Genomic DNA, 81,401 nt, shown 5'->3' with positions numbered 1-81,401 from the left:
ACCTGATCGCGATCAGAACCACAAACGAAGCGCCCCATGCCAACCTCCGGTCAACCCGGAAGACCATAGCACGAGCAGCGTTTTGACACAGCCAGGGTCGAAACCTGCCGACCACCTACCCGGCCAAGTCTGAAGCAGAATGGCCGATCTTGATCGCGGTCGCTCTCCGGAAGCTTAATCCTCCCTCAATCCAGCAATTCCCGCTTCAGCAGCGCATAAAGCGCCGCCTTGCCCTCGAACCCCACCCCCGGCAGATCCGGCAGGCCAACACGGCTGTCCTCGGCCGCGATGGCGTCGGCGAAGCCGCCGAAGGGTTGGAAGACATCCGGATAGGATTCGTTGCCGCCGAGATGGAGACCGGCGGCGATGTTGAGGGACATCTGGTGGCCGCCATGGGGCACGACCTGCCGGGACGACCAGCCATTGTCGGCCAGCATGTCGAGAGTGCGCATATATTCCACCAGGCCATAGGAGAGCGCGCAGTCGAATTGCAGAATGTCGCGCTTCGGGTTCATGCCGCCATGGCGGATGAGATTGCGGGCGTCCTGCATGGAGAAGAGATTTTCGCCGGTCGCCATGCGGCCGGAATAATGGGTCGAAAGCTCCGCCTGCAAAGCATAGTCCAGCGGATCGCCGGCCTCTTCGTACCAATAGAGGTCGTAGGGCTCGAGCGCCTTGGCATAGGCGATCGCGGTCTCAAGATCGAAGCGGCCATTGGCGTCGACGCAGAGATTCTGGCCCTCGCCGAGAATGTCGAGCGCCGCCTCCACCCGTTTCATATCGTCGGCCAAAGGGGCGAGGCCGATCTTCATTTTGCACACCCGGTAGCCGCGGTCCCGATAGGACTTCATCTCGTCCTTCAGGCCCTCGATCTCCTTGCCGGGATGATAATAGCCACCCGCCGCATAGACCCAGACGCTGTCATCGGCGACGCCATCCCGGTATCGGTCGGCGAGAAGGCGATAGAGCGGCTTTTCCTCGATCTTCGCGACCGCGTCCCACACCGCCATGTCGATGGTGCCGACCGCCACAGAACGCTCGCCGTGACCGCCGGGCTTTTCGTTCTTCATCATCGTCGACCAGATGGCGAAGGGATCGAGATTGCCATTCGCCTGATCGACGAGGCTACCCGCCTCCGCCTCCATCAGCCGGGGAATGAAGCGCTCGCGCATGAGCGAGCCCTGGCCGTAGCGTCCGTTGGAGTTGAAGCCGAAACCGATCACCGGCTTCCCGTCCCGCATCTGATCGGTGACGACGGCGACGACCGAACAGGTCATCTTGGAGAAGTCGATGAAGGCATTGGCGATCGGGCTTGCGATCGAAACCGTTTTCTCGCGGATCTCGGTAATGCGCATCGGTTCTCCCCGTCAGCTGGCCAGAGCCTGGGCGATCGCCTCGCCGCATTCGGCCGTGGTCGCCTTGCCGCCCATATCCTTGGTGCGCGAGGCCGGATCGGCGATGACGGTCTCGATCGCCTCAATGACGGCGGCGGCCGCATCGGCATGGCCGAGATGGTCAAGCATCATTGCGGCCGACCAGATCTGGCCGATCGGATTGGCGATGCCTTGGCCGGCGATGTCGGGCGCCGAGCCATGGACCGGCTCGAACATGGAAGGGTAGTCGCCCTCCGGATTGATGTTCGCCGAAGGCGCGATGCCGATCGAGCCGGCGACGGCGGGGCCGAGATCGGAGAGGATGTCGCCGAAGAGGTTCGAGCCCACCACCACGTCGAACCAGTCGGGATGCTGGACGAAATGGGCGCAGAGAATGTCGATATGGTACTGGCTGGTTTCGATGTCCGGATAGTCGGCCTTCACCGCCTTGAAGCGCTCGTCCCAGAAGGGCATCGTGTGGACGATGCCGTTGGACTTCGTCGCCGAAGTCACATGGCCCCTCTTGCGGGTCTTGGCGAGCTCGAAGGCGTAGCGCAGGACCCGGTCGACGCCGCGCCGCGTGAAGATCGCCTCCTGAATGGCGATCTCGTCCTCCATGCCGCGATAGAGCCGCCCGCCGGCTTCGGAATATTCGCCTTCGACATTTTCGCGCACCACGTAGAAATCAATGTCCTCGGCGCTTCGGTTCGCGAGCGGGCTCGTGGTGCCGCGCAAGAGCCGGCAGGGCCGCAGATTGACATATTGGTGGTAGGTCCGGCGGATCGGGATGAGCAGGCCCCAGAGCGAGATATGGTCGGGCACGTCCGGCCAGCCGACGGCGCCGAGAAAGACCGCGTCGTGTTTCTTGAAGCGCTCGAGCCCATCTTCGGGCATCATCCGGCCGGTCTTCTTATAGACGTCGCAGCTCCAATCGACCTCGTCGAACTGGAAGGCGATGTCGAATTTGCGTCCCGCAGCTTCCAGAACGCGCATGCCCTCCGGCACGACCTCTCGGCCGATCCCGTCACCGGGAATGGTCGCGATCTTGAGGGCATTGGTCTGGGGCATGGGAAAGCCTTTCGGGCTGGAGGTAACGGGTGGGCTTGGTCTTGGATGACGGTGTCAACCGGGTTTGGCGTCAGAAGAACAGGCCGCGCGGCATGGGGATGAGCAGGACTTCGGACATGAGCAGGGTGAAACCGCCGAGGATCGCGAGGCCCAGAATGACGAGGAGCGCCATCTCCTTGACGCTCATGCGCTCATGGACCGAGACGATCATGATCGCGAAGTATGCCAGGCAACTCGCGACGAAGAAGCCGAGCACCGGCAGAAGCGCGATCCAGGCGACCATTGCGAGGACGAAGAGGATGCGGCGCAGGTTGGAGCCGCCTTCGATGCCGCCTTCCTTGGTCGCGCTGGAGCCCGGCGTGATGCCGCGCAGGCCGAGGACGACGTTCCGGCCAATCAAGACGAGGCCGAGGATCGCCATGGCCGAGGAGGTGGTGATGGGAAAGACCGATCCCATCGCGCTCATGGATTGGGAGCTGTAGACGAGGACGATGCCGAGGACGACGAAGCCGGCGGCGACGGCGGTGCCGAGCGGATCGTGAACGTTTTTAAGCGTTTGCATCGCGGCTCTCCACGGTTTGATCGACGGCCGATTTCTTCGCCCGCCGCGCCCCGATCGCCGAGGCTGCCAGCGGATAGAACAAGGTGAGGATCGCAAAGGCGGCGATCGCCAGCGAGATCGGGCGGCCGAAGAACTGGCCGAGAATGTTTCCTTGCGCATTGCCGATGAGATAGGCCTGCACGAAGCCCTGTTCGGCGATCTGGCCGAGGACGAGGCCGAGCACGATGGGCGAGGGCGCGAAACCGGCGCGGTTCAACCCCCAGCCGATGACGCCGAGCCCCAGCATGACGGCCGAATCGTGCAGATTGTTGTGAATGGCGAAGGAGCCGATCACGGTCAGAAAGGCGATGGTGGGAACGAGCGCGGCCTTCGGGATCGCCACGATGCTCTTATAGGCATAGCGGCCCACCACCAGGCCGATGGGCAGCATCAAAAGCGTGCCGATCAACAGACCGAAGATGAAGGTGTAGACGATCGAGCCCTGCGAGGTGAAGAGCTGCGGGCCGATCTTGATGCCCTGGACGAGCAGCGCGCCAAGGATGACGGCGTCCGGCGGCGTGCCCGGAATGCCGAGGACGAGCGTCGGAATGAAGCCGCCGCCCACGGTGGCGTTGTTGGCGGCCTCCGTCGCGATGATGCCGCCGGGCTCGCCCTTGCCGTAGTTTTCTGGGTTCTTCGACGAGCGGCGCGATTCGGAATAGGAGACGAGGCTCGCGACCGACCCGCCGGCACCCGGCAGAATGCCGACCACGGTGCCGATGACCGAGCTGCGGATCGCATTGACCTTGTTGCGCATGAGGATCGCGAAGGATTCCCCGAGCCGGAAGCCGGAGGAATCGCTCGCGACCTTCAGATGCGGGTCTTTCGTCGCCACGAGATCGATCAAGACGGGGATGCAATAGAGCCCGATCAGACCGGCCACGATGTCGATGCCGCCGATGAGGGTCTGGCTGCCGAAGGTGAAGCGCACGTCGGCGCCGATGACGGCGACGCCGATCATCGACAGGATGAGCCCGAAACAGGCCCCGATCAGGCCCTTGATGAGATTGCCGACCGATAGCGCCGAGATCAAAGTCAGGCCGAAAATGGCGAGCCAGAAATATTCCGGCGGCCCGAAGGCGAGCGCCACGGTGGCGAGCGGCGGCGCCAGGAACATCAGCATCAGTGCGCCGATCAGGCCGCCGATGACGGAGGCGAGCGTCGCGATCGAGACCGCTAAGGCCCCGTCGCCGCGCTTAGCCATGGGGAAGCCGTCGAAGGTCGTCGCGATGGCCGAGGGCGTTCCCGGCGCATTGACGAGGATCGCCGAATAGGACCCGCCATAGATCGCCCCGGTATAGATCGCGCCGAGCACGATCAGGCCGGAAGCCGGATTCATGGTGAAGGTGAAGGGCACCAGCACCGCCACCGCCATCGTCGCCGAAAGGCCAGGCAGGGCGCCGATGACGATGCCAGCCAGAACCCCGGCAAAGGCGAGGCCGAGATTGGCGAAGCTCAAGGCTTCGAGGAAATAGATGAACTTGTCCATGGAAGAGACCCGCCGCGACGCACAGGCGGGAGGAGCGACCCGAACCGGATCCTCAAAACTCTCCTTGCCTGCAAGACAAGACGCGCGGCCGAAGCCGCGCGCCGAGAACGATCAGTTCGAGGAGGTCTCGATGCCCATGATTTTCGCGACCGAGTCGTACTGCGCCTTGCGCTCTTCCATGAAGGCCGGAACCTCGGAATAAGGCACGGAGATCACCACGAAACCGGCATCCTCCATCTTCTTCTTGAATTCCGGATTGGCGTTCACTTCGCCCAGGAGATCGGACAGCTTGGTGCGGACGTCCTCTGGCGTGCCGCTCGGAACTGCGACGCCGCGATAGGCGCCGCCCACCATGTCGTAGCCGAGCTCCTTGAAGGTCGGCGTATCGGGGAGCGCGGGCAGCCGCTCTTCGGCCGCGACAGCAAGGACGCGCACCTGATCGCCCTGATTGAGCGCGGCGGTCGAATAGCTGAACGCGCCCTGGACCTGGCCGCCGAGAAGGGCCGTCATCGAGGGGCTGGTGCCGGAGAAGGGAATATAGGTGGTCTGGATGCCGGCAAGTTCGTTCAGCTTGGTCGCCGCCACATGGTTCGCCGAATTGGTGGCCGAACCTGCGACCGTTGCTGCGCCGGGATTCTCCTTGGCGTAATTGACGAAATCTTCCAGCGTCTTGAAATCGCTATCGGCCGGAACGAGCAGAGCGTCCGGCGTATATTGGAAGAAATAGACATTGGTGATGTCTTCGGTCTTGTAGCCCACATCCTGGGCCATCGGCTGCAGGATGATATGGGGCAGGTTCGAGCCCATCATCGTGTAGCCGTCGGCTTCCATGCCGTTCAGCTGCGACCAAGCCTGCGCGCCGCCGGCACCCGAAATATACTGGATGACGACGTTCTGGCCGGCGGCCTCTTCGAGATAGGGCTGCTGGAATCGGGCCGCGACGTCGGACTCGCCGCCGGCATTGAAGGGGATGATGTAGTTGAGGGGCTTGGACGGATAGTCCTGGGCGCTTGCGACACCGGCGGACAGAGCGAAGGCGAAGACGGCCGTCGAAAGAAGCGTTTTCATACGCATGGATGGTTCCTCCCTGAAAGTGGCGCCCGCCATTTCGGTTGCGGCAGCGCGTCTCCCACACGCGGCCTCGACGGGGCTCGTGGCCAAGGAGGCACCAAATAAGCCTGGCTGTCAATGATGTACGCGTTGTTGCATGCATCAGCGCGTACAAACTTGCTTGTTTGGTGACAGCATCACCGTTAGAGTTTCAAACCGAACGAAAGGATCGAATCTCGTGATGGACGCGGCCTTGTCTTATGAAGATCGACGGAGCGCGCCGCGCTCGACCCTCGTCGACGCCGCCTATCACGCGATCAAGACCTCGATCCGGGACGGGCTGTTCCCGCCGGGCTTCCAGGGCTCCGAGCTCGAAATCGCCGAACGGCTCGGCATGAGCCGGACGCCGGTTCATCAGGCGATCATTCAGCTCCAGGCGGAAGGCATGGTGGCGCTGCGCTCCAAGCGCGGTGTCGTCATCTGCGCCCTGTCGCCGGATGATATGCGCGAGGTCTATGACGTCATCGTCGCGGTCGAGGGCATGGCCGCCTTTCTCATCGCATCGAAGCCGGACGATGTCCGCGAGCCGATCTGCCACAGGCTCGAGGCGCTGACCGCCGAAAGCGAAGCGGCGCTGAAGAGCGACAACCTGGAACTCTGGTCCATCAAGGACGGCGAGTTTCACGCCGCGATGATCGACGCCTCCGGCAATGGGCGTCTCAAGCGCATCGCGACCGTCAATCTGGACCAATCCCATCGCGCGCGGCGCCTGACGCTCAATCTCCGCCCCAAGCCGAGCCCATCGATCGCGGAGCATCGCGCCATTATCGAGGCCATTGCCGCCGGTCGGCCGGAAGAGGCGCGCCGCGCCGCCCAGACGCATAAGGAACATGCGAGAGACCTGATCATGGCGATCCTGAAGCGCTATGATGTGCGCTATCTGTGAAGCTCGAGGCAGGTCTTGGCCGGCATCGATCCATGGTTCGGCGCCTGGTGAGGCTCGGAAGGCGACGATGGAGAGCGCGTGTCGAATCTCGGCCGGGCGATGAACGCTAGGCTAACAATGCGCGGCGACCGCTTGGGGTCGCCTGACAGGGAGGGCATTTCGAGATGGCAGAGACCGTCACTCAAGGCTGGGCCGCGATGAAGGGCGCCGATCGCAGCGGCGAGCGTATTCTCGTCACCGTGCGCGGCGGCGAACAGGGACCGCCGGAGGTCGATACGGTCCGCTGGGCGGCACCGCGCGGCGCCCACGAAAAATGCTGGATCGCGACCGATAGCGGGCCGGAGGCGCCCGTCACCTATGAGGATGACGATCTCGTCGCCTGGATGCCCTTGCCGACGCCGACCGCCAACCGCAATCTGAGTGGCGGAGAGGCGATCGAACCGGCGCGGGAAAGCGACTTTCTCGAACAGGGCGGTTCGGGGATTTAAAGCTGGTCAAGACACGGAGTCCGGCGTCTTCATCGTCGGGCGCCTCGTCTACGACATTCACACATTTTCTCGATGGCGGTTAAGGGCCGAACATAGACGCTTCGGCTTCTCCCCCATGGGGAGAAGTCGTCGGCGCTTGCTGCCGGCTGCCGAGACAAGTCGCCAAGGTCGGCGTCACGACCAAGCCGCCCCCTGGATCAAGAGTCGCGGCCTGTACACCGCGGGCGCCAGAGCCTTTCAGCGCACCCCAATCGTCAAGAATGCCGGATCGTATCGGACGCCCCTGTGGACATTGGGGACGGGGGAGACTCCTCGCATTTTATCCATGCTAATCAGGAAGCTCGTTAAGCGGACTAAACGCGCCGCCCACCCGTCCTGACGTCTTTCGAGGAAAAGCTGCATGACCGTCGCCGTCGATCTCGGCGTGACCCATACGGGCGAGCCGGCCGAACTCGATCTCGAAGAGCTCCTGTCGACGCGCCTGCTCGTCCAGGGCAATTCGGGCTCCGGCAAGTCGCATCTCCTGCGCCGACTTTTAGAGCGCAGCGCCGGCCATGTGCAGCAGGCGATCATCGATCCGGAAGGCGATTTCGTCACGCTCGCCGAGCGTTACGGCCATGTGGTCGTCGACGCCAATCGCACGCCGAGCGAACTGGCCCGCATCGCCAGCCGCATCCGCCAGCATCGGGCGTCCGTTGTCCTCACCCTCGAAGGCCTCGATGCCGAGGTGCAGATGATGTGCGCGGCCGCCTTTCTGAACGGGTTGTTCGACGCCGACCGGGCCTTCTGGTTCCCGATGCTGATCGCCGTAGACGAGGCCCATCTCTTCGCCCCCGCCATGGCGGGCGAGCATTCGGAAGAGGCGCGGCGCGCTTCGCTGGGCGCCATGACCAATCTCATGTGCCGAGGGCGAAAGCGCGGCCTTGCCGGCGTCATCGCCACCCAGCGCCTGGCGAAACTGGCCAAGAATGTCGCAGCGGAAGCCTCCAACTTCCTGATGGGCCGCACCTTTCTCGACATCGATATGCAGCGCGCGGCCGATCTTTTGGGCATCGACCGGCGTGGCGCGGAGCGTTTCCGCGATCTGGAGACCGGCAATTTCGTCGCTCTCGGGCCGGCGCTCTTCCGCCGACCGCTGCCGATCCGCATCGGACCGACGGAGACCCATTCGAAAGCCGGGCGCCCGACCCTCACCCCGCTGCCCGATCTGCCGCCGGAAGATCTGGCCGATCTCGTCTTTACCGTGACGGACGAAGAGCGCGAGGCCGACCGGCGGGCGGCGATGCGCCCCCATTATACGCCACCGCCGCGCCCCGAACCGCAGCCCAATGCCGGCACCGGCGAGATCATCGCGCGCGTGTCGTCGAATGCGGCCTCGCGCGAGCGCGCCGAGGCCCAGGAGGATGACGGCCGCAGCCCGGACGAGCGGGCCGAGGTGGTCGATCAGATCTTCGCCGAAATGCTCGCCGATCCCGATGCCGCCTTTCGGCCTGTCCCCGTGCTCTATCAGGAGTTTCTCACCCATTGCCGGCTGAAGCGCCTGCGCGGCGGCGAGACCGACATGGTCGCCTTCCGCCGCCGGCTGTCGCTGGCGCGTGCCGGGATTTCCGCCGAGACGGACGACCCCGAATGGCAGATGATCGTCGAGCGCTCGGCCGACCTTCCCGAGGAGATGCAAGGCGTCTTCATGATGATCGCAAGGGCGGCGCGGGACGAGGCCGAATGCCCTTCCGACGAGGCGCTCGCCAAGGCCTATGGCAGCCACTCGCCTTCACGCGGACGCTTCCTCCTCAACTTCATGACCGAGCGCGGCGTCATCCATGCCGACCAGGATTTTCGCGGCAATCGGGTCGTGACGATCACCGGGACGGACTGGCGCACCAAACTGCCCGAGATCACCCTGTCGAGCCTCGACGAGGCAAGGGCACGCCGGGCCGCACGGCTGTCGCGGGACGTTTAGAGCATGATGCCGAAAAGTTGCATGACTTTTCGGACAACATCACGCGGCAAAACAAACATTTAGAGCGAAACCGCGATCCCGATTCCATGGTGCGCGACCGTTTCTTCGGACGGCGTAGAGCGAGTACTCGCCACTCGTCATTCAGGCGCACGCTTCCGTCGCGTTCGTCATGCTCGGGCCTGTCCCGAGCATCCAGTGCGCCAGTGAAGCCGCTTCTTTTGCAGGCGTTTCTGGATTCTCGGCACGGTGTCCGAGAATGACGAAGCGTCGCGGGTGTCGGCTTTACGATCGCGTCGCTGCCTGCGATCGAGCGCAGTGTCGAGTACTCTGCTCCAGTTCATCGTATCTCGCTCCAAGGTTACCTTCCTCGGCACTGTCGCGTCGCCGAGAGGATCGGCCGGACGAACCCGTCGACGGCCACGAAGCTTACCATTTTATGACCTCTGCCATGCGCAGAATGCACATCTGATGTGCAAAGGTCTGCACTCCATTTCAGCAGTCGTGACTGCTATATAGGCAGTCAAGAACGGAGCGCGACGCAAGCCCGATCGGGGCCCGCCGACGTCTTCGAACTTCCAGTCATTTGCCAACTATCCGCCCCCGATGCGCGAGGACGCGTCGGGCCGTCGTTCTTGTTCAGGAGTTCCCTTTAATGTTCCGCGCCTTCGCCACCCAATTCGCTCAGATGCGCTCCCGCTCCCACGATGTCCGCAAGCTGCGTATGATGGACGACCGCGAACTCGCCGATATCGGCCTGCTTCGTTCGGACATCGAGCGCGCCGTGCGCTGGGGTCGCCGCTAATCCGGCCAGCCGGCCGACTTGGCAAAGCCCAAATCGCTGCCGACACATACCGACGCCTTATGGCCGGTCTTCCTGAGAAGGCCGGCTTTGTCGTTTTTGGAAAGGGCGGATCGGCCGGCGACGCTCTCGCCGGCTTTGCCTATGCTGAGACCCTGCGCCGATACCGCTCGCCCGCCGAGGTCACATCGATGCAGCGAGAGCGTCGAGACCCTCCCGGGTCGTCTGGACGATCCTGTCGATATGCCCGGCCTCCACGATCAGCGGAGGGCAGACCGCGAGCGTGTCGCCGATCGCGCGCAGGATAACGCCCCGCTCCTGGATCAGGCCGAAAGCTTTGGCCGCCATCGAGCCCGGCGGCTGGGCGGCGAGCTTGGCGCCCTTGTCGGTCACGAGCTCGATCCCGGCAATGAGGCCGACGCCGCGCACCTCGCCGACCAGCGGGTGATCCTTGAGCCCGGCAAGCCCGGCCTGCAGCCGCTCGCCCATGGCCGCGGCATTGGCGACAAGACCCCGTTCCTCGATGATGGCAAGGTTTTCGAGCGCAACGGCGGCCGCGACCGGATGGCCGCTCGCGGTAAAGCCATGGCCGAAAGTGCCGATCTCGCCGCTCTTATCGGCGACGGGCTGATAGACCCTGTCATTGATGAGAACGGCCGAAATCGGCAGATAAGACGATGACAAGGCCTTCGAGAGGGTCATGATGTCGGGCTCGATGCCGTAGGTCTCGCAGCCGAACATTTGCCCCGTGCGTCCGAAGCCGCAGATCACCTCGTCGGCGATGAGCAGAATGTCGTGGCGCTTCAGAACCGCTTGGATCTTCTCCCAATAGGTCGCGGGCGGCACGATGACGCCGCCGGCGCCCATTACCGGCTCACCGATGAAGGCGGCGATGGTCTCGGCGCCTTCGCGCTCGATCAGGGCTTCCAACTCTTCGGCGCAGCGCGTGGCGAAGGCGTCCTCGCTCTCGCCCTCACGGCCCTCGCGCCAGTGATGGGGACACATCGTATGGAAGACGCCCGGCATGGGCAGGTCGAAGGCATTGTGATTGTTGGGCAGGCCGGTGAGGCTCGCCGAGGCGAGCGTCACGCCGTGATAGCCCTTGATGCGCGAAATGATGCCCTTCTTTTCGGGCTGGCCGAGGGCATTCGCCCGGTAGCGCAGGAGCTTGACGATGGTGTCGTTCGCCTCCGAGCCCGAGCTCGTGAAATGCACCTTCGACATCGAGACGGGCGCCATGGCGATCAGCTTTTCGGCAAGCTCGATCGCGGGCGCATGGGCCTTGTGGGTGAAGGTGTGATAGAAGGGGAGCTTGGCCATCTGCCGGCTGGCCGCCTCCACGAGCCGCGGCTCGGAAAAGCCCACCGCCACCGACCAGAGGCCTGCCATCGCTTCCAGATAGCGTTTGCCGTCCACATCCTCGACAAAGACGCCGTCGCCCTTGGCGATCACGATCGGTCCGATCTCCTCGTGCCGCCGGGCATTGGTATAGGGGTGGAGCTGATAGGCGACATCGCGCGCCTCCAGCGAGTTCGGCTGATGCAAGGTCATGGGGCGAGGCTTTCGCGGCAGCGTGACGGGTGAGCGCCAGAAAATCCGAAGCTTGCGTCATGCGCAAGATGACGCTCAGGCTAGGGTGGTCGGCTTGGATCACCCGTAGAGATCGGCACGGGTCGCCGGCAGACCGCTGACGCCCTTGTCGCGCTTCGAGGCGAGGGTCTGATAGATCAGCGCGCCGCCGCGCGTAAAACCGAGGGAGCAGCCGGCGAGATAGAGAAGCCAAAGCCGCGCCTTCGGCTCGCCCGCAAGCGCCACCGCCTCGTCGAAACGGGCGAGAAGCCGGTCGTGCCAGAGCCGGCATGTGCGCGCATAATGTTCGCGCCAATCCTCGACGTCGTGAACCTCGAAGCGGTGCTTTTCCAGCATACGCACCGAATGGCCGAGATGGTCGAGCTCGCCGCCGGGAAAGATGTAGCGGGTGATCGCCCTGTATTCGCGCGAGCCCTTGTGGAAGGTTTTGTCGTCCTTCTTGGCGGGCCGCGTGATCGCATGGTGGAGATAGAGCCCGCGTGAGCGCAAAAGCTTGCGCACGGCGCCGAAATAGGCGTCGTGATTGGCAAAACCCACATGCTCATACATGCCGATCGAGGCGATCTTGTCGAATTTCGCATCGATCTCCTGAAACGGCTTCAATTCGATCGTGATCTTATCCGATAGCCCGGCCTCGGCGACGCGGGCCGTGGCGAGATCGAATTGGGCTTGGCTCAGCGTCACCCCATGGCCGGTGACACCATAGCGCGAGACGGCATGAATGAGCAGGGCGCCCCAGCCGCAGCCAATGTCCAGAAAGCGCTCGCCGGGCTTCAAGCGCAGCTTGCGGCAGATCATGTCGAGCTTGTCTTCCTGGGCCTTGTCGAGATCGTCGTGCCAGCCGTCGAAATAGGCGCAGGAATAGACCATCCGCTCGTCGAGAAAGAGCCGGTAGAAGTCGTTTCCCACGTCATAATGATACTGGATCGCATCCTTCGACGAGCCGCTTGCGCCCGCGCCCGCGCCCGCCGCTTCGGCCTTCTTTGCCCGGCGCGACAGGCGCCACAGGGCGGGAAGGCTTTTCGCGATCGTCGTCTTTCGGATGCGCTTCAGCCCTTCGCGGGTCGAGCGCGAAGAGCCGAGGCCGGCCAGATCGAAGACCGTGCCGTCCTCGATATCGATGCCTTTGTCCATCCAAAGCGTGACAGCGCGGCCGATACCGGGCCGCAGACATAGATGGGCGAGGCCTGCCGGATCGTTCAGCCGTACCGCAACGCCGTCGTCCGGTCCGATCCGCTCGCCTGTCCAGAGGATGACGGCGCAGTTGGGCGACAGCGCCTCCACCACATGGCGGACGATGGCGGCCAAACGGGCTTCGTCGCCGGACGATGGGCTTGGGGTCATTGAAAAGGCCGTCCTTCCGGCGGATGACGATGCGCGTCGCATCGGGATAGGCCGAACATGACGGGCGGATTAAATTTCGCAAGAGGGGCTGGGTATCGGCATCTTTCGCGCCGCACAATCGTTGCTTTGCGGAACCGATTGCAACGCTTTTTCAAGAAAGGCGACACGCATGCGCCTCCCCCTCATTTCCCCGGCCGAGCTGACCGACGAACAAAAGCCGATCTATGACGACATGAAGGCCGGGATCGAATCCACCTTCAACGTCTTCCAGGCGATCCGCCAGGAGGACGGCGCCCTGATGGGGCCCTGGAACCCTTGGCTGCAGGAGCCGAAGATCGGCAAGGCGATCTGGGAGCTGACCAAGGTCATGTCGATGCAGGCGACGTTGCCGCCCAAGGCCCGCGAAATCGCCATTCTCGTCACCGGCGCCCACTTTAATTCGGCCTATGAGATCTACGCCCATGTGGCAGTCGCCGAGCATAAGGGCATTGACGAGGAGCAGCTCTCGACGCTCGTCGCCGGCGTGAAGCCGACCGGGCTCCAGGGCGAGGAAGAGGTGGCCTATGACGTCGCCCATGCGCTCGTCACCGGCTCGGTCCTGCCGCGCCCGACCTATGACATGGCGGTCCGCACCTTCGGCCGGCATGGCGCCCATGAGTTGATCTATCTGGTCGGCCTCTACTGCCTCGTCTCGATGACGCTGAACGGCTTCAACGTGCCGGTGCCGGAGAAGGAATAATCCGCGCCGACGGATTTCAAAAATAGCTCGACCAGGTTTCGGCGGGCGGTGCTCCGCGCCGCCTGCCTCAGCCCTTGGGCCGTGTCGTCGGCGCCGGGATCGACGAGAGTTCGGAACACCAGTCGAGCCGAGCCTTGCCGCCATAGCGCACGACGAGCCCATCCTTGAGGAGCTCTTTGGCGACATCCGCCGTCTCCTCGGTAGAAACACGCGCCAGAACGCGGCCGAAATATTTGTCGCCCTCGATCCCCGACAGCGTCACCCGCCCTGAGGCGACGAGCTCGCTCAAGCGTTCGGTGGCGACAGCGGCGGCCCGCTTTTCCGCTTCGCAGCGTCCGCGCTTTTCCGGCGCGTCGATGCCGCGAAGGCGCACGGCCACATGGACCGACTGCATGGGCCAGATATAGGCCTCCACCTCGATCGTATCGCCATCGCGCACCTTGACCACCCGCGCCTCCACCGGCCCAGCGATCTCGTCGGGCGGCTCCTGTGCGAAAGCCGGTCCACTCGCGACAAGCGAAGCGAGAGACAGAACGGCCAGGGTTCGGGTGAGGATCGTCGTCATAGCACCTCTCAAGATCGGAACGTATCGAACCGAAATCAAGAGACATTATTCCTATAAATGCTGAACGATGTCTGAAGCCGCTCGGGCGCTGGTTGCGACTGGGTGGATCAGGTTGCAAAGCGCGCGTGTCGTCGAGAATTGGGCTATGGCAACGCATGGCGCCTGTGCGCAATCGGGCAGACGGAAGCGCCTCATCAGCCTTCGATCGACGACGGAAATGCCCCGGACCCCTTAAGGAATGTAGTCTGGGGTCGCTCCGGCGCCCGTGCCCAGAATCAATCCTCACGCACCTGCCGATCAACGCTCTCGCGGGCCGTATGCGGAGGCCTAGAAATCGCTGATCAGCCCCTTCTTCTCCCAGTCCCCATAGCGCACGGGTTCAAGCCCGTTCTCGGTCTTTCGGCCGTCGATCTCGGTGGGAAGGCTGTCGGGGTCGACCTTGAAGGCTTCATGCTTGCGCCGCCGCTCCTCCGCCTCGGCCAAGGCGCGCTTGGCCGCGGGGCTGAGTTGGCGGACATTGGTCTCGCTGGAGACCTTCATGGCGTTCAGAAAGGGATCGGCGGTCTCATCCGTCATTGTCGTGTCGGTCCTCGTCATGTGCGGCTTCCTGTGAGATAGGCGAGGCGAGACGGCATTCCCAGCCCGGCACGCATTGGACGCTGGAAAGCCAATCCCACGCATCCGGGGCTCGGCGACCGGATCACTCGGCCGTTGTCGACCGATTCCGCAACAGGCCAGCTTATTCGACCAGCGTTCCCCATTCGGGATTCCATTCGACGCCCTGTTCCAGCATCACCTTCACCTCGGCATCGCCGATCGCCTCGCGCTTGTTCTCAACGATGCGGAAGGCCTCGTCCGGGGCCATCTCCTCCGGCGGATAGACGGTCGGCTCGGCCGGATCGCCCGTGTGGTCGAGCCCGGTGATGAAGGCCTTGGTTGAGCGACCCTCCGAGACGATCCGAACGACGATTTCGCCTTCGGCCGGATCGCCGGTCAGTCTTTTGTAATTCGCCATGATCACTCCGTTCGGGCCATTGGTGTTCGACAAAAGGGCACGGCGCCGTGACGCGGACCCCCGTTCTCATCACAAGTCCCCAAAGCGACGGTGAGTTGCGTGCGAACTCCGTGAACGCGCCAGCATTCTTGAAGCAACCATCTCTCTCGCCCACTTCTTAAGGCGATGCTTGGGCGGCCAATCGAAGACGACGGCCGGCGGGAAAAGGTTCAAACGGAGACGGCGATGAATTCGGTCAAGACGGCGATGCTTCTCGCCTTTCTCACGGCCCTCTTCATGGGGGTCGGCTTCCTCATCGGCGGCCGGGTCGGCATGATGATCGCCTTTGGCATCGCGGCGGCGATGAACCTCTTTTCCTATTGGAACGCCGACAAGATGGTTTTGCGCATGCATCATGCGCGGGAGGTGGACGAGCGATCGGCGCCGGAATTCTATCGGATCGTCGCTGGTCTCGCGCAAAATGCCGGCCTGCCGATGCCGAAAGTCTACGTCATCGACAATCCTCAGCCCAACGCCTTTGCCACGGGCCGAAACCCGGAAAACGCGGCCGTCGCGGCGACCACCGGGCTTCTCGAACGCCTGTCTTACGAGGAAGTTGCGGGCGTCATGGCCCATGAGCTCGCCCATGTGCAGAACCGCGACACGCTGACCATGACGATCACCGCGACGCTCGCCGGCGCGATCTCGATGCTGGGCAATTTCGCCTTTTTCTTCGGCGGCAATCGCGACAACAACAACCCCTTCGGTTTTGTCGGCGTGCTGGTGGCGATGATCGTCGCGCCGCTCGCCGCGATGCTGGTGCAGATGGCGATCAGCCGCACGCGGGAATATTCGGCCGACAAGCGCGGCGCGGAGATTTGCGGCAATCCGCTGTGGCTCGCCTCCGCGCTGGAAAAGATCGCGACCTCCGCCGGGCGGATCGTCAACCGCGACGCTGAGCGCAATCCGGCGACGGCCCATATGTTCATCATCAACCCTCTGTCGGGTCAGAAGATGGACAATCTCTTCTCCACCCATCCGGCGACCGCGAACCGCATCGCCGCGCTTCGCGAAATGTCGGGCGGCGAGGATCGCCTGGGCACAGCCGGCGAGCGCGCGGGGTCGCTCGGCTTCGGACAAGGGAGCGGCGCGCCCCCCGCTACCGGTCGCGCAAGCGCGCTTCAAGGCGGGGCCGAGACGGCGCGCGGCCCCTGGAGCCGCGACGCCGATCGCGCTAGGGGAGGGCGCCCGAACATTCCACCCCCCTCACCCAAGGACCGTTCGGGGCCCTGGGGTTAAGGCGGCGACAATCGGGCCCGATCCCAACGAGACGAGAAGCGAAGCGGCATTTGGCGACAGACAATGAGACGACGGGGCGCCGTCCCGAAGGGCGGCCCACCGTCAAATCGGCCAAGCGGCCCGGCGGCAAGCGCCCGCCCGCAAAGCACGCGCAGCATGAGCAAGGCGAGGTGGTCGCAAGGCCAGGGCTGAAGGCCCGGCAGGTGGCGGTCAAGCTTCTCTCGGCCGTCGTCGATCAGGCGACTTCCCTGGACGGGCTCACCGATCCCGATCACGGCCACCCGCATTTTCGTCAGCTGGAGCCGCGCGACCGGGCGCTGGTCAAGGCCATCCTGACGACCGCCCTGCGCTTTCGCGGAACGCTGGAGGCCGAGATCGCCGCCCGGCTCGACCGGCCGCTGCCGGCCAATGCCGCCTCGCTCCGCCATATCCTGCATGTGGGCGCCGCGCAGATCCGCTTTTTGGACGTGCCGGATTCGGCCGCCGTCGATCTCGCCGTCGCCTCCGCCGAGGCCGATCCCCGTGCGCGCCGCTTCAAGGGGCTGGTCAATGCCGTCCTACGCCGGATGGCGCGCGAAGCGCCTGCCGAACTGCCGCGTGAGGTCGATTGCCCGTCCTGGCTGAGGGAACGCCTGACCGCGCATTATGGGTCGGAGAAGGCCGCCGCGATCGCCGAAGCCCACCGCCATCCCGCGCCCGTCGATCTGACGGTGAAGAGCGATCCGATGGGTTGGGCAGCCAAGCTCGGCGGCCGTGTCATCGGTGCCTCGACCGTGCGGCTCGACACCCTCGACGGCCCGGTGACCGAGCTTGCCGGCTTCGACGAGGGCGCCTGGTGGGTTCAGGATGCCGCCGCCGCGCTTCCCGTCCAGCTCTTCGGCGATCTGACAGGCGGCACCGCCGCCGATCTCTGTGCCGCGCCCGGCGGCAAGACCGCCCAGCTTTGCGAGGCTGGCGCGACGGTTACGGCTTGCGAACTCTCGGCCTCGCGCATGAAGCGCCTCAAGGCCAATCTTGCCCGGCTCGGCCTCGAAGCCGAAACCCATGAAGGGCCCTTCGAAGATCTCGGCGCAGACCGGACCTTCGACGCCGTCCTTCTCGACGCGCCCTGTTCGTCCACCGGCACGATCCGGCGCCACCCGGACGTCGCCTATACGAAGTCGCCCGACGAGGTGAAGCGCCTCGCCGAGGTGCAGGCCGGGATGCTGGCCCGGGCCGCGCGCCTCGTCGCGCTGAACGGGCGTCTCGTCTTCTCCAATTGTTCGATCGACCGGGACGAAGGCGAGGCGGTGATCGGCACCTTTCTCAAAACCCATTCCGACTTCGCCCGCGACCCGATCGCGCCGGCTGAGGTGCCGGATTTCGCCGATGCGATCACGGTCGATGGCGATCTGCGCACTACCCCCGACATGCATGGCGGCGTCGATGGGTTCTTCGCGGCGCGGGTGAAGCGGGTTTCGGGGGGTTAGGAACAAGGCGCTGTCGGTGCAGTGGTGGGTCGGTTCGTAGCAAACCCCAATCGCCCACGCACTCGATCGGAAGGCTTCTGTATGAGACAGATGCGCCGAAAGCATGAGCAATCCCTCTGACGCTTCGTCATCCCCGGCCCTGAAGGGCCGAGGATGACGAAGCATCGAGCAACGCCCTCTCCATGGTCTTCCCGCCGCCCCGGTGCATCTCAAGGACCCAAATGCCGTCGTGAACCTGGCGAACCGTAAAGAATGAGGTCCTCACCCATGATCCGCGCCCTCATCCTCACCCTTCTCCTTGCCCCGCTGACCGCCTGCGGCGGCATGAACCGGGCTGTCGGCGTCCTGCCGAACACGCTCGACGATCTCGGCCGCCAGTCGGCCGCGCTGCGAGGCGAGAGAGTGGAGGGAGAGGCCAGGGTTACGACAGGGCGGCCGTCCCCGTCCCGCTGAGCTTCGACGTGGTTCGGCGGCTGTTGCAGCGCGAAGGCCCAGGGCCTATCAGGGCGTTGATCCCCGCAAAGACGCCGTCAAGAGAGTTGCCGCCCATGTCCGTCAAAGCCAATCAGACGCCGCTTCCTGAGCGAGTGCGCATCGAGCGCGCCCTTCTGTCGGTCTCCGACAAGACCGGCCTCGTCGATTTCGCCAAAGCGCTGAGTGAGCGCGGTGTCGAGCTCGTCTCCACCGGCGGCACGCGCAAGACGCTGTCGGAGGCGGGGCTTGCCGTTCGCGACGTCTCGGAGCTGACGGGGTTTCCTGAAGTGATGGACGGGCGGGTGAAGACGCTGCATCCCGGCGTTCATGGCGGGCTTCTGGCAATCCGCGACGATGCGGCTCACGCCTCGGCCATGCGCGAGCACTCGATCCAGCCGATCGATCTTCTCGTCGTCAATCTCTATCCCTTCGAGGAGACGCTCGCTTCTGGCGCCGACAGCGCGACCCAGGTCGAGAATATCGATATTGGCGGGCCGGCGATGATCCGCGCCGGCGCCAAGAACCACGGCTATGTGACGACGGTCGTCGACCCGGCCGATTATGAGGCGGTACTGGCCGAGCTTGCCGCCCATGACGGCGAGACGCGCTTGGCCTTCCGCCGCAAGATGGCCGGCATCGCCTATGCCCGCACTGCGGCTTACGACGCGGCCGTCGCCGGCTGGTTCGCCAAGGAGATCGGGGACACGGCGCCCCGCCGCTTCAGCGCCGCCGGCACGCTTTCCGAAACCTTGCGCTATGGCGAGAACCCCCATCAGGCGGCCGGCTTCTACAAGAGCGGCGAGACGCGCTTCGGCGTCGCCACCGCTCGCCAGCTTCAGGGCAAGGCGCTCTCCTACAACAATATCAACGACACCGACGCCGCCTTCGAGCTGGTCGGCGAGTTCGACCCGGCCCGCATCAAGGCCGTCGCCATCATCAAACACGCCAATCCGTGCGGCGTCGCGGAAGGGGCGAGCATCGTCGAGGCCTATCGCAAGGCGCTCGCCTGCGACCCCGTCTCGGCCTTTGGCGGCATCGTCGCCCTGAACGCCCGGCTCGATGCCGAAAGCGCCGAAGAGATCGTCAAGGTCTTCACCGAGGTGATCATCGCGCCCGAAGCCGACGAGGAGGCCGTGCGCATCGTCGCCGCCAAGAAGAACCTTCGCCTTCTCGTCACCGGCGGCCTGCCCGATCCGCGCAGCGTCGGGATGCTCGTCAAATCGGTTGCCGGCGGTCTCCTCGTCCAGTCCCGCGACAATGGCGTCGTCGACGATCTCGATCTGAAGGTGGTCACCAAACGCGCGCCGAGCGCTCAGGAACTCGCCGACCTCACCTTCGCCTTCCGCATCGCCAAACATGTGAAGTCCAACGCCATCGTCTATGCGAAGGACGGGGCCACGGTCGGCATCGGCGCCGGCCAGATGAGCCGGGTGGATTCGGCGCGGATCGCGGCGCGAAAGGCGCAGGATGCAGCCGAGGCGGCAGGCCTCTCCAAACCCCTCACCAAGGGCTGCGTCGTTGCCTCCGACGCCTTCTTCCCCTTCGCCGACGGCCTCTTGTCGGCGGTGGAAGCCGGCGCCACGGCGGTCATCCAGCCGGGCGGCTCCATGCGCGACGAGGACGTCATCAAGGCCGCCGACGACAACGGCATCGCCATGGTCATGACCGGCATGCGCCACTTCCGCCATTGATCGAAAGCCTGAAAGCGCCGGTCGCCGAAATGGCGTATGGACCAATCAGCGGACCGATAGGCTCTGAGGAGCGTGAGGCCGATGCAGCCTGGCTATTCCACCTCGAGGAGTCCTCATGCCGCTTGAGACCGTTACGCCCTTCACGCCGCTCGCTTCGACCCTTGGCGGCGTCCTGATCGGCCTTTCCGCCGTTCTCGTCATGGCGCTGTTCGGCCGGATCGCCGGGATTTCCGGCATCACCACCGGCGCGATCCCGGCGCGCAGCGACGATTGGGGCTGGCGCCTGGCCTTCGTCCTTGGCCTCATCGCCGCCCCGCTGCTGGTCGGTCTCGTCACGGGGGAGACGATCCGCCAAACCGTGCCGGACAATCTGGCCGCGATGGTGCTGGCCGGCCTTCTTGTCGGCTTCGGCACGGTGCTCGGCTCGGGCTGCACCTCGGGCCATGGTGTCTGCGGGCTTGCGCGCCTCTCGGCCCGTTCGCTCGTCGCCGTCCTCACCTTCATGGCCTTCGCCTTCGCGACGGTCTTTCTCCTGCGTCACGTGGTCTGAGGGTTTAGTCCGATGCGTCTCGTCCTCGGCTTTGCCTCAGGCCTTCTCTTCGGGCTCGGCCTCATCCTTGCCGGCATGTCCAATCCGGCCAAGGTCCTCAACTTTCTCGATATCGTCGGCGCGTTCGATCCCTCGCTCGCCTTCGTCATGGGCGGCGCGGCCCTGACGACCTTCATCGGTTACCGCCTCGTCTGGCGGCGCGGCCAGCCCCTTCTCATGAGCGATTTCCAGATCCCGACGCGCAAGGATATCGACCGCGATCTCCTGACCGGCGCCGCGCTCTTCGGCATCGGCTGGGGCATTGGCGGTTTCTGTCCTGGCCCGGCCTGGACTGCTCTGCCCTTGGCGACGCCCGGCATTCTGGCCTTCCTGCCCTCGATGCTCGCCGGGATGGCGCTCGCCCTTTTCGTCAAGGGTCGGCGCTTGCGCATGGCCTGAGACGCGGGCATCGCATCGAGACGCCATCGATCCTCAATCGCCCGGTTGCCAGGGCGTTGTCGGCTCGTAACGGGCTTGGAGCTTTGCGAGGCAAAAAGGCGGCTCGTGGCATTCGGCAAGGGCCGAAAGCGGCGAGATGGCTTCGGTGAAGCGGATTTCGGCTTCGAAAGTGCCGGTCGGATTGGGAAAATCCTGCGCAAAGGCCGTGAGTGCCTGTTTGCTGTCCTCGCTGACAAGCGTATCGGTCAAAGCCTCGACACCCGCCGTGAATCTCTGCCGGTAGGCCTCGACCAAGCTTGCCGGATCGGTATCGCGCGGAAGCGTGGCGAGGAGAGGCGGAATGAGAAAACTCTCGACCAGCGAACGATTCTTGAGGGAAAGGCGTAGGCTTTCGACGCGCAGATCGGCCTTCTGCCAGTCCTCGATCGTGGCGTCTCCAGGCAGGCGAGACGTCAGGGCAAGGCTTGCGCGGCCCAAGACCTCGCCCGCCAATGAGAGTTCGGCGAGATGGGCGATGCCGCTGTCCGGGTCCCAATCGAAATCGAGCGTGATCGCGATCGGCTTTTGTTGCACCCGGAACTGGTAGTTCATCACCGGATCGTCGGTCTCGATGATCTGGATGATGTCCCGCGCCTTGACGCTCAGCGCCGTGGGCGGAGCGGCATGGGCGAGATCGGTGGGGTTTTCCGGCGCCTCCCACTGGCCGCGAATATCGAGCATGCCGATCTGCCAGCGCGAAATTCCCGTCTCTGGAAAAGGAACGAGGTTCCTGACGATGCATCCGTCCGGCGTCTCCTCGAAGGTCACACCTGCGTCGCGGGAACCGGCTTCGACCAAGGGCAGGGCGCGGACCATGTCGCAGGTGATCGCTTCGGGCGCGGCCTGAGCGATACCGGGCGCGAAAAGGTGGGCGAGCGTTGCGGCGATCGCCGGTCCCTCGAGAAGGCGTTTCATCGGGCCATCCTGGTCTTCGATCGCGCCTGCGATAACAAGGAGCGCCGCGCTTCTCGTTCCAAGCAGCCGCCCTTTCCTCATTGGGGCATAACAAAAAGCCGGCCAATGCCTCCAGGGCGACGGCCGGCTTCGATCATGGTTCTCGGTTTCGCTCGATTGACGCTGACGGGCACGACAGGGGCCCGGCTCCCCCGAGCGAGAGGTCCCGCCCTTTAGGCGTTCTGCTGAACCTGCTGGCGGGCCCGCTCTTCGGCCATGCGCTGCTGGAACAGCTGGGCGAAGTCGATCGGGTCGATCATCAGCGGCGGAAAGCCGCCATTGCGCGTGACGTCCGCGATGATCTGGCGCGCGAAGGGGAAAAGCAGACGCGGGCATTCGATGAAGAGGACCGGCACGCGGTGCTCGTCCTTGAAGTTCTGCAGGCGGAAGACGCCGCCATATTCGAGCTCGGCGTGGAAGAGCATCTCCTCGCCTTCGCCGGCCTTGGCGTTCAGCGTCAGGCGCACGTCGAAATCCGTCTGCGAACCGTCCACCGGATTGGCAGTGACGTTGACGCCTATATTGATGCCGGGCGCCTTCGTCTGATTGCGCAGGATCGCCGGCGCCTTCGGGCTCTCGAAGGAGAGGTCGCGAATATATTGGGTGAGGATGTTCAGGCTCGGCGCAACGCCGTTTGCCTGGCCTGCACCGGCTTCGTTCGGCTGGCTGGTCGTCTCGGACATGATGTCTCCCGTTTCTCGGACCATTCGTCGTCTAGCAGAAACGCGATGCAAGCCGGATGGCCCGCATCGGTCCATGCCTTCCGTTGGGGGCGAGCTAGCATGCGGGCCATCGGCCCACAAGGCGCGAGCCGGCCAAATGGCGGGCTCTCTCGCCGTCAGCGCTCATTCTTGGCCTGATGCGGCTCAATGCAGCGTTCGATTCGACGGATCGTCGGTGTTGTCGGCATTCCAGGGCGATGAGGGATCGGGCTGACGTCGATAGTCGTCGCCCGAAAGATCGACCACATCCGGGCGCCGCCCGGCCTCCGGGCCACTCGGACGGAAGGGCTGTTCGGGCCTGCCCGTGCCCGCCCCGCGCCCGAAATTCGCCGCCGCCTGGCCGCCGACCACGACCACCTTCGAGCGCAGGAAGCGCCACACGGCATCGCGAAGCTGGGGAACGAAGAGCAGGAAGCCGAGCGTATCGGTGACGAAACCCGGCGTTAACAGCAGAACGCCGGCGATCGCGATCATCAGACCGGAAACGAGCTCGCGGCCGGGCACGCGACCAGCGCGGGTCTCCCGCTGGATCGCGTCCAGCGTCGACAGGCCCTGGCGGCGCAGAAGCACCGAGCCGATCACGGCCGTCAGCACCACGAGGCCGAGGGTCGGCCAGAGGCCGATGGCGCCGCCGACAGCGATAAAGACGCCGATCTCGAGGACGGGCACCACCAATAGCAGGAAGGGGATCAGGGCAAGAGGCATCGGGGTCAGACATCCATCTCGAAGGAAAAGCCATGGCGCACAGAGGCCGATCCGGTTATGCATGCCGGTTCTGGCGATCTGCTTGGCGCCGCTCGATCGTTCCGGGCGGCAGGCCTCGCGCAAACCATCGTCAGGCCTCAACATAGGAAGCGTTCTTGCCGATTTGAATGCATCGGCGGCACTCTCTATATGGGCGACACGAAGAATGACGGTTTAAAAAACAGGCGGAGTTCGGCGACTGATGAGTTTTGGGACGATCTTCATAATCGTATTGGCGGCGATCGTCCTCTTTCAGCTCTATAATGTCTTGGGGCGGAGGACCGGTAACGAGCGACCACCTTTCGACCCCTACAGCCGGGACCGCAACACCGCGCCGAAGGACGAGGCGGCCGAGGCCGACAATGTGGTCACCCTGCCGAGCCGAAGGGTTCCGGCCGGCGAGGAAAGCGTTCCGGCAAGCATGCAATATGGTGAGATCGACAAGGTCGCCGAGCCCGGCACGCCGCTCAATAAGGAGCTGCGGCGGATCAAGGATGCTGATCCCGCTTTCGAGCCGGGCGAATTCGTCGAAGGTGCCAAGATCGCCTATGAAATGGTCGTCAACGGCTTTGCCGAAGGCGATCGCAAGACCTTGCAGAACCTCCTGTCTCAGGATGTCTATGAGGGCTTTGAGGCAGCGATTACCCAGCGTGAGGAGAGTGGGGAGACCATGCGCTCCTCTTTCATCGGCATCAACGACATCCGTATTGTCTCAGCCGAGCTGCGTGGGCGCGACGCTCTGGTCACGCTGCGGATCGTCTCGGAGATGATCTCGGCGACCCTGTCTTCCAATGGCGACGTGGTAGACGGCGATCTCGAAACCGTGGTCGAGGTTCGCGATATCTGGACCTTTGGACGCGACACGCGGTCGCGCGATCCGAATTGGAAGCTCGTCGGCACCGAATCCGAAGAATAGCCCGGCGGAGCGGACGCGATCATGCTCGAGGTCTTCAAGACCGAGCCGGACCAAGAGGCCATCAGAAAAGTCGCGGGTCATGCCGCGGCTTTTTCCGCTTTCAGGGCCAGCGCTCCCGCTCTCCTTGAAGGACAGTATGCCACGGGCCGTCTCGGGATCGACGCCGGCCTCTATGGGGACGCTGCCCGCGACGCTCTCGGCTTACCGGATATGATCGGCGAGACAGATGCCCTCGAATTTTTCGAGCGGCATTTTTGCTGTCTTTCGGTCGCGCCTTTGGCGGGCGAGACCCGCGAAACCGGCTTCGTGACCGGATATTACGAGCCGGAGGTCGAGGCCTCGCGCGTTCCGACAGAGACGTTCCGCCATCCACTCTATGCCCGTCCTTCCGATCTCGTCGCCGTCGACGATGTCACGAGGCCTGCCGGGCTCGACAAGAGCTTCGGCTACGCGCGACGGCTCTCCTGCGGCCTCATGACTGACTATCCCGACCGGGCCGCGATCGAGGCCGGGTTCCTCAAGGGTCGAGGTCTCGAAATCGCTTATGTGCGCGACGAGGTCGAGGCCTTCTTCATCCATGTCCAGGGGTCGGCGCGCCTCAGATTTGCCGATGGGACGGCGATCCGCATCGGCTATGCCGCCAAGACCGGCCATCCCTTCACCGCCATCGGCCGCCTTCTCGTTAAGACCGGCGCGTTGACACTTGCCGAAGCCGATATGGACGGCATCCGCGCCTATCTCGCCGCTCATCCGGAGCGCGTGCGGCCGATTCTCGACCAGAACCGCTCCTTCATCTTCTTTGCCGAACGGCCGATCGATGACCCTGAAACGGGGCCGATCGGCGCCGCGAATGTGCCGCTCGCGCCGCTCGCCTCGATCGCAGTCGATCGGGACCTTGCGACCTTTGGCGTGCCCTATCTCGTTGCGGCGCCGGAGCTTCGTCTGGATAAGACGCCCTTTGCCCGGCTCATGATCGCCCAGGATACGGGCTCGGCGATTATCGGCGCCGCGCGCGGCGACATCTTCGTCGGATCGGGTGAAGCGGCGGGCCGGATCGCGGGCCGCATTCGGCATGAGGCCCAATTGACGCTTCTCGCCCCGCCCGCCCTCGCCAAGCGGCTCGTCCCATGAAGCGGCGCAAGAAGACACTGTCCGAGGAGGATCGGCGGCTCTGGGCGAGCGTCGCGCGCACCGCCATGCCTTTGAAGGGGAAGGCACTGCCAGAGGTGCCCGAAGCGCCGGCGGAGCCTGTCCCGCCGCAGCCCGCCCCTCAGGCAAAATCCAAAGCCCAGCCGCCGGCTGTGGCGTCCTCACCGGCAAGCCGCCTGGCGCCTGCTCGCCTTCAAGCCGTGCCGCTTCGCCCGCAACCCTTGGAGCGTCTCGCCCGCCGCAAGCTCGCCAAGGGCAAACTCAAGATCGAAGCGCGGATCGATCTCCACGACATGACCCAGACCCGGGCTCATGACGCGCTCGCCGGCTTCTTACGTCAAGCACAAGGCATGGGGCTGCGCCATGTCCTCGTCATTACGGGGCGCGGCTCGCCGGGCGGCCCGCGCGGTATCCTGCGGCGCATGGTGCCGCTCTGGTTTTCGAGCCCGGACTTTCGCGGTCTCGTCTCCCATTTCGAGGCGGCGGAGCGCCATCATGGCGGGGATGGCGCGCTCTATGTGCGCGTGAGGCGCCCCTCATGACCCCCTTCGGCGAGCGGCTGCGGGCCTTGCGCCGTCGGCGCGGCGTCACCCAGCGCCAGATGGCCGAGGCCCTCGGCATTTCCAACGCCTATCTCTCGGCTCTCGAACACGGCCATCGGGGCCGGCCCACTTTCGATCTCCTGCATCGGATCATCGGCTATCTGGGCGTCATTTGGGACGAGGCGGAGGAGCTGCAGCGGCTCGCCGACATCTCTCATCCGCGCGTCACCGTCGACACCTCCGGCCTTTCTGCCGATGCGACGCGCCTTGCCAACCGTCTGGCGGAGACGATCCCGGTGATGGGGGAAGAAGATGTGACGGCGATCCTCGCCATCATCGAAGCGGCGGCGGAGCGGGACAAGCAGCGGAGGCGGCGGGTGCGGATCAAATAGGGTCGCTTTTGCGATCCCAATCGAGGCCCCCATAGTGGAGGCGCAGGATCGTGACTTGCTCTTGCGAAACCACGAAGGCAATCGTGATCCGGCGTTCAAAGCCGACGACGCGGAGCCCAGGCCGGATATCATCGCGTCGTCGGCCGCGCTCGGACGCCGTCGAAAGCCCCAAACAGGCAGCCTCAAGACGAGCGAGATAGCGCAAGGCCGTCGCAGGCCCCGCTCGCTCGGCGATCCAATCGCCAAGGATCAGGAGATCCTCTCGCGCCTCCGGCGAGAAGACGACCGAACGCGCCTTCACGCGCGGCGCTTCTACGGGGCTCCGTATCGCTCGCGCAGATCGGAGAACACCTGTTCGGCCGGTATTGCGTCATCGGGATCGGCTGCCATTCTGTCATAGATTGGCGCAACGTCGGATCGAAGCCAGCTCTCCAGCTTGTCCTCACGCTCCTTAAGCGCGTCGAGGCTGGCTTGCACGACCTCGCTCGGCGAGGCGTATGAGCCGGAGCGGACCATTTCGTCGACATAATCGGCTTGGCGAGGCGTCAGCTCGATACTGCGATGTTCGTTGCGATCCATGGGCTTGCCTGGTCTCTAAGCGCCGCGTCGTTCCGCATTCTACGCCTCAAGTCAGACTTCGTCACGCGTCGATCAAAAGAATGGACATCTTCTTGCCGGCCTCTTCCGCTCGCTCGTTCGGCCTTTTGCCGCAAGGCCTATAGCGCCAGAATATGATTGTCCCATTCGCGATCGGCTTGTCGATCGGCGGCTTGCTTGGCCAGATGGGTGACGAGGCCGTGGCCGCTGGTGGCGAGGAAGCCGGCACCGTCCGCGGCCAAGCCGCAGCCGTCGCGAACGGGGTGGCTCTCGATGAGGGACTTCTTGGTCGCATCGAGGATCATGACCTCGCCCCCGACCGGTGACGAGATCGCGATGCGTGTTCCATCGGCACTGGCGGCGACCGAGCCCACATAATTCGACAGGCGGGCGAGATCGCCTCTCGGCATTTCGATCAGAGAAAGACCGGCTTCGGGCGTGGCGAAGCCCAGAAGCTGCGGGGCGTCGGCGCTCGGCCCTTCATATTGGCAGCCGAACCAGACCTTGCGATCGGCATCGATGGCGAGATGGCGGATGGAAAGCTGGTGCAGGCTTTTCTCCAGCCTGTGCTTGGCGAGAAGGTCGCCGCTTTTTCGGTCGATAAGGACCAGCGAGGGCTCCATCGTCGCGAGATTGAGCTTCTGGCGGCCATAGTCTGGATGGGTCTCGATGCCGCCATTGGCGACGACGATGGTCTCCCCGTCCGGCATGAGCAGCGCCTCGTGGGTGTCCATGCCATGGGTGTCGAATTCGCCGATCCGCGCAAAATCGCGCTTCACGTCATAGACGCCGATCAGCCCGCGCGCGGCGTCATAGTCGTTTTCGGTCGCATACATCAGCCGCCCGTCGGGCGAGAAGAAGCCATGGCCGAAGAAGTGGCGCCCCTCGGCCGAGGTGAGGGTCTTCACCGTCTCGCCGGTCTTCGGATCGAAGACGACGGCGAAGGTGCGCGGGCGCCGGGCAAAAGCGACGGCGCGGTAAGACAGCGGATCGAAGGCGACGTCATGGCCGCGATCGGGTAGGGCGACTTCCGAGACGATGCGCCCATCCTCGGCAAAGACCGCGCAGCCATAGGAGCCGTCGGGGCGTCGGCAGGCGCTCGCAAAGAGGGCGTCCGCGTCCTCGAAAGCCTCCGCCCGCCGGCCGATGAGGGTGCTGGCAAAGAGGGCGCCGGCCCCCGCCAGGAAGTCGCGCCGCGCCAGAAGCGGCGTTGCGAGGCGGTTGCGGATCGGGGGCATGGGCGCCTCCTTTAAGGTTGCGTCGTGAGGGGCCGTCTGGACGCTGCCCCCTGGTGTGCTCAATCGCCGTCGAGTGAGGAAAAGCCTGCCGACAGGCCGAGCGCCGGGGCGAGCTGATTGGCGAATTCCGATTGGAGGCTGCCAGTCACGATCAGCACATAGTCGAGCTTGTCCCGGTTCTCCTTGGAGACGACGACATCGGCGAGTGGAGCCGGAATGGCGTCGAGGGTTCGGCGGGCGTTGTCGAATTCGAAGCTGATCGCGTCCGGCAGATAGCTCGCCTGAGCTTCAGGCAGGATCTCGCCATATTGCGCGGCATCGAAGATCTGCCGCAGGCCGGTAAAATTCGCCGAGAGCGCCGCCAAAGCATTTTCCGAACGATGATAGAGAAACGCCTTCGGATTGGCGTCCTGCGCATCCTCACCGAGGGCGGGCTTCAGGCGTTGATCGCGGATCATCTCCAGCCCGTCGATGAAGATCGAGGTTATCTCCTTGAGGGAATCGTCCGCCTTGCGATAGGCGGTGTCGCTCTGGCTCGGATTGGTGAGGCGGCTGGTGATGCCCTCCTCATTGCCCCAGCCTGCCGTCACGGCTTCCGCGATGGAGACGATATTGTCGGCAATCGCCTTGGCGTAGCTGCAACGGAAATCGCCGCCTTTCGTCTCCAGCGTTTGGGAGCCGGAGCCGAAGAGGACGAATTCCAGCGCCGTCAGGCCCTGCACCGCGACCGATTTCTGCGCGAGCGTTGCGGGCGAGAGGGCGCTGTCGTCCTCGGTGTTGGCGAGGATCGCCTGAACCTGGCGCAGCGTCACCCCGCGCCGGTCCGGGAAAAACAGAATGCGCTCGAGACGATGGTCCTCGGTGATCGGACCGAAGCGGACGAATTCGATCGCGGCAAAGGCCTTGGCGAGTTGACCGAACCCCTCGCGTGCCGTTTGGAGCTGCACCTCGTCTGGCATTTCGCACAGGGCGCCGATCTTCGTCGCCTCTTCCCGGGCTGCGTCCTCGAAAGCCGAATAGCCGGGCCGGATCGCCCCATCGATGACATTCCAGACTACATCGAGTTTTTCCCCGGCGCTCGCCGTGGTGGGGGTCGGCGGCCCGTCTTCCTGGGCGCCGGCGGGCCAGGCCATGAGCATTGCCGTCATCGCGGCGAGAGCCGTAAACAGGATCGAAGGCTTCGTCATCGTCATAGGGACTCCAGAAAGGCGATCAGCGCATCGCGATCGCGTTTGTCCATCGCAGAATAGGCCTCCCTGGCGGCGGTTGCCTCCCCGCCATGCCAAAGGATCGCCTCTTCAAGCGTTCGGGCGCGCCCGTCATGGAGATAGAAGCTGTTGCCGTTGACGGTCTCGGTCAGTCCAATGCCCCAGAGCGGTTGCGTGCGCCATTCCCGGCCTGAGGCATCGCCCACCGGGCGGTGATCGGCAAGGCCTTCGCCCATATCGTGAAGCAGCATGTCCGAATAGGGCCAGATCAATTGGAAGCGCAGCGCTTCGTCAGCGGCCTTTCGAGAGGTGACGAATTTTGGGCGATGACAGGCGGTGCAGCCGGCCTCGTAAAACATCTGTTTGCCGCGCAGCACCGTCTTATCGCCCACGTCGCGGCGCGCCGGGACGGCGAGGTTCTGCGAATAGAAGGTCACGAGATCGAGGATGGGCCCCGGGGCTTCCACTTCGCCGAGCCGGGTCTGGACGCCGGAAGGCGCCTCGCGGCACAGGGTCTGGGCAATCGAGCACTCGCCGAAGGCATCGGTGACGAGCGGCGTCGAAATGCCGATATCGCCGGAAAAGGCTTCCGCCGATTGAACCTTGATCGAGGGGGTCGTCGCCTTCCAGCCGAAGCGGCCGATCGTCAGAGCGCCCGTCTCGGGATCGCGGACCTCGGACACCTTGCCGGAAATGCCGTCGCCATCCTTGTCCATCGGATCGGCGAGAGCGCGGATGTCGGCCTCCTCGATCGCCTCCAATAGGCCGAGGCCGATCATCGGATTGGCAACACGCGGCGAGAGCATGACATCGTCCGCCATCGGGCCGTATGCGAGATCGGCGACGCCATAGGTCGGCTTTCGCAGCGTGACCACCTCTCCGTCACTGAGCGTCACCGGCATGTCGTCATAGCGGATGGTCATCCGCCCTTCGGGCTTGATACCTGGAACGGCGAAATTCTGTAGCTGTCCCCCATAGGTCGGCTCGGGGATGCGGGTGAAGGTTTTCGAGGCGAGCCTTTCGCGCTCTTCGTCCGTCTTCGGGGGTACCGAGAGGCGCAGGAACATCGAGACCGCCGTCTCGCCTGGCGCCGGCGGGCGGCCGCGCCCATCCTTCAAATGGCAGCTCTGGCAGGCGCGGGCATTGTAAAGCGGTCCAAGCCCGTCCGAGGCATGGGTCGAGGAGGGCGAGGAGACCCAGAATTTGCGGAACAGGGCATTGCCGAGCTTGAACCGGTCTTCGGCCGCAAAGCTCTGATTGGCGGAGATTTGCGAGAAGGTGTCGCGATTGACGAGCTTGGTGGAGGTCGCCGCGCCCGCCGGCATCGCCTCGAAGGATTCGGGCTTGGAGAAGTCGGTCGCCGGTTCCGTGACGGCGCGAACGCGCTTCAGATCCTTCTCCGTCAGGTCGCTTCGCACATGGGATTGGCCGCCGAGGACCGCCGCGACAGGCGCGCAGAGGAGGCCTGCGACACTGACGACGGCAAAGAGGAGCGGGCGGGCTGCGGGCATGGCGAACAGGCGTCGATAGGAGAAATCCCAAAATGGCGGCCTCTGCGGAGGCCGCCATCTCGGCGGTATTGAAGTCTTACTGGAAGACCGCGTCCACATTGTCGAGGCTGTCGGAGCCTTCGATGGTCACGTCGCCGAGATCGAGGGCCGCGACGGCGCGCTCGATCGTCCGGGTCTGGGCGATGAGACCGTCGATCGCCTTCTGGACGCGGGCATTGCCGTCCGCATTGCCTTCGCCGATCTGCTGGTCATAAGCCTCGCCGCCTTCGGCCGCGTCATAGACGGCGCGCATGGCGGTCAGCGTGTCCTGAAGGTCGGACTTCAGCTCCTTGTCGACCTCGGGCGCCTTGGCCTCGACGAGATCGGAGACCGAAGGCCCTTCGACCGTCGAGCCGTCGATGCGCTCATAGCTGCCGGTATAGACATTCTCGATGCCGACGACGTCGTAATAATGGGAGACATGGGTGTTGTCGGAGAAGCAATCATGCTCCTCCTCAGGGTCATGGAGGAGAAGGCCAAGCTTCATGCGCTCGCCGGCAAGTTCGCCATAGGAGAGCGAGCCCATGCCGGTGAGGATCGCCGAGATGCCGGCGGTCGGATCGTCGAGGAGGGCCTTACGCGCCGCCCCGTCTTCCTGCCAATTGCCCACCATCTCCTCGAGATCGGAGACGAGGAGTTCGCTCGCCGCATTCAAATAGGCGCCGCGCCGGTCGCAATGGCCGTGGGTGCAAGCCTCGCCGGTCGCGAAATCCGTTGCAGGGCGATCGCCGGCCCCGGCCTCGGTGCCGTTCAGATCCTGGCCCCAGAGCAGGAACTCGATGGCGTGATAGCCGGTCGCAACATTCGCCTCGACCCCGCCGGCTTCCTGAAGCTTGTCCTGCAGCAGCTCGGGCGTGATCGTCGTCACATCGATCGTCTCGCCGCCAAGAGTGATTTCCTCATTGGCGATGACATTGGCCACATAGAGCGGATTGGAATCCGACTCGGTGCCGTAGCCGGCATCCACATAGTCGATCAGCCCCTCGTCCAGCGGCCAGGCATTCACCCGGCCTTCCCAATCGTCGACGATCGGATTGCCGAAGCGGAAGGCTTCGCTCTGCTGATAGGCCGGGCGGGAGGCCTTCCAGGCGTCACGAGCGGCTTGGAGCGTCTCCGCGCTGGCATTTTCGGTCAGCGCCTTGTTCGCCTCTTCCAGCGCCTTGGCGCGCGTCAGGGCGTCTTCATAGGTCGCAAGCGCGATGTCCGCATAGTTTTTGAGAACCGCTTCCTGGCTCGGGGTGTCGCTTTGGGCGAAGGCGGGCGCGGCAAGCGCCAGAAAGGAAACGGATGCGGCTCTGCCAGCCACGCGAAGGATCGAGGACATGACGGTCAAGCTCCTGCCGGGGACAAGGCCCGGTGCTCTTCAAGACGGTTCGGGCGAACGGGCGCGAAGGCCCGGACCGACGGCTAAGCAGATGGCGCCTGATTGTCAAACAACTTCGTGAAGTCTGGAATTGTTCTATTTCTAGATTGCCAATTTGGAATGATTCTATTCTTAGATTTACTATTCGGCCAGTCTGATCCTATGGAAGGCGTCCGATCCGCTCCGTCAGAAGCTGAAAGAAGCCATCGCTATCGCCCGAGCGCACCCAGACAGCGTTCTTGTCCCGGTCCGTCACGCCCCAATAATCGACGACGGTCATGCCGCGCGTCAGCGGCGAGCCGGTTTCGATCTCCACATTGACGTGGCGGGTCTTGAAGAGCTCGGGCTTTAGGACGAAAGCGGTCACGCAAGGATCGTGAAGGGGCGCGCCTTCCCAATTGTATTTCTCCACATCGAAGCGCTCGGAGAAGGAGAGCATCGCCGCCACCGCTTCGCCCGAGCGGTTGCCGAGGGCCCGGAACGCTTCGATCCGCTCCTTGGTCGAGCGCATGAAATGGGTGACATCGAGGGGGAGTACGGTGATCGCCGCGCCCGAACGGAAGACCGCGCTCGCCGCCTCCGGATCCACATAGATGTTGAACTCGGCCGTCGGCGTGATGTTGCCGCCCTCGAAATAGCCGCCACCCATCAGGACGATGTCCTTCAGGCGCTTGGCGATATCCGGCGCCTTGGCAAAGGCAAGCGCGACATTGGTGAGCGGTCCGAGGCACAGAAGCCGGATCGCGCCGGGCTCGTGGGCGCGCACCGTCTCGATCAGGAAATCGACACCGTGGGTCTCCTTCGGCTTTGTCACCGGTTCGGGCAGGTCCGGCCCGTCGAGACCGCTCTCCCCATGAACATGCTCTGCGGTGACGAGGCTGCGGCCGAAGGGCTTTGTGCAGCCGGGATAGACCGGGACCTCCGGCCGGCCGGCCAATTCGACCAGCTTCAGAGCGTTCCGGGTCGTCAGATCGAGCGGGATATTGCCGGCGACGGTGACGATGCCGAGAAGCTCGATCTCGTCGGGCGAAGCGAGCGCGGTCAGGATCGCGACCGCGTCGTCCTGGCCGGGATCGGTGTCGAAGATGACTTTCTGCGCCATGGCCGCGCCCTTTTGAAAAAGCGTTTCGTCGGAAATTTGGACTGCCGGCTTATGGGCCAGGACGAAGGGCTCGGCAACCGAGGGCGCTTTCGCCGATCGCGATCGTTTGCGGCGCGTTAGGCTTTTTCACCTTGGCCGCCCCTTTCGACTGCGGTCTCTGCGTTCCGCCCAACGGTTTCAACCGCACTTCCAATCCGTTGCCCGGATGCTGTCTCGATTCGAAATGGCCGGTCGCGCGCAAGAGATCCGAGAGTTTCTTATGTCCATAGGTGCGTGGTTCGAAATCCGCCGCCAACTGTTTGATCTGGCTGCCAAAGGGGCCGAGATGCACCCAGCCGTCTTTCGCATCCATCTGGGCCATGGTTCGCGTGAGGATGGTCATTGCGGATAGAGGCGCTTGTCCTTTCGGCTTGTCGGTCCCTGCTTCCGTCTTCTTCGCAGCCGGCGGCTTTGCCCCTGCCAATTTCTCAAGAGGAACGAAGTCGAGACAGGCCTTGCGAAAGGCTTCGCAGGTGGTCTGCCGGCCGAAGCCGAAAACGTCGAGCCCGGCTTCTCGAATTCGAAGGGCGAGGCGGGTGAAATCACTGTCGGATGAGACGAGACAGAAGCCATCGAAGCGAGCGCTGTAAAGAAGGTCCATCGCATCGACGACCAGTGCGATGTCGGCTGTGTTCTTGCCCTGGACGGGCGCGAATTGCTGAACCGGCTGAACGGCGAAACGGGCATGGGCCTCTGCCCAGCCTTTCAGGCGCCCATTCGCGAAATCGCCATAGACGCGCCGAAGGCTGGCCTCGCCCAGACCCGCGATATGCCGAAAGAGGCCTTCGGCAACGATTGAGGAGACGTTCTCCCCGTCGATCAGGACGGCCAGACGCTTCGGATTGCGAGTTCCTAATCCGCTCAAGAGGCGTCCTCCGGCCGGTTGATCGCCCGAACAATCTATCAAGCTGCGGTTGCGTAAACTTTAAGACGGGCGACTGGTCTCTTCCTGAGAGAGCTTTCCGGTTACGCGAAACAGGCGCAGGTCTTGGCGCGCACCGATCCTGCCGCCTGTGCTAGGATCGCTCGCACGTCAACCAGGATGAGCGAACCATGCCGGAACTCAGGAAGAGCGTATGGGACCTGCCCTCCTTCCTCGAATGGGAGGCGGCTCAGGAGAAGCGCTACGAATTGGACGCCGGCGAGCCGCGCCTGATGACGGGGGGCAGCCAGGCCCATGCGCTGATTGCGAGCCGTCTGCTCGCGCTTCTATGGCAGCGCCTTGAGGGCAGGGGCTGCCGTCCCTACGGCTCCGATCTGCGCGTGCCAATCCCTGCGACGGGCAATTGCCGCTATCCCGATGTCACCATCGATTGCGGCGCTTTCGATCCATCGGCTCATGAAGCCTCCGGCCCGACTGTCATTTTCGAGGTGCTGTCGTCGTCGACGGCCTGGTTCGATCAATCCCGCAAGTTCAGGGACTATGAAAGCCTGCCGAGCCTTCGCCAATATATCCTTATCTCCCAGTCCGAGGTGCGGGTCGATGTCTGGCGCCGGGGCGAAGGGGGCCGCTTCGTCATTGCCGCGCTCCTGCACGAGTGTTCGCAGAGCCTGTCCGTCGAAACCTGCGAGACGCCGATCCCGCTCACCGCGCTTTATGCCATGACCGGTCTTTGCCAAGAGGCCGTGTCAAAATAGCGGAGGAGAACTCGGCCTGTCCGTCACGGCGAATCTCAGCCGTCGGATCGAGCGCCCTTCCAGCGCCGACGGCGATTTTCCCAGCGCACGGCCAGTCTGCGCCGGAACCGTCGGACGGGCGCCACGTCGACCGACAAGACGATGAGCCCGAGCGGGATCATCCAGAAGCCGAGGACGGGGAGAAAGCCTAAAATGCCGCCAATGCAGAGTGCGACGCCGAGGGCGATCCGCAAGGGTCGGCTGCGCGGCAGGCGCATCTTTCGACCGAAGAGCTCGATCGTCGGCCCATGTCGGGGCGCATGAGACCGCTCCCTTGCGCCAGGTTCGACAGGTTGCAAGTCGGTTCGTGAGGGCGTCTTCATCGTTTGCGGCAGATGGGAGCCGCAGGCGGTCGCGGAAAGGAGGGGCGACCGAAGGAGCGGGATTTGCGCGATCACGCTTGAGCGAGCCGAACGCCTTCGGCCTGTTTTCAGCGGCGACCGGGACGAAGCTTCCGGCTGAACCCAGCCCCGAGGCCCCAGTCTCAGCCTCGGACACACTCATCGGTCCGCTATGGCCCCGTAAAAGGCCCTTGTGCGAAGGCTTTGGCGGCGCCGATCGATTTTTTCGCCGATACGGCTTGGCAAGTCGCCCGCGCCTTTGCTATAGGGCCGTCATCGCGATGCGGCGCTCGGCGCTGCACCCTTCGCGTTCCCCGGTAGCTCAGTGGTAGAGCACTCGACTGTTAATCGATCGGTCGCTGGTTCGAATCCGGCCCGGGGAGCCATTTTCTCGCTCAAAGTCCAGAAAATCCTGGGTTTCCAGGCATCTAGCGTTCCCCGAGGTACACTTCCGGTTACACCGAAGGTACCCTATGCTAATCGACGTGCGACACATCCAGAAACGAAAAGCGTCCTGGTACTACCGGCGAAAAGTCCCGGCTTCTCTCCGTGCTGCGATCGGCAAGCGGGAGATCGTGCTTCGGCTGGCCGGCTCGGAAGCGGAAGCCATCCGGCTCTATCTGTCTGTTCATGCCGAGGTAGAGCGCCAGCTCGCCCAGGCGGCAAGGGTGACGCCTGCGGCTGCATCGCGTGAAGATCAGACTGCGCTTGAGGTGGCGCGTGAGGCGGCTCGCCGTGTTGCCGCGCTTGGGCTCAACTCCGAATGGACGCCCGACGAAGAGGATGCGAACGAGGAAGGCGGGCGCGAAGCTATCGCTGATGCGGTCCTCAAAGGCTATCACAGGGACGAAGAGGGCGACCCCATCGGTCTCTCTCAGGCTGACGAGGCGTTCCTAAGCGCCCTATACCGTGGTGCGACTGCGAGACGGCCTGACCCAACCCTTGATGATGCGAAGCGGCTCTACGAGAAGGAGCGGGTCCGAGACAGCAAGAAGAACAAGGACGAATTGGAGCGGGTCTTCAAGCTCGTCGCTCAAGCCATCCCGTTGACCCGGACCCTATCCAGCCTCCGCCGAGACGATGCGAAGGAAGTTCGCTCGGTCATGCTGGACAGTCGGCGTCCTTCATCGGTGGATCGCTATCTCAATACGGTTCGCGCAGTCATCAATCATGCGATTGAAGAGTTCGACCTCGGCACGCTCCGCAATCCATTCATGAAACTGAAGGCTGACGTTCGGGAGAACGCTGAGCCGGAACGCAAGGTCAAGCGACCGTTCACGGAAGATGAGGTCCAGGCCATCCGAAGGCGCGTTCTATCGATGGCGAAGGACGATCTAGCTCGCATATGGATCATTCTAGAGAACAGCGGCTGCCGACTCTCCGAGGTTTCTGGTCTTCGCCGTGTCGATGTTCATCTCGAAGACGCCATCCCGCATTTCGACGTTGAATGGCACGAGGCGAGAAGGATTACGACGAAATCCTCTCAGCGCAAGGTGCCTCTCATCGGGCCAGCCCTCGAAGCCATGCGCGAGGCGGTCGAAGCGACCGATGGTCCGTTCCTGTTCCCCGACTACTGCCGTGAGGGTGGGGGTGGAGCGGCCTCAGCGGCACTCAGCAAACACGTTCGAGCCGTAACGGCCGATCGCAAGGTGACGACGCATTCGCTTCGTGATCGGATGAAAGACCTTCTCCGCGTCGCAGACGTTGAGGACGCCGTTCAGGACATCCTTCTCGGGCACGCATCGGGTAAAACCGCGTCGAACTACGGCGGCGAGCGAGCGCGCCTCCAGGTTGCTGACAGAGCCCTCCGGCAAGCGCTCGGCTTCCCTCCCCCGGAACGCACCTAAGCGTCCCTCATCATTCCCCATCGGCTTCCACGGACGTTCACTCGCGGCCGGCCGATGACGCACGTCTTCCCAACCGCAGCCACAGGAGAACACCATGCGCGGTTTCTACGTCACCCTCCTGTTCCACCTCGGGAGCCTACGGATCGAACTCGTGCCGCATTCGGTCGGCTTCGGAGCGGAGCGATCATCCGCAAACGATGTCGATTTCTTCGCCGGCCGGCTCACCGGATGCTGGTCTCGCCACCGCGAAGGCCGCTTGAGCGCACGGAAGGGCTGAGGCGATGGACATGGTTCTTGCGATTATCGCCGGCCTTGGCACCTTCATCGGCCTGAACATGGTCTTTGGACTTGTCACCGCGCTCGCCTGCGGCGCAAGCCAGTTCATGAATGTGATGCTGCGCTTTTCCTACTTCGCCCTGCCCATCCGAATGCTCGGCTGGTTCACCAGCGCCTGGATTGCGATCGACGTAGGCGCATCCATCGTCGGCTAGGACTACCCGGGAGGGGCATCCAAGCCTCTCCCCTCCGGTCGCATCAACCGTGCGAACGATTGCAATTCGTCCCTCTTCGTGGCGAAAGTCGGCACGGGGAATACCGGGGGATGCATGACGCCGCACGATTTCATCAAGAAGTGGTCGGGGACGAAGCTCAAAGAGCGCGCAGCCGCACATGAGCACTTCCTTGACCTCTGCCGCCTTCTCGAAGAACAGAGCCCGGCCGAAGCGGACCCCTCAGGCCTCGACTATGGTTTTGAAAAGGGCGCGACGAAGACCACGGGCGGCAAGGGGTTTGCCGATGTCTTCAAGCGCGGCTGTTTCGGCTGGGAGTACAAGGGCACCCATGCGAACCTCGATACCGCCTTCGCCCAGCTTCAACGCTACGCGGTCGCCCTCGACAATCCGCCCCTGTTGATAGTCTCCGACATTGGCACGACCATCCGCATCCATACCAACTGGACGAATTCGGTCTCGAAAATCTACGAGATACCGATCGCGGATATCGCCGATGCGGACAAGCGTGGTTGGCTGAAATCGGCGTTCACCGACCCGGAAGCCCTACGACCTAAGAAGACGCGGCAGGAACTGACCGAGGAAATCGCCGGAGAGTTCGCCGCTCTCGCCAAGTCGCTGCGCGAGCGCGGTCATCTGCCGGAAGAGGTGGCGCATTTCATCAACCGCCTCGTCTTCTGCATGTTCGCTGAGGACGTAAACCTCCTGCCATCAAAGCTCTTCACGCGGATGATCGAGCGAGCTCTGGATGAGCCGGCCGAGTTCGAGAGCTTCGCCCGCGATCTCTTCCTTGCCATGAAGGATGGGGGCCGTGTCGGCTTCGATAAGATCGCATGGTTCAATGGCGGGCTGTTCAACGACGATCTCGTCTTCCCGCTCACCAAGGACGAACTGAAGATCGTCCACAGGGCCGCCATCCAGTATTGGTGCGACATCGACCCGTCCATTCTCGGAACGCTGTTCGAGCGCGGCCTCGACCCCGACAAGCGCAGCCAGCTCGGCGCCCACTATACCGACCGCGACAAGATCATGATGATCATCGGGCCGACCATCGTCGAGCCCCTGGCCGCCGAATGGAGCGAGGCCAAGGGTCGTATCGAGGGCTTGATGGCGAAGGCGGAGGCTGCCAAGGGTGGGGCGCGCACGAAGGCCAAGAACCAGGCCCAGACGGTGCTGGATGAATATCTGAAGCGCCTTGCGGACTACCGCGTGCTCGACCCGGCCTGTGGTTCGGGCAACTTCCTCTATGTCGCACTTCGAGAACTGAAAAACCTCGAACACCGTGCCCAGGTGGAGAGCGAGGCTCTTGGCCTGCCGCGCGGCTTTCCGCAGATCGGCCCCGAAGTGGTGCGCGGTATCGAGATCAACCCCTATGCCGCCGAATTGGCTCGGGTATCCGTCTGGATTGGTGAAATCCAGTGGATGCTGAAGAACGGCTTCAACGCCTCGTCAAACCCCGTCCTGAAGCCATTGGAGACGATCGAGTGCCGAGATGCGCTCCTCAGCGAAGATGGCGATGGCAACATCGTTGAAGCGCAGTGGCCAAAAGCGGATGCGATCATTGGCAATCCGCCATTCCTCGGCGATAAGGTTATAGTTGGAGAACTTGGTGAAAAATACACGGGATGCGTTCGGAGCATTTACTCTGGCAAAATTCCAGGCGGTGCGGACCTTGTTGTCTACTGGATCTGGAAAGGGTTCCATTCGATCCAGAAATATTCGACAGAACGCGTTGGCTTCGTTGCTACTAATTCAGTAAGGAATGGTGCAAGTCGCAAAGTTCTAGATCAAGTTGTTGATGAAATACGCTTGATCGCGGCGTGGAGTGATGAGCCTTGGACAGTCGAGGGTGCTTCAGTTCGGGTCTCTCTGATCGTTTTCGGTAAAGCCGATCATAAAAATATTGCAACACTGAACGGAAAGCCGGTCAAAAAAATAAATTCTGACCTAACGAGCAGCAAATTCGATCTTACGAAGCGAGAGAAGCTTGAGCAAAATAAGAGAATATCCTACGTTGGTGTGATATATAACGGACCATTTTTTGTCGCACCTGAATTGGCAAGAGATTGGTTGCTCCAACCTCGGAATGTTGATGGTTCGCAAAACAGCGAGGTGCTGCGCCCATCCATGAATGGAGACGATTTCAATGGAAATCGGCCAGACCGCTGGGTAATTGATTTTGGTCCTAAGCGAGATGAGCAAAGTGCTGCGCTTTTCCAAGAGCCTTTCTCCTACTCCGAAAGGAATATCAAATCATACCGTCAGAGATTAGATGATAATAGTAATTTCCGTCGTCCGCACGGCTAGTGACCGCGATAGATGGTGGATACATAGCCGATCTCGCGGCGCTATGCGGAAGGCTCTTGAGGCTCTAGATCATTACATCGCGACGCCGATGGTAACAAGTTACCGTAATTTTGGTTTTCTCCACAAGGCAATACTTCCAGATCAGAAGCTCGTGATTTTTGTGAGGGATGACTTTGCGTTTTTTGGCATTTTGGAAAGCCGGTTTCATTTCGTCTGGACTGTTGCGACCTGTTCGTGGATTGGTTCTGGAAATGACATCACTTATTCAAATACATCGGTTTTCGAAACCTTCCCCTTCCCCGAGGGCCTGACGCCGGACATCCCCGCTGGCGACTATGCTGAGAACCCGCATGCGATTGCCATCGGCAAGGCGGCGGCGCTCCTCAACGAGCGGCGGGAGAACTGGTTGAACCCGCCCGATCTCGTGCGGCGCGAGCCCGAGGTGGTCGAAGGGTTCCCCGATCGCATTCTCCCGGTCGATGAGAAGGCCGCTGCCATCCTCAAGAAGCGGACCCTGACGAACCTCTACAATGAGCGGCCGGCATGGCTGGTCAATGCTCACAGGGCGCTGGATGAAGCCGTGGCGGGCGCCTATGGCTGGCCGGCCGACCTCTCCGACGACGAAATTCTCGCACGCCTCTTCGCCCTCAATCAGGAGCGAGCGGCAAAGGAGCAGGCGGGATGACGATAATAGAGGCTAGACGCCTGGAAACTGGCGATCGCCGCAGACGCGAATGGCACGTTTGGGACAATTGGATGAAGCATGCTGCTCAATTATGCGGGCGCTTCTATGGTGAAGTCGAAACAGACGATCCAGATATGTTTAATGACCCGTTCGCTTATAATGAGACTGCGAGTGTTTCTCTTCTTGCCTCCGCTGCAGCTTGTGCGGGCTATTTGGGATTGGCTGAATTCACCACATGGAAAAGAAGTCGTGCCGATCGCAGGAAAATCACTCATGGACGTTGCGACCTTTGGCTTTGCGAAGAGGCATCGTGGGCATTCGAATTTAAGCAGGTCAGGGGTTCCAGCGTTGGCGTAAAGCGCATTGAGGGCGCGATGCGAGACGCTGTTGATTGTGCAAAGCAAATCCGTGGCAATGATGCGGATGCTGCAGTTGCCGGATTGATCTTATCGCTAGCCTTCTGGGAAGGAGAAGAGCGGGAACGTATTCGGTCCAGGATAGAGGACTTCGCACTTGGGGGTGCATCCGCTGATAGATATGCGTGGCAGATATCAGGGCCGAAAACAGTCGATGAGAACATTCAGAAATGCGAGACGTTTTTGCTTTTTGATGTCGTTGAACGCTTCTAGGTGAGAGCGCTGTGACGACGATCTGGGGCATCCACATGGGGCGCCATCACGAAAACTGGCCGATCAAGAATGGCTACGTCTCTCTCGGCTGGTCCGCGCTAGGCGACCTGAAGACCAGCGCCTGTTTCAAGCGTTCGTGTCATGGCGTGCATGCCGCATTGAAGCGCAGGGCAGGGACTGCGGCATCGGAAACGACACAGACACCCCGTCACACTGAGGCGCCTGTATCATCCGCCATGAGTAGCCGAAGAGGCCCCATTGGAAGTTGGTGTGTCCGATAGGATGCGGTGGACCGACCCTTTACCAATGCCAAGGCGGCTGGCGATCTGGCCCATGCTCAAGCCTTCGGACGCCAGGGAGCGGACTTCATCGGCCCTGACGCGTGCTGTCGGCTTCCGCCCCTTATAAGCGCCTGCAGCCTTCGCCTTCGCGATGCCCTCGCGTTGACGCTCCAGCATCATCTCTCGCTCGAACTGAGCCACGGACGCCATGACGTTGAGCATCAGTGCGCCTGTGGGCGTCGAAGTGTCGATGTTCATGGCTTCGATGCGGAGAGCCACGCCCTTCGCCTTCAGGCGTTCGACGATCTCCCCCATGTGGACTACGGAGCGAGCCAAGCGGTCGAGCTTGGTCACTACAAGGGTGTCACCGCTCCTTGTGAAGGAGATTGCGGCTTCCAGCGCTACCCGCTCGCCGACTGACGAGACCTGTTCCTGAAAGACACGTTCGCACCCGAGCGCCGTGAGGTCGCGCACTTGAGCTTCTAGGCCCGCCTCCTGTTCGAGCGTCGAGGTGCGGGCATAGCCGATGAGCATGGGGGCGATCTCCGTTCCAATAGAGTCATAGACGTATGGCCGTAGCCGTTCCAAAACGCAATAGGCATTTCATTGGAACGGCCCATTGGGGCCTCTGGAACGGTCCAAGAGGGCCTGCCGTGTGGAACGATAAGCTCAATCAGGACGCCATGCGTTCACGATGCGAAGGTGCCGAGCGAGCGGAACCTTGGGAGCATCATGCTTTCGATCTCGACCAAGACGCATTCGAGTTCCGTGGCTGCATCGCTCTGTGGTGCGTGCTCGAAGATCGTCTGATCAATGGCATGAGCCGAGGCGTAGACCGGCCGGATATGAAGCTCGGACATGAGCATGGGAAAACCGTGCCGAAGCGCCAAACGCCTTAGCCGCGCCCCAGTACGTGAACCGGTGATTGTTCGACTGGCGAGGAACGCGACCCGAGCATAACCAGTGGGTGAGGCTTCGCGAGCCGCGCTCCGCAAGAGCTCGACCGCTTCGTCTATGTCTTCCTCCGCTGTGTCCAGGACGAAGACGGCAACGTCGGACGATCGCAGGACGGCAATCTTGCGGACTAGATCGAGCGATGGTCCGTCAATGAACGTCATGTCGACTGTAGGACTTGGTCCCGATTGGTTGAAGCGGTCCTCGGCACCCTCGAAGCGAGCCACACCGAAGGGCAGGCACTCCCGACCTCGCGCCCAGGCAAGGCTTCTAGCGCCTTCGCCCGCATCGAGTAGCAGCGTTCTACGCGTTCGGGAGAACCAGCCTGCAGCATTCACCGCAAGCAAGGTCTTCCCCGCGCCGCGTCCTGTGGAGACAAACGAGATGACCATGAGAATCCAGCCAAATACCCTATGAATATTTCCTGTATCATCTCATTCGCTTATTGGCATCCTAAAAATCACAGGGCCACGGGGGGAGCGGATATATTCCCTATAGTGGATAGGTGCTTCCAATTTTTTCAGTTAAACTTTTGCGCCCCTCCATTTGGGGTCCGATCAAAGCAAGCTCGATCCTCCTCCCCTGACCGATGGACGCCACCTCGAAAGGACCACCAGGAGCGAGGGGGTCATAAATTAGGACCCGTAAGCATTATGACCCCTTATCCTCCATCTTGCTCGATCAGCCTCTAGAAGGGCACCAGATCGTCATCATCGTATTCCTGGTCGCCATCAACATACTCCGAGAGGTATTGCACGAGTTCGCCAAGCCTCCGGCCCATATATTTCTCCAAGGTCATCGCCATGAGCCTTGGACGGTCAGCCAGGTGAGTGGAGAAGGCTCGGGCCATGCGGTCGGCCGCCACGTCCGATTGCTCCTCCAGTTCAGCGTCTGGATCAAAGTCAGCGGTGTTGGCTCCGCTTTCGCCCTTCGCCGCCTTCCTGGCCGCCCACCATTCCTCATACCCGTTGGCATCCTCCCCAAGCATCTGCAGTGCCTTACGCATAATAGTCACCTGAGGCTTCAAGATGCCGGTAGCCTTGATGATCTCTTTCGAGGTGAACCCACCAATGCGGACTAGCTTCCAGGCTCCATTCTGGCGCTGCTGATTATCCAGGGTCAGCGATAGGCGTGAGTTGACCTCAAGGCTATGCGTGAGGGCTTCACGTGGCGAGCCATCGAAATATGCCACAGGGATGGCCGAAGTCCGCCCGAGGGCGGCATAGGCTGCGAGGCGGTGATGGCCGTCGACGAGAAAGAACATGCCCCCAAGAGGAAGAATGAGGATGGGATCGAGCGCGGTGTCGTTCGCCACCAATCGCTTCAGTTGCTGGACGTGATATTCGTTAAGGCCAGACCGATGCGAGAACAGCTTGAGCTCAATGATGCTGCGCACTGGAAGGCTCGTAGGAAGATCGGCCCTAAAATCCGTCCGAAGAGCTTCCAAGGTCGCGATTGCTTTCTGGTTGTCGGCATACGCCAGGGCAAGTTTTTCTGTTTGATTGATGTGGATGTTCATCTGGTTTCTCGCGGTAGTCGCGTGCAGACGCGGCCGGCCGTGCGCCAGCCCCTGCTGATTGATGGTGGGGTGATTGAGAAAGATCAGGATGCATCGTGAGCGAGCGAGACCGGACCTTCCTCTAATTGGGTGGGGTAAAGTTCGAGGGCGAAGATTGGACGAGAAGCTAACTGCGCGCCCTGCGCACGGCCTCGTCCCTCGCTTGGGTCGCCAGCCGATCGGCCCTCTCGTTTCCTAGATGCCCGGCATGGCCCCGCACATGGACCCAAGCCACCTCTCGCGCGGCTTCAGCAACCATGAGGTTTTTCCAGAGGTCGGCATTGGCCACGGCCTTCCCGTCCGACTTCCTCCAGTCCTTCGCCGCCCAGCCTTCAACCCATTAGTTCATGCCATCGACCAGATAGGCGCTATCAGAGACGATGATGGCAGGTGTGTCGTTCACCTCCAGCGCCCTGAGACCCACCAAGGCCGCTCGCAGCTGCATGCGGTTGTTCGTGGTCTTCAGCTCCGCGCGCTTGATCTCGCGCTCTTTGAGCATGGTCAGGCCGTCGAAGAGCTGAAGGAGAGCAGCGCATCCCCCTGGGCCTGGGTTCCCGCTGCAGGCGCCATCCGTGTGGATAAGGTAATGTCGGCCTGCTCGAATGCCGGCGATGGTGTCTTCGGTGTTCATGGAATTTCCCTTGATGATGATCGGTTGACGCAAGCGTCTCACCAAAGGGGTGGGGTATTTCCGGTGACCCATTTCACCGGGCATGGGAGTGGCCAAAGGAGATCGGGCAGACAACCGAGCCGGCGTCCGCTTGAATTGGGGCGTCTATTCGTTTTGTCGCTTGACGACGAGGTACACCACAGGCTACCTCACGAAGTACACCGATGGAATTTTCCTCGGGAACAATCTGCGCTGAAGCCCTTGCATAGTAGGGCTTTGAGCAAGGAAGAGGCTCCAGTTCGATTGTGCCGGTTGTCCGGCCCGGGGAGCCACTCTTCCAAACGAATAGCTTTCAGATCTCTCGTGCTTGCCTGGCCGTTTCGTATGGCCTGGTCGCGTAAAGTGCCCATCTTCGAATGCAGCGCTTATCGGAACGATCCGGGGTCGGGCTTGATGCCGGCATGAGACACGACGCGCCATCGTTTGTGCCCTTTCTTTTCCCCTCCTTCACGTTTCTCATTTGGCGCGCGAGAGCCAAGTCTCTGATGTCATTGGCTGGCTATGCGCCCAGCTGGGCTGATCGTCGCATGCCACGACACCTTTCGGAGGATCGCCCCATTTACCCCACCTGAACAGGGGATATTTGGCGGTTTTGACGCCGGCGAACCCATCGTCGTCATCTTCTCGAAAAGGTCTATGACCATGAACATCAAGGCAGATATCCCCAATCGCGGCCAGTGCCCTTTCGGTGGCACCCGGATCGGGGGTGCGATCGGTTCCGAGCCGACGCTCGAACATTGGTGGCCGAACCGGCTGAAGGTCGAACAGCTTCACCAGAACCCGGCCGAGGCCGATCCTCTGGGCCGCGACTTCGACTATGCCAAAGCCTTCAAGACGCTCGATCTCGAAGAGGTCAAGAAGGACATCAAGGCGTTTTTGACCTCCTCGGTCTCTTGGTGGCCTTCGGATTACGGCAATTATGGGTCACAAATGGTGCGCATGGCCTGGCATTCGGCGGGCACCTATCGCCGGGCCGACGGGCGCGGCGGCGCAGGGCAGGGCATGCAGCGCTTCGCACCGGTCAATTCCTGGTGGGACAACGGCAACACCGACAAGTCGCGCCGCCTGCTCTGGCCGATCAAGCAGAAATACGGCACGGCGCTCTCCTGGTCCGATCTGATGATCCTCGCCGGCAATTGCTCGCTGGAGATCATGGGCTTTCCCACCTTCGGCTATGCCGGCGGGCGCGTTGATGCCTGGGAGCCGGATACCGCGATCTATTGGGGACCGGAAGGGTGGAACGGCAAGAAGCCGTCCGAGACGACGCCCGGACCGATGGAAGGCCATCCGAACCAGATGGTCACCCGCACCCTGCGCTGGGAAGGCGAGCCCAAGGACGATTATTACGACCTCGAAAACCCGCTCGCGGCCTCGCACCAGTCGCTGATCTATGTCGATCCGGAAGGCCCGAACGGCAATGGCGATCCGATGGACTCGGCCCGCGACATCCGCATCACCTTCGGCCGCATGGCGATGAATGACGAAGAGACCGTGGCCCTGATCGCCGGCGGCCACGCCTTCGGCAAGTCCCATGGCATGGTCTCGCCCAACAAGATCGGCCCGGCCCCGGAAGGCGCGCCGATCGAGGCCATGGGGCTTGGCTGGCAGAATCCCGAAGGCACCGGCTTTGCCCAATATACGATGACCAACGGCATCGAAGGCTCCTGGACGCCGAACCCCACCAAATGGGACAACGACTATCTGACCAACCTCTTCAAATATGAGTGGGAGAAGACCAAGAGCCCGGCTGGCGCGACCCAGTGGACGCCGACCGACCCGAACGCGCCGAAGACGCCGGATGCCCATACCGGCGAGATGCATCCCCTGATGATGATGACCTCGGACCTCGCGCTGAAGGTCGATCCGGACTATCGCAAGGTCTGCGAGAAGTTCCTGAACGATTTCGACGCCTTCACCGACGCCTTCGCCCGGGCCTGGTTCAAGCTCGTCCATCGCGACATGGGGCCGAAGTCGCGCTATCTCGGCCCGGAAGTGCCGGCGGAGGATCTTCTCTGGCAGGACCCGATCCCCGATCTCGACCATAAGACGGTGAACGCGTCCGACATCGCTCACCTCAAGGGCAAGGTGCTCGATTGCGGCCTGTCGGTCTCGGACCTCGTCTTCGTCGCCTGGAGCGCGGCCTCCACCCACCGCGTCTCGGACAAGCGGGGCGGGGCCAATGGCGGACGCATCGCGCTCGAGCCCCAGAACAGTTGGGAGGTGAACGATCCGGCCCGCACCAACAAGGTGCTTGATGCCCTTCGCCTCGTCGCCGACGAGTTCAACAACGCCCAGTCCGGCAACAAGCGCATCTCGCTTGCCGACATGGTCGTGCTCGCCGGCTGCGCGGGTGTCGAAAAATCCGCGAAGGATGCCGGTGTCGATGTCGAAGTGCCGTTCACGCCGGGCCGCATGGACACGACCCAGGAGCTGACGGATGTGGAACAGTTCGACTGGCTGCAGCCGGTCTCGGACGGCTTCCGCAACTATCACCGGGACGACATCGTCTATAACGTCGCCCCCGAACAGCTCTTTCTCGACCGCGCCGCGCTTCTGTCTCTGACGGCGCCCCAATGGACGGCTCTCGTCGGGGGGCTGCGCGTTCTCGGCACCAATTGGGACGGCTCGAAGCATGGCGTCTTCACCGATCGGCCGGGCGTCCTGTCGAACGACTTCTTCCTCGCCCTCACCGATATGAGCATGGAGTGGCGCAAGGCGGACGAGGCGGGCATGCGCTTCACGCTCAACGACCGCGAGAGCGGCACCGAGCGCTTCACCGCCACCCGCTGCGACCTGATCTTCGGATCGAATGCGCAGCTGCGCCAGATCGTCGAGGTCTATGCCGGCAGCGACGGCCATGGGCGCTTCGTCAAGGACTTCGTCGCCGCCTGGACCAAGGTCATGATGCTCGATCGCTACGATCTGGCGGCCTGATCTTCCGTTTATTGGGTGTCCGGCTGGTCCGGCCGGGCACCTTTTCGACCCTAGAGGCAGGCGCGCCAAAGTTGATCGACTTTTGGATTAAATTTTAAACAATACAATAAGTTAGTATGAACAGGCGGCGAGCACTCGCATTGTGTTCGATCGCAGGCAGCGACGTGACCCTAAAGCCGACACCTTCGACGCTTCGTCATTCTCGGCCACCGTGCCGAGAATCCAGAAGCGCCTGAAAAAAGAGTGGCTTCATCGGCGCACTGGATGCTTGGGACGGTGCCCTACGACATTCACACATCCTGCGAAGAGCCTTTATTCCAGGGCTTTGCGACCGACCGTGGTCTTGACGCTGTCCTTGGCGACTTGTCTCAGCTGCCGGCAGCAAGCACCGACGACTTCTCCCCCTGGGGGAGAAGCCGAAGCGTCCAAGGTCGGGTCTTAACCGCCAGCGAGACAATGTGTGAATCTCGTAGGGACGGAGCCCGAGCATGACGAACGCGATGGAAATGAACGACCGCTCCGCGAGTGCCGAGCACTCGATATATGCCGTTCGGAGAGCCTGTCGGATACCCTCTCCAAATCGGTCGCGTTTCGCTCTAGAGCATGATGCCGAAAAGTTGCATGACTTTTCGGGCAACATCATGCGGCAAAACAAACACTTAGAGCGAAATTGCGATTCCGAGTTATCGCATTTCGCTCTAAACGGCGATGATGCGCATCGTCTGGCGGGGCCCAGCATCAAAAAAAGGCCGACCCTCCGGGCCGGCCTTTTTCGTATCAGTGTCCTGATTTCCTGCCGATCAGTAAGGGCAGCTCGAATCGGTCGAATAGTCGTGGACCTCGATCTCGCCGGAGACGATCTTGGCCTTGGCCTCTTCGGCCGCCGCCTTCATCTCCTCGGTGACGAGCTCAGCATTGTTCTCGTCCATGGCATAGGTCACGCCGTCCTCGGCAAGGCCGAGATTGACGACGCCGGCGCTCCACTCGCCGTTCTTGGCGTCCTCGAACGTGTCATAGACGGCGTTGTCCACCTTCTTGACCATGGAGGTAAGGACATGGCCGGGAAAAAGCATGTTCTGGTTGGAATCAACGCCGATGCCGAACTTGCCGGCATCGGCCGCCGCCTGAAGGACGCCGATGCCAGTGCCGCCGGCGGCATGGAAGATGACGTCGGCGCCCTGGCTGATTTGCGAGCGGGTCAACTCGCCGCCGCGAACCGGATCGTTCCAGGCCGCGCCGGTCGTCCCCGTCATATTCTCCAGAACCTCGATATCCTCCGACACCGATTTGACGCCGCCCTTGTAGCCGCAGAGGAACTTGCGGATCAGCGGAATGTCCATGCCGCCGACGAAGCCGACCTTGCCCGTCTCGGATTTCATTGCCGCCAGAATCCCGACGAGATAGGAGCCCTCTTCCTCCTTGAAGAGGATGGAGCGGACATTCGGCGCATCGACCACCGCGTCGATGATGGCGAATTGCGTGTCCGGATATTCCTTGGCCACCGCTTCGAGGGCTGCAGCCTGGGCAAAGCCGACCGAGATGATCGGGCTCGCCCCGTCACGCGCGAAGCGGCGCAGGGCCTGCTCGCGCTGAGCCTCGTTGGTGATCTCGAACTCGCGATACTCGGTGCCGGTCTCGTCCTTGTAGCGCTGGGCGCCGTTATAGGCGCCCTCGTTGAAGGACTTGTCGAACTTGCCGCCGAGATCGAACAGGATGGCGGGCTTGAACTCGGTGTCCTGGGCAAAGGCAGGAGCGGCGAGAAATGAGGCGGCCAGACAGGCTGCCAGGAACTGTTTCATGGGGTCGTCATCCCTGTCGTTTGTCGTTGCGCCCGCCCAAGCGCACCACCGCTCGCGGTCGGCTGCGCATCGGCTGGGCGAATGCGGATCGCGCCCAAGAGACTGGCATGGGCGCGGCGGGAAATCATCTGAAAAAAAACACGTCGCCAGCGCGCATGGTGTCCGCATTGCCTGAAAGGCGTTTTGGCGGCGGATGGGTGCGCGTCGGAACGAGGCGGAAGCCTCAGCGAAGCGCGCTCCAGATGCGATCCCAGATCGGTCCTTGGCGGCGGTCGTCGGGCACTTCGACGATGACGGAGGCGGTCGCGCCGTTGACGAGGGGGACGCGCTCGGGACGCTCTTTCAAGGCGATCTCGACCGGAACGCGCTGGGCGAGGCGGATCCATTGGAAAGACGGCTCTGGGCTTTGCAGAAGCGCGGAGGACGTGTCCTCGCCATAGGCGATGCCGGCGGAAATGCCGGTGACCTCGCCGGTGAGTGTCTCCCCGCTCGCCATCAGCTTCACCCGTGCCGGATCGCCGACGCGGATCGCCGGCAGCTTGGTTTCCACGAAGAAGGCATCGACCCGGAAGGAGGCTTCGTCGACAATGGCAAGCACCGCCTTGCCGGCGCTCGCATAATCGCCGGTATCGGCCGAAAGATTGGCGATCCGCCCGGTCGTCGGCGCCAGAAGGACGGTGCGCTCCAGATCCTTCTCGGCCCTGTCGACGGCCGCCTTTGCGGAGGCGACGGCCGCTTCGGCCGCCTGAGCTTCGAGGCGCGCATTGGCGACATTGACGTCGGCGACCGCGGCCGCGTCCCGGTCCTGCAAGGCATTGAACCGCGCGGCCTGTTGGGCCTTCAGGGCGGCCTGCGCCTCGGCTTCGCCGAGCGAGGCCTTCGCCTGTTCGAGAGCGAGCTGGTAGTCGGTCGGATCAATGGTCAGAAGCCGATCGCCTTGCTCGACCCGCGCATTGTTGGTCACCTCGATTTCGGTGATCGGACCCGAGACCTGCGGGGCGATCTCGACGATGTCGGCCCGCACATGGGCGTCCCGCGTCCAGGGATCCTCGAAGACGCTGTCCCAGACATAAATGGCGCCGAAGACGGCGGCGACGACGATGAGAGCGGTGAGGATCAGGCGAATGATGATCACGACGGGCGTTCCGGCTCAAAAATCGGGCGCGAAGGCCGCGACCAGGGAAAAGAGAATGAAATAGAGCGCAAGTCGGGCGAGCGGCGGATGAAAGAACAAATCCCAGGCCGCAAGCCGCAGCATCACGCCATCGATCACGAACCAGAGGACGCTCGCCGCGATGGCGCAGAAGAAGAGGGCGGGGATATAGAGCCCGAGAATGGCGACTTCCTGATGCATCACGTCCTCCCGGCGGGCTTATCGACATTCGGCTCGCGCGCAGGGCTCCTGGCGAGACGGCCGGTCTCCACAATGACGGCGAGAAGCTCGCCGACCGCGCCGAAGCGTAGGAGGGCGAGCCGCCGCGCCTCGTCAGGTCCATCGCTTGCCCCCGTCCCGGCCCGTTCGATCGCGCCGCGAAGCGCCACAAAGCACTCTTCGGGCTTTTCCTGCGTCCCCTTGGACAGACCGGCCGCCTCGCGAATGGCGCTCAAGAGACGGGGGCAGAAGGCGGCGATCTCCTGCGGCAGATCCGGGTCGGCCGCAAGGCGCCTCAACTCATAGGCTTCGAGGCCCGCCAGAAGGGTCGCCTCGGCCCGGTCGAGGAGATGCTCGGCCTTGGCGCCGGATGTGTCGAGATCGTTGCCATAGTCGCCGATGATGTCGACCGCCTGCTCGAAGAAGGCCTGCTGATCCATGGCTTTCGGCCGCGTCGCGCCGTCGAGAAGCTTGTCGGTCCCTCGCCGCAGATGGCGGCAGAGCCAGGCTTGGTTTTCCGGAAACAGGATCGCGACGGCGGCAATGAAGGTCGGCGGCATCAAGGCGAGCGTCGCGACCGTGTTGATGAGGCGGATGACGCTGTAGCTCTGGTCGTTGGAGGGCTGGAGGCCGATGGCGAGCATCAAGGTGGCGCCGATGGCGATCGGCAGCGTCGGCTGGGCGCCAACCACATAATAGATGACGAAGATCGCCGATCCGAGAAGCAGCGCGAGCCCCCAGAACCCGTCGAGAAAGGGCAGCATCGCCATCAAGGCCAAAGAGAGGATCGCGCCGGCCGCATAGCCGAGGCCGATATTGAGGCCGGCCTTGACCCGCACCTTGCGCGGGACGATCGTGGGCAGAAGAAGCGTCAGGGCGCCGGTGATGAGCGCATAGACATAGCCGGTCTGCCAGCCGCTCGCGATCCAGATGCCGGCCGCCAGAACGAAGGTCAGCATCGGCCGCACGCCATATTGTAGGGCGGCTAAGTGATCGCGATAGCGCTGGCTCATGGGCCGCGCCTCGTCGGCCGGCAGGCTCGGATCGAGAAGCGCGGCCTCGCGCTTCAAGAGATCGCGCAAGGCCGAGGCGAAGATGCGCAGGCGAAACAGGGCCGCCACTTCCAGGCTTGAGAAGCTGCCGCTGTTCTCCCGATGAGCCCGCTCGACGATGCGACGGGGCTCGACGCCTTCGATGAAGCGCTCGATGGTCTTGGCATCGGCAAGCGTGCGCTCGGCGTCTTCGCGCCGTTCGGGAAAGCCGTCGAGAATTTCGGCAAGGCGAAGGCGTTCGTCTTCCACCTGCCCCTTTCGATCGCTTGCGGGGAGATGGTCTATGGCGAAACGGCAGGCCTCGGCGGCCACGCCCACTTGGGTCAATGCGTGGGCGACGGCGGTCATGCGCGGCAGGCGCCAGCGCTTGCGCGACCGCTCGAAGGACTGGGCGCGAAGCTGGGTATGGATGGCGAGAAGGCTGGCGATCGCGGCCTTGCGATCTTGCGGAGACGCAGAGCGCGACGGGTGGAGCGCGCCGCGGGCGAGCTTCAGCACGCGCTCACGTCCATCCGCGATCGTCTCCATCGCGGAAGCCTCGACCGATCGCGGAAAGACCACCAGAAGAACGACGAAGCCGCAGACGATGGCGATGACCGTCTCGGTCGTGCGGGCGAGCGCATAGCCATAGGCTGCATCGATATTCGGGCCGGTGTCGAGGGCGATGACCATGGCGGTCAGCCCGCCGACCCCATAGGCATAGGCGTCCGTACCGCTTTCGAGCCGGGCCAGATAGCCGGTGCCGAAGATCCAGAGGGCGAGGGCGGCGATCATCGCCGAGGCCGACTGGGCGAAGGCACCGACAAGGACCATGGCGACGAGCGCGCCGAGCAACGTGCCAGCGAGCCTGGCCGCGCTGCGCCACACCATCGTGCCCGATTGCTGGCGCACGATGAGGGGAATGGTCAGAAGCGCCCAGTAGGTGTTTTGAAGATCGAAGAAGAAGGCGATGGCGAGCGCGAGTATCGCGGCTATCGACACATTCAGCGCGTAACGCGCCTGTTCGATATCCACCCAACCGATGATGGGGCGAAGACGCAGGGTCCAATCGGGCCAGCGGTGACCGCGTCCTTGCGAGGCGGCCTCGGCGCCCATCTGACCTCTCCTTCAACGCCGCCCCGGCGCGTACCGCGTCGGGCGTTCGCCCCGACGCTCGAGAGCTAAGATGCGGAGGGCACGAGTCAGGTCAAGCGTGAAGCATCTGGTCGGCAAATGTGGGAGCATTGGACGGGCTTCGGCGCCATGCGCCGAAGCCCGAAGCATTATAGAGCCGTCTCGATAGAGAGGTCTTGACTTGGACGGCTATTCGGCCGCGACGCCGACGCCGATCGGGCAGGAGACGCCCGTGCCGCCGACCCCGCAATAGCCATTGGGATTCTTGGCGAGATATTGCTGATGATAATCTTCGGCATAGAAGAACGTGCCGGCCGGCTCGATCTCGGTGGTGATCGTTCCCTTATGGCCCGCGGCCGCGAGCGCCTTCTGATAGGCGGCGCGGCTTTCCTCGGCCTCGATCTTCTGGGCCTCATCGGCATAATAGATGGCCGAGCGATATTGGGTGCCCACATCATTGCCCTGGCGCATGCCCTGGGTCGGATCATGCCCTTCCCAGAAGGTCTTCAGAAGCGCTTCATAGGAGATTTCCCGAGGATCGTAGACCACGAGCACCACCTCGTTATGGCCCGTCTGACCGGTGCAAACCTCCTGATAGGTCGGGTTCGGCGTATAGCCGCCTGCATAGCCGACGGCGGTCGTATAGACGCCATCGAGCTTCCAGAACATGCGTTCGACGCCCCAGAAGCAGCCCATGCCGAAGACGGCCGTCTTCATGCCGTCCGGGAACGGCCCCTTCAAAGGCGTTTCCTTGATGAAGTGGGTCTCGGCCGTCGGCAACGGCGTCTCTCGCCCGGCGAGCGCATCGGCCTTGTCGATCATCTTCGTCTTCTTGGAAAACATATCGAGGATATACATCGGGGTCTCTCTTCGATTGGGAATGAGAGCATGATGGGAAACGTAGCATGACTTTTCCGATCACATCATGCGGCAGAACAAAGACTTAGAGCGGAATGACGATTCCGGTTTGTCAGATTTCCCTCTAAGAATGGCGTTCAGACAAGGCGGGGCGAGCCGCGCTCTCAAAATGCCGCATCGCCCATCATCTTCGGCGTCTTCGCTCCTCTCGCTCGGCGGGCAAGCCTTCACGGGATCAGATGAGGGCCCGTCGCCGAAGACCACGCGGCTTGCGGCCGAGAATGACGAAGAGCGAGCCGACGACCGCGGCCGTGATCGAGAAGGGCCAGGTGCCGATCACGGCGAGCGTTGCCGATGTGCCGGCGAACAAATCCGCGGCGACGCCGGTCGTCTGAGCGATTTCGGCGATGGTCGAAAAGCGGATCACATCGTCGGCCACGTATCGCGCAATGTCGCCAACCGCGAAAATGACGGCGAGCGCGAACAGAACCATACCGATGAAGCGCGAAAGCGCGCGCAGGGTCGACATGATGCTTCGCTCGTCCTTTCGCTTAACCGTTCGCGCGGTCCGGCCCGGGCGCGCTTGATCAAGGCTCCAGCCTGCCGCCGTCTCTTGTCTTCGAGCCATAAGATGGGGATGTCAGGCATCAAAAACAATGCGCTCTCGAATGTTCGGTTGCGTCGACAGTAAGGTGGTGAGGCCCGCCAGTCCGGAGCCTGTCGCAAGGCTCGCGGCAGCCTCACATGACGGGAATGCGAAATCCCACTTGAACCCAGGCGCGATCTGGCTTAAGTCCGCGCCGTCCGACCGAGAGGCGCTCGTCCCAGAAGGGCGCCGCAGGCTTTGAGGGTCCAAAGGTCGCTTGGCTTTCCTTGACGTATGAGGAATGCATGAGACGGCCAAGTTCGGACGGCACGGTGAGGTGGCCGAGTGGTTGAAGGCGCACGCCTGGAACGCGTGTATACGGGAAACCGTATCGAGGGTTCGAATCCCTCTCTCACCGCCATACTGTCATAAAAATCAACAACTTAACTAACGATTTCTGGCCAGACACACTTCTTGCCATAACGACGGATTGGTGTGGAAAAGCCTTTTGGCTCACGAATCAGCATGCTGGCAATTCGGCGCTGGAAGCTGGTCAGTCTGCGATTTGACCGCTCTCATTTTCCCCGTTCTACAAACAGTTTGCGTGCCGCGTCAGATCACCGCGCAAAAAGGGCGGTTCTGTGTATTTCCGCCAGATATTACCAATATAAAAATGAAAATGGACGGTAGAGCAGCGCGATTACAAAGTCGTTCCACCAATTTACCGGCTAAGAAACGGCATATTTGTAACGGTAAATTTGTAGTGTGGCATTAGGAGACGCAAAAAAGCTTGCGGCCCCATAAGAGACGCTTGCTTTTTGGATTTTATTAAAAGATGATTTGCGCGGAATCTGCAAACTAGATGGCGTGCCCTTGCCGGGGCTACGGCATCACCGTGACTGCTGCACAAAGGCTTGCCGGCCCAAGTGCGCAATGAACGTGCCACGTGGTCGTGTGCGCGAACGGCATCACTATGCCGGGAGTGCCACGGCACGGTCAAGGGGTAGCTCCCCGGTTGATCGAGATAAAATAGCCTTCGGGTGAAGGCCGTGGCGCACGTTTTTCGTTGACGTGTTTGCAGACTCCCGGCGCCAGCGCCGGTCCCGCTGGTATCCGGAGGTGGAGCCTCCGCGGCCCTGCAAAGCCGACATCAACGAGAGAAATTACCCATGCAAAACATTACCCCCCGCCTCATAACTGAGTTCGCGACTGTTACGCTTGCTGCCTGGCGCGCCGCCGACGCGCGCCGTGACTTCACCAGCTGCGCCGCCGCCTGCGATCGTCTCACGCTGCTGGAAGAAGAGATCAGCACGCACACCGCCTCCGACGCACATACAGCGTTGTTCCAATTGGGCGCCCTTTATGGTGCCGTTGAACGTGTTGCGGACGACCCAGACAGCGAAGATCGCGCGATGATCGAACGGCTCGTTGAAAGCCTGCGCGACTATCTGTGCACGGCGGGCGGTATCGACGCCAAACAATTCGAATATTATTTCGGACCCAATGGGGACGCCACGCCGCGCAAGCATGCGGCCTAATGACAAATTGGGGGTGGCCATTGCGTGCCGCCCCATCCCACGACGTAAGGACCCCACCCATGCCTAGACCAGCCCGCCCGGCATCACCCGCGCCAGACACGCCGCCAAGCACGACCGTTACGGCGTTGCTGGCGCAACACGGTGCGGCCGTCGTGCCGCTTGAAGCGGTGCGCGAAAGCCTGTTCGCCCATCTGTCCCGCGACGTCTTCAAACGGCGCTTGCTAGCCGGCGACTTCCCCCTACCCGTGTTGCGGGCCGACGATAGCCAAAAGGCGGCGCTGGGCGTCCACATCGACGACCTGGCCGCCTTCATTGACGCCCGGCGCGCCGAAGCACAGAAAGAACTGGCGCAGATTATGCGTTAGGGGCGGTACGCTATCAGGTTGCTAAATTAGAGACGCAGGCTGGGCCTTCGCCTTGGTGTCATACCTGTAAACGCCAAACACTGGCCTTCTGCGCCCGTGATGGTGGGAGTCTGCGAGCATGGGTTCACCGTCGACTTTGTGGAAAAAGACTTGGCTTATCAGCATGCCCGGCTCGATGCTGATAGGTACTTCGCCGCAGTTGAAAAGCTCCAGAGTTAGACAACCAGAAAAGCCTGGCTGTATACCAGCTGCAGTCTCGATAATCAGACCGCGCCGGCCCAGAGATGACTTGCCAAGGATGTATCCACCAACGGTTTTGGGCATTCGAAGCCACTCAAGCGTTACGCCGAGTACAAACCTGTTGGGATGAATTACAAATTTTGCGCCAAAGGGTACATAATAGTACTTCCCGTCACGGTCGCCAGTCTCCGCGTTCGATTGTTCACGGAGATCGATGACGCTTCGCTTTGATTGCTGTAGGACAAGAAACCAACGGCCGAGGCGTAGATCAAGTGACCCGGGACCAATTTGTGCTTGCTCGGATGACAGTGGTGAAGGCACTACTCCGATTCCCTCAGAAGGGTCTGTTTCGCCTTTTTTAATGAGCTTGATAATTTCGGATTTGCTAAGCATCTTTTCGCCACCCCTGGAATTCTTGTACTTCAACTGATTTAAAAACGAGGTCCGAGAGGTGATTCGTTTTATCGTGCATTGAGCCGGTTAGTGGCGTAAATTCCATATCGTTGAAGAGTGCCCAAGCGGCTGACACCATTTCACCAATTGAAAACCCATTAGAAACAGGCATGCCGACAGCAAAGAATTTCTTTGCCGCCTCCACTTTCTCGCTGTTTGGAATCGATATTCCGGCGTCGCTTATAATATCGTGAGCAGTACGGATAATATCGGGAATGAACTGATTCCGCAATCGATCCGCTGCTTTGTATTTAAATTCGTTAATGGGATTGATATTCTGCTTCCTTACAAAATGGTTCTCGTAGTCGACGATTGAGCAATCATGATTTGCCGCCTCTTCATTCAGCATTTTCGCACGATCATAGGTCGTTGGGTAAGTGCCAACGGTTCTATCCTTTAATCCAGGCGCGATTAGGTATTCGAATGCGAGCAAATAACTTCGGCCAAACATAAAGAGACCAATGTAGTCACAAAACATCTCTTCAATTTGCTTCATTGCGAAATGCGCAACTTCCGAAACAAGTTGCTCAGATGCTGCTTTGCGAAAGAGATCATTGTCGGGCAATACGGGAAAGCTAGCGGACACCGCGTTAGCATCGGCTGTGACTATCGCTTCAGCCTCGATTCTGATTCGCTGCGCGTACACCGAACCAAGCTGATTATGCAACCAAAGAGTATGCCCAAGTTCATGAGCGGCCGCGGGGAAAATTAGTATATTATCTGACTCAGATGCGGGAAGACCAATAATTATACAATTTGGCAGATCGTCAAGCACCATAGGATAGGTAAATGGAATGAAATTCCATTCGGAAGAAAGTATAATTGAAACATCAATTTTGAAAAACTTTGTGCAAATTATCCGGAACGGCTCGTATAGCTCAAGTGCATTTCTCGTCACACTTGATCGAGATAGTATTCCTAAGATGTGCGTCACGCGCTGTAAAAGAAGTAGGGCCTGCAGGCCTACTTGTTCTCGCAATGCAGGGCTAAATCCATGCGAATCACGTGCTCGCGCTATTTGTCTATCGACACGAGCTAAAAGTGTTTCGGCCGCGGATTTACTATCTGAATACGGAAGTGACTCCTCGAGGAGTTCGTTGATCCTCCCCTTAAGGCGAACTAACTTTGTCTCGACAAATGTAATGTTAAGATTCTGATCAACGTCCATCTGAAAGTATGAATCCTTCATGCTCCTCTAACAGATCGGTAGCAAGTGCTTCATGGACATGCAAGCAGAAGGACTTAAGATCGTTCAAAGAGGGGCTGTCACCTCTTATATCCTCCTGCGTGAGTTGAATGAGCTTCTGCAATACGGTCTTCCGATCGGCATGCACATTTGCACCGTCTGCGGACAATGCGTATCGATAAGCGTTGTAAAAACCCTCTTCGCGCAGGAAAACAGACCCATCTTCTTCGGCTAATTGACGGTGGATCGTTTCAAGAAACTCACCCAACTTGTCAAAGTGAGGCCCACGCTGACGCGGGCGCTCAAGCTCGATCGCCGCTTCAAGAGCCATTTCACTGAGTTGTGTTTTAGTCGCGAATGTTGCGTTCGGCACCATGTTCGCCTCCTGTTTCCCCGATTGCAGTTGAATCCAATGCGCCTTCATCCGCAATAGCCCATTGTGGATTAAGTAGGCGTATAGGTAGGGTCGCGGACCTAGATCGAAACTGCTTATGCAGTTTTGGGCTCGCATTACACTGACCTGCTTTCGACTCAAAGCGAAATGGTGAGGCCTTAAGCCGCCACCCGGCTGTCCTTGCCGACTTCGCCTTGCGGCTGCGCCAGCTGCAGCACGGTGGTTGCCCCGCCGCCGCGGTCGGCACGGTGCGTGACGCCGGTAATGCGGTACGTGCCGTCAATGCCGGGGCGTGCGCCTGCCAATACGAATGTCCCTTCGGCCTGTGCGGTGACCATCAGCGTAAGCCCTACGCTGCCCACCGCCGCCTCGCGCTCGGCATCCGACTTTTGGCCTTCGGCCATTGCCTGCGCATGGTCCTCGTCGGCGGCCAGCCAGCGCTGTGTATCAACGGCGTCGGACACATCGACTGCCTCGATATCGACCACCTTTTCCATAAATTGCGCTTTGGCGCGGTCGAAATATCGGACACGCTTTTGCTTGAAGACGGGTCGCCCCTTGGTGGGGTCGAGGTCCACCGAAATGACGTTTTGCCCGACAATGCCGACGACAACCGGCAGGGCGGCGCCCGTTACGGCCGCGCCGTTGCCGCGCTTCGCGAACACGGCTTGCGTGCCGCGCATCTTGAACGTCGCGCCGTGTGCGCGGGCCAATTTCTCGCCCCATGCCAGAAACGACGCACCGTCGGGCGCCCAGTATGTTCGTTTGATGGCGGCAAACGCCGGGTCGACGACCACGCTAAAGCCCGCCTTCTCGGCCGCCTTCCCCAAAGCATCTTCAAGCGTGGCGTCGTCCAAGTGCCATTGCTGGCCCGCCTTCGCCTTGCCGCGCGTGTCGAAGCCTTTGGCGCTGATGGACAAGACCCTCCCACCGCCGCGCGAGAAGCGCCAAGGGGTGCTATCCACCTTGCCTTCAAAGATGGGCGCGCCGTCCAAGTAGACTTCAACGATGGCGTCACGCGCCGGTAAAGCGCATTGCCCATCGCTGTCGTCGAATGCCAGCGCGCAGGTGTCGCTGGCCGTGCCGTCCTTGTCCTGCACTTCCACCGACATCAGGTATGGGCGCATGTTTGACGACACATCGGTGCCGTTGACCATGACGGCCCATTCAGTTTTCCAAGCCATTTTACTCACCTGCGCGTGAAAGGTCGGCGTGTAAGCCGCTATAGTCGGCGCGGGCCACGCGCACCGCGTCCGCGGCGTTGCCCGCTAAGCCCGGCAACCGTTGCAATTCGGCGGCCAGCGCCCGGACCTGGCTTAGCGCCGACGCGATGCTGTCCGTCTGCACCACGGGCCGTGCCGTGACGCTTAGCGCCGCCGCAATGGCGCCACCCGTCTGTGTGGCCTTGGCCTGCGCCATGTCCATTTCGCCCGTGTCCACCGGCGGCACGGATATAGACGCCAATGGCGTTTGCAACTTCGCGTCCAATTCGTCGCGGCGCTGCATCAGCCGCTGCATTTCGTCGGCGATCTGACCCATCGACGTCGCCGCACCACTAGCTGCCCCATAGGACTTGATCTCGCGCGCGGCTGACGAAAGCTCACCCAACCGCTGGTCGATTTCGCGGATTTGCGCTTCCAGCGCGGCGCGGTCGATTTTCGGCGCGACCGGCACTTCCACCGGCGCAACGGGCGCCGCCGGTGCCGACGTGGTGGCCGGCGGCACGACGGGGGCCGGGCCAGGCCGATCAGCCGGCCGCAGCGCGATGCCCACGCTTTCCGTTGCCGAGAACCGCCGGTCGGGCAGCGTTGGCCGGAAGCGTGCCGGGGATGCGGTTGGCGCGACCGTCGCCGTGGAGGCTTCCGGCGCCTTTGGCAGCATCCCGAATTGGCGAGCCGTATCCATGGACGCGCGGTCGGCCTCCGCCCGCGACGGCAGCAGCGCTTTCGCTTCCGCTTCATCGACGACGCGCCGGCCTTCCTGCGAGCGTCGAATTTCGCCGATACGATCAACAAGCTCCGCTTGGCGCTTGTCCAGGTAGTCGAGATACGCCTTCTGCTCGTCGTCGGTCTTGAAGAGGCCTTTGAGGAAGTTGGCCCGGTATCCGACTTCAAGGACGCGAAGCAGGCCCAGCTCGACGTGGGTCACCTCCTTTTCCAGCGTCTCGAAGATGCCGCGCAGGTCTTCGCCAAGTGTGCGCCATCCTTGCATCGTCTGGGTGAGGTTGTTCTGTTGCCCGTCGCCGATGCCGAGGATCGCCGAGAATTTCGTGCTTATCTTGTCGAGCATCGAATTCAGGTTCTCAAAACCGAGCCCTTGAGCGAAGCCCTCGGCGCCGGCCTGCAAATGCTCGAAGGGGTTGCCCATCCGATCCCACGTATCGAACAGACCATTGGCAGCTTCCAGGGCCGCATTGATGCCGGGCAGCGCAATGTCGCCGGCGTTGATTGCCAGCATTTGAAGGCGCCGCTGGATCACCCCTAATTGGGCCTCCGTCGTCTTCATCTTCAGGGCGGCGGTGCGATCCAGATTGCCGAGCCATTGGCTTTCGTCTTTCGCCAGACGCAGCCGGTCCTTGATCTTGTCCAGCCCTTCGATGAGGCGTTGAACGATATCGGCATGTTCCAGGCCGAATATATCGAGCGCTACCTGTCCGCGCGCCTCGTCGTCCAGGTCCCGCATCCGCTCTAGAAGGTCCACGAAGGCGGCGTCGGTGTCTTCTTGGACAAGCTCCGTCCAAGCTTCCGTCGAGCCGTACAGACCCTTCAGCGCCGCTTGCCCCTTCTTTGAGAGCCCTTTGGGCGACGTCAGCTTCGTCGTGATTGCGTTGACGGCCGTTCCGGCCTCGGCGCTGTTGATGCCAAGATCGACCATCGCACCGCCAAGGGCGGCGGTCTCTTCCGCAGCGAAGCCCATAATCTTGGCGCCCGCGCCGGCCCTTTTCATGAAGTCGAGAATGTCGGAAGCGTTCGACGTGCCGGCATCTTCGAGGGCGTTGACCAAGTCGAGGAAGCGCTGCGAGCCGTCCCGCGTGATAAGCGAAGCGCCTTCAAGCTGTGAAAGTGTGTTGCCCAGCGCTTCGCCGGTCATGTCCAACGCCGGCGCCGCCTTTGCGACGACCCGGACGAATTGACCAAGTTCGTTGATTGGCACACCGGCGGCGGCCGCGCGCTCAAAGCCGCCCACGATGTCGTCGAGCGAGGCGCCAAGCGTTTTGTCATCGGCGAGCCCGGCGATCTGCCGCCGGACGTTCTGCATCTCGGCGTCGGTTGCCCCGGCTTTTTGCTGGATGCCCGACAGCGCCGACTCGAAGTCGATCGCTTCGCGCGTGGCGGCATGGGCGCCAAGGCCGGCGGCCAAGGGCGCGGCGGCCGCTACGGCGCCACGCCCCAAATAGGCTAATCCACCGCCGAGGCGGTCGACGGCCGAATGGCTCCGATTGAAGCCCATTTCGGCCATGCGCGCATTTCGACGAAGACGCGCCATCGACCCTTCGACGCCGCGCGCCGGGCCGGTGACGTGGTCCTTCAGCGTCAGAAGCAGTTCCGATTTCAGGCGCGCCATTGCTTATGCCTCCTGCGCCATCAGAAGGGCGGCGCCAACGACGCGCTCGTCATCGGGCGAGCGCAGGGCGTCCAACACCTGCGCGTCGATGCCGGCCTGTTTGGCGATCATTTCATGTCGCGTCATCACACGTGCCCGCACCGCTTGCGTGTCACCGAAAGCCGGCGGCTGGATTGCAATGGTTTCGACGACTTTGCCGTCGACAATCAGCGGATTTTCCAAGTGAACAATGAAGGGCGCGGGTCGCCCAGCATAGGTCACCACGATCCTGGGCGTTGCCGGTGTTGGCGTGGGTTCTGGCGTGGCCGCGGCCGTGGCCGGCGTCTCTAGCGCCGGTGCCTCATCCGCTATCTGTCGAAGGCGCTCGAATATCTCCTCGCGCTCTTCCCATTCGTCATCTGCTTGTCTCACGATGTCCATCGTCATCCCCACTTTCCCGCCAGCAATCCGTTATCGCGCCGCCAATACGAAAGCCGCGCCGTACGCCGCGCCGCGTTCGTTCGCGCCAAAGTCGAGGGTCCGCGGCAATGCGCCGTAGGCAAGATTTGCCGCTTCGATCGGATCGCCACCCGCTTCCGCAACCGCGGCTAGGGCGGTTTCCAAGATGCGCGCCATCGTGTCGGGGATACGCTCGGGATCGGCACCGAAGGCGCGGGCGCGTGCAATCATTGTGTCGGCGCCCATCGGGACGATGTCGATCGCCGGTAAAGCGTTCTGCAAAGCCTGCATTCGCGCGCGGCATGCCGCGGCGATCGGGTCGGTGATAACCACCACCGAACCACCATCATTATCGGCGCCACGGATATGACTGCCGGCATCGGCGGGGATAGGCACCGCACTGATTTCGTGCGGCTCCCAATCAACAACCCGCCAATCTTCGTCGCTGCCGTCGTCCTTCACCGTCTTTTCGACGGCATGGATGACGTAGCCCACGCTAATGTTGCGGATGATGCCGGCCCGGATTTTGCCCACTACGCTTGCGTCGTCCGGCGCCGGGGACAGCGCCACACGCGCGTAGCCCTTGCCATCGCGCAGCACCGCGCTGCCCGGCACCACCGTGCCGATAACATTCCGACATTCGCTATCCTGATGCGTATCAAGCAACGGCGCGCCGCCGTTCAGGCGTTCAAGCCGCACCGCACCGGGCGAAACGTCCAAGATTTCGTTGTAATAATTGCCCGTGCGCCAGTCGCGACGGCGCACCGAAGCGCCCGTCGTCCAGATGACTTCGACGCTGTTTTCCGCTTCGTCGTACGAAGCCGGGCTAATAGACGCCGCCCGCCCAAACTTCGGGGCGGGGACGCGTTCGGTGGTGGTCATTAGTAGTTCCTCGGCATACGTGCAGCAATACCAACCGCGGGCGTGCTATCGGTGGGAAGCAAGGAAGTGTGGCCATCGAAGAAGACGTTTGGAAGGTACTGGTCGCCCCAAACAAAATCCGACGGAGTTTTGATAAGTCCTAATCCATATTTAGATAGGTCTCCGGCGTAGGCGCGATCATTGATTTTAGAAAGCGCAGCCGCTAGGCCGCGATCATCTTCGATAATGGAAATGATTGTCGCGGCGGCCTTTGGATATTCGGTCTTGATGCGTGCCACGATCGCGTCGCGTTTTGCGGTGATCTCCGCATGCTCGGCGCGGATGCCCGCTTCCGCTTCCCGCTCCTTCGCCTGCGCCAACCGCGTCTCAAGTTCGGCGCGGATCGCTTCACCCCGATCCAGCGCAAGGCGGCACGCTTCAATTTCCGCCTCTGCCCTTCGGATTTCCGCATCGCTGCCTGCCAGCAACAGCTTGGTGCGTTCCGCATTGGCGGCTTCAAGCGCCGCGCGCAAAGCGGTTAGATCGATCGTCGCCATTGCGGCGGTGATGTCCGCGGTCGTGTCGGACTTCAGCAGGGCTTTAAGCTTTGCAAGCATTGGGGATTTCCTCTTCTTCGCACACCATGTCGCCGAACCTGATCGTTTCGGCGATAATTTCGTGGGCGCGGCTGCCTTCGATGGTTTCTTCTTCCATTAGGGCACGTGCCAGCCGATGGATTGCCGCGCGATATCGGGACATCGTCGCGATCTCGATTGCTATCGATTGCCCCTGCCGAAATGCGGCGATAGCCTTGTCCCGCGTGGCTTCTTGGCCAGCGGTGAGCCAGGCGGCGAGCGCCATCTGGCACAGGTCGCAGCGCCCGACTTTTCCTTCCAAGGCGCGATCAATGAAATCCGCTTCGACCTCTTCGGAAACCGTTCGGTAGAAACGACGGTCGGACATCTCGCCTATCTGGCCGGAAAAGCTGACAGCTATTCGGAATAATGACAGGTTGTCGTAATGGCCGGGCGCCCATCGAACGTGCGGTTGTGCTGCGGCGGTTATGCTTTCGATATGTCGCCCGCAAGCATGTCCAATGACACCGTGCCCGGCTTCATGCAGTGCGTCTTGCCAACTCGCGGTGGGCACTGTTGCCAGCGTCTCAACGACCGCACCGGACGATAGCTCAGGCCCACGGTTGTTTTGATCACCAGTAGTTTCCACGAACACTTTGTTTGGGGGACCGTGATCGCAGCATCGCCGCACCACGCACGCCGTTTCGGGCATAGAATTTCCAATCTTGAGGGGAGGGCGCGCGCTTACGCCCATCGCGTCGTGGCGCGTCAACAAGTCAACTTCGTCAACGGCGTTGAATGCGTTGACGAAACCCGTCCGCAAAAGGGTTGGCGACGGGTAACCGCACCTGTTGATGTGATTTTTTGGGCTGCAACTGGCCGGAGACGGGGGCCTTTCCCCCGCGCTACGTTCGATGCGGGATCAGAACCTAACCCAGGGGGTGGATTTCGGGCCCGGCATCGCTCTGCGCCCTGTGGCGCCGGGGTTCGGGCGCCGTCAACGGGACAAGCAAAGTTGCTTTGAAAATTTTGAAATCGGGTGAAATCTGGGGCGCTAGCCCCCGCACTACTTCCGATGGGGGATGAGAACCTAACCCAGGGGTTAGCTTACGACACCCTTCGTCATGCGCCGCACCTCGTGATCAACGCGCGCCTCCAAGCCACGCGCGCCATCACGGAACGCCTTGGCCGTCGCGCCGCGCACCATTTCCATGGGAATGAAGAGCCCTGATTTCTGCTTCACAAAAGCGGTGCCGGTACGGATACGCTTCATCTGTCCCGATATAACGAAGGGGTTCGACTTCACCGCGTTATAGGTGTGCCCGTCACCTTTGCGGGAAAATGTCTGACGGTTCCAATTCGGCTTCTCAACGCGCTTCGGCCACCACCCGGCTTTCATGAATGTCGACGGGTAGATTTGCCGTGCGCCCCATGGCGCGGCGCTGACGCCCTTCTTCGTTTCGCGTGGTTTGAAATACTTAAGGCTGACCTCGCCACCGCTTCCATGGATCGTGTACGTTAGCGTCTCCGGCGTCGATCGGTCGACATTGCGCCGTACCGCACGGCGCCCGGTAGACTTCGGCAAGCCCGTTTGGTCCGACAGCGCCCGACCTGCGGCAGTGCCTGCCTTCTTGCCTTCGTGATTGATCGCCCGGCTGTAGGCTACGCGCGGCTTCCGCTTGTTGCCCAGGATGTGCGCGGCCTCTTCCAGCTTTGCCATGCCGTTGCCGACGACGGTGAAGCGTATCATTCGGCCTCCGTCCCTATCCCTAAGCGGCCACGGCCGCGTCGAACAGCGGCCGGCACGCGTCCACGACATCGGCCGCGAAGCGCCCAACCGGCACGACAAGCGCCCCGCATTCAATTGCGGCACGGGCCGCGCCATCGGCATCCATCGACGTGACCGCGCCGTCGGCCACGACGATGAACAAGCCGCGGCGCGGTGGCATGCGATGGTGGGCGAATGCGATCGGCAAAGCTTCCGCCATTGGGATCGCGGGCGACAATGCGCGGGCCGTTCTAAGTACCGACACGTCGCGGGCCGAAAAGAACCGCCGAAGCCCGCGCCGCTCGCTAAAAGCGTCGCCGCCGTGACGATGGACAATCATGCGCAACGCCGCAGTGCCGATACCGGCCGTCCCCGCGATTTCGTCGGTTGTGAAGATGCGCTCCCGCCACCAATCAACCAAAAGCGCCTCCCATGTGACGGATGTGATTTTTTCGGGTGTGGTTCGGCACGAAAAAGACCCGACCGCACGAAGCGGCCGGGCACCGATAACCACACATGACGGGGAAGGCCGCACCTGCGCCATCGCGGTTTTCGCTTCCCTCATTAGTATACGTTGGCGGCGACGGGCGGGGGCACCGTGGCGGCATCATCGGCTGCGAGAATTTCCGCGAAGCGAATCAGGGCGTCGTCTACGAGCCGCGCGCCTGCCCTTTCAGAAGATTTGCCGGGCTTATATCCTGCCGCCTGCCCGATTTGCGCCGCCGTTGCATCGGTGATTGCAAGGTCAAGGGTTTCGAGATCGGCTGGCAACATCCTGGCGCGGATGTCGGCCCGCACCGAGGGCCCGTCGGCGACGGCAACGGCTTCGTGGTGGCAAGCCGCCGGTGTCGTGTTGCCCTTTGGCCTGACAAGCCCACCAAGGAAATCCGCGCCGGCCGCGATGGGTGTGTTGCTGTTGGCTGGCAATAGAAACCGCACCGTCGCGGGATCGCGCTCAGCGGGCGTCGCCCCTTTCGGCCGGCGGGGCCGGTCTGCGACATCGCGATAAAGGCCACGCGCGTCGCGATACCGGACGAGCCGTAGCCGGTCGTCGAACCTCAGGCCTCCAACGTGAATTGTAACCCCGCCGTTTGAGATATGCAGTTGCAAATCGCCCCGCGTCATGACCGCGGCCCCGGCCGGCGGTTCGGGCGCTGGCATTGCCGCGGCTGCCATTATCTCGGACAGGGTGGGCCTCACCTCCCAGATGTGATCTGCTCCCAAATCCGCCATGTATTGCTGACCCTCGGGGCCGGCGCCAAGGCACGAACCGACGGCCATCACGTCAACATACGCGTCGAGCGCTTCAAGGAGGTCGAGCCGCTTCGCCCGCACCAGCCGCGCGCGTGTCGGCCACCGGGCCGCCCAGCGCGTGGCGGTGCCCGCAGCTGCGACCGCGGCGCGATGCTCAGTAGGCGTCCGTACCGTCGCGCCCGTCATCTGATTGTCGTTCGCCGCGATAGGCGGCCGGCGGCGGGCCGTCATGCCGCCGCGCCTTTCTTGACAGGCAGGGCTATGCAAGGCGGGCGCTTCCACACGTGCCCGGTGTGGGTTGCCGACATCGCGAAGCGCCGCGGAAAGGGCCAGTCACGGAAGGGCGGGGTCTTCGTCTTTGGCTCTGCGGTGCGGGTGTTTGGGGTGTTCGGCATAGGTGCCTCCACAAATTATGCAACGAGGCCGCAGTCTAAGTGCGGCACGTAATGGATCGGCCCCGTCGGACCGGCCATGATTTCGATCTCACGACCGCACAACTCGGCGGCGTCTTCCACGGCGCCAAGGTTCGCCGCCATGCACAGGCGGGCTAGCGCGCGCTGTCCGTCTTCCTGTTCAGAAGCCGATCGGGCTTGCACCTTGTGCTCTGCCCGGAAATGCGTGCCGTCCTCGGCCGACATGACGATGGCTAGAACGATGTCGGCGCCAGCCTGGTGCGTCGCCGCGTCGGTGATGGTGACACGATGGCGTTTTGGGGCTTGTGGCGGCCCTGCCGTGCCGGTTGTCGGCGCCTGCGGCCGTTCCTCGTCATCGGTTGGCCGCTTCTGTCGTGTGGGCTTCTCGTAACGTCGGGGTGGCTCGCAGTCGAAATCCTCCCGCTGCAGCCAACTCGCCAAAGTTCGACGGCCCGTCTTCGCGTCGCCGCCTTCCGCCCAGGCCGCGCACCAGTCCCGTGCCGCTTCGATCATTGCCGCCGCCCGTTCGTCGGATGGCGACAGCGCATCAAAGGCGGCGCGGGCTTCGGCCTTCCCCCGCTTGAAGCCGTACGCCCGCCAAAGCACCTCGAAATCACCGGCCGGCACCGACCCGCCCGCCCTATCAGGGCGCGGCGCGGGCGGCGGCGTAGCCGCGGCGGGTTCTTTAGTCGCTTCTTCCCCGTAACCGCTTATTGTAAGCGGTACGGGTAAGCGGGATTGGGGGGTTTCAGCATCCCCACTACGGCCATTAGTAGGGGCGTCTGCACCCCCACATGTGGGGGTGTCCGCATCCCCACTAGTAGCGGGGGCGTGTGCACCACCACTAGCGGCGAACGAGAAGTTGGGGACGTATTCGGTCGGCCGGGTGCCCTTGCCCTCGCGATGGATGAAAAACGCACCATGCTCCACAAGACGGCCGACGGAAATGCGAACGTTCTTGATGTCGGCACGGGTGAGGCACGCTAGGTAGCTGTTGCTGGCGCGCGCGTTGCCGTGGTCGCTGCGGTATCGTTCAACGATGATGGTCGCGACCTTGTGGTCCAAACGCGTGGCCCAATCGGTCCCAATGATTGCTGTCAAAAGAAGGTATTTTGCCAGGAGGCCGTCCGACTTATCGACGGCGCGGCTCATGGCTGGCGCCTTTCGAAATCGCGGCGCCATTCGTCGCCACGTTCCAGGCATGGGGCGTAGAGACGGCGTTTGTCCGCTTGTTCGCCGACGATGCAGATGACCCGTGCCGCGATCAGCCGGCGGATCGCCTTGCACATAGTCTGGCGGTTCGAGCCAAAGCGTCGGGCAAGCCCTTTGGTGGTCAGCGCACAGGCGCCGTCCAGCACCGCAGCTTCGGCGACATGGGCCGCTATGCGGCTGTCGTAACGACCGCGGGTCAGGTAGGGGGCGGCCGTTACGAAGTCTGTAAGGCGTCGGATTGTTTCCGGCGGAAGCCGTTCAAGGCGTTCGGTTGCGTCAACCGTGCCGCCGCCGTGTGGACACGGCACGGGTCGCAAGTCGGTATCGTTCAATTGGGATTTCTCTGCAAGGGAAGCCGCTTCGGCGGCGGATGGCGCCTCGGGGCGCCGCTATACCTGCCCGGTTCCGGGGCGGTGTCACTTCGTATTAATCGAAGTGAGAATTTTTGGCCGACATCCGCCAAGGCACACGGCGCGACGCTATCCTTCACAGCGTCGGCGCCAATGCCACCCACGGCATGCGGCGCACGAACGCGGACAAGCGACGTGCGGTCACGCGGTTGCTGGAAGATGCTGAATGGGCGGCGTGGTCGGATAGGGAGATTGCCCGGCGGTGTGGGGTAAGCCAGCCCTTTGTTGGAAGCATGCGTGAAAGCCATACTGATAACGGTTATCAGTATGAACCCCGGACTTTCATCCACCCGAAGACCGGCCAACCCACGCAGATGTCCACCGCCAATATTGGCCGCGGCGCACCCCAACCCGCACCCATGTCCATGCCGGCGCTAGAGCCCGCCAACGATAACGGCGCGGGTGCTGCGTCGCGGCTGGCCGCGTTTAGCGGCGACAACGAATGGTACACGCCGGCGCGCTACGTCGACATGGCGCGGGCTACCGGGCCGCTATCCTTGCTTCGACCCAAGCGTCGACTTCGTCCGCGACGTACGCCTTGCGTTTATCGCTTATTTTTACTGGCTTTGGGAAGTCCCCGCGACGCACTAATTCATTTATAGTCCAGCGGGAAAAGCAAGCGCGCTCACACGCTTTTTGCTCCGAAATCAAGCGCGGCTTGAATTCATTCTTCGCAGTCATTGAAATTTACCGGATACTTTGCGATACGCTCAGACGTTGCTCAAAGGCGGTGTCGGTTTTGCGTTGCATGTGACGCTTGTATAGCATGTATACAAAAATGTCAAGTTTTTCTGCAATAAGCCTCCCATTTCAACATCAGCTTACTCCTCTTTTCCAATGCATCCCCGCGGCGGTACGCAAGCTCGACCGCATTGCCGACGTTGTGCGCTAGTGCCGCTTCGGCGATCTCCCGAGGGGTGTCCGTCTCCTCGCCGCACCAATCGCGAAAGGCGGATCGAAGGCCGTGAAGGGTGCAGCCGGCATCGTCGGGGGCCGCGGCTCGCAGGGCCTTGGTCATGGCTGTTGCCGAGACCGGCTTATCGTTTTTCTGCCCGCCGAAGACGTGCGGGCCGATCGCTGCCGTTTGACGTTCGCGGAGGATCGCAATCATCCTTGGCGTGAGCGGGACGCGGTGTTCCCGTGCCGCTTTCATCCGCAAAGCCGGGATTGTCCAAACGGCATCGTCGAAATCGAACTCGGACCAAACCGCGTCGCGGACCTCGCCGGTGCGAACGGCGGTCAATGTGAGGAATTCGACCGCCCTTGCCGCAGTGCCTTTTGACCGTCGCAACTTTCCGACCATCGCCGGCACCTTAGCGAAGGGCAGGGCGGCATGGTGGCCCCTTGCGAGTTTCTGGCGGGCCGGTAGGAGATGTGAAAGGTTGCCACGCCAGGCGGCCGGATTGTCACCCGTCCTGAGCCCGCGTGCCTTCGCATAATCCATAACGGCCCCTATGCGTTGCCGCAGCCGATCGGCCGTCTCAGGGCGCTTTTCCCAATGGGGCGTCAAGCACCTAACGATGTCGTCCACGGTAACAGCGGCAACCGGCTTGTCGTGCAGCGGCTTGGCGTATTTTTCGAGCACCATGCGCCATTGTGCTTTATGTTTCTCGTTGCGGAACTCCTTGGTCTTGATGGCAATCGTGGCGTCGACGCAGTCCTTAAATGTCACCACGGGCGGCGGTGCGACGGGGGCCACCGCGTCGCGCGCCACCCGAACGTCTTCGCCATCCGCAATTCGCTCGCGAATAAGCTCGGCACGCTGGCGTGCCCGCTTAAGCGTGACGGGCGCGGTGCCTTGGCCGTATCCACCTAGCCCGACCTCGTCACGCTTGCCGCCACGGCGATGGATGAACACCCAAGACTTCGATCCGCCCTTCCGCACGCGAAGAAAGAGCCCGTCACCGTCGGAATAAATTCCGGGTTTGGTGATGGCCTTGATAGCCGTCTCGGATAGCTTGTTGCGGGCCATTCCAATCCCCGATGTCATAACCGTAGGATTCCAATGAGGCGTATTTTGTGCCGGTGCAACCGTCAGGGCACTAGATATGCGAAAAAGCCGCGTCTACGGCGGGCTCTCTCACCGCCATACTGTCATAAAAATCAACAGCTTAGCGACCTATCTTTCCGCAAGACACACGGTGGCGTCCCGTGGAGTGGTGTAGGAACGTCGATCTCGGTGGGTCCGAGATGATTGTGTGTCAGGCGTCCAGCATGGGAAGGCTGACGATGGGATTGTCGCAGACCTTAGCGAGGGTTTCCAGAGACATGTAGCGTCTTGAGACGGCCCATTCGTCGTTGGTCTCCAACATGAGCGCGCCGACGAGGCGTCTGACGGCGGCGTCATTGGGGAAGATGCCGACGACATCCGATCGTCGCTTGATCTCGCGATTGACGCGCTCGAGCGAATTGGTCGAGGCGATCTGCGGCCAGTGATCGTGCGGGAAGGCCATGTAGGCGAGGACGTCCTCGCAGGATGAGTCCATCATCTCGGCGAGCCGGTCGAACTTGTTGTTGCGCATGTGATCGGCGACCTCGTGCCAGCGGCGGCGTGCATTGTCTTGGGTTTCCTGGGCGAAGATCGTCTTCAGCATGGCGATGACGGCGGGGCGGTGCTGCTTTGCGCCGGCATGGGACAGCGCGTTGCGCATCCAGTGCACGCGGCATCTCTGGTGGGTGGCGGAAAAGACCTTGTTCGCCGCCGATCGGAGGCCCTTGTGGTCGTCGCTGATGACGAGCTTCACGCCGCGCGGACCGCGATCGGCGAGCGAGCGCAGAAAGCTCTTCCAGAACGTCTCTGCCTCTGAAGGACCGGTTGCGACACCGAGGATCTCGCGGCGACCGCTGGCGTTGACGCCGACGGCGACTATGACCGCGGTGGAGATGATGCGACCGCCCTCGCGGACCTTCAGATAGGTTGCATCGATCCAGAGGTATGGCCATTCGCCCTCGATCGGCCGGAAGAGGAAAGCGTTCACCCGTTCGTCGATCTCACCGACCAGGCGGCTGACTTCGCTCTTGGATACGCCACCAGCACCCATGGCGCGGACGAGGTCATCCACCGAGCGTGTCGAGACGCCATGCACATACGCCTCCTGGATCACAGCAACGAGGGCCTTCTCAGCCGTGCGCCGGGGCTCTAGAAAGCTCGGGAAGTAGCTGCCTTTCCTGAGCTTCGGGATCGAAAGATCGATCCGCCCAGCCCGCCTGTCCCAAGCCCGTTCGCGATAGCCGTTCCGATGGTTCGTTCGATCCGGGGCTCGAACGCCAGCAGGCGCGCCGGTTCGCGCTTCCATCTCCATCTCCATCGTCCACTCGGCAGCAAAGGCCAGCATGTCGCGAACGAGATCGGTGTCCGCCTCTTGCTCGATGAGGTTCACGAGCGCAGTCTTCATGTCGGTCATCGTGGTCTTCCTTCAGGGTCAGGTTCGCAATCCGAACCCTACCGAAGATCGACGATGACCGCCGCAAATCCCCTCACATCACTACGGCGCTGTTGAGGGCGCGCTCGCTCGCGGATTTGCGCAGATCCTACACCACCCGTCGGGACACGACCCTCCGGCCTCGACCCAGTGCTCCCGGAACAGCCAGATCGTTTTGGCGTCCGGCAGCTTGTCGGCTAGGCCGAGAAAACGCCTGAAAGCCAGCCGGTCTTGGATTTGAAATTTAGCCTGATAGTCCCTGATCGTCCGACAGGTTGTAGTGCCCTGCAGAACCGAGACCTGGAACATCAGAACGGGATCGTAGGGCGGTTTCCCACCCTTGGCGCCGTCGGAACGCTTCAATGCTTTCAACAGAGGCTTGCGGAAAACCTCCCACGGCGCGATCGCGTCAGTTTCTCCAACGCATCGCCGTCCTCGCCGAGACGCCCGTAACGCTCTTCAATGTCCCGAAATCCAGGCTGTCCGCGCATCCATTCCCTCCCATCGCTTCCAGGGCAATGGAATCACAAGACAAAGCGCTTGGAGATGTTTTTAGAGGCGCCCGTTTGAAAGAAATCAACCGTCCAAGTATTTCTTGACGGAGCGAAGCATGGATGCCGTGTCGCGGGCCCGGCAGGTTGCAATGACAATGCGGTCGGGTCGGACGAGCGCGACCCTGCGATCTCCTTTCGGCAGCAACGCCGAGGGCGTTTTCAGCCTGTAATGAAATCGCGCCGCTGTCGATGTGTCGGCGTGACCGATTGCCACTGCGGTGGCCCCCAGAGACGAGACGAACTGCCTGGTGTCTTCCGTCAGATATTCACCGGGATCCGTATTCAGTCCTATGAGCGCGAAATGCTGACCCAGGACATCGTCGCTGCGGAACTCGTTTCCCTTCGGGTCCAGAAGCCAGACCTGCGGAAACATGTGGCCAGGCTTTGGCCATGACGCCGACTTGATGAAGCAGCCCCTGCGAAAGCTGTTGGAAGGACGGATTCCCTGTTCGTCCAACAGGGCGCGCAAGCCGGGAACGCAGCGCATCAGTTTCATCGTGCCGTGGACTATGAAGGCCGAAAGATGGTGTCGCGGCATGATGAGCTTGGCCATGAAGCGGGCAAGATTGATCATGGCTTTCGCGTGCGGGCGTCTTTCCTGGTCGTAGCTATCCAGGATGTGGCGACCTGCCTTTCCCTGAATGACGTAGGCCAGTTTCCAGGAAAGATTGGCAGCATCCCGCAGCCCCGAGACCAGACCTTGCCCAACAAAGGGTGGCGTGATGTGCGCTGCATCGCCGATCAGGAAGACCCGTCCGTTTCGGAAGGACGAGGCGATCCGCGCGTGGAAGCGATAAACGGCCTTGCGTTCGATTTTCATGGCGGCGATCCCGCCCCAGGGGGCCAGAAGACGATCGATTTCCTCGTCCCTTTCCATTTGTTGGCGGCTTTCGCCTCTGGCCAGCATGAATTCCCATCGCTGCCGACCCCCCGGCGCCACCATGTGGGGTGTCGGTCGCTTCGGATTGCAGAGAAATTCAACGTGGTCGATAGGCTGCGAAGGGTTTTGCGCGTCGACGATGAGCCAATCCTCGGCAAAACTGCTTCCCTGGAAGTCCCGGCCGATGATGCCGCGGACCACGGAATGGGCGCCGTCGGCGCCGACGAGATAGCCGGCACGGATGTCCAGCATCTGACCATCCGCATGTCTGACGCTTGCGAGCACCCCTTCGCGCGTCTGGGTCAGTGCCACGAGTTCGGTCCCGAGGCTGAGCGCGAGGTTTTTCGTCTGCTCGAGCTTTCGGCGCAGGCCCCGCTCGAGATCGGGCTGATAGAAGGTGATCTGCATTGGATGCGTGTCGACATCCTGCCCGGTATTGATGCGGGCGAACTCGCCGAACAGCGGTGATATCAACCGCACGACCGGGATCCGGACCTGCTCGAAATCCGCTTCTCCGACGCCCACCGATTGCAGGATCCGCAAGGCGTCGAAATCAAAGGCGATGGCGCGGGGCGCCAGATAGATGTCCGGCGCCTTGTCGATTACCAGCGTAGAGATCCCAAGCCGACCCAGCATCAGGGCGAATGCCGCCCCGACAGGTCCGCATCCCACGACCAGCACGTCGGTGTGCGATTGGACACTGGCTTCCATAGTTTGGCTTCCCCGGACCACCCTTGTTTCCGGTGATCGCCTTATCAACATGATTGACTCGGAATGAACAGTAGTGTTCAATTTCTGTCAAGAGTGACGAGGAGAATCCAGTGAGCTTTGCCTCGACCGCCCAGGCCCGGATCAATCAGGCGGCCATGCGGCTGTTTGCGGAAAAGGGTGGCAATCAGATCAATGTCAGCGAGCTTGCGCAGGCCGCTGGCGTTGCACGCGGGACGATCTACAACAACGGCGTCGAGCCCGATCGGTTGTTCGAGGAGGTCGTCGCCGGGCTTGCTTCGGAGATGCATGCGCGCATCGCCCTCGCATCCCAGGACATTGCCGATCCGGCGATCGCCGTCGCCAATGGGATCCGCCACTTCGTCCGCAGAGCGCATGAAGACCCGGTATGGGGGCGTTTCATCCTCCGTTTCGCATTCTCCAGCAATCTTCTGCGGACCATGTTTGAGTCCCAGCCATCCGTGGACCTGATGAAAGGTCTGAAAGCCGGACGGTTCCAGTTTCAGCCGGACCAGGCATCATCCGTCCTGGCCATGATCGGTGGAACCGGCGTCGCGGCCATGTTGCTGGTGCTCGATGGGCACAAGACCTGGCGTGAGGCCGGATCGAATGCGGCTGAACTGGTTTTGCGGGCGCTGGGACTGGAGGCAGCGGAGGCGCGCGCGATTGCCGCCAACGATCTGCCGCCGCTCCCGGAGTCGTAGCTGCACACTGAGTGTTTCGGGAGCAACGATGCTCAAGACCAGACATGATACCGGCGGTGTTCAGGTGAACAACGAGACCGACATTGCCGAGCTCGAGGAGATCTCCCTGGCCGAGAGGGGGCTGCCCACGAGCACCTATGAGATGCTGTCAATAGGACTGGCGGCGTCGCCCGAGTCTCCGGCATTGTCGTTTTTCCTGCGGGCGAAGGATTACAAGAAGCCCGTCACCTGGACCCAACGCGAACTCCTTGCGGACATCACCCGTACCGCCAACGCCCTGCGCCGGCTCGGCATCGGCCGAAGCGACGTCGTCGCCTTCGTGCTACCGAACCTGCCCGAAACCCATTTCGTCATCTGGGGCGGCGAGGCGGCCGGGATTGCCTTTGCCATCAATCCGCTTCTGGAGGCCGAGCAGATCGGCGAGCTTCTGAGAGCCGGCAGGGCCAAGTGGCTGGTGACGCTGGAGCCGACGCTGCGAAGCGACATCTGGGAAAAGGCCAGCCAGGCCGCGGCCCAGGTGCCCGATCTGGCCGGCATTCTGACGGTCGGGGTGGGCCCCTATGTCCGAGGTGCAGCCGGCCTTGCCTTTCGAACCTTGTCCCGTTTCCGCAGGTTGAGCATACCAGGCAAGCCGCTGCCCATCTTGAACCTGCGCAGGGAAATCGCCCGGGAAAATGGCGAAGGGCTGAATTTCGAGACGCCGGGCCCAGACGACATCTCGTCCTATTTCTGCACGGGCGGCACGACCGGCACGCCCAAGATCGCCAAGCGGACACATTTTTCCGAAGTCTTCAACAGCTGGTCGATGCGCCTTTTCGCAGGCGAGGTGCTCGGCGCGGCAAAGCCCATCTTCTGCGGTTTGCCGCTCTTTCACGTCAACGGTCAGCTGGTGACCGGGCTTGCCCCCTGGAGCAACAGCTCGCATGTGATCCTCGGCACACCGCAGGGCTATCGCGGCGAGGGCGTCATCCGCTCCTTCTGGGACATCGTCGAGCATTACCGCATCTTCGCCTTTTCCGGCGTTCCGACCGTCTATTCCTCGCTGCTTCAGGTTCCGCTGGGCGGCCGGGACATTTCCAGCGTCGGATATGGCTTTTGCGGCGCGGCGCCCATGCCGGTAGAAACCTTCCGCAATTTCGAGAAGACGACGGGCATTCGGATCCTCGAAGCCTACGGGCTCACCGAGGGTGCCTGTGTTTCGAGCGTCAATCCGCCCCTCGGCGAACGGCGGATCGGTTCGATCGGGATTCGCATCCCCTACCAGAAGATGGCCGTGGTGCGTCTCGACAATGATGGCCGGTTCGCTGGCTTCGCGGACCGGGAGGAAGTCGGCCTATTGGCCATCCATGGCCCCAACGTCTTTGCCGGCTATGTCATTGCCGAGCACAACGAGGGCATCTGGCTCACGATTGACGGCGAGCGGTGGCTGAACACCGGCGACCTCGCCCGTCAGGATGTGGACGGCTACTTCTGGCTCACCGGGCGCAAGAAGGAGCTGATCATCCGCAGCGGCCACAATATCGACCCGCAGGTGATCGAACAGGCCGCCTATGAGCATCCCGCGGTGCAATTGGCCGCGGCGGTTGGGCGACCCGATGTGCATGCGGGTGAGTTGCCGGTGCTCTACGTCCAGCTCAGACCGGACCACACGGCCTCGGAGAAAGAACTCCTGGCGCATGTGACAACCCACATTCCCGAACGTGCGGCGCAACCCAGGGCGGTCATCGTCCTACCCGACATGCCGGTCACGCCGGTCGGCAAGATTTTCAAGCCGGCGCTGTCCATGCGGGAAATCGAACTGGTCGTTCGCACGGAGGCGAACGCCTGCGGCGTCACGCTCAAAGACCTGTCCGTAGTGCAGGATTCCAAGCGTGGTCTGCTGGCGAAGGTCCGGACGGAGGGCGACGCAACCCCGCTCCGCGAAAAGCTGGGGCAATACGTCTTCCAGACGGACGTCCTGTGAGATTGCGTTGAGAGAGGGAACACGGACATGGCCATGAATCTCGCCCACTTCGAGATCGGCCGCCGCCGCCGCTGGGGCCTGGTGAAGGGCGACGCAATCGCTCCGCTGGACCAGGAATACCCGACAACCGCAGCTTTGATCGAGCACGGCGAGACCGGCTGGATCGCCGCCTCGGGGCGCGCGGCAAGCGTGTCGCTGGCGGATGTGACCTTGCTGTCGCCCGTCACCGCACCGGCGCGAATTCTCTGCCAGGGCGCCAATTATCGCCAGCACATGATCGAATCGGGGATGGACCCGGACGAGAAGACCTTCAACATGTTCTTCGAAAAGGCGGACTGTTCGTTGAACGCGCCTCGCGGCACGGTCCGCAAACCGCCGCATGTCCGCCTGCTCGATTACGAAATCGAACTCGCACTCGTGTTTCGCAAGGCCATTACCGCACCCGTGACCGTGACCGAGGCGACTCTCAGCGAGTATGTTTTCGCCATCGCCATCGCCAATGATGTCTCGGCACGCGATATCCAGATTCCGCAGACGCAGTTCTTCAAAGGCAAGAGCTATCGCGGCTTCTGCCCCATGGGGCCCTATCTGACGGTGCTGGAACCGGAAGAATTCCACTACCTCGACCGGTTGGACCTTTCGCTTTCGGTCAACGGAGCGGAACGTCAGCGCGATACGACGCGCAACCTCGTCTTCAAACCGGCCGAAACGATCACGGAGCTTTCGACCTTCTCCGACATCGCGCCGGGCGACGTGTTGCTGACCGGCACGCCGTCGGGCTGCGCGCTGAGGGTTCCGCCACCCGCTCTGCGCAAGCTGATGCAGCTTGTCCTGCCTGAAAAGAAGCTTTGGGCGGCCTTTGAAAGGACCCAGTCGCGCAGGCCCCAATATCTGAAGGCGGGGGATGTCGTGACCGCCCGGATCAAGAGCCCCGACGGGATCATCGATCTGGGCGAGCAGCGCGTCACCATTTCGGCCTGAGGACAGACAATGACCGACGACCCGCTCTTTCAGCCTCTCACCTTGCCGAACGGTGCCGTCCTGAAGAACCGTCTCGCCAAGGCCGCAATGGAGGAAAACCTGGCCGATGCAGACCACGCGCCGGGCGAAAGGCTTTGGCGGCTTTATGACACCTGGGCCAAGGGAGGCGCCGGTCTGATCGTAACGGGCAACGTCATGGTGGACGGTCGCGCCATGACCGGACCGGGCGGCGTTGTCGTCGAGAACCGGAAACATCTCGCCGCGTTGCGCCGATGGTCGCAGGCGGCGCGCAGCCAGGGCGCGCAGTGCTGGATGCAGATCAATCATCCGGGACGACAGATGCGCGCCAATCTGCGGCAGCCTGCGCTGGCGCCGTCCGCCGTGCCCGTCGAATTGGGCCGGTTTTCGAAGATGTTCGCGATGCCACGCGAAATGACCGAGGACGATATCCGCGACGTGCTTCGCCGCCACGTGGAAACGGCCGTCATCGCGCAAGAGGCCGGGTTTAGCGGCGTGGAAGTTCATGCGGCGCATGGCTACCTCCTCAGCCAGTTCCTCTCGCCCCTGGCCAACCGCCGCCGGGACGCCTGGGGCGGTTCTCTGGAGAACCGGACGCGGCTGCTTTTCGACATCGTCCGAGGTGTTCGCGACCATGTCTCGAAAGACTTCTGTGTCGCGGTGAAAATCAATTCGGCGGACTTTCAGCGTGGCGGCTTCGATCAGGATGATGCCCTGCACCTGGTGAAGGGGCTGAACGGCTTGGCCGTGGACGTCGTGGAGATTTCCGGCGGCAATTATGAAAGCCCGGCGATGCAGGGACGCACCGGCGACGACCGAACACTCGCACGAGAGGCTTACTTTCTCGAATTTGCGCAGCAGGTGACCGCCATCGCCCGCATGCCGGTCATGCTGACTGGAGGAATCCGCCGGAAGGCCGTTGCGGAACAGGCGATCGACGCGGGGATTTCCATTGTGGGCATGGCAACGGCGCTGGCGCTACGGCCGGATCTCCCAGAAGCCTGGCAATGCGGGCAGACGGTCGAGGTCGCCGCGCCAAGCGTAGAGTGGAGGAGCAAGCCGCTCGCTTCGCTCGCCGCGCGATCCATTGTCGAGAATCAAATTCATCGCGTCAGCCGAGGGAAGCGGCCACGCCGAGGCTTTTCACCATTCCTGGCTTTGCTGGCCGGACTCCTGAGAGGCGGCAGGCAGACGAGGAAATACGTGGCATGGGCGTCGAGCCAGGAACAGGAAGGAAGACGGCATGAACACGCATAAGCCGATTGCGGCGACCAAGCTTCAGCACCATGTCTTCTACGTCACCGACCTGGAGCGGTCCAAGGCGTTCTACACGGAATTGCTGGACCTGCAGTTTTCCGCGCTCAACCATCCCGACAGCAGCGCCGCCATGCGTCTGTCCCAGCAGGAGATGCGTTTCTTCTCCTTCGGCTTCCACCATCACGACATTTGTCTGGTCAAGCACCGGACGCTGCAGATGGACAATGGCTCGATGCTTCATTTTTCGCTCGCCGTGCGGGATGCGACAAGCTTCGATACCATTCGCGAGCGCGCCGAAAAGATGGACCTGACCATTCGGGAGGGACGGGTACTGGCATCGGCAAAACCCGTTGCAAGAGCGTTTTCCGTCAGAGACCCGGATCGTCATTGCGTCGAAATCATCGAGGAGTGCGCCCCATGAGCACGTCCGAATACGTCCCGCCGAACGTCATTCCTCCATTCCAGCAGAAATTCGGATTCCTGCTCAAGCACAAGTGGTTCCGGGAACTGGTGCTCTTGTGGCCGACCCTGACGAGACGGCGCTTTTCCAACAAGACCGAGGACTATGGCGTCTTCAAACCCTCTCTGGTTTCGCATGTCGGCCAGTTGTCGATCTATGTGAAGGACATTGCCCGCAGCCGTGCGTGGTACGAACAGGTCGCGGGACTGTCGCACAGCCGGACCTGCGAAGCCGAACCGCATCCCTTGCGGGAGGGATGGACGGTCCGATGCGCCTATATGAGCGCCAGCAACCACGAGGAATGCCTCGTTCTGGTTGAGCAATATGATCCGTCCGGTCAGATTGCGACGCCCACCGGCATGAGCTTTTTTCATTTTGCATTGGAAGTGGAAGGAAACCGGTTGGAAGACGTTCTGGCTTTTGCCGAACAGCAGCGCGCAAACGGCGTTCCCCTCAATTACGGTCCGGTCAGGCATAACAGCGAACCGCCATTGGGAGACGGAGAAACCGGCGGCAACGTGGCCTGCTACCTCTACGATCCGGACTGGCACAATGTCGAGTTTTGCGGTGCCATGGACACGATCGATAACTATCGCGCTCGGTACGGCGACAAGAAGGGATCGCAACGCATGTAGCGGGAGAAACGGGATCGGGGAAGCAACTGATCTTCCGAAAATTCACCGATCTGGAACACCGGCGTCAAACGCCACGATACCGAGCACGACATTTTGCAGGTCCTCTCGCGAACTCTTTTCGGAGCGCTGACAACGGAGACTTCCGCGCGGGATGTTAATCGCAGGTTGAGCTCACTTAGTAACTCTCTTCCCGTTTTACGAAAAAGGCTCTATTCCAGGTTATCATTACAGGCTTCGAGGTCGACGAGGCATGGCTTCTGCTTGCCGAACCATCGCAATAGGTCTGATCGCCGGAGTTGACGTTCCACCACGACGCTTCCGTCCGGCCCTACGCCATGGATCTGAAACACCGACTTCGCCAGGTCTTGTCCGATCGTGCTAGAGCGGGATGACATCGAACTGAGTCGCTGAGGATTCCGCTTTTCTCTGGGCTGTGATTCAACATGCTGGCTGGAAGGAGGCCAGCATGAATG

General features: G+C 62.2%; 81 protein-coding genes, 2 tRNA genes and 2 pseudogenes. 33 read left to right on the top strand and 52 right to left on the bottom strand.

Annotation, left to right across the window (positions count from 1 at the left end; genetic code table 11):
* Positions 1–185: 185 nt before the first annotated feature.
* From B9A15_RS19120 to B9A15_RS19105, 5 genes are all read right to left on the bottom strand, one after another.
* The gene (locus B9A15_RS19120; RefSeq protein WP_084412130.1) at positions 186–1,355 is read right to left on the bottom strand and encodes a mandelate racemase/muconate lactonizing enzyme family protein; all 1,170 of its coding nucleotides are present in this window, start codon (positions 1,353–1,355) and stop codon (positions 186–188) included.
* Positions 1,356–1,367: 12 nt separating this feature from the next.
* Entirely contained in the window at positions 1,368–2,441 is a 1,074-nt protein-coding gene (locus B9A15_RS19115; protein ID WP_084412129.1) for a tartrate dehydrogenase, read from the bottom strand.
* A gap of 70 nt (positions 2,442–2,511) precedes the next feature.
* Positions 2,512–3,003 carry a tripartite tricarboxylate transporter TctB family protein gene (locus tag B9A15_RS23275; protein ID WP_139798496.1) on the bottom strand — a complete coding sequence of 164 codons (492 nt, stop codon included), beginning with the start codon at positions 3,001–3,003 and terminating at the stop codon, positions 2,512–2,514.
* Positions 2,990–4,531 (bottom strand): tripartite tricarboxylate transporter permease, encoded by a 1,542-nt coding sequence (locus B9A15_RS19110; protein ID WP_139798495.1) that lies wholly within the window; start codon positions 4,529–4,531, stop codon positions 2,990–2,992. The genes B9A15_RS23275 and B9A15_RS19110 overlap by 14 nt, the downstream gene beginning before the upstream one ends.
* A gap of 111 nt (positions 4,532–4,642) precedes the next feature.
* Positions 4,643–5,605 (bottom strand): Bug family tripartite tricarboxylate transporter substrate binding protein, encoded by a 963-nt coding sequence (locus B9A15_RS19105; RefSeq protein WP_084412128.1) that lies wholly within the window; start codon positions 5,603–5,605, stop codon positions 4,643–4,645.
* A gap of 217 nt (positions 5,606–5,822) precedes the next feature.
* On the opposite strand from B9A15_RS19105, the gene B9A15_RS19100 reads away from it, so the two are divergent.
* From B9A15_RS19100 to B9A15_RS19085, 4 genes are all read left to right on the top strand, one after another.
* Positions 5,823–6,527 carry a GntR family transcriptional regulator gene (locus B9A15_RS19100; protein ID WP_084412127.1) on the top strand — a complete coding sequence of 235 codons (705 nt, stop codon included), beginning with the start codon at positions 5,823–5,825 and terminating at the stop codon, positions 6,525–6,527.
* Between the two features lie 164 nt (positions 6,528–6,691).
* Positions 6,692–7,015, top strand: a complete 324-nt coding sequence (locus B9A15_RS19095) for a hypothetical protein (RefSeq protein ID WP_084412126.1) — start codon at positions 6,692–6,694, stop codon at positions 7,013–7,015.
* Between the two features lie 400 nt (positions 7,016–7,415).
* A complete protein-coding gene (locus B9A15_RS19090; RefSeq protein ID WP_084412125.1) occupies positions 7,416–8,975 on the top strand; it encodes a helicase HerA domain-containing protein in 1,560 nt (519 codons plus the stop codon).
* Positions 8,976–9,627: 652 nt separating this feature from the next.
* Positions 9,628–9,777, top strand: a complete 150-nt coding sequence (locus B9A15_RS19085; RefSeq protein ID WP_084412124.1) for a YjiS-like domain-containing protein — start codon at positions 9,628–9,630, stop codon at positions 9,775–9,777.
* 180 nt (positions 9,778–9,957) lie between these two features.
* Here the strand turns inward: B9A15_RS19085 and B9A15_RS19080 are convergent, their stop codons facing one another.
* Both B9A15_RS19080 and B9A15_RS19075 read right to left on the bottom strand, forming a co-directional pair.
* Positions 9,958–11,325, bottom strand: a complete 1,368-nt coding sequence (locus tag B9A15_RS19080) for an aspartate aminotransferase family protein (RefSeq protein WP_084412123.1) — start codon at positions 11,323–11,325, stop codon at positions 9,958–9,960.
* A 99-nt stretch (positions 11,326–11,424) separates the two neighbouring features.
* Positions 11,425–12,708 (bottom strand): SAM-dependent methyltransferase, encoded by a 1,284-nt coding sequence (locus B9A15_RS19075; RefSeq protein ID WP_084412122.1) that lies wholly within the window; start codon positions 12,706–12,708, stop codon positions 11,425–11,427.
* Between the two features lie 169 nt (positions 12,709–12,877).
* Here B9A15_RS19075 and B9A15_RS19070 point away from each other — a divergent pair, with 169 nt between their 5' ends.
* Positions 12,878–13,447, top strand: coding sequence for a carboxymuconolactone decarboxylase family protein (locus B9A15_RS19070; protein ID WP_084412121.1), 570 nt, complete (start codon positions 12,878–12,880; stop codon positions 13,445–13,447).
* A gap of 67 nt (positions 13,448–13,514) precedes the next feature.
* Here the strand turns inward: B9A15_RS19070 and B9A15_RS19065 are convergent, their stop codons facing one another.
* From B9A15_RS19065 to B9A15_RS19055, 3 genes are all read right to left on the bottom strand, one after another.
* Positions 13,515–14,012 (bottom strand): thermonuclease family protein, encoded by a 498-nt coding sequence (locus B9A15_RS19065; protein WP_084412120.1) that lies wholly within the window; start codon positions 14,010–14,012, stop codon positions 13,515–13,517.
* A 327-nt stretch (positions 14,013–14,339) separates the two neighbouring features.
* Positions 14,340–14,552, bottom strand: coding sequence for a DUF1674 domain-containing protein (locus B9A15_RS19060; RefSeq protein ID WP_084412138.1), 213 nt, complete (start codon positions 14,550–14,552; stop codon positions 14,340–14,342).
* A gap of 199 nt (positions 14,553–14,751) precedes the next feature.
* Positions 14,752–15,027 carry a hypothetical protein gene (locus B9A15_RS19055; RefSeq protein WP_084412119.1) on the bottom strand — a complete coding sequence of 92 codons (276 nt, stop codon included), beginning with the start codon at positions 15,025–15,027 and terminating at the stop codon, positions 14,752–14,754.
* 225 nt (positions 15,028–15,252) lie between these two features.
* Between B9A15_RS19055 and htpX the strand changes: the two genes are divergently transcribed.
* The 6 genes from htpX (at position 15,253) to B9A15_RS19025 (ending at position 20,927) form a co-directional block, all read left to right on the top strand.
* Positions 15,253–16,305, top strand: coding sequence for a zinc metalloprotease HtpX (htpX, locus tag B9A15_RS19050; protein WP_084412137.1), 1,053 nt, complete (start codon positions 15,253–15,255; stop codon positions 16,303–16,305).
* Between the two features lie 50 nt (positions 16,306–16,355).
* Entirely contained in the window at positions 16,356–17,774 is a 1,419-nt protein-coding gene (locus B9A15_RS19045; protein WP_084412118.1) for an RsmB/NOP family class I SAM-dependent RNA methyltransferase, read from the top strand.
* 267 nt (positions 17,775–18,041) lie between these two features.
* On the top strand, positions 18,042–18,227 hold the full coding sequence (locus B9A15_RS19040; RefSeq protein ID WP_084412117.1) for a hypothetical protein: 186 nt from the start codon (positions 18,042–18,044) through the stop codon (positions 18,225–18,227).
* Between the two features lie 95 nt (positions 18,228–18,322).
* The gene (purH, locus tag B9A15_RS19035; protein ID WP_084412116.1) at positions 18,323–19,939 is read left to right on the top strand and encodes a bifunctional phosphoribosylaminoimidazolecarboxamide formyltransferase/IMP cyclohydrolase; all 1,617 of its coding nucleotides are present in this window, start codon (positions 18,323–18,325) and stop codon (positions 19,937–19,939) included.
* A gap of 115 nt (positions 19,940–20,054) precedes the next feature.
* Positions 20,055–20,489, top strand: a complete 435-nt coding sequence (locus tag B9A15_RS19030; RefSeq protein ID WP_084412115.1) for a YeeE/YedE family protein — start codon at positions 20,055–20,057, stop codon at positions 20,487–20,489.
* A gap of 12 nt (positions 20,490–20,501) precedes the next feature.
* Entirely contained in the window at positions 20,502–20,927 is a 426-nt protein-coding gene (locus B9A15_RS19025; RefSeq protein ID WP_084412114.1) for a DUF6691 family protein, read from the top strand.
* Positions 20,928–20,960: 33 nt separating this feature from the next.
* Here the strand turns inward: B9A15_RS19025 and B9A15_RS19020 are convergent, their stop codons facing one another.
* From B9A15_RS19020 to B9A15_RS19010, 3 genes are all read right to left on the bottom strand, one after another.
* Positions 20,961–21,881, bottom strand: a complete 921-nt coding sequence (locus B9A15_RS19020) for a hypothetical protein (RefSeq protein ID WP_139798494.1) — start codon at positions 21,879–21,881, stop codon at positions 20,961–20,963.
* A gap of 212 nt (positions 21,882–22,093) precedes the next feature.
* The gene (gene secB / locus B9A15_RS19015) at positions 22,094–22,603 is read right to left on the bottom strand and encodes a protein-export chaperone SecB (RefSeq protein WP_084412112.1); all 510 of its coding nucleotides are present in this window, start codon (positions 22,601–22,603) and stop codon (positions 22,094–22,096) included.
* A 183-nt stretch (positions 22,604–22,786) separates the two neighbouring features.
* Positions 22,787–23,347 carry an FxsA family protein gene (locus tag B9A15_RS19010; RefSeq protein ID WP_084412136.1) on the bottom strand — a complete coding sequence of 187 codons (561 nt, stop codon included), beginning with the start codon at positions 23,345–23,347 and terminating at the stop codon, positions 22,787–22,789.
* A 241-nt stretch (positions 23,348–23,588) separates the two neighbouring features.
* On the opposite strand from B9A15_RS19010, the gene B9A15_RS19005 reads away from it, so the two are divergent.
* The 4 genes from B9A15_RS19005 to B9A15_RS18990 are packed head-to-tail and all read left to right on the top strand — an operon-like array spanning position 23,589 to position 26,385.
* Positions 23,589–24,302 (top strand): Tim44/TimA family putative adaptor protein, encoded by a 714-nt coding sequence (locus B9A15_RS19005; protein ID WP_084412111.1) that lies wholly within the window; start codon positions 23,589–23,591, stop codon positions 24,300–24,302.
* A 21-nt stretch (positions 24,303–24,323) separates the two neighbouring features.
* Positions 24,324–25,433 carry a murein transglycosylase A gene (gene mltA / locus B9A15_RS19000; protein ID WP_084412110.1) on the top strand — a complete coding sequence of 370 codons (1,110 nt, stop codon included), beginning with the start codon at positions 24,324–24,326 and terminating at the stop codon, positions 25,431–25,433.
* The gene (locus tag B9A15_RS18995; protein WP_084412109.1) at positions 25,430–25,993 is read left to right on the top strand and encodes a Smr/MutS family protein; all 564 of its coding nucleotides are present in this window, start codon (positions 25,430–25,432) and stop codon (positions 25,991–25,993) included. The genes mltA and B9A15_RS18995 overlap by 4 nt, the downstream gene beginning before the upstream one ends.
* Complete coding sequence (locus B9A15_RS18990) at positions 25,990–26,385, top strand: helix-turn-helix domain-containing protein (RefSeq protein ID WP_084412108.1); 396 nt, start codon at positions 25,990–25,992, stop codon at positions 26,383–26,385. The genes B9A15_RS18995 and B9A15_RS18990 overlap by 4 nt, the downstream gene beginning before the upstream one ends.
* Here B9A15_RS18990 and B9A15_RS18985 read toward each other — a convergent pair.
* From B9A15_RS18985 to B9A15_RS18950, 8 genes are all read right to left on the bottom strand, one after another.
* A complete protein-coding gene (locus tag B9A15_RS18985) occupies positions 26,378–26,686 on the bottom strand; it encodes a type II toxin-antitoxin system RelE/ParE family toxin (protein ID WP_084412107.1) in 309 nt (102 codons plus the stop codon). The genes B9A15_RS18990 and B9A15_RS18985 overlap by 8 nt on opposite strands.
* Positions 26,687–26,697: 11 nt before the next feature.
* Positions 26,698–26,964 carry a ribbon-helix-helix domain-containing protein gene (locus B9A15_RS18980; RefSeq protein WP_084412106.1) on the bottom strand — a complete coding sequence of 89 codons (267 nt, stop codon included), beginning with the start codon at positions 26,962–26,964 and terminating at the stop codon, positions 26,698–26,700.
* A 137-nt stretch (positions 26,965–27,101) separates the two neighbouring features.
* Positions 27,102–28,220, bottom strand: a complete 1,119-nt coding sequence (locus B9A15_RS18975; RefSeq protein ID WP_084412105.1) for a DUF1513 domain-containing protein — start codon at positions 28,218–28,220, stop codon at positions 27,102–27,104.
* Between the two features lie 59 nt (positions 28,221–28,279).
* Complete coding sequence (locus B9A15_RS18970) at positions 28,280–29,413, bottom strand: imelysin family protein (protein ID WP_084412104.1); 1,134 nt, start codon at positions 29,411–29,413, stop codon at positions 28,280–28,282.
* Positions 29,410–30,939 (bottom strand): di-heme oxidoreductase family protein, encoded by a 1,530-nt coding sequence (locus B9A15_RS18965; protein ID WP_084412103.1) that lies wholly within the window; start codon positions 30,937–30,939, stop codon positions 29,410–29,412. The genes B9A15_RS18970 and B9A15_RS18965 overlap by 4 nt, the downstream gene beginning before the upstream one ends.
* Positions 30,940–31,015: 76 nt before the next feature.
* Complete coding sequence (locus B9A15_RS18960) at positions 31,016–32,302, bottom strand: imelysin family protein (protein WP_084412135.1); 1,287 nt, start codon at positions 32,300–32,302, stop codon at positions 31,016–31,018.
* A gap of 199 nt (positions 32,303–32,501) precedes the next feature.
* Complete coding sequence (locus B9A15_RS18955) at positions 32,502–33,443, bottom strand: nucleoside hydrolase (RefSeq protein ID WP_084412102.1); 942 nt, start codon at positions 33,441–33,443, stop codon at positions 32,502–32,504.
* A 49-nt stretch (positions 33,444–33,492) separates the two neighbouring features.
* Positions 33,493–34,347 carry an NYN domain-containing protein gene (locus B9A15_RS18950; protein WP_084412101.1) on the bottom strand — a complete coding sequence of 285 codons (855 nt, stop codon included), beginning with the start codon at positions 34,345–34,347 and terminating at the stop codon, positions 33,493–33,495.
* Between the two features lie 188 nt (positions 34,348–34,535).
* Between B9A15_RS18950 and B9A15_RS18945 the strand changes: the two genes are divergently transcribed.
* Positions 34,536–35,120 carry a Uma2 family endonuclease gene (locus B9A15_RS18945; RefSeq protein WP_084412100.1) on the top strand — a complete coding sequence of 195 codons (585 nt, stop codon included), beginning with the start codon at positions 34,536–34,538 and terminating at the stop codon, positions 35,118–35,120.
* A gap of 35 nt (positions 35,121–35,155) precedes the next feature.
* Here the strand turns inward: B9A15_RS18945 and B9A15_RS18940 are convergent, their stop codons facing one another.
* Positions 35,156–35,377: a hypothetical protein gene (locus B9A15_RS18940; RefSeq protein ID WP_084412134.1), complete on the bottom strand. Its 222-nt coding sequence runs from the start codon at positions 35,375–35,377 to the stop codon at positions 35,156–35,158.
* 434 nt (positions 35,378–35,811) lie between these two features.
* Here B9A15_RS18940 and B9A15_RS18935 point away from each other — a divergent pair.
* From B9A15_RS18935 to B9A15_RS22675, 7 genes are all read left to right on the top strand, one after another.
* Positions 35,812–35,886: transfer RNA gene (locus tag B9A15_RS18935), tRNA-Asn, on the top strand.
* Between the two features lie 87 nt (positions 35,887–35,973).
* Positions 35,974–37,347 (top strand): DUF6538 domain-containing protein, encoded by a 1,374-nt coding sequence (locus B9A15_RS18930; RefSeq protein ID WP_084412099.1) that lies wholly within the window; start codon positions 35,974–35,976, stop codon positions 37,345–37,347.
* Positions 37,348–37,441: 94 nt separating this feature from the next.
* Positions 37,442–37,624 carry a hypothetical protein gene (locus B9A15_RS18925; protein WP_084412098.1) on the top strand — a complete coding sequence of 61 codons (183 nt, stop codon included), beginning with the start codon at positions 37,442–37,444 and terminating at the stop codon, positions 37,622–37,624.
* 4 nt (positions 37,625–37,628) lie between these two features.
* Entirely contained in the window at positions 37,629–37,838 is a 210-nt protein-coding gene (locus B9A15_RS18920) for a hypothetical protein (RefSeq protein ID WP_084412097.1), read from the top strand.
* Positions 37,839–37,952: 114 nt separating this feature from the next.
* Positions 37,953–40,163: a class I SAM-dependent DNA methyltransferase gene (locus B9A15_RS18915; protein WP_210190549.1), complete on the top strand. Its 2,211-nt coding sequence runs from the start codon at positions 37,953–37,955 to the stop codon at positions 40,161–40,163.
* Positions 40,164–40,206: 43 nt separating this feature from the next.
* A complete protein-coding gene (locus B9A15_RS23270) occupies positions 40,207–40,848 on the top strand; it encodes a type IIL restriction-modification enzyme MmeI (RefSeq protein WP_210190548.1) in 642 nt (213 codons plus the stop codon).
* A complete protein-coding gene (locus B9A15_RS22675; protein WP_139798493.1) occupies positions 40,845–41,477 on the top strand; it encodes a hypothetical protein in 633 nt (210 codons plus the stop codon). The genes B9A15_RS23270 and B9A15_RS22675 overlap by 4 nt, the downstream gene beginning before the upstream one ends.
* Before the next feature lie 227 nt (positions 41,478–41,704).
* Here the strand turns inward: B9A15_RS22675 and B9A15_RS18910 are convergent, their stop codons facing one another.
* From B9A15_RS18910 to B9A15_RS18895, 4 genes and pseudogenes are all read right to left on the bottom strand, one after another.
* Positions 41,705–42,292, bottom strand: a complete 588-nt coding sequence (locus tag B9A15_RS18910) for a recombinase family protein (RefSeq protein WP_084412096.1) — start codon at positions 42,290–42,292, stop codon at positions 41,705–41,707.
* A gap of 155 nt (positions 42,293–42,447) precedes the next feature.
* Positions 42,448–42,624 carry a hypothetical protein gene (locus B9A15_RS23060; RefSeq protein WP_170923365.1) on the bottom strand — a complete coding sequence of 59 codons (177 nt, stop codon included), beginning with the start codon at positions 42,622–42,624 and terminating at the stop codon, positions 42,448–42,450.
* Positions 42,625–43,400: 776 nt separating this feature from the next.
* A complete protein-coding gene (locus B9A15_RS18900) occupies positions 43,401–44,231 on the bottom strand; it encodes a ParB/RepB/Spo0J family partition protein (protein WP_084412094.1) in 831 nt (276 codons plus the stop codon).
* 166 nt (positions 44,232–44,397) lie between these two features.
* Positions 44,398–44,901 (bottom strand): annotated as a pseudogene (locus B9A15_RS18895) (ribonuclease H family protein).
* Positions 44,902–45,582: 681 nt separating this feature from the next.
* On the opposite strand from B9A15_RS18895, the gene katG reads away from it, so the two are divergent.
* The gene (gene katG / locus B9A15_RS18890; protein WP_084412133.1) at positions 45,583–47,874 is read left to right on the top strand and encodes a catalase/peroxidase HPI; all 2,292 of its coding nucleotides are present in this window, start codon (positions 45,583–45,585) and stop codon (positions 47,872–47,874) included.
* A gap of 800 nt (positions 47,875–48,674) precedes the next feature.
* Here the strand turns inward: katG and B9A15_RS18885 are convergent.
* From B9A15_RS18885 to B9A15_RS18860, 6 genes are all read right to left on the bottom strand, one after another.
* On the bottom strand, positions 48,675–49,673 hold the full coding sequence (locus tag B9A15_RS18885; protein ID WP_084412093.1) for a BMP family lipoprotein: 999 nt from the start codon (positions 49,671–49,673) through the stop codon (positions 48,675–48,677).
* Positions 49,674–49,896: 223 nt separating this feature from the next.
* The gene (locus tag B9A15_RS18880; protein ID WP_084412092.1) at positions 49,897–50,808 is read right to left on the bottom strand and encodes an efflux RND transporter periplasmic adaptor subunit; all 912 of its coding nucleotides are present in this window, start codon (positions 50,806–50,808) and stop codon (positions 49,897–49,899) included.
* 15 nt (positions 50,809–50,823) lie between these two features.
* Positions 50,824–51,027: a DUF1656 domain-containing protein gene (locus B9A15_RS18875; RefSeq protein ID WP_084412091.1), complete on the bottom strand. Its 204-nt coding sequence runs from the start codon at positions 51,025–51,027 to the stop codon at positions 50,824–50,826.
* On the bottom strand, positions 51,027–53,192 hold the full coding sequence (locus B9A15_RS18870; RefSeq protein WP_084412090.1) for an FUSC family protein: 2,166 nt from the start codon (positions 53,190–53,192) through the stop codon (positions 51,027–51,029). Before B9A15_RS18870 ends, B9A15_RS18875 begins: the two co-directional genes overlap by 1 nt.
* A 207-nt stretch (positions 53,193–53,399) precedes the next feature.
* Complete coding sequence (gene msrA / locus B9A15_RS18865) at positions 53,400–54,068, bottom strand: peptide-methionine (S)-S-oxide reductase MsrA (protein ID WP_210190547.1); 669 nt, start codon at positions 54,066–54,068, stop codon at positions 53,400–53,402.
* Between the two features lie 235 nt (positions 54,069–54,303).
* Complete coding sequence (locus B9A15_RS18860) at positions 54,304–54,597, bottom strand: hypothetical protein (protein WP_084412089.1); 294 nt, start codon at positions 54,595–54,597, stop codon at positions 54,304–54,306.
* 388 nt (positions 54,598–54,985) lie between these two features.
* On the opposite strand from B9A15_RS18860, the gene B9A15_RS18855 reads away from it, so the two are divergent.
* The 3 genes from B9A15_RS18855 (at position 54,986) to B9A15_RS18845 (ending at position 56,557) form a co-directional block, all read left to right on the top strand.
* Positions 54,986–55,075 (top strand) — tRNA-Ser (locus B9A15_RS18855).
* 748 nt (positions 55,076–55,823) lie between these two features.
* The gene (locus B9A15_RS18850) at positions 55,824–56,192 is read left to right on the top strand and encodes a hypothetical protein (protein WP_084412088.1); all 369 of its coding nucleotides are present in this window, start codon (positions 55,824–55,826) and stop codon (positions 56,190–56,192) included.
* Between the two features lie 59 nt (positions 56,193–56,251).
* A complete protein-coding gene (locus B9A15_RS18845) occupies positions 56,252–56,557 on the top strand; it encodes a pyocin activator PrtN family protein (RefSeq protein ID WP_084412087.1) in 306 nt (101 codons plus the stop codon).
* A 21-nt stretch (positions 56,558–56,578) separates the two neighbouring features.
* On the opposite strand, the gene dcd is transcribed toward B9A15_RS18845, so the two are convergent.
* The 19 genes from dcd to B9A15_RS18755 form a co-directional block, all read right to left on the bottom strand.
* Positions 56,579–57,190, bottom strand: coding sequence for a dCTP deaminase (dcd, locus tag B9A15_RS18840; protein WP_084412086.1), 612 nt, complete (start codon positions 57,188–57,190; stop codon positions 56,579–56,581).
* Positions 57,183–58,418: an ImmA/IrrE family metallo-endopeptidase gene (locus tag B9A15_RS22670; protein WP_139798492.1), complete on the bottom strand. Its 1,236-nt coding sequence runs from the start codon at positions 58,416–58,418 to the stop codon at positions 57,183–57,185. Before B9A15_RS22670 ends, dcd begins: the two co-directional genes overlap by 8 nt.
* The gene (locus B9A15_RS18830; RefSeq protein WP_139798491.1) at positions 58,408–58,812 is read right to left on the bottom strand and encodes a hypothetical protein; all 405 of its coding nucleotides are present in this window, start codon (positions 58,810–58,812) and stop codon (positions 58,408–58,410) included. The genes B9A15_RS22670 and B9A15_RS18830 overlap by 11 nt, the downstream gene beginning before the upstream one ends.
* 176 nt (positions 58,813–58,988) lie before the next feature.
* Complete coding sequence (locus B9A15_RS18825) at positions 58,989–60,014, bottom strand: phage late control D family protein (RefSeq protein ID WP_139798490.1); 1,026 nt, start codon at positions 60,012–60,014, stop codon at positions 58,989–58,991.
* A gap of 1 nt (position 60,015) precedes the next feature.
* Positions 60,016–62,394, bottom strand: coding sequence for a phage tail tape measure protein (locus B9A15_RS18820; RefSeq protein WP_084412082.1), 2,379 nt, complete (start codon positions 62,392–62,394; stop codon positions 60,016–60,018).
* Between the two features lie 3 nt (positions 62,395–62,397).
* The gene (locus B9A15_RS18815) at positions 62,398–62,820 is read right to left on the bottom strand and encodes a hypothetical protein (RefSeq protein ID WP_084412081.1); all 423 of its coding nucleotides are present in this window, start codon (positions 62,818–62,820) and stop codon (positions 62,398–62,400) included.
* A 24-nt stretch (positions 62,821–62,844) separates the two neighbouring features.
* On the bottom strand, positions 62,845–63,714 hold the full coding sequence (locus B9A15_RS18810; RefSeq protein WP_084412080.1) for an HK97 family phage prohead protease: 870 nt from the start codon (positions 63,712–63,714) through the stop codon (positions 62,845–62,847).
* Positions 63,714–64,310 carry an efflux RND transporter periplasmic adaptor subunit gene (locus B9A15_RS18805; RefSeq protein ID WP_084412079.1) on the bottom strand — a complete coding sequence of 199 codons (597 nt, stop codon included), beginning with the start codon at positions 64,308–64,310 and terminating at the stop codon, positions 63,714–63,716. Before B9A15_RS18805 ends, B9A15_RS18810 begins: the two co-directional genes overlap by 1 nt.
* The gene (locus B9A15_RS22665; RefSeq protein WP_139798489.1) at positions 64,294–64,980 is read right to left on the bottom strand and encodes a hypothetical protein; all 687 of its coding nucleotides are present in this window, start codon (positions 64,978–64,980) and stop codon (positions 64,294–64,296) included. Before B9A15_RS22665 ends, B9A15_RS18805 begins: the two co-directional genes overlap by 17 nt.
* Positions 64,981–65,370: 390 nt before the next feature.
* The gene (locus B9A15_RS18795; RefSeq protein WP_084412077.1) at positions 65,371–66,018 is read right to left on the bottom strand and encodes a hypothetical protein; all 648 of its coding nucleotides are present in this window, start codon (positions 66,016–66,018) and stop codon (positions 65,371–65,373) included.
* A 19-nt stretch (positions 66,019–66,037) separates the two neighbouring features.
* Entirely contained in the window at positions 66,038–66,580 is a 543-nt protein-coding gene (locus B9A15_RS18790; protein ID WP_139798488.1) for a hypothetical protein, read from the bottom strand.
* A 20-nt stretch (positions 66,581–66,600) separates the two neighbouring features.
* Positions 66,601–67,521 (bottom strand): hypothetical protein, encoded by a 921-nt coding sequence (locus tag B9A15_RS18785; RefSeq protein ID WP_084412075.1) that lies wholly within the window; start codon positions 67,519–67,521, stop codon positions 66,601–66,603.
* Positions 67,522–67,700: 179 nt separating this feature from the next.
* Positions 67,701–68,855: a hypothetical protein gene (locus tag B9A15_RS18780; RefSeq protein ID WP_084412074.1), complete on the bottom strand. Its 1,155-nt coding sequence runs from the start codon at positions 68,853–68,855 to the stop codon at positions 67,701–67,703.
* A complete protein-coding gene (locus B9A15_RS22660) occupies positions 68,852–69,247 on the bottom strand; it encodes a MarR family transcriptional regulator (protein ID WP_139798487.1) in 396 nt (131 codons plus the stop codon). The genes B9A15_RS18780 and B9A15_RS22660 overlap by 4 nt, the downstream gene beginning before the upstream one ends.
* Positions 69,248–69,805: 558 nt before the next feature.
* Complete coding sequence (locus B9A15_RS23900) at positions 69,806–70,006, bottom strand: helix-turn-helix transcriptional regulator (RefSeq protein WP_084412073.1); 201 nt, start codon at positions 70,004–70,006, stop codon at positions 69,806–69,808.
* Positions 70,007–70,106: 100 nt separating this feature from the next.
* A complete protein-coding gene (locus B9A15_RS18770) occupies positions 70,107–71,297 on the bottom strand; it encodes a tyrosine-type recombinase/integrase (RefSeq protein WP_084412072.1) in 1,191 nt (396 codons plus the stop codon).
* Positions 71,298–71,526: 229 nt separating this feature from the next.
* Complete coding sequence (locus B9A15_RS18765; protein WP_084412071.1) at positions 71,527–72,729, bottom strand: IS256 family transposase; 1,203 nt, start codon at positions 72,727–72,729, stop codon at positions 71,527–71,529.
* An 81-nt stretch (positions 72,730–72,810) separates the two neighbouring features.
* Positions 72,811–73,110, bottom strand: coding sequence for a transposase (locus B9A15_RS23480; RefSeq protein ID WP_483189054.1), 300 nt, complete (start codon positions 73,108–73,110; stop codon positions 72,811–72,813).
* A gap of 213 nt (positions 73,111–73,323) precedes the next feature.
* Complete coding sequence (locus B9A15_RS18755; protein ID WP_084412070.1) at positions 73,324–74,892, bottom strand: bifunctional 3-(3-hydroxy-phenyl)propionate/3-hydroxycinnamic acid hydroxylase; 1,569 nt, start codon at positions 74,890–74,892, stop codon at positions 73,324–73,326.
* A 110-nt stretch (positions 74,893–75,002) separates the two neighbouring features.
* On the opposite strand from B9A15_RS18755, the gene B9A15_RS18750 reads away from it, so the two are divergent.
* Genes B9A15_RS18750 through B9A15_RS18725 form a run of 6 tightly spaced genes read left to right on the top strand, consistent with a single transcriptional unit; the run spans position 75,003 to position 80,928 of the window.
* Positions 75,003–75,614, top strand: coding sequence for a TetR/AcrR family transcriptional regulator (locus B9A15_RS18750; protein ID WP_210190546.1), 612 nt, complete (start codon positions 75,003–75,005; stop codon positions 75,612–75,614).
* A 28-nt stretch (positions 75,615–75,642) separates the two neighbouring features.
* Positions 75,643–77,577: an acyl-CoA synthetase gene (locus B9A15_RS18745; RefSeq protein ID WP_084412069.1), complete on the top strand. Its 1,935-nt coding sequence runs from the start codon at positions 75,643–75,645 to the stop codon at positions 77,575–77,577.
* A 27-nt stretch (positions 77,578–77,604) separates the two neighbouring features.
* Complete coding sequence (locus tag B9A15_RS18740; protein ID WP_084412068.1) at positions 77,605–78,558, top strand: fumarylacetoacetate hydrolase family protein; 954 nt, start codon at positions 77,605–77,607, stop codon at positions 78,556–78,558.
* Positions 78,559–78,567: 9 nt separating this feature from the next.
* Entirely contained in the window at positions 78,568–79,833 is a 1,266-nt protein-coding gene (locus tag B9A15_RS18735; RefSeq protein WP_084412067.1) for an NADH:flavin oxidoreductase/NADH oxidase family protein, read from the top strand.
* Positions 79,820–80,254 carry a VOC family protein gene (locus B9A15_RS18730; RefSeq protein WP_084412066.1) on the top strand — a complete coding sequence of 145 codons (435 nt, stop codon included), beginning with the start codon at positions 79,820–79,822 and terminating at the stop codon, positions 80,252–80,254. The genes B9A15_RS18735 and B9A15_RS18730 overlap by 14 nt, the downstream gene beginning before the upstream one ends.
* A complete protein-coding gene (locus B9A15_RS18725; RefSeq protein ID WP_084412065.1) occupies positions 80,251–80,928 on the top strand; it encodes a VOC family protein in 678 nt (225 codons plus the stop codon). The genes B9A15_RS18730 and B9A15_RS18725 overlap by 4 nt, the downstream gene beginning before the upstream one ends.
* Positions 80,929–81,155: 227 nt before the next feature.
* Here the strand turns inward: B9A15_RS18725 and B9A15_RS23475 are convergent.
* A pseudogene (locus B9A15_RS23475) lies at positions 81,156–81,323 on the bottom strand (IS110 family transposase); the annotation flags it as partial.
* Between the last annotated feature and the right edge of the window lie 78 nt (positions 81,324–81,401).

The organism is Fulvimarina manganoxydans, from assembly GCF_900176465.1.
Classification (GTDB): Bacteria; Pseudomonadota; Alphaproteobacteria; order Rhizobiales; family Rhizobiaceae; genus Fulvimarina; species Fulvimarina manganoxydans.
Note: the sequence above shows the minus strand (reverse complement) of the source record. Positions and strands in the feature narration are given on the sequence as shown.

What these genes read in the sequence shown, in the direction of transcription:
- B9A15_RS19120 (WP_084412130.1), bottom strand. Translation starts at nt 1,355, where the DNA reads ATGCGCATTACCGAGATCCGCGAGAAAACGGTTTCGATCGCAAGCCCG.
- B9A15_RS19115 (WP_084412129.1), bottom strand. Translation starts at nt 2,441, where the DNA reads ATGCCCCAGACCAATGCCCTCAAGATCGCGACCATTCCCGGTGACGGG.
- B9A15_RS23275 (WP_139798496.1), bottom strand. Translation starts at nt 3,003, where the DNA reads ATGCAAACGCTTAAAAACGTTCACGATCCGCTCGGCACCGCCGTCGCC.
- B9A15_RS19110 (WP_139798495.1), bottom strand. Translation starts at nt 4,531, where the DNA reads ATGGACAAGTTCATCTATTTCCTCGAAGCCTTGAGCTTCGCCAATCTC.
- B9A15_RS19105 (WP_084412128.1), bottom strand. Translation starts at nt 5,605, where the DNA reads ATGCGTATGAAAACGCTTCTTTCGACGGCCGTCTTCGCCTTCGCTCTG.
- B9A15_RS19100 (WP_084412127.1), top strand. Translation starts at nt 5,823, where the DNA reads ATGGACGCGGCCTTGTCTTATGAAGATCGACGGAGCGCGCCGCGCTCG.
- B9A15_RS19095 (WP_084412126.1), top strand. Translation starts at nt 6,692, where the DNA reads ATGGCAGAGACCGTCACTCAAGGCTGGGCCGCGATGAAGGGCGCCGAT.
- B9A15_RS19090 (WP_084412125.1), top strand. Translation starts at nt 7,416, where the DNA reads ATGACCGTCGCCGTCGATCTCGGCGTGACCCATACGGGCGAGCCGGCC.
- B9A15_RS19085 (WP_084412124.1), top strand. Translation starts at nt 9,628, where the DNA reads ATGTTCCGCGCCTTCGCCACCCAATTCGCTCAGATGCGCTCCCGCTCC.
- B9A15_RS19080 (WP_084412123.1), bottom strand. Translation starts at nt 11,325, where the DNA reads ATGACCTTGCATCAGCCGAACTCGCTGGAGGCGCGCGATGTCGCCTAT.
- B9A15_RS19075 (WP_084412122.1), bottom strand. Translation starts at nt 12,708, where the DNA reads ATGACCCCAAGCCCATCGTCCGGCGACGAAGCCCGTTTGGCCGCCATC.
- B9A15_RS19070 (WP_084412121.1), top strand. Translation starts at nt 12,878, where the DNA reads ATGCGCCTCCCCCTCATTTCCCCGGCCGAGCTGACCGACGAACAAAAG.
- B9A15_RS19065 (WP_084412120.1), bottom strand. Translation starts at nt 14,012, where the DNA reads ATGACGACGATCCTCACCCGAACCCTGGCCGTTCTGTCTCTCGCTTCG.
- B9A15_RS19060 (WP_084412138.1), bottom strand. Translation starts at nt 14,552, where the DNA reads ATGAAGGTCTCCAGCGAGACCAATGTCCGCCAACTCAGCCCCGCGGCC.
- B9A15_RS19055 (WP_084412119.1), bottom strand. Translation starts at nt 15,027, where the DNA reads ATGGCGAATTACAAAAGACTGACCGGCGATCCGGCCGAAGGCGAAATC.
- htpX (WP_084412137.1), top strand. Translation starts at nt 15,253, where the DNA reads ATGAATTCGGTCAAGACGGCGATGCTTCTCGCCTTTCTCACGGCCCTC.
- B9A15_RS19040 (WP_084412117.1), top strand. Translation starts at nt 18,042, where the DNA reads ATGATCCGCGCCCTCATCCTCACCCTTCTCCTTGCCCCGCTGACCGCC.
- purH (WP_084412116.1), top strand. Translation starts at nt 18,323, where the DNA reads ATGTCCGTCAAAGCCAATCAGACGCCGCTTCCTGAGCGAGTGCGCATC.
- B9A15_RS19030 (WP_084412115.1), top strand. Translation starts at nt 20,055, where the DNA reads ATGCCGCTTGAGACCGTTACGCCCTTCACGCCGCTCGCTTCGACCCTT.
- B9A15_RS19025 (WP_084412114.1), top strand. Translation starts at nt 20,502, where the DNA reads ATGCGTCTCGTCCTCGGCTTTGCCTCAGGCCTTCTCTTCGGGCTCGGC.
- B9A15_RS19020 (WP_139798494.1), bottom strand. Translation starts at nt 21,881, where the DNA reads ATGAAACGCCTTCTCGAGGGACCGGCGATCGCCGCAACGCTCGCCCAC.
- secB (WP_084412112.1), bottom strand. Translation starts at nt 22,603, where the DNA reads ATGTCCGAGACGACCAGCCAGCCGAACGAAGCCGGTGCAGGCCAGGCA.
- B9A15_RS19010 (WP_084412136.1), bottom strand. Translation starts at nt 23,347, where the DNA reads ATGCCTCTTGCCCTGATCCCCTTCCTGCTATTGGTGGTGCCCGTCCTC.
- B9A15_RS19005 (WP_084412111.1), top strand. Translation starts at nt 23,589, where the DNA reads ATGAGTTTTGGGACGATCTTCATAATCGTATTGGCGGCGATCGTCCTC.
- mltA (WP_084412110.1), top strand. Translation starts at nt 24,324, where the DNA reads ATGCTCGAGGTCTTCAAGACCGAGCCGGACCAAGAGGCCATCAGAAAA.
- B9A15_RS18995 (WP_084412109.1), top strand. Translation starts at nt 25,430, where the DNA reads ATGAAGCGGCGCAAGAAGACACTGTCCGAGGAGGATCGGCGGCTCTGG.
- B9A15_RS18990 (WP_084412108.1), top strand. Translation starts at nt 25,990, where the DNA reads ATGACCCCCTTCGGCGAGCGGCTGCGGGCCTTGCGCCGTCGGCGCGGC.
- B9A15_RS18980 (WP_084412106.1), bottom strand. Translation starts at nt 26,964, where the DNA reads ATGGATCGCAACGAACATCGCAGTATCGAGCTGACGCCTCGCCAAGCC.
- B9A15_RS18975 (WP_084412105.1), bottom strand. Translation starts at nt 28,220, where the DNA reads ATGCCCCCGATCCGCAACCGCCTCGCAACGCCGCTTCTGGCGCGGCGC.
- B9A15_RS18970 (WP_084412104.1), bottom strand. Translation starts at nt 29,413, where the DNA reads ATGACGATGACGAAGCCTTCGATCCTGTTTACGGCTCTCGCCGCGATG.
- B9A15_RS18965 (WP_084412103.1), bottom strand. Translation starts at nt 30,939, where the DNA reads ATGCCCGCAGCCCGCCCGCTCCTCTTTGCCGTCGTCAGTGTCGCAGGC.
- B9A15_RS18960 (WP_084412135.1), bottom strand. Translation starts at nt 32,302, where the DNA reads ATGTCCTCGATCCTTCGCGTGGCTGGCAGAGCCGCATCCGTTTCCTTT.
- B9A15_RS18955 (WP_084412102.1), bottom strand. Translation starts at nt 33,443, where the DNA reads ATGGCGCAGAAAGTCATCTTCGACACCGATCCCGGCCAGGACGACGCG.
- B9A15_RS18945 (WP_084412100.1), top strand. Translation starts at nt 34,536, where the DNA reads ATGCCGGAACTCAGGAAGAGCGTATGGGACCTGCCCTCCTTCCTCGAA.
- B9A15_RS18940 (WP_084412134.1), bottom strand. Translation starts at nt 35,377, where the DNA reads ATGCGCCTGCCGCGCAGCCGACCCTTGCGGATCGCCCTCGGCGTCGCA.
- B9A15_RS18930 (WP_084412099.1), top strand. Translation starts at nt 35,974, where the DNA reads ATGCTAATCGACGTGCGACACATCCAGAAACGAAAAGCGTCCTGGTAC.
- B9A15_RS18925 (WP_084412098.1), top strand. Translation starts at nt 37,442, where the DNA reads ATGCGCGGTTTCTACGTCACCCTCCTGTTCCACCTCGGGAGCCTACGG.
- B9A15_RS18920 (WP_084412097.1), top strand. Translation starts at nt 37,629, where the DNA reads ATGGACATGGTTCTTGCGATTATCGCCGGCCTTGGCACCTTCATCGGC.
- B9A15_RS18915 (WP_210190549.1), top strand. Translation starts at nt 37,953, where the DNA reads ATGACGCCGCACGATTTCATCAAGAAGTGGTCGGGGACGAAGCTCAAA.
- B9A15_RS23270 (WP_210190548.1), top strand. Translation starts at nt 40,207, where the DNA reads ATGCGGAAGGCTCTTGAGGCTCTAGATCATTACATCGCGACGCCGATG.
- B9A15_RS22675 (WP_139798493.1), top strand. Translation starts at nt 40,845, where the DNA reads ATGACGATAATAGAGGCTAGACGCCTGGAAACTGGCGATCGCCGCAGA.
- B9A15_RS18910 (WP_084412096.1), bottom strand. Translation starts at nt 42,292, where the DNA reads ATGCTCATCGGCTATGCCCGCACCTCGACGCTCGAACAGGAGGCGGGC.
- B9A15_RS23060 (WP_170923365.1), bottom strand. Translation starts at nt 42,624, where the DNA reads ATGCTCATGTCCGAGCTTCATATCCGGCCGGTCTACGCCTCGGCTCAT.
- B9A15_RS18900 (WP_084412094.1), bottom strand. Translation starts at nt 44,231, where the DNA reads ATGAACATCCACATCAATCAAACAGAAAAACTTGCCCTGGCGTATGCC.
- katG (WP_084412133.1), top strand. Translation starts at nt 45,583, where the DNA reads ATGAACATCAAGGCAGATATCCCCAATCGCGGCCAGTGCCCTTTCGGT.
- B9A15_RS18885 (WP_084412093.1), bottom strand. Translation starts at nt 49,673, where the DNA reads ATGAAACAGTTCCTGGCAGCCTGTCTGGCCGCCTCATTTCTCGCCGCT.
- B9A15_RS18875 (WP_084412091.1), bottom strand. Translation starts at nt 51,027, where the DNA reads ATGCATCAGGAAGTCGCCATTCTCGGGCTCTATATCCCCGCCCTCTTC.
- B9A15_RS18870 (WP_084412090.1), bottom strand. Translation starts at nt 53,192, where the DNA reads ATGGGCGCCGAGGCCGCCTCGCAAGGACGCGGTCACCGCTGGCCCGAT.
- msrA (WP_210190547.1), bottom strand. Translation starts at nt 54,068, where the DNA reads ATGTATATCCTCGATATGTTTTCCAAGAAGACGAAGATGATCGACAAG.
- B9A15_RS18860 (WP_084412089.1), bottom strand. Translation starts at nt 54,597, where the DNA reads ATGTCGACCCTGCGCGCGCTTTCGCGCTTCATCGGTATGGTTCTGTTC.
- B9A15_RS18850 (WP_084412088.1), top strand. Translation starts at nt 55,824, where the DNA reads ATGCAAAACATTACCCCCCGCCTCATAACTGAGTTCGCGACTGTTACG.
- B9A15_RS18845 (WP_084412087.1), top strand. Translation starts at nt 56,252, where the DNA reads ATGCCTAGACCAGCCCGCCCGGCATCACCCGCGCCAGACACGCCGCCA.
- dcd (WP_084412086.1), bottom strand. Translation starts at nt 57,190, where the DNA reads ATGCTTAGCAAATCCGAAATTATCAAGCTCATTAAAAAAGGCGAAACA.
- B9A15_RS22670 (WP_139798492.1), bottom strand. Translation starts at nt 58,418, where the DNA reads ATGGACGTTGATCAGAATCTTAACATTACATTTGTCGAGACAAAGTTA.
- B9A15_RS18830 (WP_139798491.1), bottom strand. Translation starts at nt 58,812, where the DNA reads ATGGTGCCGAACGCAACATTCGCGACTAAAACACAACTCAGTGAAATG.
- B9A15_RS18825 (WP_139798490.1), bottom strand. Translation starts at nt 60,014, where the DNA reads ATGGCTTGGAAAACTGAATGGGCCGTCATGGTCAACGGCACCGATGTG.
- B9A15_RS18820 (WP_084412082.1), bottom strand. Translation starts at nt 62,394, where the DNA reads ATGGCGCGCCTGAAATCGGAACTGCTTCTGACGCTGAAGGACCACGTC.
- B9A15_RS18815 (WP_084412081.1), bottom strand. Translation starts at nt 62,820, where the DNA reads ATGACGATGGACATCGTGAGACAAGCAGATGACGAATGGGAAGAGCGC.
- B9A15_RS18810 (WP_084412080.1), bottom strand. Translation starts at nt 63,714, where the DNA reads ATGACCACCACCGAACGCGTCCCCGCCCCGAAGTTTGGGCGGGCGGCG.
- B9A15_RS18805 (WP_084412079.1), bottom strand. Translation starts at nt 64,310, where the DNA reads ATGCTTGCAAAGCTTAAAGCCCTGCTGAAGTCCGACACGACCGCGGAC.
- B9A15_RS22665 (WP_139798489.1), bottom strand. Translation starts at nt 64,980, where the DNA reads ATGCCCGAAACGGCGTGCGTGGTGCGGCGATGCTGCGATCACGGTCCC.
- B9A15_RS18795 (WP_084412077.1), bottom strand. Translation starts at nt 66,018, where the DNA reads ATGATACGCTTCACCGTCGTCGGCAACGGCATGGCAAAGCTGGAAGAG.
- B9A15_RS18790 (WP_139798488.1), bottom strand. Translation starts at nt 66,580, where the DNA reads ATGGCGCAGGTGCGGCCTTCCCCGTCATGTGTGGTTATCGGTGCCCGG.
- B9A15_RS18785 (WP_084412075.1), bottom strand. Translation starts at nt 67,521, where the DNA reads ATGACGGCCCGCCGCCGGCCGCCTATCGCGGCGAACGACAATCAGATG.
- B9A15_RS18780 (WP_084412074.1), bottom strand. Translation starts at nt 68,855, where the DNA reads ATGAGCCGCGCCGTCGATAAGTCGGACGGCCTCCTGGCAAAATACCTT.
- B9A15_RS23900 (WP_084412073.1), bottom strand. Translation starts at nt 70,006, where the DNA reads ATGACTGCGAAGAATGAATTCAAGCCGCGCTTGATTTCGGAGCAAAAA.
- B9A15_RS18770 (WP_084412072.1), bottom strand. Translation starts at nt 71,297, where the DNA reads ATGGCCCGCAACAAGCTATCCGAGACGGCTATCAAGGCCATCACCAAA.
- B9A15_RS18765 (WP_084412071.1), bottom strand. Translation starts at nt 72,729, where the DNA reads ATGACCGACATGAAGACTGCGCTCGTGAACCTCATCGAGCAAGAGGCG.
- B9A15_RS18755 (WP_084412070.1), bottom strand. Translation starts at nt 74,892, where the DNA reads ATGGAAGCCAGTGTCCAATCGCACACCGACGTGCTGGTCGTGGGATGC.
- B9A15_RS18745 (WP_084412069.1), top strand. Translation starts at nt 75,643, where the DNA reads ATGCTCAAGACCAGACATGATACCGGCGGTGTTCAGGTGAACAACGAG.
- B9A15_RS18740 (WP_084412068.1), top strand. Translation starts at nt 77,605, where the DNA reads ATGGCCATGAATCTCGCCCACTTCGAGATCGGCCGCCGCCGCCGCTGG.
- B9A15_RS18735 (WP_084412067.1), top strand. Translation starts at nt 78,568, where the DNA reads ATGACCGACGACCCGCTCTTTCAGCCTCTCACCTTGCCGAACGGTGCC.
- B9A15_RS18730 (WP_084412066.1), top strand. Translation starts at nt 79,820, where the DNA reads ATGAACACGCATAAGCCGATTGCGGCGACCAAGCTTCAGCACCATGTC.
- B9A15_RS18725 (WP_084412065.1), top strand. Translation starts at nt 80,251, where the DNA reads ATGAGCACGTCCGAATACGTCCCGCCGAACGTCATTCCTCCATTCCAG.